Origin of the sequence: Psychromarinibacter sp. S121 (assembly GCF_049801035.1) — a bacterium.
Taxonomy (GTDB): Bacteria; Pseudomonadota; Alphaproteobacteria; order Rhodobacterales; family Rhodobacteraceae; genus Psychromarinibacter.
Map to the genome: position 1 here is coordinate 559462 of NZ_JBNAGE010000003.1, position 111771 is coordinate 671232.

A 111771-nucleotide genomic window follows, 5' to 3' on the forward strand; every position below is an offset into this window, starting at 1 on the left:
GCCTGGTCTCGGGCAAGTACGGCCCTGACCTGACACCCGAGAAGACCCGCCGCGCGCAGGAAAGTACCCTGAACGGGCGGATCAATCCGAAGGTCTGGCCGGCAATCGAGGCCTATCTTGCCATCGCCAAGCGGCACGGGATGGACCCGTCGGCGATGGCGCTGGCGTGGACGCTGACCCGGCACTCGGTCGCGTCGCCGATCTTCGGCGCGTCCTCGGTCGCCCATGTCGAAACCGCGCTTCAGGGCGCGGAACTGACCTTGTCGGACGAGGTCCTGGAGCAAATCGACGAAGCGAACCGCATGCATCCGAACCCGTTCTAAGTCAGGCCTCTATCGGGAACTCCTGATGTCACGCCGCCGGCGCGGTCTTTAGGGCGCCGGCGGTCTATCGCCGCCTCGCACGGCGCTTCTGACAGATATAGTTGATACCAACATAAAGCCGTGTCAGCTTGCGCCGAAGACCCGACGGCGGAGGAGGATTCGAGATGCCGGTTCCCAAGAACACGATCTGTCTATGGTACGACCGCGAAGCGGAAGACGCGGCGCGGTTCTATGCAGCGACCTTCCCGGACAGCGAGGTCAAGGCGGTGCACAAGGCGCCCGGCGACTATCCGTCCGGCAAGGCGGGGGATGTGCTGACGGTCGAGTTCACCGTGCTGGGCATCCCTTGTCTCGGCCTGAACGGTGGACCCGTTTTCACCCATTCCGAGGCCTTCTCGTTTCAGGTGGCGACCGACGATCAGGAAGAAACCGACCGCTACTGGAACGCCATCGTCGGGAATGGCGGACAGGAAAGCGCCTGCGGCTGGTGCAAGGATCGCTGGGGCCTGAACTGGCAGATCACACCGCGCGTACTGACCGAAGCCATGGCCGAGGGCGGCGAAGTGGCCAAACGGGCTTTCGACGCGATGATGACCATGCAGAAGATCGACGTCGCCGCGATCGAGGCCGCGCGGAAGGGCTGAACCGTTTTCACGAAGGGGCCGGAATTCCGCCATTGGCGGGTCCGGTATCGCCTCCTAGGGTCGCGCCGAAGCAGGCAGGCGCCGACCGGAGGGGCGGATGACGAAACATGACTTGAACTTCGCGCTGGCGATCGCATTCGCGGTGGTCGTGATCGGGCTGGGGGCAGGATTTCTGGTCGGCACGCTCACCCGTCCCGCCGAAGTCGCGGCAGAGCGCCCCAGCGAGCAGGTGACCTTCACCCCCGACGCCTCGCGCGGGGCAGGCGGTGGCTCGGCGACCGGCATTCCGGGATATGGCGATGTCTACGTCAACGACTATGCCGACCTGCTGGACCCGGCGGCCGAGACCTCGATCCGCGACGACCTGATCGTCCTATACGACCAGACCGGGATCGAGATGACGGTGCTGACGATCCAGAGCCTTGCCACCTATGGCTACACGGGATCGCTCGAGAGCTTTGCGACGGCGCTGTTCAACGACTGGGGCATTGGCAACGCGTCGTCCAACGACGGCGTCCTTGTGCTGGTCTCGGAGGGCGACCGCCGGATGCGGATCGAGATCGGTGCGGGCTATTCCGTGCTGTGGAACGACCGGATGCAGCGGGTGATCGACGAGGGCTTCTTGCCCGATTTCCGCAACGAGGATTATCAGGCGGGCATCCTGACGGGCGTCGACGAAACGATTTTCGAACTGACCGGCAACTATCCCGACGAGTTCTCGACCAACACGCTGCGGCGCGGCTTCTATCGCATCTGGCACTGGATCGAAGCGCTTGGCGCCTTTGCATGGGGGCTTCTGGCGGCGCCCGTGGGAGCCATCGTCTTCGCGGTGCGGCGCCACCTGCGCAACCGCCCACGGGCCTGCGACCGTTGCGGAACGGTCATGCTGCGGGCGGGGGAAGAGGCGGATGACGAGCATCTGGACGGCGGCCAGCGGCTGGAGGAATACCTGCGGTCGGTCGACTATGACGTCTGGCACTGCCCGTCCTGCGCCCACATGCTGATCACGCGCCACCAGGCCTGGTTCTCGGGCTACAGCGCCTGTCCGCAATGCAGCTATCGCACGCTGAGCACGACCGCCGAAGTCTTGCAGGCGGCGACCAAGTCGAGCACGGGGCGAAAGCGGCTGGACTACGATTGCAGCAATTGCGGCTACCACGACAGCGAGATCCGGACGATCCCGAAGGTCAGTTCCTCCAGTGGCTCGGGCTCCAGCCGGTCGTCCTTCGGCGGCGGTTCGTCTTCGGGCGGCGGGGCGAGCGGCAGTTGGTAAGGCTCGCGCGCTTGGCAGTCTGCAAAAGCCTTCGGCGCGGATGCCCGTCGTCAGACCAGGCCGCGGTCAGGTCACCGCGGCGCGGCGCTTGAACTCTGGGCGGTCCCACGCCCGGCTATCGAGGATCCGCGCGAGCGTTTCGGCGGCGCGGTCGATCTCGTCCTCGCCGATATAAAGCGGAGTGATCCCGAAGCGCAGAATGTCCGGCGCGCGGAAGTCTCCGATCACACCGTCAGAGATCAGGGCCTGCATCACGGCATAGCCCTCGGGGTGGCGGAACGAGACCTGACTGCCGCGCGCATTGGCGTCGCGGGGGCTGGCGAGCGTCACCTCCGGGCAGCGGGACTCTACCGCCGCGATCAGTCGCTCGCTCAGTTCCATCGACCGCGCCCGCAGCACCTGCATGTCGACCTCGTCGAAGATGTCGAGCGCGGCGTCCAGCGCGGCCATCTGCAGCACCGGCGGGGTGCCGACGCGCATTCGGGCAATGCCGGGGCCGGGGCGATAATCGGGATCGAAGGCGAATGGCGCTTCGTGTCCCAGCCAGCCGGACAGCAGCGGCTCGACGTGCTGATGCTGCGGCGCGACGTAGACGAAAGCCGGCGCGCCGGGGCCGCCGTTCAGGAACTTGTAGGTGCAGCCGGCGGCGAAATCCGCACGGGCTCCGGTCAGGTCGACCGGCAGGGCGCCGGCGGAATGGGCGAGGTCCCAGATCGCCAGCGCTCCGGCGGCGTGAGCCTTGTCGGTCAGCGCCGCCATGTCGTGTTTGCGCCCGGTGCGGTAGTCGACTTCGGTCAGCATCAGTGCGGCAACGTCCTCGCCGATGTGCTGGGCGACGTTTTCGGGGTCCACGATGCGCAGTTCGTGCCCCTGACCCAGCGCCGACAGCAAGCCTTGCGCCATGTAAAGGTCGGACGGGAAATTGCCGCTGTCCGACAGCACGACTTTCCGGCCAGGACGCAGTTGCAGCGCGGCGGCAAGGCATTGGGTGACCTTCAGCGACAGGGTGTCGCCGGTGACGACGGTGCCTGGCGCAGCGCCGATCAGCCCGGCGATGCGATCACCCAGCCGTGCAGGCTGGTCCATCCACCCGGCGCGGTTCCACGCGGTGATCAGTTGCCCGCCCCATTCGCCGGTCACGGTCTGCGCCACCCGGTCGGCGGCGGCGCGGGGCAGGGGGCCAAGCGAATTGCCGTCGAGATAGACGATCCCCTCGGGCAGGTCGAAGCGGGCGCGGGTCGCGATGAAATCGGTCATGCGATGCGGCTTGCCGATGGAAGGGCGCGGATGCAAGCGGTCACAGTTCGCCGCCCGCGATGGCGATGGCCTGTCCGTTCATGCTGCCGGAGTTCGGGCCGCACAGGAACATCGCCGCTTCCGCGACCTCGGCCACTGTGACCAGCCGTTTATGCGGGTTGGCGCCGACCATCATCGCCAGCGCCTCTTCATCGGTCACGCCCGCGCGGTCGCGGATCGAGACCACGTTGCGGTCCACGATCTCGGTTTCGACATAGCCGGGACACAGGGCGTTGAACGTCAGCGGCCGGCCCGCATAGTCGGCGGCCAGCGATCGGATCAGACCGATCATGGCGTGTTTCGAGGCGCTGTAGGCCGGCGCGCCGCGCAGGCCCTTCAGTCCCGCCATGGAAGACACCGCGATCACCCGGCCCCAGTCGAGGCCGGACATGGTTTCCAGCGCCTCGCGGATCGTCAGAAACGCGCCGTCAAGATTGATGCCCATCATCCGGCGCCAGAACGCGAGGTCGGTTTTCCGCAGCGACCGGCCTTCGGCGATCCCCGCGTTCGCGACATGGATCGCGATGGGGCCGCGGGCGTCCACCGCCTTGGCGAACCCGTCCCGGACAGAGACTTCGTCGCTGACATCCATCACCAGCGGGAACAGCCCGGCGGTCGTCTTCGCCGCGTCCTCCAGCGGACCAGCGCGGCGGCCGCAGATCGTGACCCGTGCGCCATGCGCGGCCAGTTCTCGCGCGATCCCAAGGCCGATCCCGGTGCCGCCACCGGTGATCAGCGCATGCTTGCCCTGTAGGTGCATTGCCTGTCCTCTCCGTCCTCCCGTGTCCGCCGATCCTATGCAGGTGCGGGCCGGGCGCAAGGCGGTCAGTGCAGGCGCTTGCGGATCCGGCGGACCATCAGGAACACGGCGCCCACCACGACGGGCACAAGGATTGCGGTCAGCAGACCTTTCGACATCCCCAGCGGGTCGGCGAGGGGGTACAGCGCGTAGGCGGCAAGGCTGACCGCATAGTAGCTGATCGCCACAACCGACAGCCCCTCGACCGTTTCCTGCAATCGCAACTGGACCTGTGCGCGGCTGTCCATCGACTCGAGCAGTTTCTGGTTCTGTGCCGACCGCTCGACATCCACCCGGGTGCGCAGCAACTCTGCTGCCCGCGCCGCACGCTCGGCCATCGAATGCACCTGCGCCTCGGTGGCGCGCACCGTGCGCATCGCGGGGTCGAACCGCCGGGCCATGAACTCGTTGAAGGTCTGCCGGTTCTCGAACCGCTCTTCGCGCAGCACGCGGATGCGGTCGACGACCAGCGAACTGTAAGCGCCGGTGGCCGAGAAGCGGAAGCCGGACTGCGAGGCAAGACGCTCCAGCTCTGCGGTGATCTGGAGGAGTTCGCCCAGCGTGTCCTCTGCCGGTTGCGCCTGCATCGCCATCACCTCGGTCAGCGCGTTCAGGCGACCGTCGAGGGTCCCGAGTTGCGGCGACAGGCTGCGGGCGCGCGACAGGCCCAGCATCGACATCGACTTGTAGGTCTCGATCTCGCAGATCCGCTGCAGGATCCGACCGCAGCGCGCGGGGCCGGTATCGGGCTTCGGAAAGACCGCGAACCGCATGTGGCCGGCGCTGTCGATCCGGAAGTCGCCCGCCATGATTGCCGCGCCGTCGAGGATCTCGCTGGCTGCAAGGCTTTCGGTCACGAACCAGTCCGCAAGCTTGTCGACCACTGTCTGCTGCGATTCGAAAGGTTCGAACCGGATGAAGGCCGATGTGATCCGGGTGCCGGGGGCGTCGTCGAGCCAGTCGTCGGGGAAAACGCCGAATGCCGCCTTGTCGAAGGGACGTCCTTCCACCCCGTCGACTATGGCGGTGTAGGTCACGAACTCGGTGTGGCTTTCCCACTTCAGCCGGAACGCGCCGAGATCCCCGAAGTAATGCGTCGCGCCGGGCTTTGGGTGTTGTGCGCCAAAGCGATCCAGCAGCGCGACCAGATGCGCGAGGTCATGTGCCCGGTCGCGGTTCGCAGCGTCCTGCGGGCGCTTGATTGCCATGTAAACGGCATGCGACGGGGTCTTCAGGGTCGGGAAGGGCCGGGCGTGAAGCTCGTTGGCGAGCGGGTAGCGAAGCGGGTGGTCCTGGATCGGGCTCATGTCGTTCGGGTCCGTGCGTTTCCGTCCGACCCTACGGCCTGCGCCGCGCGGCGCAAAAGCCTTTCCGCACCCCTGCGGCGTTTCGTTCCCGGGAAAGCAAAAGGGCCTGCCCCTCCTCCTTTGGGGCAGACCCTTTGGGCCGGCGCGTGGGCCGGCCCGGTATCGTGTCAGGCGCGGGGCCTTACAGGACCAGAACGTCCAGCGGCGGGAAGCCGTTGAACCCGACCGACGAATAGCTCGAGGTGTAGGCGCCGGCGTTGCGGATCACGATCCGGTCGCCCGAACGCAGCCCCATCGGCAGTGCCACGGGGCGCTTCTCGTACAGAACGTCGGCCGAGTCGCAGGACGGACCGGCCAGGATGCACGGGCCCACCGCCTCGCCGTCGTGCGGCGTGACGAACTGGTAGCGGATCGCCTCGTCGATGGTTTCGGCGAGACCCGAGAATTTGCCGATGTCGAGGTAGACCCAGCGGTGCAGGTCGTCGCCAGACTTGCGCGACACCAGCATGACTTCGCATGCGATCGCACCGCATTCGGCCACCAGTCCACGGCCGGGCTCGGCCATGATGCGGGCGCCGGGGAAACGGGCTTCGACCATGCGGCGGACTTCCGCGGCATAGGCGGCGGGCGCCTCGACCGGTTCGCCGTAGAACGCGGGGAAACCGCCGCCGATGTTGATCAGCGTGAGGTCGTGGCCCGCGGCTTTCGCATCGGCCCAGACGCCTGCGACGTAGTCCAGCACGCCGGTCCACATATTGGCGCGGCGGGTTTGCGAGCCGACGTGGAACGACAGGCCCACCGGCTCCAGACCCAGCGATTTCGCGTAGGCGCACAGCTCGATCGCCATGTCACGGTCGCTGCCGAACTTGCGCGACAGCGGCCAGTCGGCCTGCGGGTTGTCGACCAGAAGGCGCAGGTAGACCATCGCGCCCGGCGCATGCTCGGCGATCTTCTCCAGTTCTTCCGCCGCATCGGCGGCGAACAGGCGGATGCCGGCGGAATGCGCGAAGGCGATGTCCGAGGCACGCTTCACGGTGTTGCCGAACGAGATCTGCTCGGGGCGGGCGCCCTGGCTGAGGCAGAGTTCGATCTCGCCACGCGACGCCGCATCGAAGTTCGAACCTTCGGCGACCAGCCGCGCGATGATCTCGCGGGCGGGGTTCGCTTTGACGGCGTAGTGGATGTGGGTCTGACCAAGCCCCGATTTCAGCGCGTGAAAGCGCTCGGCCACCGCGTCGGTGTCCAGCACCAGGGTCGGGTGGTCGAAGTGGTTGTCGGCGATGAAGCGCTCGACACGGGTGGGCAGGGATACGGGTACGGACGGCAGGGCGCCGTCGAACAGCATCGTCATGGTCATCTCCAATAGACCCGGCCATATATGACCGCTCAGTTCCAAGGGAGACGTTACCGTCGCTACGTAAACGCGGGCGTGCGATGCTGCGTGCCGGCCAGAGGCGCGTGCGTTGGCGTCTTGAGCGCGCATATGAGGCCGATGTGCGATTCACGCAAGAGGATTTTTCGTTGCAATGGAAGTTTCTTTCGCGCTTCGGCGGCACAGCGCCGAAGTGATTTGGATGTAAGGACTTTTCCCCAGTGGCAGGTTGCCTTGCGTCGGAAAGAGCACAACTGGTGCGGATGCGGAGCGCTCTTCCGGGGTGTCGGGCCGCTTAGGCAGGCAAATCGATACAGGCGCGGCGAAGTAGCGTGTCACAAGTGACGATTTCCAGGCACGGCTTAACGGCTGTTTTACCATTCTAAGTCAGTCTGAAACGGATCCGCCGTCGGCTTCTCCGCGCCCGTTGCCTCTCGCGCAGCGGGACCTGTCCTGCGCGGATCTTTCCGATTTCAAAGGGCAGAGCAGCCACGGGCGCAGCGAAACATCCCGCCCCTAAAACGGGGCGGAATGTCTCGGGTCCGGATGAACCGGGCCATGCGCGTGATGTAGGGAAAAGGGGTGAACGGGCGGTTAACTCCGCCCGTTCCGGGATCAGTCGATCTTCGGCAGCAGGCTGTCGATCGACGCCTTCGCGTCGCCGTAGAACATCCGCGTGTTGTCCTTGAAGAACAGCGGATTCTCGATCCCGGAATAGCCGGTGCCCTGACCGCGCTTGGACACGAACACCTGCTTGGCTTTCCAGACCTCCAGCACCGGCATCCCCGCGATGGGCGAGTTGGGATCGTCCTGCGCCGCCGGGTTCACGATGTCGTTCGAGCCGATCACGATCACCACGTCCGTGTCGGGGAAATCGTCGTTGATCTCCTCCATCTCCAGCACGATGTCGTAGGGCACCTTGGCTTCGGCCAGCAGCACGTTCATGTGGCCGGGCAGGCGACCAGCGACGGGGTGGATGGCGAAGCGCACCTCCTTGCCCGCGGCCCGCAGCTTGCGGGTGAGTTCGCTGACCGACTGCTGCGCCTGCGCCACCGCCATACCGTAGCCGGGCACGATGATCACGCTGTCCGCCTCGTTCAGGGCATTGGCGACACCGTCGGCGTCGATCGCGATCTGCTCGCCCTCGATCTCCTGCGCCGGGCCCGCCGTGCCGCCGAAGCCGCCGAGGATCACCGATACGAAGTGCCGGTTCATCGCCTTGCACATGATGTAGGACAGGATCGCACCGGACGAGCCCACCAGCGCGCCGGTGACGATCAGCAGGTCGTTGCCCAGCGTGAAACCGATCGCGGCGGCGGCCCAGCCCGAGTAGCTGTTCAGCATGGATACGACCACCGGCATGTCGGCGCCGCCGATGCCCATGATCAGATGCCAGCCGATGAAACCCGCGATGATCGCCATCAGCACCATGGTCCAGGCGCCGGCGCCGTTCCAGTACATCAGGCCGAGGATCAGGCAAAGCAGGGCGGCGCCCGCGTTCAGCATGTGGCCGCCGGGCAGCTTCTCGGGCTTGCCGTCGATCTTGCCCGCAAGCTTGCCGAAGGCGACGACAGAGCCGGTGAAGGTCACCGCGCCGATGAAGATGCCAAGGAAGACCTCGACCTTCAGGATCGCGATCTCGGTCGCATCCTTGTGCCACAGCGTCTCGCCGAAACCGGTGATGTCCTTGGCGGCGACCAGCGCGTGCAGGTCCGCGCCCGCCGCTTTCAGATCGTTGACCGCGTTCAGCATCACGTCGGCGTTCAGGCCGATGAACACGGCGGCCAGGCCTACGAACGAGTGCAGCGCCGCCACCAGCTGGGGCATTTCGGTCATCTGCACGCGGCCCGCAACCACGGCGCCCGCGACGGCACCCGCGGCGACCGCGACGAGGATCAGGAAGACATTCGACACGCCCGGACCGAAGATCGTGGCGACCATCGCAAGGAACATCCCCGCGATGCCGTACCAGATCGCCCGCTTGGCGCTTTCCTGGTTGGACAGGCCCCCGAGGGCCAGGATGAAGAGAATGGAGGCCGCAATGTACACGGCCGAAACGAAACCGGCAGACATGGTCTTGCTACCTCTTTACGACTTCTGGAACATGGCGAGCATCCGGCGCGTGACCAGGAAGCCGCCGACGATGTTGATCGAAGCGATCAGCACCGCGATGAAACTGAGCAGCACCACCAGCCAGCTCGACGCGCCGATCTGCAACAGCGCCCCGACCACGATGATGCCCGAGATCGCGTTGGTGATCGCCATCAGCGGCGTGTGCAGCGCGTGGCTGACGTTCCAGATAACCTGGAAACCGACGAAGCAGGCCAGCGCGAAGACGATAAAGTGCGACATGAAGCTGGCGGGCGCGAAGGAGCCGATCAGCATCAGGATCAGCGTGCCCACGGCAAGGTAGGTGACCTGCGTCTTGGTCGCCTTCTTGAACGCGGCCAGTTCGGCGGCGCGCTTTTCTTCCGGCGTCAGTTCCTTCGCGGTTTCCTTTTTCGGCTGTGCCGCGATGGCCTTCACCTTGGGCGGCGGAGGCGGGAAGGTGATCTCGCCCTCGTAGGCCACCGTGGCGCCCCGGATCACGTCGTCTTCCATGTTGTGTACGACCGTGCCGTCCTTCTCGGGCGTCAGGTCGGTCATCATGTGGCGGACGTTGGTCGCGTAGAGCGTCGAGGACTGCGTCGCCATCCGGCTGGGGAAGTCGGTGTAACCGACGATGGTCACGCCGTTGTCGGTCACGAATTTCTCGTCCGGCACCGTCAGTTCGCAGTTGCCGCCGCGCTCGGCGGCGAGGTCGACGATGACCGAGCCGGGCTTCATCGCCTCGACCATGTCCTTGGTCCACAGAACCGGCGCGGCGCGGTTCGGGATCAGGGCGGTGGTGATGACGATGTCGACCTCGGGCGCCAGTTCGCGGAATTTCTCAAGCTGCTTCTCGCGGAACTCGGGGCTCGACGGCGCGGCATAGCCGCCGGTGGACGAGCCGTCCTGCTGCGCTTCCTCGAAGTCGAGATATACGAATTCGGCGCCCATCGATTCGATTTGTTCGGCAACCTCGGGGCGGACATCGAACGCGTAGGTGATGGCGCCCAGCGAGGTCGCGGTACCAATCGCGGCAAGACCCGCGACGCCGGCGCCGACGATCAGCACCTTGGCCGGCGGCACCTTGCCCGCGGCGGTCACCTGGCCGGTGAAGAAGCGGCCGAAGTTGTTGCCCGCCTCGATCACCGCGCGGTAGCCCGCGATGTTCGCCATGGACGACAGCGCGTCCATTTTCTGCGCGCGGCTGATGCGCGGCACCATGTCCATCGCGATGACGTTGGCGTTCTTGCCCTTCGCCTGCTCCAGCAGCGCCTCGTTGCTGCCGGGGTAGAAGAACGAGATCAGAAGCTGCCCCGGTTTGACCCGGTCCAGTTCGCCTTCGCTCGGCGGGCGGACCTTGGCGACGATATCGCAGCCGGACCAAAGCGCCTCGGCACTGTCCACCACGTCGACACCGGCGGCGGCATAGGCTTCGTCGGTGAAGCCCGCCTTGATACCGGCGCCGCTTTCGATGGCGCAGTCATATCCCAGTTTCTGCAGCTGGGCGGCGCTGTCGGGCGTCATCGCCACGCGCGCTTCGCCTTCGAAGATCTCTCTCGGCGTGCCTATCTTCAACTCGCTTCCCCTTGTCGCGGCTTGTCTCGGCCCGGTCGCCCGGGCCACGTCGAAAGGTGATATATCGCCGCGTAACTTTGCTCAAGCAAACAGAGGGGTTCGCGAAACACCGTTGCCCGGACGGATCGTCGCGGCGAACCGGGCGATGGCCCCGCCGCGCAACACGGGGCGTCTCCCGCGGGATACGTCAGGTCAGAAGAGGCAGGGCCTCAGGCGGGCCTTCTTTGGTCCGCAAATATCCCGGGGAGCGCGAGGGGCTGGCCCCTCGCTTCGCCATGTCAGCGGCCGCGGATGCGGGGGTCCAGCGCGTCGCGCAGCCCGTCGCCGATATAGTTCACGCTGAGCACGGTCAGCGAGATGGCAAGGCCGGGCCAGATCACCCGTTCGGGATACAGTTGCATCCGGTCGACGCTGTCGAACAGCAGGCGGCCCCAGGTCGGGAAGTCCGGCGGGAAGCCGAAACCAAGGAAGGACAGCGCGCTTTCGGTAATGATCGCGGTGGCGATGCCCAGCGTGGCCGACACCATGATCGGAGACAGGACGTTGGGCAGGATGTGGCGCGTGATCATCCGGCGCGAGGGCGTGCCGATGGACCGGCCCGCAAGGACGAACTCGCGCTCTTTCAGCGCAAGCACGTCGCCGCGTACGATCCGGGCCGTCTGCATCCACGAGGTGATGCCGATCAGCGAAACGATCAGGATGAACACGCCGCCCTCGGGACCGAAGGTTTTGGACAGCATGTCGCGGAACAAAAGCACCGCCACAAGCAGCAGCGGCAGCAGGGGCAGGGCAAGAAACAGGTCGGTAAACCGCATCAGCGGGCCGTCGAGGCGTTTGAAATAGCCTGCGATAACCCCGATCACGGTGCCGATCAGGATCGACAGGGCCATCGCGGTCAGGCCCACCGCGATCGAGACGCGGCCGCCGGCCAGCATGCGCGAAAGCGTGTCGCGGCCAAGCTGGTCGGTGCCCAACGGATGCGCCAGGGTCGGGCCCTGGTTCTTGGCGCGAATGTCGATGTAGGTCGGGTCGATGGTCCAGATATAGGGGCCAATCGTCACCGCCAGCAGGATCAGGATGAACACCGCCGCGCCGATCAGCGCGCCCCGGTGGCTTTTGAACTGGTCCCAGACATCCAGCCACTGGTTGCGCGGCGCGCGGTAGGTGCTGGCGGGGTCAAGCGCGGGAGCGGCCCCGGCGCCTGCCGGGTTCGCGGCCGGTTCGGCCGGCACGTCGTCGCGGCGGTCGTCGGTATCAGTCATAGCGGATTCTCGGGTCGAGGATGCCGTAAAGGACGTCGGCGATCAGGTTGAACAGCACGATCAGCACGGCGAAGATGAAGGTCAGCGTCTGGACCATCGGCATGTCGTTGGCCTGGATGGCGGTGATCAGCAACTGGCCGATCCCGTTCACCTTGAACACCTGCTCGGTGATGATGGCGCCGCCGAAGATCGAGGGGATGCCCAGCGCGATAACCGTGACCACGGGGATCATCGAGTTGCGCAGCACGTGCATCAGCACAACCGTGCTTTCGGTCATCCCCTTTGCGCGGGCGGTGCGGACATAGTCCTGCCCGAGATTGTCGAGCATCGACGCCCGCATAAAGCGGCTGATTTGCGAGGTGATCTGCAAAGCCAGCACCATCACCGGCATGATCATCTGCTTGAGCTGCACCACGAAGCTGTCCCAGTCGGTGACCCGGTGAGTGGTGTCGTAGATCGACGGGAACCAGCCGAGGTTCACCGAGAAGATCACGATCACCAGAACGCCCGAGAAGAAGGGCGGGACCGAGAAGCCGACCATGGTGACGAAGGTGCCGGCCTGGTCGAACCAGGAATACTGTTTGTAGGCGGAATAGACGCCGATCGGGATCGCGATCAGCACCGCTACGACATAGGCCACGCCCACGACCCACAGGGTCTGCGGCAGGCGCTGGGCGACGATGTCCATCACGGGCGAACGGGTCTGCCACGAGATCACGCGCAGCTGGCCCTCGGCCAGCGAGGTGCCGAACATCGCGTCGATCAGGTTCATCGGTTCGATGACGAAGAACTGCCAGATCCATTTCAGGTAGCGGATGTGCACCGGCTCGCCCAGGCCGAGCGCCTGGCGCATCTTTTCCTTCACCTCGGGCGGCACGGTCAGCGGCACCTGCGCCATCGGGTCGCCGGGCGCCAGTTCCAGAAGCAGGAAGATGACCAGCGAGATCAGCAGCAGCGTCGGGATCGCAAGCAGAAGACGGCGGATCGTGAAGGTCAGCATCGACGGGCGATCCCTGGCGTGGCGGGCTGGCGACTCATGGTGCGGGCTCCTGCGCTCGGTTCGTTGGTGGGGATGCCCGCGCCGAAGGCGGGCATCCCGGTGTCATGTCAGGAAAACGGGCTTAGCCGTCGATCCGGTACCAGTCCTTGATGTTCCAGATCTCGGAATCCCAGTCGTTCATCATCACGCCGCCCAGCGAGTTGGCGTGCGCCGACGGGTTGCCGCGCCAGATCAGCGGGATGATCGAGTAGCTTTCCATCAGCATGTCGTTCATCTGCTTCACGATCGCGGCACGCGCGTCGATCCCGGCGGTCTTCGACAGCTCGTCGACCAGCGCGTCATACTCTTCCGAGCAGAAACGCTGGATGTTCGAGCCCTGCCACTGGCTGTCGGGGCCCGGAATCTCGGAGCAGCGCCAGTTTGCCATGTACGCCTCGGGGTCGACGCCCGCGAAGTTGTTGGTGTACATCTCGACGTCGGCGAAGAACTTCTGGAAGGTGTCGGGCGAGCCCGGGTCACCGCCGAAGAACACCGAGGCGTCGATGTTGCGCAGCTCGGTCTCGATGCCGATTTCTTCCCACCACTGCTTGACCAGCGCCTGCGTGTCCTGACGGACGGCGTTGGTCGAGGTCTGGTAGAGAACCGACAGCTTCACGCCGTCCTTGTCGCGGATGCCGTCACCGTCGGTGTCGGTCCAGCCGGCTTCTTCCAGCACCGCCTTGGCGCCCTCGATGTCCTGCACAAGGCAGCCATCGTTGGCGGTCGAGGCATAGACGGCCGGAGCCGGCAGCACGTTGCAGGTGGGCTGGCCACCGGCGCCGTAGCCGATCTCGACCAGCAGTTCGCGGTCGATGGCCATGGACATCGCCTTGCCGATCGCCGGATCCGTCAGGAACGGGTGCGGGTTGTCGACCGTGGCGCGGCCCTCGCCCAGCGACGGGTCGGGGTTGGTCTGGTTGACGTGGATCCGCTCGACCGAGGTGGCGAAGGCCGAAACGACGGTGCCAAGACCTTTGGCCTGCATCTCGTCCAGCAGCATCGGGTCAAGCTGCAGGTTCCACGCATAGTCGAACTCGCCGGTCTCCATGACCGAACGCGCCGCCGCAGCGGCGTCGCCGCCGCCCTTGAACACCACCGTGGCGAAGGCCGGCTTGTCGGCTTCGCGGAAGTTGGGGTTCATCTCCAGCGTGATCACGTCGTTCGGCTTGAACTCGGTGACCATGAACGGGCCGGTGCCGATCGGGTTGAAGTTGGCCTCGGTGCACTCGGGCGCCTTGGCGCCAAGGCAGTCGGCGAACTGGGCGGCCTGAATGATCGGGCTCTCCGAGCCGACGAAGGCGGTGTAGGGGAAGGGCTTGGCTTCGGTGAAGCTGACCTTGATAGTCAGGTCGTCCACCGCCTCGACCGACGACACGCCGTCGAAATACGAGCTTTGCGCGCAGCCGCCTTCGGGGTGGGTGCAGTATTCCCAGGTGAACACGGCGTCAGCCGCGGTCAGGGGCGTACCGTCCGACCAGACGATGCCTTCCTTCAGCGTCCAGGTGATCGACTTCAGGTCCTCGGCCACGCCGCCGTTTTCCAGCGTCGGGATGTCCGCGGCCAGCCACGGCACCATGTTGCCGTCCTGGTCGAACCGCACCAGCGGCTCGATGATCATCGAGGCGGATTCGACTTCCTTGGTGCCGCCCGACAGGAACGGGTTCAGGGTCGAAGGCGCCTGCCAGTAAATGATGTTGAGCTGGCCGTCGCTGCCGCGCTCGGCCATGGCCGAGACCGGTGCGAGGGCCGTCGCGGCGGCCGCGCCCAGCAATAATGTCCTGAGTTTCATGTATCCTCTCCTTGTTGGCTTTGCTCTTGCCTCTGTGCTGGCGCGGGTTGGCCCGCGTCCGTGGCTTGTTGTTGTTGCTGTTGTTGCGGTTGACCGTCCTGCAGGTGGCAGGCGGTGAAATGTCCGGGCGCGACCTCGCGGTACTCGGGTTCGGTCTGGCGGCAGATGTCCATCACCTGCGGGCAGCGGGTGCAGAAATTGCAGCCTTTCGGCGGGTTCGCGGGCGAGGGCACGTCGCCCTTCAGGATGATCCGTTCGGTCCGCGCCTCAAGCGATGGGTCCGGTTCCGGAACCGCCGACAAAAGCGCTTGCGTGTAGGGATGCAGCGGCGAGTCGTAGAGCGCATCGCGCGGCGCAAGCTCGACGATCTTGCCAAGGTACATCACCGCCACGCGGTCGGCGATGTGGCGCACCATCGACAGGTCGTGGCTGATGAACAGGTAGGTCAGGCCGAACTCTTCCTGCAAATCCTCGAGCAGGTTCACCACCTGCGCCTGAATCGACACGTCGAGCGCGGCGATGGGTTCATCGCAGACGATAAAGCGCGGGTTCAGCGCCAGCGCGCGGGCGATGCCGATGCGCTGCCGCTGGCCACCGGAAAACTCGTGCGGATAGCGGTTCGCGAAATCGCGGTTCAGACCCACGGCGTCCATCAGGTGATAGACCCGGTTCAGCTTGTCCTTCTTCGACTGCCGCGTGTGCTCGTCGAGCGGCTCGCCGATGATCGACGCCACTGTCATCCGGGGGTTCAGCGAGGCCTGCGGGTCCTGAAACACCATCTGCATCTTGGGCCGTACCTTGCGCAGGTGTTCGGCCGACCAGTCGGCGATGTTCTCGCCCTCGATCTTCACCGCGCCATCCGTCACTTCGTACAGCCGCAGCACCGCGCGGCCGCAGGTGGACTTGCCACAGCCGGATTCCCCCACCAGACCCAGCGTCTCGCCTTCGTGGATGTCGAAGCTGACCCCGTCCACGGCCTTCACTTCGCCCACCCGGCGGCGCAACACGCCACCGTAGATCGGGAAGTGCATTTTCAGGTCGTAGACCTCGACCAGCTTGTTCGGCGGCGTCCCGTCAGGCATCGCGGGGTCCTCCGGTCGCGGGGTTCCAGAAACAGGCGGCGTCGTGCAGCGGGCCGACCGGAATGCGCGGCGGGTTCTCGCGCTCGCACCGCTCGAAGCTGTGGGTGCAGCGGGCGCGGAACGGGCAGGCGGCGGGCGGCGCATCCAGCACCGGCGGCTGGCCCTCGATCACCCGCAGCCGCGCCTCGCGGGTGCCGTGCATCGCCGGAACGGTGCCAAGCAACGCGCGCGTGTAGGGATGCTGCGGATTGCCGAACAGTTCCTTGACCGGCGCGTGTTCGACGATCTGTCCGCCGTACATCACCATCACCCGGTCGGCGATGCCGGCGATGACGCCAAGGTCGTGCGTGATCCAGACGATGGCCATCCCCAGCTTCTGACGCAGCTCTTTCACCAGTTCGAGGATCTGCGCCTGAATTGTCACGTCCAGCGCCGTGGTCGGTTCGTCCGCGATCAGGACCTCGGGGTCGCAGGCCAGCGCGATGGCGATCATCACCCGCTGCCGCATCCCGCCCGAAAACTGGTGCGGATAGTCCTTCAGCCGCCGACCGGCATCGGGGATGCCCACAAGTTCCAAAAGCTCCTGCGCCCGAGCCCGCGCCGCCTTCTTGTTCAGCCCCATGTGCTTTCGCAAAGGCTCCATCAGCTGATAGCCGACCGTGAACACCGGGTTCAGCGAGGTCATCGGATCCTGAAACACGAACCCGATCCGTGCGCCCCGGATCGAGCGCAGCGTGTCCTCGTCGGCTTTCAGAAGATCGTTGTCACCGAACAGGACCTGTCCGTCGCGGACCTCGGCCGGCGGCGAGGGCAGAAGCCCGATCAGCGACATCATCGTCACCGATTTGCCGGATCCGCTCTCTCCGACCACACCCAGCAGTTCGCCGGGTTTGAGATCGAAGCTTACCGAGTTTACCGCATGCACCTCGCCACGGCGGGTGCGGAAAACGGTTTTCAGGTCCCGTACGTCAAGTACCGGCAGCTGCCCGTCGGGCATGCAGAACTCCCCTGTCATTGTCGGCTTTCGCCGCCCGGGTCGTTTCGCCCGGCATTTGTTAAGGCGGGACGTTAGCATGAAAAAAGCACCCCGCAACCATTTGTTCGGCGATGCAGGCGCGGCGGCTTTGGGTGCCTTTGCGTCGCATCGTTCTGCGCTGCAGCAGCATGCAACCTGCCGCGTGGGACGCGTCAATTAAGGGCATTCGCCGAAGTGCCGTGACGTTTTCACCGGCTGGGATCGGCGTGGAACGCGCAGCGGGGCTTGAGACTGATGGCGTTCTGCCCCACGTTCTTTCCATCCAGACGCCAGGAGGACCGATGCCCGTCAAGAACCGTTTCGCAGAGCTGCTGCCCGAGATCACCGAGTGGCGCCGCGACATTCACCGCCACCCCGAGATCCTGTTCGATACGCACCGCACCTCGGCGCTGGTGAAGGAAAAGCTCGAAGCTTTCGGCTGCGACGAGGTCGTGGGCGGAATCGGCCGCACCGGGGTCGTGGCGGTCATCAAGGGCAAGACCAATACCTCGGGCCGCACCATCGGCCTGCGCGCCGACATGGACGCGCTGCCGATCAACGAACAGACCGGCCTCGATTATGCGTCCGAGACGCCGGGCGCGATGCATGCCTGCGGCCATGACGGCCACACCGCCATGCTGCTGGGCGCGGCGAAGTACCTTGCCGAGACGCGCAATTTCGACGGCACCTGCGTTGTCATCTTCCAACCCGCCGAAGAGGGCGGCGGCGGCGGCCGCGAGATGTGCGACGACGGCATGATGGAACGCTGGTCGATCGACGAGGTCTACGGCATGCACAACTGGCCGGGCGTTCCCGCGGGCACGTTCGCGATCCGGCCCGGCGCCTTCTTCGCCGCCACCGACCAGTTCGAGATCACCGTGGAAGGCAAGGGCGGCCACGCCGCCAAGCCGCACGAGACGGTGGACAGCACCGTGGTCGCCAGCCATCTCGTGCTGGCGCTGCAAACCATCGCCAGCCGCAACGTCGATCCGACACAGCAGGTGGTGGTGTCGGTGACCTCGTTCGAGACCTCCTCGACCGCGTTCAACGTCATCCCGCAGCGTGTGACGTTGCGTGGTACGATCCGCACGCTGGACGAAGGCGTCCGTAAGCAGGCGGAAGAACGTCTGAAACACATCGCCACAAGCACCGCCGAAGTCTTTGGCGCGAAGGCGGACGTGCATTGGATCGAGGGCTACCCGGTCATGGCCAACACCGAGACCGAAACGGACTATGCAGCCGAAGTCGCGCGGAACGTGTCGGGCGAATGCGCCGACGCGCCGCTGGTGATGGGCGGCGAGGACTTCGCCTACATGCTGCTGGAACGTCCGGGCGCCTATATCCTTGTCGGCAACGGCGACACCGCCCCGGTGCACCATCCCGAGTACAACTTCAACGACGACGCGATCCCCGCCGGATGCTCGTGGTACGCGGGAATCGTCGAATCGCGGATGCCCGCGGCCTGATGCCTTTACCGTCCGCTCGGCCTCGCCTATGGCGGGGCCAGCGGAGAGGTGAGCGATGAAAGCTGCGACAGTCGTCTGCATCAAGTGGGGCACGGCCTTCGGCCCCGAATACGTGAACCGGCTTTATTCCGGGGTGCGTCGCAACCTGAAGGTTCCGATCCGGTTTCTGTGCATGACCGAGCACGCGGACGGGCTGCATCCCGATGTCGAGGTGCTGGACCTGCCGGTCGAACCCTTCCACGACGAGATGAACGCGGCGCTGGCGGTGGCGAACCGGCAGGGCGCGATGCGGAAGGTCTCGTTGTTCCGTCCCGGCCTGATCCCCGACCTGAAAGGGCCGGTGCTGGGCTTCGATCTGGACGTGGTGATCACCGGCCCGCTGGACGACATTCTACGCTACGAACCGGGCACCGTCGCGATGCGTGCCGACTGGGTCGAGGCGCGGCGCGGGCGGCCCACCGGGCATGGCTCGGTCTTCCGTTACGATCCCGCGCTGCACCCTTGGCTTTACGAACGTCTCGCGGCGAACCCGACCGCCGAGGTCGAGAAGGCGCGCGGCAGCGAACAGCGCTACACGTCGACGCTGGCGCAGGAGATGGACGCGTTTTCGTACATCCCGGACGAGTGGGTGGTCAGCTTCAAGCATGACTGCATCGGACTGCCGCCGGTGAACTGGCTGCGGCAGCCGAAACTGCCGCAGGACGCGCGCGTGGTGTGCTTCCACGGACGGCCCAAGATGCCCGAGGCGGTGGCGGGCTATCGCGGCTCGCTGTTGCGCTGGTCTCTGCCTTGCGACTGGCTGGAAGAGCACTGGATCACGAAAGCGGACGAGGATCTGGGCGGCGGCTGGGCCTGAGCCCGGCTGTCAGGTCCGGCCCACCGTGGCCCATTTCGCCTCGTTCTTCTCGATCGCGGCAATGCGGTCCGCGGTCTTCGGGTGACTCATGAACCACGCCGGCATCGCCCCTGCATTCGCGGCTGTCAGCCGGTCGAGCTTGCCGAACAGCGATTTCTGCGGCTCGGTGCCAATCCCGGATTTCACCAGCAAGGCAGAGGCATAGGCATCCGCCTCGTATTCGTCCGACCGCGACAGCCCGGCGGCGACAAGCCGGGTGATCGTGTTTGCGACAAGCACGCCGATTCCCGGCAAAAGGCGGCCCAGCAGCATGGCAAGTCCCATGCGCAGCGCGTTCTGGCCGGAAAAGTCGATCATCCGGCGACGCGAATGCCCAAGGGCGACATGCCCCAGTTCATGCGCGATGACCGTCGCCATCTCGTCGGCGTTCACCAGCCCCTCGCGGTATTTCCGAAAGAACCCGCGGGTGATGTAGATCCGCCCGTCCGGCGCGGCGAGGCCGTTGACCGGCTCGACCTCGTAGACATGCACCCGGATGCGAGGCAGGTCGAGCGCGGCGGCCATCCGGTCGCACAGGTTCTTCAATAGCGGGTCAGCCAGTTCGGTCGACTTCGCTTCGAGCTGCTTCGCCGTCCGCCACGCCGAAAAGCGGTACAGAACCAGTCCGTAGATCAGGGCGAGCAAGAGGGGCGTGAACTTCAGCATGGGCGGAATATGGGCGTGGCGCGGGGCGGGGGCAAGCAGGCTGCGATCACGTCAGGAACAGCCGCATCATCGGCTTCTCGGGCGCCTTGCGCTGCACCTCCTCGAAGCCCAGCCGCCGGAAGGTCGACGCAAGCCCAAGGTAGACGGCACTGGTGGATTTCCGGGCCTCGGTGTCGGTCGGATAGGCTTCGACCGCGCGCGCGCCATTTTCGCGGGCATGGCGGACGGCGGCGCGGGCAAGCTGCTCGGTCAGCCCTTGCCGCCGCCACTTCGCGCGGATGACGAAGCACGAGATCGACCAGACGCCGTCTGTCGGCAGGTCCGTCGAGAACAGGCGCGAGCGGGACAGGCCGGGCAGGGTATTGCGCGGCAGGATACGCACCCAGCCGACAGGTTCGTCGCCGACATAGCCCAGAAGACCCGGCGGTGGGCCATTGTCGACGATGTTGTGAAACGCGCCGCGGTTCTCCGCCCCGGCGCCGCCCTTCGAGCCGTCACGGAACGCGGCAGAGCCATCGGTGATCCAGTACATGCACCAGCACCCGCTTTGCCCGCTGCGCCCGAGGACGGTCTCGAAGTCCGCCCATCGCGCCGGGGTCAGCGCCCGGATGTCGAGGCGCGGGGTCAGACCGGCCACCCCACCGGCAGTTTCAGCGGGCCGCGGAAGGCCCAGCCAGCAAACGGCACCTCGCCGGTGATCCGAAGGCCGGGCAGGCGGTCGAACAGCATCGGCAGAGCGACCTCGGTGATCAGCGCCCGGCTTGCGGCGGCGCCCGCGCAGAAATGCGGGCCCGCACCGAAGGCAAGCGACGGGCCGGTATCGCGGGTGATGTCAAACCGGTCGGGGTCCGGGAACACCTGCGCGTCGCGGTTGCCCGATCCGAACATGAAGAACACCCGTTCTTCCGGCTCGAACCGCACCCCGTGGACCTCGTCCTCCTGCGCCACCCGGCGCGGCGACATCCCGATGGGAGAGATCCAGCGGGCGTATTCCTCGAACGCGTCGCGCCACGACGCCTCTCCGGTCAGGACCATCGCCAGTTGCTCTGGATGGGTGAGAAGCGCCCAAGCGGCCCCGGCGATGGCATCGCGGGGTTCGTTCTGCCCGCCTGAGATCGCCAGCTTCACGTTGGCGCGAACGCTGTCCATCGGCAGTCCGGCCTCAAGCTGAACCGACAGCAGCGACTTGTCCGGCGCGGCCCTCAGCGCCTCGACCCGCGCGTCGATATGGGCGTCGATAGAAGCGGTGCAATCGTGGCAGCGCGCCTCGACCTCCGGGTCGCCCGCGTAGTTGGCGATGCCGTCCATCATTCCCTGGCTCACGCGGTCCATCTCGCGCCAGTCCATGTTGGTGAGCCCGGTGATCACCTTAAGCGCCTCGGCCGACACCGGCATCGCGTAGTCGGCCACGAGATCGGCGGACCCCAGCGGCGCCAGCGCGTCCAGCACTCGCTGGGTCTGCGCGCGGAATTCGGCGGTCCAGCTGTCGCGGACGGTGCGGGGCGAGAAGGCGGGAAAGGTGGCGCGGCGCTCGGCAGCGTGCGCGTCGCCGTCCTTGCGCATCATGTTCTCGCCCATCAGTTCGGTCATCAGACCGCCCGGCTGGTGGCTGGAGAACACATCGATCCGTTTTTCCTGCGTGAAGATGTCGTCGCGGCGAACAAAAAGCGTCGCGCCAAGCTGTGGCACGTGCCACAGCGGTCCGCCGTCGCGCATCTCGGCAAGCGCGGGGTAGGGGTCTTGGGTGAAGGCGGCGAGGTCGATCTCGAAGACGGGTGCGGTGCTCATGCGCGGATCATGGCGCGCGGATCAGTCCTTGGGCAAGCGCCTGTCACGCCGCAGCGCGGCACGCAGCCACAGACCCAGCCCGATGGCGACGGCCCCGGCAGCCAGCGCGCCAGAGAAGTTGCCCGCCACCTGCGCCACCGCCGTGATGCTGTCCGAGAATGAATAGCCAAGCCCGACATAGATCGCGACCCACACCGCCTCGCCCGCGGCGCCCCACAACGCGAAGCGCAGCCAACGCATCCGGGTCGCGCCGGATACAAGGTTCATGTAGGGGCCCAGCGGCGACACGAGCCAGCGGCTGAAGAACACCCCCGGACCGCCGTGCCGTTCCGAGAAGGCGTGCGCGCGTTCCATCAACTCGGCGGCCTTGCCGCTTCGGGTCAGCCGTTCTCCCAGCCGCCCGCCGCCCCGTCCCAGCAGGAACCCGGCCTGATCGCCCAGCACCGCGCCGACCCACGCAAGCACGACGACCCACACAAGCGACAGGTCCCCCGCCGCCACGAAAGCGCCTGCGGTCAGCATGACCAGCGAAGAGGGGATCGGCATCGCGAGGCAGCTGAGAAACGTGGCCAGAGTCACGATCCACAGGCCGTAGACCGGCACAGCTGCAAGGATCGTCTCGATCATTCGGACGGGGCCATGTCGCGGTGGGTGGCGATGGCCGTCTCGATCCGGGCGATCAGGTCGGCGGTCGGCACGCCCTCTTCGCGCGCGATGCGGTCCAACGTCGGCTTTCCACCTTTCAGCTTCGGTTCGTCGCTGCCGATGGCGGCCTCCATCACCTCGCGCGGGACGTGCCACGAATGCGAGACGTAGGCCGGGGTCATCCAGCCCTCGATCCGTTGGTCGCGATGCGCCGGATCGGCCCAGTAGACGGCGAACATGGTGGAACGGACGGCGAAGACGAGGAACACCACAAGCGCCAGTCCGAAGGCTGGAAACAGCACCGGGTGGCGGCGCAGCGCAGACGCGAGGCGGCGCATCAGAGAGGGGTGGTCGGCCATGGGTCCAGATGACTCGGGAAGTCAGTTGTAGGCAAGTGCGCAGACGTCGCGGCGAGCGGGCTAGCGGCCCAGCGCCTTCATCCCGCGCTCGATTCCGTCCAGCGTCATCGGCACCATGCGGTCAGAGCCAAGGATCTGCTGGATGATGCGGATCGACTGGGTGTAGTCCCAGTGCGTCTCGCGCACCGGGTTGATCCACAAAAGCGACGGCCATTGAGCCAGCGCGCGGTCCAGCCAGACGCTTCCGGCCTCGGGGTTCCAGTGTTCGTTCGCGCCACCGGGATGCAGGATCTCGTAGGGCGACATGCTGGCGTCCCCGACGAAGATGCATTTGTAGTCCGAGCCGTAGGTATTCAGCACGTCCTGCGTCGGTGTCTGCGCGTTCCAGCGGCGGCGGTTGTCGCGCCAGACGCCCTCGTACAGACAATTGTGGAAGTAGAAATGCTCGAGGTGCTTGAACTCGGCCCGCGCCGCGCTGAACAGTTCCTCGACCACCTTCACATGCGGGTCCATTGACCCGCCGACGTCAAGAAACAGCAGCACCTTCACCGCGTTGCGCCGCTCGGGGCGGGTCTTCACGTCGAGATAGCCATGCTCGGCGGTGGCGCGGATCGTGCCGTTCAGGTCCAGCTCTTCCGCGGCCCCGTCGCGCGCCCATTTGCGCAGGCGCTTCAGAGCGACCTTGATGTTCCGGGTGCCGATCTCGACCTGATCGTCGAAGTCACGGAACTCGCGCTTGTCCCACACCTTGACCGCGCGGCCGTGGCGGCCCTTTTCCTGCCCGATCCGAACGCCTTCCGGATTGTATCCCTGCGCGCCGAACGGCGAGGTCCCGGCGGTGCCGATCCACTTCGAGCCCCCCTGATGCCGGCCTTCCTGTTCGGCCAGCCGTTCCTTCAGCGTCTCCATCAGCTTTTCGAACCCGCCAAGCGCCTCGATTTCGGCGCGCTCCTCGGGCGAGAGATGCTTTTCGGCCATCTTGCGGAGCCAGTCTTCGGGCAGGTCCATGGCCTCGACCATCGCCTCGATCGAGATCGAGTCCAGCCCCTCGAACGCGGCGGCGAAGGCACGGTCGAACCGGTCGAGATTGCGTTCGTCCTTCACCATCGCGGCGCGGGCGAGATAGTAGAAACCTTCGATGTCGTAGGTGACCAGCCCGGCCTGCATCCCTTCGAGGAAGGCAAGGTATTCCCGCAGGCTGACGGGCACGCCCGCGGTTTTCAGCCTGTCGAAGAAGGGAAGGAACATCAGCTCACGGTGCGCGCGACAATGATGGTGATCACGACGCCGACGAGTGTCATGGCGATGCCGAAGCCCGCCGCGTACTGCGCCATGTCCTTCTTGTTGCCGCCGTTCTTCCGCGCCGTGAGAATACCAAGCAATACCCCGAACACCGCGCTTGCAAGAACGATCATGACTAACCTGCTGCTTTCACCCGTGAACTCAGCGCAGCGATTTCCGAAAGCCGCGCCCGGACGGACTCGTCCGAACCGAACCCATATCGCGCCCAGCCAAGACTGTCACGACGTACCGCCTTTGCCTCGACGACACGACCCTGCACCTCTAGCGCTTCGGCCTTGATCATCAGAAGCGTCGACAGCAAGGCGGCGTTTTCGGCCTGCGCCACAACGCCGATGCTTTCGTCCACCATCTGGATCGCGGTGTCCGCCTGACCGGAACTCAGCGCGAAGGCGGCCAGTTGCATCGCCACATGGGCCGCCTGAAGCTGCGTCTCGGGTTTGGACTTGTACAGCACGCCCGCCTGCAGGAACGAGGCCAGCGCGATGTCGGCCTCTCCCGACAGGGCAAGACGACCCAGCGCGAACAGCGAAAACGCCATGCGGTTGTCGGTCCAGCCCTGCTCGCGGGCGATGTTCACCGCCCGCTTGGCGGCGGCCTGACGGCGCATGTCGCTGGTGCGGGGCCCAAGCGCCTCTTCGATGGCGTCGATCCACGCGCGCGGCGTGCGCGAGGGCAGGGCGTCCGCGACCTGCTGACCCCGCGGGTTCAGCTGGGCAAGGATCGCCGGCAGCCGCGCCGCCACCTGCTCGCGGGTCATCCCGGATTGCAGCGACGGATGGTAATAGGCGCGCAGGATCAGCATGTCGAAGCCGGTCAGCACGGTGTGGAAGTTGTCGTCGTTGAAGACGCTGTCGCCCAGCCGGTACAGGTCATTGAGCGGGCCCAGAGCCTGCGCCAGTTCCTCGTGCAGACAGTCGCGCGCCTCTTGCGGGCTGACATCGCCGGGCAGGAAGATCGACATGCGCTCGCGAGTCTGAAGGGTGGTCCAGTCGACGGCGTCGGTGCGGCGCAGGCGCTTGAACTCGGCCCAGCTGGACAGTCGCGGCACCACGAAACAGGCGGCCTGCGGCACGTATTTCTGCAACTCGCTGCGGGCCATCACTTCGATGGTGATCGACGCATCCTGATCCGGTGCGACCTGCGTGATAGAGATTCCGGCCTCGCGGCGCAGACGGCTCAGCAGGCGTGCAAGGTCGGGCCCGACGCTGGCGGGCGCGCGGCCCGTGACGCGGACCGAGATCGGCCCTTCGAACCGGGTCAGGACCGGCAGTTGCCGCCCGCTTTCCAGCGCGAAGGATAGGTCAAGGAAATCGCGGGCGATCGACGCGTTGGACCGGCCCGGCGGGCTGACCTGCGGCACGGCGAAGGTCTTCATCGGCGGTAGCGGCTCGGTCGTGGGAAGCGTGATCCGGCGCGTCGGAGTATCCGGCGGCGGCGGCGCACCACAGGCGGCAAGCGAAAGGGCGGCCAAAATCAGAAGGAGAATACGCATTGGCCTAAGCCCTGTTGTACTTGATGAATGGCGTGAGCGTGCCGATGCGGTCGTACAGCTGCCGCGCCTCGGCGTTGAACTCCTGCGTCAGCCAGTAGACCGTCGGCGACCCGGCCGCGTCGGCGGCGGCATAGACCGCTTCGATCAGCGCCCGTCCTATGCCGCGCCCGCGCACGTCGGGGTCGGCGTAAAGGTCCTGCAGGTAGCACACGTTCTCGGTTTTCCACATGTGACGGTGGTAAAGATAGTGCACCAGCCCGCACGGCTTGCCATCAACCACGGCGAGCAGACCATGGAAATCGTGCGGATCGTTGCCCAATAGCCGCGCGAAAGACGTGTCGTAGACCTCGGCCGGGACGCTGCTTTGGTAGAATGTCAGATAGGCTGTCCACAGCCTTTGCCATTCCTCGCGGTCTCCTGCCTCGACAGGACGGATCACGGGGCGGTTGGTCGTCATCTTTACTTGCCTCCGGGCAACGCGACATGCGCGCAACCCTTGCACTCATAGCTTGTCAAACCACGTCAATTCAATGTGACGCTGCGGCGGCAATAGGGCGCGGGCGGCGTAATTGAGAGGCGCTTCAGCGTCCGCCGCGCGCCATGAAGGCCAGCCGTTCGAACAGATGGACGTCCTGTTCGTTCTTCAGCAGCGCCCCGTGCAGCCGGGGCAGGGCGTCCTTGCCAGAGGCGCGCAGGTCCTCGGCGGTAAGGTCTTCGGCCAACAGCAGCTTCAGCCAGTCCAGCACTTCCGAGGTCGACGGCTTCTTCTTCAGCCCCGACATATCGCGAATCTCATAGAATCGGGTCAGAGCCGCGGTCAGAAGCGATTCCTTGATATTTGGAAAATGGACATCGACAATCTGGCGCATCGTTTCCAGATCGGGGAAACGGATGTAGTGGAAGAAACAGCGCCGCAGGAAGGCGTCGGGCAGTTCCTTCTCATTGTTCGAGGTGATGATCACGATCGGGCGTTGCTGCGCGCGCACGGTCTCGCCGGTCTCGTAGACGTGGAACTCCATCCGGTCGAGTTCCTGCAGCAGGTCGTTCGGAAACTCGATGTCGGCCTTGTCGATCTCGTCGATCAGCAGCACGCAGCGGCCCTCTGAAACGAAGGCGTCCCAAAGTTTTCCGCGGCGAATGTAATTACCCACATCGTTCACGCGTTCATCGCCCAACTGGCTGTCACGCAAGCGGGAAACGGCGTCGTACTCGTACAGGCCCTGCTGTGCGCGGGTCGTCGATTTGATGTGCCATTCGATGATCGGCAGACCCAGCGACGCGGCCACCTGCCGGGCCAGTTCGGTCTTGCCGGTTCCGGGCTCGCCCTTGACCAGCAGCGGACGCTCCAGCGTGACCGCCGCATTGACCGCAACCGTAAGGTCGGCTGTCGCTACGTAAGACTCGGTGCCCGTGAATTTCATATCGGATTTCAATCCGCTGAAGCCGGTTGTTCACGTTTCCTTACCTGTCGGCAACGGTTCGTGCAAGCGGGCGCATTCTTGCGTGACATCCCCCGCGCCATGCTATAGACGGACCCCACAAGGAGGGTGCCGGATGCCGATGAAGCGCGACATCGACCTGTCCGGCCAAGCAGGGAAAACGGGAATGAAGGCCGAGACCTTTCTGTCGGACGATTATACGCCAGCCGAAGACGAACCTTTCATGAACGAGCGTCAGCTCGAGTATTTCAGAAGAAAGCTGCACACCTGGAAAGCAGACCTGATGGGTGACAGCAAGAACACGATTGAGGGGCTGCAGGACAGCGCCCGCTCTGTCCCGGACATTGCAGACCGGGCCAGCGAAGAAACCGACCGGGCCCTGGAGCTTCGCACCCGCGACCGCCAGCGCAAGCTGGTCGCCAAGATCGACGCCGCGCTGCGGCGGATTGAGAACGGCGAATACGGCTATTGCGAAGTGACCGGCGAACCGATCTCGCTCAAGCGGCTCGATGCCCGCCCGATCGCGACCATGAGCCTCGAGGCGCAGGAACGTCACGAGCGGCGCGAGAAGGTCCACCGCGACGATTGATACCTTGCGCGACTGCGCAGGCTGAACGACACCGGGGCTGGTCCCCGGTGTTTTTCGTTTCGGGACCGCGTTGCAGGGGAAGGGGGAGCCCATCATGCTGATCGGACAGCGGATTACCGTGGTCGGCGCCGGCATCGGTGGCCTTGCAGCCGCCATCGCGCTCGCGAAGCGCGGCGCGCAGGTCACCGTTCTGGAACGCGCGCCCGAGATCCGCGAGGTCGGAGCCGGGCTTCAGATCTCGCCCAACGGCTCGGCCGTGCTGGATGCGCTCGGACTGGGCGATGCGTTGCGCGCCTCCGGCGTCGTGAACCGCGCGCTTCAACTGTGCGACCACCGACGCGGCGCGCCGGTGCTGCGGATGGATCTCGCCACCTACAACGCCGCCGGGCATCCCTTCGTCCTGATCCACCGCGCCCGCCTGATCGAACTGCTGGCCCACGGCGCGCGCGAGGCAGGGGTCGAGATCCGGCTGGGCGCCGAGGTTCACCCTTCCGACAGCCCTCTGTCCGAAGAGATGCTGCGGATCGGCGCCGAGGGCCTGCATTCGCAGATGCGCGCCACCCTGAACGGGCCCGAGAGCGCCTTTTTCACCGGACAGGCCGCATGGCGCGCCGTCATCGCCGACGACGCCCCGCCCGAGTCCCGCGTCTACATGGGGCCGGGGCGGCACCTTGTGACCTACCCGCTGGGCAACGGGCTGCGGAACATCGTGGCGGTGGAAGAACGCCACGCGTGGGTCGACGAGGGCTGGTCCCATCCCGACGACCCGGAAAACCTGCGCCGCGCCTTCGCGGGTTTCTCGCCCGAGGTTCGCGGCTGGCTCGACAGGGTGACCGAAACCCACATCTGGGGCCTGTTCCGGCATCCCGTGGCCCACACGTGGCACTCCGACAGTTGGGCGCTTTTGGGCGACGCCGCGCATCCGACGCTGCCCTTCCTCGCTCAGGGCGCCAACATGGCGCTGGAAGATGCGTGGGTGCTGGCCGACTGTCTGAACGCGCTTCCCGCCGACGAGGCGTTGGCGCTGTACCAGGCCCGCCGCCGCCCGCGCGTGGTCCGTGCGATCGAGACCGCGAACGGCAATGCCCGCAATTTCCACCTGAGAAACCCGCTGATCCGCACAGCCGCGCACACGGCGCTGCGCATCGGTGGCGCCGTCGCGCCCTCGGCGCCGCTGCGCCGGTTCGACTGGCTGTACGGCCACGACGTCACGAAGGGCTAAAGCGCGTCGAGATAGATCCGCACCGCGTCCTGCACATGCCGGAACCGGTCGCCGCCCAGATGCTTGCCGCCGTACCATCGCGTCACCACGACAAGGTGATCCGTCAGCCCCTCGCGCTCCAGCATACGCAGGATGACCATCCCCGCGCCGGCCTCGCCATCGTCGTTCTTCACCGGACCGTCACTGGTCAGCAAACCCCACGAATGATGCGTCGCTTTGGCGAATTTCTTCCTGCGCAGCAGTTCCTTGACGAGGGCTTTCGCCTCCGCCTCCGACGCGCAGGGCCCGCCCGAGACGGCGTATTTCGACCCGCGGTCAGAGATGATGTTCTCCAGCACCAGCATCCGACCGCGGTACCCCGAGCCCGACCGGAACGCCGCCCGCTTCTTCTCTTTCCAAATACCTCGGGGGAGTCGCGCAGCGACGGGGGCGGCGCCCCCTCGAACCTCAGCCGCGCATCCGGCGGCCGGTCAGGATCGAGATCGCCAGCGAGCCAAGGATGCAAGCGGTGAACAGGTACAGCCCCCACGCCGTCTCGACCGTGGCCATCCCGACGCCCTTCACCACCACGATATACAGCGCCACAAGGAACACGTCCGCCATCGCCAGTTTTCCAAGCAGGTGCAGCGCAGGCAGCAAGCGGGGCGAGGCGAGGTCGAAGTGGACCAGCGCCAGTCCGATGGTTTTCAAATACGGGGCGAACAGCGCGAAGACCGTGACCAGCATTGCAAGCACCACATCGGACTGCCACAGCGACTGCAGGCCCGAGATCACCGAGATTTCCGACAGGCCGAACAGTGGCAGTAGTCCCGCCCGCATTAGCGGCGCGAACCACGCGACCGGAAAAAGGATCAGAAGCGACAGGTTGAGAAGGCGAAGCACCACGGCGCTCTCCCGGGCCGGATCGAAGGGCAGGGCGCCGGACGCCCCGATCCCGCAGAAACGCCAGTCTCGGGCGCAAGGCAAGGGTCAATCGGGGAACAATCGGGGCTGCCCCTTGCATCCCCCTTCGTCTAGGTTCCCCCGGAAGCGGTTGGTTTGCGAACAGGAAAGGGTACGGGAATGGCGTGGTTTCTTTCGTACAGGGCGGCGGTCGATCCGTCTCATTGCGATGCGCTGGGCCACATGAACGTGTCGCGCTATTTCGCCGCCTGTTCCGACGCGGGCTTTTCGCTTCAGGGAGAGTTCGGCCTGACCGCCCGCGACATGCGCGAGGGGCGGCGGATGTCCTTCGCCGTGGTCCATGCCGAAAGCGAGTTCCTGTCCGAGGTGCACGTGGGCGAGGCGATCTACATGGAAAGCGGCATCGCGGCGATAGGGGGAAAGTCCATGACCTTCCGCCACCGCCTGTTCCGCGCCGACGGGCGGCGGATCTGTTTCCAGACACGGTTCCGCTGCGCGCTGATGAACCTTGTCACCCGGAAGGCAGAGCAGGTGCCCGACGATATCCGCGCCGCGGCGCAGGCCTTCTTCGTCGGCGACGACTGATCCCGCCGTCGCGGGCCTAGCCGCCCAGCCGTTCCAGTTCCGGGGTCAGGCGAAGGCGGGTGTCATCGTCGACCGAGACCCCCCGCAGCAGCGCCGCGCGGGCCCGAAGGTTCGCGGCGCGCGCCGACAGGATCTCGCCGTCCGTTTCATCGCTGCGGGCCAGTCCCCGCCGCGCCAGCACATCGCCGATCGGCACAAGTTCCGGATAGTCCGACCGCCGCGTCTCTGGCGAAACGGCGTGGTCCAGTTCTGGCCAGTCGGAGCAGGCGGCAAGGCCCAGGCACAGGCACAGGGGCAAGATCAGGAAAACTGGGCGCATGACGGGCAAGATCCCTGTGCTGCGGGCGTGTTCAGGCGGTGCGGCAAGTCCGGGCTTCGCGACTTGAGACAGCATTCGCGCCTTGTCAGGCTGTTTCGCAGCGATTCGGCGTATCTGTATCAGATGATTTCTCATATGACGTTGTGAGTGCCTATTTTTGGAATAATTGATTAGATATGACAAGAACTGTTGCCAACGGTGCCAGCAATACCGGGGAGCGTATCAAGGTCGCGGCCCGGCATCTCTTTGCCCGCGACGGTTATGCCGCTGTTTCCATGCGACAACTCGCGGCCGAGGTCGGGGTTCAGGCCGGGGCGCTTTACCTCCACATCCCGGACAAGCAGTCGCTTCTGTTCGATCTGCTGCGCGAGAACATGGAAACTCTTCTGGTCGCTTGGGATGCCGAACCGCGCGGCGAAGGCCCGGTCGGACGCCTTGAAAGCTTCGTCCGTTTCCACATCCGGATGCATCTCGACAACCCCGACAGCGTCTTTCTGGCGAATATGGAGTTGCGCAACCTCACGCCCGAGAATTTCGCGGTGATCGCCGGGCTGCGCGATCAGTACGAAGCCGAACTGGTGGCGATCCTGCGCGACGGCGGGGCCTCGGACGAGATGCGGGTGCCCGACGCGCACCTTGCGGCGAAGGCGCTGCTTGCGATGCTGACCGGCGTCAGCGCGTGGTATCAAGATGGCGGGCGGCTGAGCCGTGACCGGGTCGAGCGTATCTACTGGAACATGGTGCGTCGCGCCGTGGGCGCCTGACGTCGTTCCGGGCGCCGCCTTACTCGGTCGCCGTCTCGGTCGCCGCCTCAATCGCCGTCTCGATCGCCACTTCCTGCCGCAGCGCGCCGGTTTCGGGATCGAAGATCAGGATGCGGTCGTCTTGCGTCACAACCGCGGCCCATCCGCGCCCCAGCGTCACCGCCTGCGCCCTGGCGCCTTCGGGCAGCACCACAGCCTCGGGCAGAACCGGGCCGTTGCGTTCCGGGAAGCGGGTGACAAGGAACGCGATCAGCACTATGAACCCGCAGATCATTACCACCATCAGCACGGTCACGAGCGTCCGCAGAAGCTTGAGCGACCGCGTGTCCATGATCGCCTGTTCCGGAGTCTCTTCCATGTCCGCCTCTCGCCTGCTGGTGACGATCGCCTCCGATCCGCCGCCGCGCCTTGATAAGGCACTGGCCCGCGACGTGCCAGAGGCCGCCGCGCTCAGCCGTTCGCGGCTGGCAAAGATGCTGGCCGAGGGCGCGGTGCTGCTGGACGGCGACGCAGTGACCGATTCCAAGGCCCGGCCCGCCGAGGGTCAGGTCTATGAACTGGTGATCGAGGCCGCCGTGGAGACCGACATGACGCCCGAGGACATCCCGCTGGAGGTGGTGTTCGAGGACGACAGCCTGATCGTCGTCAACAAGCCCGCAGGGATGGTGGTGCATCCCGCGCCGGGCAGTCCCGCGGGAACGCTGGTCAACGCATTGCTGGCCCATTGTGGCGACAGCCTGTCCGGCGTCGGTGGCGTCGCACGTCCCGGCATCGTGCACCGGATCGACAAGGACACCAGTGGTCTTCTGGTCGCCGCCAAGACGGACCGCGCCCATCATTCTCTGGCCGCCCAATTCGAAAAGCACTCGGTCGAACGCCATTACCTCGCCGTGGTCCACGGCGTGCCCGATGCCGCCGACCCGCGTCTGCGCGGTATCCGCGGGGTGAGCTTCGAGGATGGCGGCATTCTGAAGCTGACCACCCAGATCGCCCGCCACCGCACCGACCGGCAGAAGCAGGCCGTCGTGTTTCAGGGCGGCAAACATGCCGTCACGCGGGCACGGGTGGTGGAACTGCTTGGCCGTCCGCCCGCCGCCGCGCTGGTGGACTGCTGGCTCGAGACCGGGCGGACGCACCAGATCCGGGTTCACATGGCGCATGCCGGCCATGCGCTGATCGGCGACCCGGTCTATGGCGGTCGCCGAAAGCTGCCTGCGCGTTGCGAACCAGCCGGTGCCGCAGAGGCCGCCGCGAATTTTCCTCGGCAGGCGCTTCACGCCGCAACTTTGGGGTTCGTTCACCCCGAAACGAACGATTTCTTAAGGTTTGAGGCGGATCTTCCCGTCGATTTGAAGGAACTGTTGGCGGCGCTCGGGGCTTCACCCCGTGACACGAAGCCGTGAAATTCGATGACATTGGTGGATGCGCGACGGAAATCCGCACATCTTGCGTACCACCTGTCGAGTACCGCGCCATCTTGAACGGTGGTGACGGGATGCCTAGATGGATGTTAAGGCCCGAAACATTCGGGCGCCAAGAGGGATGCACATGAGCAATTATGCGACTCTTCCAGCGCCGTCCCCGGAACAGGGGCTGAACCGGTATTTGCAGGAAATCCGCAAGTTTCCGATGCTGGAACCGGAAGAGGAATACATGCTGGCCAAGGCATGGGTCGAACGTGAGGATACGGGTGCAGCGCACAAGCTGGTCACCTCGCACCTGCGTCTCGCCGCCAAGATCGCCATGGGATACCGTGGCTATGGTCTGCCCCAGGCCGAGGTGATTTCGGAAGCCAACGTCGGCTTGATGCAGGCCGTGAAGCGGTTCGATCCCGAGAAGGGGTTCCGCCTTGCGACCTATGCGATGTGGTGGATCCGCGCCGCTATTCAGGAATATATCCTGCGGTCGTGGAGCCTTGTGAAACTTGGCACCACCTCGGCGCAGAAGAAGCTGTTCTTCAACCTCCGCAAGGCGAAGGCCCGTATCGGCGCGCTTGAGGACGGCGACCTGCACCCCGACAAGGTCGCGAAGATCGCGACCGATCTGGGCGTGACCGAGGACGAGGTGATCTCGATGAACCGCCGGATGTCCGGTGGCGATGCGAGCCTCAACGCTATGGTCGGCTCGGAAGGCGACAGCGCGACCGAATGGCAGGACTGGCTGGAAGACGAAGACGCCGACCAGGCCGGCAGCTACGAGGAAAAGAACGAACTGGAAGTTCGGCGCGAACTGATGGCCGAGGCTCTGGAAGTGCTGAACGAGCGCGAGCAGGATATCCTGACCCAGCGCCGCCTGCAGGATCAGGCCGTGACGCTTGAGGACCTGTCGGGCCAGTATGGCGTCAGCCGCGAGCGTATCCGCCAGATCGAGGTGCGCGCGTTCGAGAAGCTGCAAAAGCGGATGAAGGAACTCGCCCGTGAGAAGGGCGTGCTGGCGCAACCCGCCTGACCCTGTTCAATCCGATTTTGGAAAGCCCGGTGCCCCGGCGCCGGGCTTTCTTGTTTTGGTGGCCTCAATCCCGGCAGATTGCGAAGAGCCCGGCGCGCGAGGTCAGGCCAAGCTTTTCGTAAGCACGCTTGCGGTAGGTGACGACCGTCGACGGCGCGACTCCAAGATCGGCGGCAATGCTCTCGGCTTTCTGGCCGGCGAGGATACCCAGGCACACCGCTTGCTCGCGCGTGCTCAGCACCGCAAGGGGCGGCGGAATGCCGGTGTCGGCGGCCTTCTCGAAGTGCAACAGCGCCAGACGCCCCACCAGCCGGGCCAGATCGGGGGCCGGTCCATCCGGCCCGCGTTTCGATCTGTACAGGCTCACGAACAGCCGCAGGCTGTCACCCGCTGCAAGAAGCGTGGTCTTTGCCGTTAACCCCGGTTCGTCGAAGAAGATCCGCCGATAGACGGCGTCCATATCGGCCTGAACGTCCTCCAGCCGCCGAACCGCCACGGTGCCCGGCGCCGCGGCAAGCAGGTCCGCCAGCAGTGGGTCTTTCAGGAACCAGCGATCAAGGTACTGCGTCGCCAGTTTCTCGGCCAGCGCGGCATGGCGGAAATGGCGGGACAGCAAGCAGCTGGCGTGATCGGCGCGCAGCGAGAAGACCATGATCTGATCGACCTCCATCGCTTCGACGAGGTCGCAGAACGCCTGCGGAAACCTTTCGGTCCCAAGCTGCGCAAGGCAGGCGTCGATCTGATGCGCGAGGCTGGCCATGGGGTTTCGTAGCATGTCCCTCCCGAAGGGGGACAGACAGCGGGCGGCCGATTTCCTAAACCATCGGTCAAAGGAGAGGAGCCATCATGAGACCAGCCGGACGCGCCGAAACGGAGTCGCTGTATTTCCGCTATCCGCATTTCGATCCGCCAGCGGACCGTGCATCACTGACTGAACACAGCCCGGTCGCGATCGTCGGGGCCGGGCCGGTGGGCATGGTGGCGGCCCTGGGGCTGGCGCGCGAAGGGATCCGCTCGGTCCTGATCGACGCGAAGGCGACGTTCAACGACGGCAGCCGCGCGATCTGCGTAGCGCGGCAAAGCTACCGCATTCTGGAAAGGCTTGGCGTGCTTGCGCCGTTCCTTGAAAAGTCGCTGGGCTGGACGACCGGGCGCAGCTTTTACCGGGGCCGACAAATCCTTGAATTTCACATGCCCGACAGCCCGGACGAGAAATACCGGCCGATGTACAACCTTGAACAACAATACATCGAACAATTCCTGTGGGACGCCATCGCCCGCGAGCCGTTGATCGACGCGCGGTGGCAAAGCGCGGTGACCTCTGTCGCGGATACCGGCGACGGGGTGCGCGTATCGGTGCGCGATCCGCTGGGCGCCTACGACCTGACCGCCGACTGGTGCCTCGCGGCGGACGGCGCCCGCAGCGCTGTGCGGACCATGCGGGGCAAGCGTCTTAAGGGCGAGAATTACGAGGGGCGGTATGTCATCGCCGACCTGAAGATGGCGCACGACTATCCCACGATCCGGCGCGCGCTGTTCGACCCCGATTGCCGGCGCGGCGGTACAATCCTTGTTCACAAACAGCCCGAAGACATCTGGCGCATCGACTACCAGTTGCGCGACGGCGAGGACGAGGCCGAGGCGATCCGCGAGGAGAACGTGCGCGCCTCAGTCGCTGCCGTGCTGCAGGAACTTGGCTATGACGGCGCATGGGACCTGGAATGGTGGAGCATCTACTCGGCCAACACGCTGGCGCTGGACGACTACCGGGACGGGCGCGTGTTCTTCATCGGCGACAGCGCCCACATCGTGCCGATCTTCGGGGTCCGCGGGCTGAATAACGGCATCGCCGACGCGGACAATATCGCGTGGAAACTGGCGCGCGTGCTGAAGGGGGCCGCGGGCGAGGCGCTGCTGGACAGCTACTCGCCCGAGCGGCGCGGGGCGACGCTGGACGTCTTCGCCAACGCCTCGAAATCCGCGCGCTTCATGACGCCTCCGACGGCGGGCTGGCAATTGATGCGGGATGCTGCCTTGAACCTGTCGCTTCGGCATGCATGGGCCGGTGAACTGGCCAACCCGCGCCAGATGACGCCCTACACCTATGTGGACAGTCCCATCGTCGCGCCCGACGACCCCGCCTTCGGCGCGGGTGCGGCGCCCGGCGCTGTCCTGCCAGAGGCGCGTGTCGGGGATGGATTCCTGTCCGATAGGCTGGGCCCGGGCTTCACCTTGATCACCACTGACGCGGGGCTGGCCGGGGCGCTGGAGTGGCCGGATCTGACCGTCGTGGCGCTTGCGGCAGAGACGGATGCCGCCCGCATGCTGGAGATGGGGCCGAACAGCGCCTACCTCGTCCGGCCCGATACCCACGTCGCCGCCCGCTGGCGCGCGGCGACCGCAGCGGCGGTGCGCGATGCGCTGGACCTTGCCACCGGAGGAGTGCCGGAATGACCCCCGCAGACGTCGAAACCGTGTACGAGACGCTGGCCCTGCAACTGGATGCCGTGGACGCAGAGAAGCGCGAGCTGTTCCTCGCGAAGCTTGCGCTGTTGCTGGCGCATGATGTGGGGGATGCGGGCCACGCCTGTCTCCGCATCCATGAAGCGGCGGAGGATCTGGACGTCTAGGGCTGCTGCCGGGCGAAGGAGACCAGCCGGGGCACCAGCGTCGCGATCAGCGTGGCGCTGTCGTCCTGCGCCGCGAGGATCGTGTCAGCTCTGTCGGCCAGCGTCGTCTGTGCCGCCATGTCGCCAGCCAGCCGCGTGACGGCCTCGGTCAGGGCAGGGCCGTCGGCCACCATGACCGCGCCGCCGCCATCGTCGAGTGCGGTGTAGGCCGCGCGGAAATTGGCAATGTCGGGGCCATGCAGGATCGCCGACCGCGCGGCGGCGGGCTCGAACGGCGTGTGGCCGCCTTTGGGCGCGAAGGAGCCGGCGACGAAGGTCAGCCCGGCAAGGTGGTACCACAACGGCATCTCGCCCAGCGTATCGGCTAGATAGACGGCGGTTCCGTTGTCCGGCGCTTCTTCCTTGCTTCGTCGCGCAGAGGGCAGCCCGGTTGCAGCGACCAGCGCCGCGACCTCGTCACCGCGCGCGGGATGACGGGGGGCGAGAATCATCTTCAGCGCCGGGCGGCCTCTGTGGGCTTTTGCGAAAGCATCCAGCACGATGCGTTCTTCGCCCTCGTGGGTCGAGGCGACCAGCAGCGTCTCTGCGCGCGGAAACAGCAGCGCGAGGGCTGCGAAAATCTCGGAGTCCGGCTGGGGCAGATCGACTCCTGATTTCAGCGTACCGGTCGGGCCTTGTGCCTTTGCGGGCAGGCCGAGTTCGGCGAAATGCCGGGCCGACTGGGGATCTTGCGCGCTGAGGAAGGCGATCCGGCGCATCAACAGGGCCGCCAACCGTGGCAGCCGCTGCCACGTGCCGAAACTGCGCGCCGACATACGCCCGCCGATACAGGCCACGGGCACGGGCGAGGTGACGATCCGGTTCGGCCACAACTCGTTCTCCATCACGATCAGCAGCGACGGCCGGATGCGGCGGCGAAAGCGGGCAAGGCTCCACCGGAAGTCAAACGGGGCAAGGCGCGCGGTCAGCTTCGGCACGCCCCAGCCCTCGGCCAGCGCGCGGCCCGTGACGGTATTTGCCGTCACCACCAGCGGCGCGTCCGGGTCTGCGGCGCGCAACGCGGCGACGAGTGTCCGGGCCGAGGCGAGCTCTCCGTTCGAGGCGCCGTGCAGCCAGATCGCGCCGGGCGCGGTCGTGGCGCCGCCGCCCAGCCGCTGTGACAGGTCCGTCCATGTCTCGCGCCCGCGCAGCACGCGCAGCAGCGCCCCGGCCAGCAGGACCGGCGACAGAAGTGTCAGCAGAAGGCGATACAGCAACATCGGCATTCCCGGGCTATGCCACGCGGATCGGCAAAGAAAAACCCGGCAACCTTTCGGGCGCCGGGTTCGGGTCTGGTCTGTGCGGGGAAGGAGGTTAGTCCTCGCCTTCGTCCATCTTGCCCGCGTTCAGCTGGGCGTATTGCTCGGCGCCCACGCGCTCGTACAGGTCCAACTGGGTCTCGAGGAAGTCGACGTGACCTTCCTCGTCCGTCAGAAGCTCTTCGAAGATGTTCTTCGACACGAAGTCGCCGACGCTCTCGCAGTAGGTCCGGGCCTCTTTGTAAAGGGCCACGGCTTCCAGTTCGGCGGCAAGGTCGGCTTCCAGCGTTTCCTTCGGGGTCTCGCCGATCCGCAGCGGGTCAAGCTTTTGCAGGTTCGGATGGCCTTCAAGGAAGATGATCCGGTCGATCAGCTTGTCCGCGTGGTTCATCTCTTCGATGGATTCCTCGCGGCTTTTCTTCGCCATATGGGCAAGGCCCCAGTCAGCCTGCAGGCGGAAATGCAGCCAGTACTGGCTGACCGCCGTCAGTTCTGCACGCAGCGCGCGGTTGAGATACTCGATAACCTTGTCGTCGCCCTTCATGGCACGGACCCCTTGATGAATGGTTTTCAACAAGCTAGCGCGGACTTAGAAGGATTCCAAGTTGGAGTTTGCGCGATTTGGAAGAAACCCGGCGCAGGCGATGCGGTGCCGGGCAGGGTGGCGTCGCCTGGGTCAGGCTTGCCGAGCGGACTTCCGGGACTGGCGCAGCCCACGCAGGTTGGCGGGAACCTCGAGGTTCTCGTTCCCGGCCATGGTGCTCATGAACAGGGGCAGGCAACCGCCACAGTCCGCGGCCTTGCCCAGGGCGCGGTAGATCTTGCCCGGTGTAATCAGCGTCTCGGCGTCCGAAGCGCGCATCCAGTCGATGGCCGAGTGGATGTCTTCATCGGAGATGTTCTGACAGTGGCAGATGATCAAAGATTCTCTCCCCGGGCGGTGACTTGCCTGTTGATGGAGAAACTGAGCGAAAGTGTCGGATATGTCAATGCTGCCGTCGGGGGCACGTGATCACGGGGGTGCGAGGTGGTTGGAGTTGCGGTGACTCCCCCTCCCTGACCCTCCCCCTGGAGGGGGAGGGAATGGCGCGTGTTGCTGGGGAAGCGTGCGGTGGCCCCCCTCCCTGACCCTCCCCCTGGAGGGGGAGGGGATGGCGTGTGGTGTTGGGGAAGAGGGCGGTGCCCCCCTCCCTGACCCTCCTCCTGGAAGGGGAGGGGATGGCGTGTGTTGCTGGGGAAGAGGGCGGTGGCCCCCTCCCTGACCCTCCTCCTGGAAGGGGAGGGGATGTCGTCGCGCTCGGGATTAGGTGGCGGTGGCGTCGCGGCAGTTGCCATGCCGCTGCGGGTGGGCGCGGTTTCCCTCCCCCTGAAAAGGGGGAGGGCCAGGGAGGGGGGCGGGCGTAGTCACAAAAGCTCCAGCACGTGCTTCGGCCCTGTGGGGCGGATTCCGTTCGGGTTCAGCGCCTTGATCGAGTAATAGCCGCGCGTGATGTGGTCCATGTTCACCGTGGCGCGGATGCCGGGCAGGGCGAGGATGCGTTTCGTGTAGGCCCACAGCCGCGGATAGTCGTAGATCTGGCGGCGGTTGCACTTGAACACCCCGTGATAGGCGGCGTCGAAGCGGATCAGCGTGACGAAGGTGCGGATATCCGTCTCGGTCAGCCGGTCGCCGAAAAGGTAGTCGCCTGTCAGCCGGTCTTCCAACGCGTCCAGCATGGCGAACACGCCGTCCACGGCTTCGTCGTAGGCGGCCTGAGTCGTCGCGAACCCGGCCTTGTAAACACCATTGTTCAGCTTGTCGTAGACCCTCGGGTTCAGCGCGTCGATATCCTCGGCAAGATCCTCCGGGTACAGCCGCAGATCCGATGGCACGATCCCTTCGAAGGCGGTGTCCAGCATCCGGACGATGTCGGCGCTTTCGTTGTTCACCATCACGTCGCGCTTCATGTCCCACAGAACCGGCACCGTGGCGCGGCCCGTGAAGGCCGGATCGGCGCGGGTATACAGTTCGTGCATGTAGGCGGCGCCGTGCAGCGGATCCTCGTCCACCTGATCATAGCCGCCGAACTGCCAGCCCTGACCGGTCAGGGTCGGGTTCACCACGGTGACGGGGATGATGTCCTCCAGCCCTTTCAGCGCGCGGACCATCAGCGTGCGCGACGCCCATGGGCAGATATAGGCGACGTACAGGCGATAGCGTCCGGGTTCGGCGGGGAACCCGCCTTCGCCGGTGGGCCCCGCGCTGCCGTCCGGGGTGATCCAGTTGCGGAAGGACGAGACCTGCCGCACGAACCGGCCCTTGGCGTCCGATTTCTGGACCGGGTCCCAGTCCTTTGTCCAAACTCCGTCGACGAGCATGAGATTTCCTTTCTAGTGGAAGACGAAGCTGCGCATCGAGACGGACCCGATGTCGATGCTTTCGTTCATGAATGTCAGCTGGTCCTTGTGGTCCGAAGCACCGGCCACCGTCAGCGAGGGCAGGTAGTGGTCCAGCGACGGGTGCGCGACCTGCAAAAGCGGGCCGAGCGCGGCGCGATCGGCGACGGCGGGAAGGTTGCGCTCGGCCAGCATGTCGGCGAAGTGGCGGTCGAACTCGATCGCCCAGTCGTGCGGCTTGCCGCCCCAGCGCAGAGCGCCGAGGTTATGCACGACATTGCCCGAGCCAAGGATCAGAACGCCCCGGTTGCGCAGGTCCGCGATGGCGCGCCCGATCTCGAGGTGGTGCGCCAGATCCTTGGTCATGTCGATGGACAGCTGAAACACGGGTACGTCGGCATCCGGATACAGCCATTTCAACACCGACCACGCGCCGTGGTCGAGGCCCCAGGTATCGTCGCCTTCCGCGTGGTGGCTGGCCAGCAGCGACACCACTTCCTGCGCCGTGTCGGGGGCGCCGGGAGCCGGGTATTGCTGGGCGAACAGCTCACGCGGGAAGCCGTAGAAATCGTGGATCGTCTTGGGCATGCGCGAGACGTTTACCAGCGTGGTGCCGCGGGTCATCCAATGCGCGGAAACTACAAGGATCGCTTGCGGGCGGGGCAGGGTGCGGCCGAGTTCGGCCCAGCTGCGGGAATACTCGTTGTCCTCGATGGCGTTCATCGGAGAGCCGTGGCCAAGAAAGACCAACGGCAGACGGTCGGACGCCTTCAGGCTGTTCTTCAGGGATTGCAGATCGTGAGCGATGCTCATGACGTGTTCCTTTCGCTCTTATCGTGCTTTCGGGAATGCCGCCGCACCACAAGGACGCGACGGCGAAGTGTTGGTGTATCGTCGTCCGGATCAGGCGGGCACGGCGGCCGAGTAGGTGCGCCGCGTCGGGTAAAGCGCATAGGCGCCGTCCCCCAGCAGGGCCAGAGCGGCCTGCGCGACGGCCCACATCACCGGGTATTCCCAGCCGCCACCGGCATTCGACCAGTTAAAGCCGGCGCCGGCGTGAGCGAAGATCGCTGCGCCCAGAAGCACGGGCACCAGCACCGCCGAGACGACGCGGGTCGCGACGCCAAGGATCAGCGCGACGCCGCCGGCGATTTCCAGCAGCATGGTGACATAGCCCAGCCAGCCGGGCAGGCCGATGCTGTCGAAGAAGCCAGCGGTGCCGGCGGGGGTGAAGATGAACAGCTTCACAAGGCCATGGTACAGAAACAGGACGCCGGTGGTCACGCGGAGGAGGAACACGGCATAGGGAGCGGTACGAGAGTCGATCATTGGAAGGTCCTTTCGGGTCTGGGCCGCGCCCGGCTGTCACAGGGTGCTTCGGGGCCGGGGCGGCGTCGTTCGATGGACGCAATATGCGGATTGCCCTTTGCCAATGAAATGGCGATGATATGGAATGACTTTCCGCATATCGTTCCGAATATTGTCGCCATGGACCTGATCGACGGCCTTCGCGCCTTTGTTGCCACCGCCCAGACCGGATCGTTCACCGGCGCGGCGGAACGGTTGGGAGTATCGAACCGCCTCACCTCGAAATATGTGGCCGAGCTTGAGGCGCGTCTGGGCACGCGGCTGTTGCAGCGCACCACCCGAAGGGTCGGGCTGACTCCGGCGGGCGAGGACCTGTTGCAGCGCGCGCCCGCGCTGCTGGAAGAGGTCGATGACATGCTGTCGGCGGTCCGGGAAGAGACGCGGGGCTTTTCCGGCATCCTGAGGATCTCTGCCCCGGTGACGATCGGCGAGTCCTATGTCGTCGGTATGCTCAGCCGGTTCGCGGCGTCGCATCCGGAACTGGTGATCGACCTGCGGCTAAGCGATGCCTATTCCGACCTTGCCTCAGAAGGCATCGACCTTGCCTTCCGGATCGGGATGCCGCCGGTGTCGTCGGTGAAGGCACGGCGGCTGGGCGAGATCCGAAGCTGCGTCGTGGCCTCGCCCGCGTATCTTTCAAAGCACGGAACGCCATCGACGCCCGACGACCTGTCGGCACACACCTGCATCGCGGACACCAACCGTCGCGACCCGCGCCGCTGGGTCTTCACCGGACCGGAGGGCGAGGTGGCCGTGACGGTGCCGACCCGCTTCATGGTCAACAGCGCTCAGGCCGCGCGCGATCTGGCGCTTGATGGACACGGCATCGCCTATTGCCCCGAGTTCGTTCTTGGCTCCGCGCTGGAGGATGGTCGCCTGACCTCGCTGCTGCCCGGCTACGCGACCGGAGCGCATCCGCTGAGCGCGGTGTATCTTTCGGGCGCACCGCTGCCGCGCAAGGTGCGGGCGTTGATCGACTTCGCGGTCGAGGATGTACGCAGGGCCGGGGTCGCCTGAAGGGAAACGCCTTGCGCGCCCTCGTCAGGGGTGAAACTTCTGTCGAAGTCAGCCCAAAGAAAGCCGCCCGATGCCGCACCCGTTCACGGAACCCAAGATCGACTGCCACCTTCACCTGCTGGACCCGCAGCGGTTTCCCTACGGCGCCGATACCCCCTATCGCCCCGAGGGATCGGAGATCGGAACGCTCGACCAGATGCGCGCGGTGTTCGAGGCGAACGGCGTGACCCGCGCGCTGTTGGTGCAGCCGTCCTCGGGCTACGGCACGGACAACCGGGCAATGCTGGACGCCATTCGTCAGTCCGGAATGGACTGGCGCGGCATCGCGGTGGTGGGGCCGGAGATCACGCATGCCGAGCTTGCATCGCTGAAACAGGCGGGTGTCGCGGGCGTGGCCTACAATCTGCCGTTCCATCCAAAAGGGTACTACAAGGGTTTCGGCCCGGTGACCGAGATGCTGGCCGATCTCGACATGGTGTTGGACATCCAGTTCGAGGGCGACGGCATATTCGAAGCGCTCGAGGTCATCGGCGCGTCACCGGTCCGGCTGACCATCGACCATTGCGGGCGTCCTGACCTGTCGGCGGGCCGGGACAGCGCAGCGTTCAAGGCGCTGCTCAAGCTGGCGGACCGGCCGGCCGAGACGGTCATGAAGCTTTCGGGCCACCACAAGTTCGCGCCCTTCCCGTGGCCCTTCGAAGCGGCCGCGCCGTTCGTGGCCGACCTGCTTTCGGCCTACACGCCGGACAATTGCGTCTGGGGCTCGGACTGGCCGTTCCTGCGTGTGCCCGAGCGCGTGGACTACGGCCCGTTGCTGGCGCTGGCCGCGCGCAGCCTTCCGGATGACGCCGACCGCGAGAAGGTGTTCCGCCGCACGGCTGAACGGGTGTTCTGGGGGTAGGGGCTGTGCCTCTAATCCGGGTGACCTCGAAGCCGGGACATTGCACCCGCTAACGAAAAGGGCCCGGACGCAACCGCCCGGGCCCCTGTTTCAGATTGCCCCGAATATCAGAAGGGGCTGTCCGGGAAGTAGAACGACTCGGCATTTTCCGGCGTGATGATCTGGCTGCCGATGATGAAGCGGCCCGATACCGGAGTGGCGGAAACGAGACCCAGGGCCGTCAGTTCGATCGCGGTGGCGATCTGCGCAGGCGGGTAGGTGACGTTGACCGGCAGCATCGGGTCGCCGTCCATGATGCGCTTGATGATCTGCTTCATGCCGGCACCGCCGACCACCCACATCTCTTCGCTGCGCCCGGCCTGATCGATGGCTTCCAGCACGCCGACGGCCATGTCGTCGTCGGCAGCCCACACGGCGTCTATGTCATCGTATTTGGACAGGAAGTCCTGCATCACGTTGAACGCATCGTCACGGTTCCAGTTGCCGTGCTGCATGTCCAAGACGTTGATGCCCGAGCCTTCGATAGCGGCGGTGAAGGCATCCACCCGCTCGTTGTCCAGCGTGGTCGGGATACCGCGAAGAACGACGATGTTGTCGCCGTCGTTGAGGTTCTCGGCGAAATACTCGCCTGCGACACGGCCAAAGCCCGGGTTGTCGCCCGCGACATACAGGTCCTCGATCCCCGGCACGGACAGGCCGCGGTCGACCACGGTCACCCAGATGCCCTGTTCCTTGACCGCCTGCACCGGCGAGGTCAGCGGCTCGGACTCGAACGGCAGTACGACCAGCGCATCGATGTCGCGGGTGGCGACCATGTCTTCGATGTCGTTGACCATCTTGCCCGCGTCGCCGGCGGTCGCCAGCACGAAGTCCAACTGCGGATAGGTGGCTTCCAGCCGTTCGATCGACGCCTGCGCGTGATAGTTAAGGCCGCCCATGAAGCCGTGCGTGGCGGACGGGATGGCGACGCCGATGGTATAGGTTTCGTCCTGCGCCACGGCGGGGCCGGCGGCAAGGGCAAGGCCGATGGCGGCCCCTTTCAGCAATGTCCTGCGTTTCATGTCTTTCCTCCCAATGTTTGCCGATCAATCGGCGGACTTGCCTTGCCGTTGCAGTACGACGGCAAGAATGACGATCACGCCCTGGATCGCGCCGTTCAGGTACGGCGAGACGATCGAGGCGAGGTTCAGGATGTTGTCGATCAGGCTGAGGATCAGCACGCCGACGACGGTGCCCCAGACCCGGCCGAAGCCGCCCTTGAGCACGGTGCCCCCGATGATCACGGCGGCGATGGCCTCCAGTTCCCAAAGCACGCCGGTCGAACCGGAGGCAGAGCCAAGGCGGGGCACGTACATGATGGTCGCAAGGCCCACGAGACCGCCCAGCAGCACGTAGGTGGCCATGCGGACAAGATCGACCTTGACCGCCGAATAGCGGGCGACCTGCTCGTTCGCGCCCAGCGAGGCGCAGTGGCGGCCGAAGGGTGTCTTGCGCATCGCGATCTCGCCAAGGATGGCGACAACCGCGAAGACGATGATCGGCCATGCGATGCCGAACAGGCCGTCATAGTAGACCGGGCGATAGAAGCTGCGGGCGTCGAAATCCAGCGACAGGGTGCCGCCATCGGCCAGCCAGGTGGTCAGCGAGCGGTAGATCCCCATCGCGCCCAGCGTGACGATGAAGGCCTCGATCCCGGCCTTGGCGATCAGAAGGCCGTTCAGCAGCCCCGCCGCCAGCCCCGTCAGCATCGCCACGGCCATGCCCGCCAGCACCAGCGGCACGCCGACGCCCAGCGAGGGCACCAGCGCATTCATCGCCATGATCATCACGCCTGCCACGAAGGCCGCCATCGAGCCCACGGAAAGGTCGATACCCCCGCCGGTGATCACAAAGGTCATGCCGACCGCGATGATCCCGATGAAGGCCGAGCGGGCCAGGACGTTGGTTACGTTGCCATAGCTCAGGAAGTTCGAGTTCAGCGACGCCCCGAGAACGATCAACGCGATCAGCGCCAGAACAGGGCCAAGCGTCTGGAACGAAACCCGGAAACGTCGGGCGGGGGCGCCGGTGGCGGTCGTGTCGGTCATGCGGAAGCTCCGGTCAGTTCGCCCACGCCCATGGCGCGGCGCAGGATCGCGTCTTCGGTGATCTGGTCTCCGGTCAGTTCTCCGGCGATGTGGCCGCGTCCCATCACGACCACGCGAGAGGACAGGCCGATCACCTCGGGAAGTTCCGAGGACACCACGATGACGCTTTTCCCGTCTGCCGCCAGCGCGGCGATGAAATCGTAGATCTGTTGCTTGGTGCCGATGTCGATGCCACGCGTCGGCTCGTCGATGATGACGATCTGCGGTTCGGCCAGCATGGTCTTTGCCAGCAGAAGCTTCTGCTGGTTGCCGCCCGACAGGCTGCCGGCGGTCATGGACCGGTCGCCCGCGCGGATGTCGAATTCCGAGAACGCCTTGGTCAGCGCGCGGTCTTCGGCCTGCTTGTCGATGAACAGCCGCCCGAACCGGTCCAGCGCCAGAAGCGTCAGGTTCTCGGTCAGCGATTTGCCCAGCAGCAGACCCTTTTCCTTGCGGTCCTCGGTCAGGTAGACCAGTCCCGCTTCGCGGGCGGCGCGGACGGAACCGGCACGCAGCGGCTGTCCGTTCACCTTCACGCCGCCGGTCGCGGGGCGAAGGCCGACGATGCCCTCCATCAGCTCGGTGCGGCCCGCGCCAACCAGTCCGGCAAAGCCCAGCACCTCACCCCGCCGCAGCTTGAATGAGGCGTCGCGGACATGGCCCGGCACCGTCAGGTTCTCGACCTCCAGAACCACGTCGTCGGCCGGGGCAGGGCGGTCGGGGAACAGGTCGGACAGTTCACGGCCCACCATGGCCTCGGCCATCGCGTGCTCGGTGAAACCATCGGCGGAACGGGTGGTGATATGGCTGCCGTCGCGCAGCACGGTGACGCGGTTGGCGATGCGGGCGATCTCGTCCAGCTTGTGGCTGGTATAGAGGATCGCCGCGCCCTGCGCCTTCAGCCGCGCGATCTGCTCCAGCAGCACGTCGGTCTCGCGCCCGGTCAGCACGGCGGTCGGTTCGTCCATGATCAAGACGCGTGCGTTGCGGCCCAAAGCGCGGGCGATCTCGACCATCTGCCGGTTCGGCACCGACAGGTCGCTGACGCGGGCGCGCGGATCGACATGGCAATCCAGCCGCGCCAGCCATTCGCGCGCCTCGGCCCGCATCGCGCGCGTATCCAGAAACGGCCCGCGGCGCTTCTCGCGGCCAAGGAACAGGTTTTCCTCGACTGTCAGCTGCAGGGCGAGGTTGAACTCCTGATGGATCATCAGGATGCCCTCGGCCTCTGCCGCGCGCTGGTCGGGGAAGGTCACCGGACGTCCGTCCAGCAACAGCTCGCCCTTTGTCGGCTGCAGGTAGCCGCCGAGGATCTTCATCGTGGTCGACTTGCCCGCGCCGTTTTCGCCGATCAGCGCATGGATCTCGCCCGGGACAAGGTCGAAGTCGACACCGTGAAGCACCTCGATCGGCCCGAAGCTGCGGGTGATACCGCGCGCTTCGAGGATCGCGGTCATATCGACACCCAGGCCGCGTTCCGTTTCGAAGAGCGCACGCATGCGTCCACGAAGGCGACCCCTTCGACCCCGTCGTCGATGCTCGGGAAGGTAACGCCCTCCGGCAAGGCGGCCCCGGTGCGGGCGGCGCGGATTGCCTGCGCGGCTTCACCGTAAATGTTCGCGAAGCCCTCCAGATAACCTTCGGGATGGCCCGGCGGCACCCGGGTCAGGCGGCGCGCGTCTTCGCCCGTCGCACCCGAGCCTCGGGTGATGATCTGCGTGGCGCCGCCCAGCGGTGTGACGAACAGCTGGTTCGGGTTTTCCTGTTGCCATTCCAGCCCGGCCTTGGTGCCGTAGACGCGAAGGCGCAGGTCGTTCTCTTTGCCCGAAGCGACCTGGCTGCACCACAGCATCCCGCGCGCGCCGCCCTCGAACCGCAACAGCACGTGGCCGTTGTCGTCCAGCTGCCGCCCCGGCACGAAGGCCTGAAGGTCGGCGGCAATCGCCTCGGGCTTCAGCCCGGTGACGAAGCGGGCGAGGTTCCATGCATGGGTGCCGATGTCGCCGGTGGCGCCGCCCGCACCGCTGCGCGCCGGATCGGTGCGCCACGCGGCCTGCTTGTTGTCCTCTGCAGGGGCCTCGGCCAGCCAGTCCTGCGCGTATTCCACCTGCACCAGCCGGATGTCGCCCAGGTCGCCCCGCGCCACCCGCGCCTGCGCCTCGCGCACCAGCGGATAGCCGGTGTAGTTGTGGGTCAGCACGAACAGCGCGTCCGACCGCTCGGCGGCGGCCTTCAGTTTCTTCGCGTCCATCAGGGTGCCCGCCATCGGCTTGTCGCAGATGACATGGATTCCACGCTTCAGGAACTCGCGCGCGACCGGCATGTGCATGTGGTTCGGCGTGACGATGGCCACCGCCTCGATCCCGTCCTTCAGCCGCGCCTCGCGCCGCGCCATCTCGGTGAAGTCGGTGTAGGTCCGGTCCTCGGCCAGCCCGAGTTCCGCGCCCGAGGCGCGCGCCTTCTCCTCGTCCGAGGACAACGCCCCCGCGACCAGTTCATACGCGCCATCCAGTCGCGCGGCGATACGGTGGACGCCGCCGATAAAGGCGCCTTGTCCGCCGCCGACCATGCCCAGCCGGATCGGTCCTTTGCGTTCGGCAAACTTGCTCATGACAGCCCCAGCATCTTGCGGTTGGCCGCGTCGTCCGCGCCGCCGTCGGCGAAATCGTCGAAGGCATGGGGGGTCACACGGATGATGTGGTCACGGACGAAAGCCGCGCCCTCGCGCGCGCCGTCCTCCGGGTGCTTCAGAGCGCATTCCCACTCGACCACCGCCCAGCCGTCGAAGTCCATCGCGGCCAGCTTCGAGAAGATCGCGCCGAAATCCACCTGACCGTCGCCCAGGGACCGGAACCGCCCGGCCCGGTCGACCCAGGACTGGTAACCGCCGTAGACGCCCTGCCGCCCGGTGGGATTGAACTCGGCGTCCTTGACATGGAACGCGCCGATCCGCTCGGCGTAGATGTCGAGGTTGTCGATGTAGTCCAGACACTGAAGGACATAGTGACTGGGATCGTACAGCATCATCGCGCGGGGATGGTTGTTCACCCGCTCCAGGAACATCTCGAAGGTCGCGCCGTCGTGCAGGTCCTCGCCCGGATGGATCTCGTAGCACAGATCGACCCCGTGGTCGTCGGCCATGTCCAACAGCGGGCGCCAGCGGGCGGCCAGTTCGTCGAACGCGGTCTCGACCAGCCCGGCGGGGCGCTGCGGCCACGGGTAGACATAGGGCCACGCCAGCGCGCCCGAGAAGGTCGGCATCGCCGTCAGCCCAAGGTTCTTCGATGCGCGGATCGCCTTTTGTACCTGTTCCACCGCCCACGCCTGCCGCGCTGCGGGGTTGCCGCGCACCGAGGCGTCCGCGAAGCCATCGAAGGCCGCGTCATAGGCGGGGTGGACGGCGACAAGCTGGCCCTGAAGGTGGGTCGAAAGCTCGGTCACCTCGATCCCGTTGTCGCGCGCCTGTCCCGCCCAGTCGTCGCAATAGGTCTTGCTGTCGGCGGCCTTGTCGAGGTCGAACAGCCGTCCGTCCCAGCTTGGCACCTGCACCCCGGCATAACCGCAATCGGCGGCCCATTTGGTGATCCCGTCCCATGTGTCGAACGGCGCGGCATCGCCTGCGAACTGCGCCAAGAACAGCGCAGGTCCCTTGATGGTTTTCACGGCTTCCTCCCTCTGCCGGGCTCCCTCCCGACATATGCGAAATCGTAAATGTAATCGTTTTCAATTTACCGTCGCAAAGACTGCAAACGTTTACAAGAAGAATCTTTCAGGCCATTCTTGCGCATCGGAAAGGACGTCGATGGACAGGAAATCGGCCACGATTCAGGATGTTGCGCGCGTTGCCGGCGTGTCGACCGCAACGGTCAGCCGAACGCTTTCCAAGCCATCGGTGGTCGCGCGCTCGACCCGGGACGCGGTGCTGAAGGCCGTGGCCGACACGGGGTACCGGGTGAACGCCACCGCCTCGAACCTGCGCCGTCAGCGCACCGGATCGGTCATCGTTCTGCTGCCGAACCTCGCCAACACATTCTTCGCCCAGATCCTTGCGGGGCTCGCATCGGTGCTGACACCCGCGGGTTACGGGATGTTGATCGCCGACACCCAGTCGGGTCCCGACCCGGACGAGCGCCTGACGCATTACCTCGCTTCGGGGCAGGCGGACGGGCTGGTGGTGCTGGACGGCACGTTGTCGCCCGCGGCGCTGTCGATGCCGGGCCGTCCGCCTGTCGTCTGCGCCTGCGAATGGATGGGAGACGCGGTGCCCTCGGTCCGGGTCGAGAACGAGCGCGGTGCGGCGCTGGCCGTCGGCCATCTGGCCCGGTTGGGTCATCGCCACATCGGCCATGTGACGGGACCGGGCGGCAACGTCCTGACCCAGACGCGCCTCGAAGGCTACCGCGCCGCGCTCGACAGGCTCGGTTTGCCCATGCGCGCCGACTGGGTGCTGGAAGGCGACTTCACCATGGATTCCGGCGCCGCCGCCGCCCGCGTCTGGCTGGCGATGGAGGACCGGCCCACGGCCCTGTTCCTGTCCTCCGACGAAATGGCGGTGGGTTTCATGGGAGAAGTCCAGCGCGCCGGCATCCGCGCGCCGGAGGACGTCTCGGTTGTGGGCTTCGACAATATCGAGATCGCGCGGCACCTGAGCCCCGGCCTGACCACCATCCGCCAGCCCCGCACCGACATCGGCGCCCGCGCCGCAGAGCTTCTGCTTGGCTTGATCGAGACGGGCGCAAGCAGCGCACCCTCTGAAGTCATCGAGGTGGAATTCATCCGCAGATCCAGCGCCGGGCCGCCCCCGAAGGGGAGGTAGCTTCCGCCGTCTGATGCGGCCGATGCGACTCCGGATCAAGCGGCAGACGGATCCAGCGGCAGGCGGGGCCGCTTAAGGTCATGTTCATTCGCGGGTCTTAGACACGGAGCGATTCAGCCCCGCGAAGGAGACGGCAACCGTGAAGCTGCTCAACAACATCCGCATCAGGTACAAGCTCCCGGCGATCATGCTGTTCCTTATGGCGCTTGTCGTCATCGTCTTCGGCCAGTTCGCAGAACGGCTGGAAGAAGATGCGCTGACGGAAGAGGTCGCGCATCGGCTCAGCAGCGTGCTGGAGGCTGAAGTCGCAGCCACAATCACCCATTTCGAACAATTGGCGGATGAACTGTCGCGTTCAGCAGGCGATTCGATCACGATCCGCACACTTCGTGGCATGGCGACCGCGTGGACAGCGTATAAGGGCGACCCCGCGGCTTCGTTGCGGCAACTGTATGTGCAGGACAATCCGTACGAAGGCGCGGCCCGCGCGGACTTCACGCAGGCTGACGACAAATCGCAGTATTCCGCGATCCACGCGACGGCGCATCCGGTGTTTGCCGAGCATCTGCGCGAGTTCGGGTATTACGACATCTTCCTTTTCGATGCCGCGGGAAACCTTCTTTACACCGTTGTGAAAGAGGACGATTTCGGCACCAGCATGCTTGACGGTCCCTACAGCGACACGGGGCTGGCCAGGGCTTATCGGCGCGCGATGGAACTGGACGAAGGGCAGCAGGCGTTCGAGGATTTTGCCGCCTATGGCCCAAGCAGCGGCGCACCTGCGGCGTTCCTCGCCCAGCCGGTCTTTGCACGGGGCGAGCGTGTCGGCGTGATCGCCTACCAGCTTCCCGAAACCTATCTGCACGAACTGGCCGCCGAGGTCCGTGGGTTGGGCGAGACAGGCGATTTCTTCCTTGTCGGCGAGGATGGGTTGTTCCGGTCGAACAGGCGGTTCGCGGACGCGCCGACGATGTTGACGGAAGCTGAGGAAACCACCGCCGTGCGTGCCGCCCTGTCCGGCGAGTCCGGCACCGACCGGACGGTCACCGCCGATGGCGTCGCCGTACTGCAAGCCTATCAGCCGGTTACGTTCTTCGGCGCAACATGGGCCGGCATCATCTCGGTCGACGAGGCGGAAGCGCTTGGCGCGGTTTCGGACCTTCGATGGATGCTGCTTGCGGTTGGCCTTGGGACCATCGCGCTTGGCGCGGTGATTGCGGCTCTGGTCTCTAGTTCCCTGTCCCGGCCGTTGCACCGCGTCACCGGCGCGATCGCCCAGATCGCGGACGGCGACCTGGACGCCGAGGTCGCGGATGCCGGTCGCGGCGACGAAATCGGCCGCATCGCCCGCCGGCTGGAGCGGTTCCGCGAACAGTTGAAAGCCGCGGAAGCCGACCGAATTGCCAGCCGGTTCCGTGGTGCGGCCTTTTCCGCCAGCACCGCACCGATTATGATGCTAGGCCTCGACGGAAAGATCCTGCACGCCAACCGTGCCATCCGGAAGCTGTTCGAAGAACAGGCCGGTGCGCTGTCCACCCTGAACCCGGAGTTTCAAGGCGGCGACGTTCGCGGGACGCCCGTAGGGCATGTGCTGCCCGAGGACGTCGCGGGTCGGGTCGAAGCGCTGATGGCGGAAGGGAACATGCTGCCGGCGTCACTCGGCATGCCGCTTGGGGACATGCGACTGGTGTTGTCCATCGGTCGCGTCACGGACGATGCCGGAAACGGGCTTGGTTATGTCATCGAACTGAAGGACGTGACCGACGGTTTCCTCAGCAAAGCGGTGTTGGAGTCGATCGACGGCTATCAACTGCGCGCCGAATTCCTGCCGGGCGGCACGCTGAAAGCGGTGAACGAGACCTTCTGCACTGTGATGGGGCAGCCCGAGACCGAATTCGTCGGCCGCGAGATCCAGGAATGGCTGACCGCGGAGGACGAAGACGACGCCGCACTGTCGTCACGGCTACGCGCCGGAGAACCCGTGTTCGGGCTGTTTCGACTGCGCAAACAGGGTGACGACCCTGTCCTGATCGAAGGCGGGATCACCCCGGTGACCGATAGCGACGGCGACCTGCTGCGCTACATCCTGATCGCGAGCGACGTGACCAAGGCGCGCCGCGCCGAGCAGCTAGAAGAGCGTCGGCGCGCGGAACATGAAGCGGCGCAGGCGCAGGTCGTCGAACGGCTGCGCGCCGCGCTGGGCGGGCTGGCCCACGGCGACCTGTCCGTCCGCATCGAAGAAGCCTTCGCCGAAGCCTACGAAAGCCTGCGCACGGATTTCAATGCGGCCGCGCACCAGCTTGCGACGACCATCGAAGGGGTCGCCGCCAATTCCGAAGAAATCCGCGGCGGCGCGGCAGAGATCTCCTCCGCGGCCGACGACATGTCTCAACGGACAGAGCGGCAGGCAGCAACGCTGGAAGAAACCGCGGCGGCCCTCGACCAGCTTACGCATTCCGTCAAACAGGCGGCGGAAGGGGCTGCGGAAGCGAACCGCATCGTCAACTCGGCCCGCGAAAACGCCGAGACATCCGGCGAGATCGTGCGCGAGGCGGTGGATGCGATGGGCGAGATATCCGCCTCGTCGAAGCAGATTTCGCGCATTACCGAGGTTATCGACGATATCTCCTACCAGACCAACCTTCTGGCGCTGAACGCGGGCGTCGAGGCCGCGCGGGCAGGCGAGGCAGGCCGCGGCTTCGCGGTCGTCGCCTCCGAAGTGCGCGCCCTGGCGCAACGGTCGTCCGACGCCGCGCGGGAGATCAACGAACTGATCTCGAGCTCTGGGCGTCAGGTCAAGCGCGGCGTCGATCTGGTCGGGCAGGCCGGCGATGCCCTGAAAAGCATCGTGACGGGCGTGGTCGAGATGTCGCGCCATGTGGCCGAGATCGCGACCTCCTCGCAGTCGCAAAGCACAGGCCTGGCAGAGATCAACGCTGCGGTCGGCGAACTGGATCAGGTGACGCAGCAGAACGCCGCGATGTTCGAAGAGGCGACGGCTGCCGGACACGCGCTGACGCGCGAGGCGGATCTATTGACGCAGGCGATGGCAAAGTTCCGCACGGGCGACTCCAATGTCGTGCGGGTGCATCCGACGCAAGCCGCGGGGCAGGGCGGGGCGCCGCGCACCGCCGCCGTCGCCGGGCCGGGAAGTAGTCGCGGGACGCCGCCGGGCGCCGGGTCGTCAAGCGATACGTCCGGGAAGGGTGTCGGGGCAGATCCGAAGGCCAAGCAGACAGGCGGCACCAACGCACCGTTGGCGGACAAGCCCTCGACAACGGAGCGGCGTCGGGCAAGCGGCGATGACCGACCACCGCAGGCGCAACCGGTCGCGGGAGGAGCAACCGCCCTCGCCATGGTCGATCCGGCGGAGGCATTCGACGACGATGAGGGTTGGTCCGATTTCTGAGCAACGCGCCCGCCTTCGGCTACGCTTGAAGTCAAAGACAACCGGGCCGGCTGGGGCTGAAAGCACGAAGACCAGCATTGGGAGGCAAGCGATACATAATATAAAGCCAGCGTACAGGTCCCGGTCTCGATCCCCGCTTTGCCCACGTTCGCGGCACCCCGAGCAGTCTCGCGAATCGGTCAGCGTCATTTGGTCCTCGCTGGGTCTACCGTCACGGGAAACGGGCGATCTCCTACCCGCCTGGGGCCAGTACGCCCTCCCTGCACCGCATGGGTCGGTCCGTTTGGCCGTGCCGCCAGAGCAGGGCATTCCCGCCCAGCATTCGGCAAAATGCAAAGGTCGCGGACCTTCCGCACCAACTTGTCTCACCACAAGCCACCGGCGGGGCCAGACGTGCGGATCTGTTTGCCGGGTGAAGCTGATATGTTGTTCACAGCGCGCGGATGTGGCATCAGACTTTGGCAATCCAGACCGGAGAGTTCACTTCCATGACCGATCACGCAACGCGCCGCAGGATGATGGTGGATACGCAGGTCCGGCCCTCCGATGTCACCAAGTATCCGATCATCGACGCCATGCTCGAGGTTCCGCGCGAACGGTTCGTTCCGGACGACGCCCGGCCCACCGCCTATGTCGACGACAATATCGACCTTGCGCCCGGCCGCACCGTCCTTGCGCCGCGCACCCTTGCAAAGCTTCTGGATGCGCTTGAGATCGACACCGACGATCTTGTGCTCGACCTTGGCTGCGGGCTTGGCTACGCCACGGCGGTCGTGTCGCGGCTTGCCGAAGCGGTCGTTGCCGTCGAGGCGGATGAAACCCTGGCCGCCGAAGCCGAGGCATTGCTGTCCGAGATCTCGGCCGACAACGCCGCGGTGGTCACCGCGCCGCTGAACGAAGGCGCGCCGAAGCACGGGCCCTACGACGTGATCCTTGTCGAAGGGGCGGTCGAGACGCTGCCGCAGGCGCTGGCCGATCAGTTGAAGGACGGCGGTCGCATCGGGGCGCTGTTCGCCGAAGGCGCCCTGTGCCAAGCCCGGATCGGGATCAAGGCCGACGGCGTGCTTAGCTGGCGCTGGGCCTTCGACGCCAGTGCGCCGGTCCTGCCCGGCTTCGCCCGATCGGCGGAATTCGTGCTGTGACCGCGCGGCGCGGACCCACCCGTTTCCGGCGGTACCTGACGGCCGCCGTCGCCGGGTGCGTGCTTGCCGCGTCGACCGCCGCCGCCCGCGCCGAGACCCTGACCGATGCGCTGATTGCGGCCTATAACAACTCGAACCTGCTGCTACAGAACCGCGCGTTGCTGCGCGCCGCGGACGAGGATGTGGCGCAAGCCATCGCCACGTTGCGGCCGGTTCTGCAATGGGCGGTGACGGCCGGATACGCCCATCCGCGCCCGCTGACCGACAATTATACCGCGTCGCTGGCGCTGACCGCGCAGATGACGATCTACGATTTCGGCCGGACGCCGCTGGCGATCAACGTTGCGAAAGAGACCGTGCTGCTGACCCGCGACGTGCTGGTTCAGGTCGAGCAGCAGGTGCTGCTGACGGCGGTGCGCGCCTATATGGAGGTGATCCGGTCCGCCCGCTTTGTCGAGCTGCGGCGCAACAACGTGCGGGTCATCACCTCGGAACTTCGCGCCGCGGAACAGCGCTTTCAGGTTGGCGAGGTCACCCGCACCGACGTGTCGCAGGCCGAGGCCGCGCTGGCCGCCGCCCGCGCCGCCCTTGCCGCGGCGGAGGGCGATTACAACGTCGCGCGCGAGGCTTACAAGGCCGCTGTAGGCGACTATCCCACGAACCTCGTACGCCCCAGCGTGCCGCCGATGACGGCCAACACGCTGGAGGAAGCCATCGCCATCGCGGTCAAGACGCACCCGCTGATCCATCAGCGCCAGCGCGAGGTAACGGTGGCCGAGCTGAACATCGGCCGCGCCCGCGCCGCCATGCGTCCCAGCCTGACCGGCAGCGTGTCGGCCGGTGTCGACCATGAATGGAACGACAGCGTGACCGCCACTCTGTCGCTGAACCAGACGATCTATTCCGGCGGCGCGCTGGCGTCGGCGTTGCGGCAGGCGATTGCCGCGTCCGAGGGCGACCGCGCAGAACTGTTGCAAGCGGTGGTGACGGTCAAGCAGGACGTGGCCAACGCGTGGACGGCGCTTCGCGTCGCGATCGCCAGCACGGACGCCAGCCAGCGGCAGGTCAACGCCAGCACCGTGGCTTTCAACGGGGTGCGGGAAGAGGCCTCGCTTGGCGCGCGCACGACACTGGATGTGCTGGATGCCGAACAGAACCTGCTGGATGCCCGCGCCTCGCTGATCCAGGCCGAGATCAACCAGTTCGTCGCGGTTTACTCGCTGCTCGCGACCATGGGCCTGCTGACGGTCGAGCATCTCGACCTCGGGATCCTGACCTACGACCCCGAAGCCTATTACAACACTGTCAAGAACGCCCCGACGACCTATGTCAGTCCGCAGGGGGAAAAACTTGATCGTGTGCTCAGAAGCCTCGGCAAATAATCAACAAAGCTGCAAGAGTTGTCTGGTATCGCCCGCTTGGGTAGACTGGACCAGAGCAGTATACAAAGGGATTGCGCATGCCGGATCCGGTTTCCAAGGTTGAAATCGAAGATGTCCTGTCGTCCATAAGGCGTCTGGTTTCTGAAGAACCGCACCCTGCGCGCCGCCGTGCCGAGGTTTCGGAGGCGAAGGATCGGCTTGTCCTGACACCCGCTCAACGTGTGGGCGATTCGGCTGACGAAGAGGAAACAGTCGCCAACGGGACCGATCCAGAGGCTGCCGAGGCGGACAATTCGTCCGTCATCCACCTGACGAATCCTGTCGCCACGGAAGAATCGGAATCTGCGGAACCCGATACCGCCGAGTTTGAAGAGGCCGAAGCCGAGGTTTCCGAAGCCGAGGCCGCCGAAGTCGAGACAATCGAAGCCGAGACGGCTGAGGCCGCGCCTGAAGCGGCGAACACCGATGCGGTTGTGCCGACCCTCAGCCTTGAAGATCGCATCGCCGGACTGGAAGCCGCACTGGTGCGCGCCGGAGGCACGTGGGAGCCGGACGGAAGCGAGGATGGGTCAAGTGACGAGACGCGGCCGCTAAGTGCCGACGCGAATTACGATTTCCTTGCCGACTGGGAGCGCGAGGCTGCCGCCGCCGCCATGGCCGACCTTGAAGGCCACGGCGACGAAGCGGTTTCGGACGCAGAGCCCGAGAATGCCAGCATGGACGAAGCCGAAGCGGTGGACACCTCGCCGTTTCTTCTGACGGAAGACCCGGTAGAGCCGGAAGCCGCCGCCGCCGAGGCAGACGGCGCGCAGGAGGCGTCCAAAACGGCCGAGGCTGAAGAGGTCTCGATTTTCGCTGAATCCACGGAAGAAACGGAAGACCTCGCCACGCAGGAAGAGGCGCCGGAAGAGGCTGCGGACGAGACGGCGGAGGTCGACGAAGACCTTGTGGCCCTCGCGGACGAACCCGACGAAGCGCCAGAGGCGGAGACGGCGGAAGCGGACGACCAGATCGACATCGTCGCCTCGATCGACCGGTTCCTTGCCGAGGCCGAGGAAAAGGAAGCCGCCGAAGCCGCGGCAGAGACCGAGGCCGCGGCGGACGTTGACGACAGTGCCGAGGCAGAGGCGACCGAAGCGGCGGACGAGGAACTTGCCACACCGGCGCCCGAGCACGAAGCAGAGCCGGAGGCCGACGAAGCGCCCGAGCCCGAGATCGCGTTTTTCACCGCCCGGACGGGTGCGAAGGCCGAACGTCCGGCACCCGAACCAGTGGAGGAAGAACCCGCCGCGGACTGGGAAGATTTCGAGGATACCGACAGTTTTGGCGATTATTCCGGGGCGGACGAGACGGTCGAGTCCTTCGCGGAAGAGACCGACGATTTCGACGATGACCTGCCGGATGCGCAGGACGACTCGGTGCTCGCCGGCGAAGAAGCCGTGCTTGACGAGGAAGCGCTGCGCGAGATGGTGGCCGAACTGGTCCGCGAAGAGCTTCAGGGCGTGCTGGGCGAGCGGATCACGCGCAACGTCCGCCGTCTGATCCGGCGCGAGATCGAACGCGCGCTGGCCCTGCGGGACCTGTCCAGCTAGGCCACGGGCTCCGCCAGCCCCAGCAAACGGTCGACGTCCACCGCCGCCTCGATATGGGCCGCGAGGGCGTCGAGCGTCTCGTCAACGCCCGCCTCGAACCGGGTGTCGCTTGCCGGGCCACCCAACTGGGAAAGATAGGCCCCGCGGAACGCATCGGCGGCGAACAGGCCGTGCAGGTAACACCCGCGCACACGACCGTCGGCGCTTTGCGCGCCCTCGGGGCGGCCGTCGATCTCGACCCACGGACGGGCGCAATCGGGGCCCTCGGTCTGGCCGAGGTGAATCTCGTACCCTTCGACCGGTTCACCGCCGGGCAGGGCGCGGGCGCGGGTCAGCGACAGGCGCTTCCGCGGTTGCATCACGGTGGTGACGTCCAGCAGACCAAGTCCCGGCACTCGGGACGGCGGGCCCTCCAGCCCCTCGGGATCGGCGATCTCCAGACCCAGCATCTGATAGCCGCCACATAGCCCCACGACATGACCGCCGCGCCGCACATGCGCTTGCAGGTCGATGTCCCAGCCCTGCGCACGGAAATCGGCAAGGTCGGCGATGGTGGACTTCGATCCGGGCATCAGCACCATTGCGGCGTCGCCGGGCAGGGGGCGGCCCTGTTCGATGATCTCGACGCTGACGCCCGGTTCGGCCTTCAGCGGATCGAGGTCGTCGAAATTGGCGATCCGGTTCAGCCGGGGCACCGCGATCTTCAGCGTTCCGCCCCTGCGCGACCGGATGTCCATGACGTCCTCTGCAGGCAGCCGCCATGCGTCCGGGAACCATGGCAGCACGCCCAATGGCGCCCATCCGGTGTGGTCGGCGATGGCCGTCATGCCTTCGTCAAAGAGTGTAACATCGCCGCGGAACTTGTTGACCATGAAGCCTTTAATACGATTGCGGTCCGCATCCGGAAGCACTGTGCTGGTGCCGACCAGTTGTGCGATCACGCCGCCACGGTCGATGTCGCCGACAAGGACAACCGGCACGCCCGCCGCCTCGGCGAAGCCCATGTTGGCGATGTCACCGGCGCGAAGGTTCACCTCTGCCGGGCTGCCCGCGCCTTCGACCAGCACGATGTCGGCGCCCACGCAGAGGCGGTGGAAGCTTTGAAGCACCGAGGGCAGCAACCGCGCCTTCATCGCGCCGTAGTCGCGCGCCTTCAGCGTAGCCACGCGCTGACCCTGCACGATCACCTGTGCGCCCGTGTCCGTTTCGGGCTTCAGCAGCACCGGGTTCATGTCCACCACCGCGTCACGCCCTGCTGCGCGCGCCTGCAAAGCCTGCGCGCGCCCGATCTCGCCTCCGTCCACGGTGACGGCAGCGTTGTTCGACATATTCTGCGGCTTGAAGGGGGCGACCGACAGGCCACGTCGCAACAGCGCCCGCGCCAAGCCCGCGACGACAAGCGACTTGCCGACGTTCGAGCCCGCGCCCTGGATCATGATCGCTTTCGTCATGCGCCCCCCGTTTTCCGTGTCAGGCGTAGCGCGAACGGTGCAAAACCCCAACCTGAAACAGAAAAACGCGCCCCGACGGGGCGCGTCTTTCTATTGGCAGCGTGTTTTGTGGATATCAGGCCGCTTCGGCCTGCTCCGCGAGCAGCGCGGCATTGCGGCGCTCGGACTCTTCGCGGCTGAGCGCGACCGAGGTCCGCACACCTTTTTCTACGAAGGTCATCAGGCCCTGAACAACACGTTCGTTCGGGTCGATACCTGCGCAGCTGAGCACTTCCCGGCCGTCACGCGACCGCGCCCACCGCGCGATCTGATCGGGGCCGTTGCCGTACTTCTTGTCGTCGGCAATCGCATCGTCCAGCGCAGCAAGGACTACGGCCGCAAAGAGTTTGCGAGCGCGCTGACCCTGTTCGTAGTTGAATGCAGTGCCGTCAACGAAATCAGTCATTCGACGTCCTTTTTATTGCTCTTGCGTTTTCTGGCGTGGCGGCCACTATGGCTTTTTCCGCGCGATTCGGTATTTCCCATTTGGAATGGCACCTATGCGCCTAGCGCATGGCTTGTCCGGTATGGTTACCGTATTTAGTCGTCTTGCCATGGGCATACCGCGCAGATATAGGGTGCGACCAATTCCGATCAACCTTCTGCCACGGTTTTGTCCATGCCCAAGATCAACGGAAACGAAATTCGGCCCGGTAACGTGCTGGAACATGACGGCGGCCTGTGGTCTGCGGTCAAGGTCGACCACGTGAAGCCCGGCAAGGGCGGCGCCTTTGCACAGGTCGAACTGCGCAACCTGCGCAACGGCTCGAAGCTGAACGAGCGTTTTCGGTCCGCCGACAAGGTGGAACGCGTCCGTCTGGAACAGAAGGACCAGCAGTTCCTGTACGAAACCGACGGGATGCTCGTGTTCATGGACAACGAGACCTACGAGCAGATCGAACTGCCCGCCGACATCCTCGGCGACCGCCGCCCGTTCCTGCAGGACGGCATGGTTGTTCAGATCGAATATTATGAATCCGAGGCGCTGAACGCGACGCTGCCCCAGAAGGTCACCTGCAAGGTCGTCGAGACCGAGCCGGTGGTGAAGGGCCAGACCGCCGCCAACTCGTTCAAGCCGGCGATCCTCGATTGCGGCGTCAAGGTGATGGTGCCGCCGTTCGTGGGTCAGGACGAGGACATCATCGTCAACACCGAGACGATGGAATACTCGGAACGCGCCTAAGCGCCCACGGCGGTCAGCAGGCGGTCCACAAGGCCGCGATAGCCGCTTCCGAACAGCCGAAGATGAACAAGCGCCGGCCAAAGCTGATACAGCGGCCGGCGTTCCTGTAGTCCGGGCTCAGGGGTGCCGTAGCCCGCGAAAAAGCCGTCCCCGATCCGGCCGAACAGCGACAGCATCGCAAGATCCACCTCGGCGTGGCCGTGATAGCACGCCGGGTCGATGACGCCGGAGAAGCCCTGCGGGCCCCACAGGACGTTGCCGGACCACAGGTCGCCATGCAGCAGGGCGGAGGGCGGAGTGGCCGGCAGAAGGCCGGTGAGGCGGTGTGACAGCCTCTCGAGCCGGCGGGCGAGGTCTAGGGGCAAAGCGCCCACATCCGCCAGCAGCCTGCGTTCCGCCCAGAAGCCGGGCCAGTTGTCCATCGGCACGTTGCGGATCGGCACCGGGCCAAAGGCGTGGTCGGCGGTCCAGCCGTAGGCATCGCCGGTTGCGGCATGAAGCTGCGCCACAGCCGCGCCGCAGGCGACCCATGCGGCTTGGGTGGGTTCGCCGCCGTCTGTCAGTTCGGTCATCAGCAGCAGGCCCGGCGCATCCGCCACCACCTCGGGGCAGGGGCACCCGGTCGCGCGGATGGCCCGAAGCATCCCGGCCTCTGCCTGCGCCTCGGGTCCCGATTTGGCGATGACGGTGCGGCCGTCGTCCAGCGCGACGCGGGACACCGAAGACAAGTCACCGCCCTGAAGCGGCCGCAGCCCGGTGACTTTCGCCCCGGTCAGGCGGCCAATCGCATCGGAAAGCGCTGCGCTCACTGTTCCGGCGGCTGAACCGTCGCGCCGCCTGCGGTCATCCCCGGCTTGGCGCGGTCGAACCGCAGGTAGGCAAGGCCATGGCCCCCCGCCTGCGTGAACAGCGTGCCAGCCGGTTTGCCGTCCACCTCGATCGCGGTTCCGGCGGGCGCAGCGCCCTCGACAGGCACGCGGACAAGACCCTTGCGCAGTTCGGTCTTGTGCTTCATCCGCGCGGTGACCTCTTGGCCGACATAGCAGCCTTTCCTGAAGTCCACGCCGGACAGACGCTCGAACCCGGTTTCAAGGATGTAGCTGTCGTCCGGGATCAGTTCGATCCCGCTTTCCGGCACGCAGGCGGCGACCCGCAGCGCGTCCCAGTCGGCGTCCAGGGGATCGGCGTCAAGCGCGCCGTAGAACCGCCAGCCAAGGCTGGCATCGCGCGGATCTGCGAAAGCGCCATCCGGCGCGTCGCCCAGCCCGCGCCAGACCGGCGTGTCCCGGTCTTCCAGCACGACCTTCGACCGCAGTTTGTACAGCGTCAGGCGTTTCATCAGGCCATCGGCCAGATTCTCCTGCACGTCGATCAGGATCTCGTCTCCGGCAGGCACCAGCATGAAATCGGCAAGGTACTTGCCCTGCGGGGTCAGCAGGGCGGCATAGACCAGCCCCTGCGACAGCCGTTTGACATCGTTCGTGACGAGCCCCTGCAAGAATTCTTCGCGGTCCGCGCCGCTGACGGCGATGATCCGGCGGTCTGCAATTCTGTCGGCCTGCATTAATCCGTGCCCCCTTGTGCTCGAACGGGTAATATAATCCGTGAGCGGACGAGCGAAAGGACCCATGCGCGCCCCCGTTTCCATCGTGATCCCGACCCTGAACGCGGCAGAGGTGCTGCCCGCGACGCTGGGCTGTCTTGGCGAAGGGCTGGAGGCAGGGCTGATCCGTGAGCTCATTCTCAGCGACGGCGGCTCGACCGACGGTACGCCACGGCTGGGGGAAGAGGCCGGCGCAATGGTGGTCAGCGGCCCGGCGGGGCGCGGCACGCAGTTGAGGCGCGGCGCGGAATGGGCGGGCGGCGAATGGCTGCTGTTCCTGCACGCCGACACCTGCCTTGGCGACGGCTGGTCTGCTGCGCTGCTGGATCACCTGAGAGACCGTGAAGAGCATGCGGGGTACTTCCGGCTTGGGTTCCGCGCGTCGGGGCTTGCGCCGCGGGTGGTCGCGGGTTGGGCCAACTGGCGGTCGCGCGCCTTCGGGTTGCCCTATGGCGATCAGGGGCTGCTTATTTCGCGCAGGCTGTACGACCGCGTGGGCGGTTTCCCGGACATTTCGCTGATGGAGGACGTGGCATTGGCGCAGAAACTGGGCGGGCGGCTGGTGGAATTGGACGCCCGCGCGTGGACCAGCGCCGAACGCTACCAGCGCGACGGTTGGCTGCGGCGGGGCGGCAGGAACCTTGTGACGCTGACCCGCTACCTTATGGGTACCGACCCCGAGCGGCTGCGCAAGAGCTATGAAAAGGGCCATGACGGGCGGCGCAGCGGCGGCTAGACGCCCGCTCACGCAATCGTGGCGCGCTGTCACCCACGGGCGGGATGAAACGAGGGCCGCAAGGCGCTAGTCTTGTCGCAACGGAACCTGCCACCAGACAGCTGATACAGGGAGAAGCCGCGATGCACGCGCCTTTCTACAACCGCCGTTCGTTTCTCGTTTCCGCCGGGCTCTCCGCCGCTGCCCTTGCGACCGGGTCGTCCGGCCTGATCCGGCCCGCCATGGCTGCCAGCGGCCTTGCCCCCACCCAGTCGATGCGCGGCGGCAGCAACAACTACCGCCCCGGCGCACCGCTGGTCGACAGCCTCGGCAGCGGCTTCCACGTGACCGGCAAGGTTCTGAACGCCGCCGACGGGCAGCCGCTGGACGGGGTGCGCATCCAGATCTGGGCGGCGACCACGCTGGGCGGCGAGCGCGAGCCGAAGAACCACGGCTCGGTCCTGACACAGTCTGACGGCAGTTTCGCGCTGGAGATGGAGCAGATCGTACCGAACTTCGGCCAGCCCCACGCGCACCTCGCCTATGACGACGGGGCGTATCAGACAGTGTTCCTGCGGCCCGTGATGGGCAGCCCCAGCGACACTTCGGTCAGCGCGGATTTCGTGCTTGCCGCCGCCTGATCGCGTTTGACCGGACCCGGCCGACGCCTTCCCGCCATACTGATCTGGGCGCTGCTGTTGACGGCGGCGTTCGGGCCTGTGGTGCTGGCGGCGTTCAGCCCGTGGCTCGCGTACCGGGACGCCGCCTATATCACCGGCGGCTTCGCCGGCATCCTTGCGTTGTCGCTGCTGCTGATCCAGCCCCTGATGGTCGCAGGCTACCTGCCGGGCCTGCGCGGCCCCGGCGGGCGGCGCTGGCACCGCAGGACGGGCGTGGCGGTGGTGGTCTGCGTCGTGGCGCACGTCGGAGGGCTTTACATCACCAGCCCGCCCGACACGCTGGATGCGCTGCTGCTGGTCGCGCCGACGCCGTTTTCTGTCTACGGGGTCACGGCGATGTGGGGCGTGCTGCTGACCGGGCTGATGGCATTGGCCCGCAGGCGGATCGCCCGCCCGGTGCTGTGGCGGCGGGCGCACAACGCGCTGGCGGCGGTGGTCGTGGTCGCCACGGTGGTGCACGCGGTGCAGATCGAGGGCGCGATGGAACTGGTGTCGAAATGGGCGCTGTGCATTGCCGTTCTTGTGGCGACGGCGGTCACGCTGCTGGACATGCGCGTGCTCCGGCGTCGTGCGTCGGGCTAGGGGCCTCAGCTTTCGCTGAACTGCAGCCGGTACAGGTCCGCATAGATCCCGCCGCGCGCGATCAGCTCCTCGTGGGTGCCTTCGTCCACCACGCGGCCCGCATCCATCACCACGATCTTGTCCGCCTGCCGGATGGTCGCCAGCCGGTGCGCGATGACCAGTGTCGTGCGGCCCCGAGACAGCTTGTCCAGCGCCTGCTGTACCGCCGCCTCGCTCGCCGCGTCCAGCGCCGAGGTCGCCTCGTCCAGCAGCAGGATCGGCGCGTCCCGCAAAAGCGCCCGCGCGATGGCGACCCGCTGCCGCTGGCCGCCCGACAGGGCCGAACCGCGCGGGCCCGCGGCGGTATCTGCGCCCGCCGACAGACGCGGCAGGAAGTCCGAGACATAGGCGGCGTCCAGCGCCTCGGTCAGCCGGGCGTCGTCGCGGCCCAGAAGCACGTTGTCGCGGATCGTCTCGTCGAAAAGCTGCGCGTCCTGCGTCACGACCGAGAACAGCTTGCGCAGGTCCTCCAGCGGCAGGTCCGAGACCGGCACGCCGCCGACCGACACCGATCCCGACTGCGGGTCCACCAGCCGCGTCAGCACGCGGAACACGGTGCTTTTGCCCGCCCCCGAGGCACCGACCAAAGCCGTGGTCTTGCCCGCCTCGGCGACGAAGCCCGCGCCGCGCAGGACCGGCAGATCGCCATAGGCCAGTTCGACGCCGTCCAGCCGCACATCCGCCCGCGCGGCAGGGCCGGGCAGGGCGCGCGGCGTCGCGGGCGAGGTGATGGTGGGCTGTTCGTCGAACACCGCATGCAGCCGCTCGAGACTGGCCAAAGCGGCCTGCCACGCGCCAGACACGTTGCCGATCCGGCGCATCGGCTCGAACACCAGCGCCATGGCGGTGAAGAAGGACATGAACTCGCCCACGGTCTTGGTGCCATCGATGATCTGAAGCCCGCCGTAGGTCAGCACGCCGAGGAACCCGATGCCCGCCACGATGTCCATCATCGCCGGGATGCCGGCCTGTCCGGCTTCGGACTTGATCTGCGCCCGCACGAAGCCGTCAAGCTGACCGGCATAGCGCTGCGCCTCGCGCTCTTCGATGGTGTTCAGCTTGATCGTGTCGATGCCGTGGAATGTCTCGTCCAGCCGCGTCGCCAGCACCGCCGCCGAGTTCCGCGCCGCCCGCGTGGTGCGCCGCACCCAGCGCTGCAACAGGACCATCGGCCCCATCAGCACCGGCGCGCCCGCCACGGCGATCAGCGTCCAGACCCAGTCGATCGACAGCGCCACCGCGAACAGCGACAAAAGCGCCACCACGTCGCGCCCCAGCGCCGAGAAGACGGTGGACCAGATCGTTCCCGCCGCCAGCGTATCGCCCCGCACCCGTTCGATCAGGACGCCGGGAGAGTTCTTCTGGAAGAACCCGCTGTCCAGCCGCAGCATGTGCATGACCATGTCGGATTGCAGCGCGGCCGAGACCCGCTGCCCGACCGCCATCATCAGCACCCGCTGCCCGAAGCCCGCCAGCGCCCGCAGCAGGAACACTCCGAAGACAGCGCCCGCCACCCACTTGATCGCCGAGCGGTCGCCCGCGACGAAAACCTGATCGAACATCGGCTTAATCAGGTAGGATAGCGCGCCCAGCATCCCGCCCTCGATCGCCATCAGAAGGACGGCCAGCAGGATCACCCAGATGTGCCGCCGCAGATAGCTGCGCCACAGCCAGCGCGTCAGGGCGCGCGAGTCGGTCATTTGCGCGCCTGCTTCTCGTTGAAGGACGCGGTGACCGCCTGCGGGTCGAACCTGTCGTGGAACCACTGGCGCAGCGTCATCGGCGTCTGCGCGGCGTCAGCCTCGTAGACGTCCAGCACGTGGTCCATCAGACCGGTCCGGGTGTGCTTGAGGTGGGCATATCGCAGTCCGAGCATCCTGCGCGCATCGTCCACGCTCGCGCCCTCCTTGTCCATCAGCCACATCGCGGCGACCAGCCCGGCGCGGTCCGCGCCCGACTTGCAGTGGAACAGGAAGGGTTTCTTGTGCTCGAGATCGTCGAAAATGTCGAAGAGCTTCAGGAATTGCTCGCGTGCGACCAGAGAGCGGGCATAGATCTTGTGGTCGATCAACTCGATCCCAAGCGCGTCGCATGTCTCTTTTTCGAACAGGTAATGCGCGTAGGTGTCCTGTCCCCGCAGGTTCAGGATCGTGCGAATGCCCATCGCGTGGATCTTCCGCAGCCGCGCCGGAGACGGCTGGTTCGACCGCCAGACGCCCGGCGCGATCTCGTCCATGTTGGTCCAGAGGGTACGCAGAAGGCCGTGATCGGACAGATAGAAATGCCACTTCGCCTGCCGCCGCTTGGCGGGCGTCGAGATATCCTGACCGAACGTCTTGGAAAAGCGGCGTTCGATCTCGTGGATGCGCTGAAAGAGCTTGCCAAGCATGTACGATCCGGGCGGTGGAAGTGCAGGGCGGGGATGTAATGGCAATCCGCCGTCAGGACAAGCCGGGGCACCGATTGACGCCGCCTGCGGGCGGGACTAACGGAATGGGGTTACAGATCGGAGTAAAGCCCATGTCGCTTGCCAACGGCCGCGAATACCTTGCCATCCCCGGACCGTCGGTGATGCCCGACCGCGTGCTGCGCGCCATGCACCGCGCCGCGCCGAACATCTACGAGGGCGCCATCGTGGACGAGGTCGCGGGCATCGCGGCCGACCTGAAAAAGGTGGCGAAGACCGAAGGCAACCTTGCGATCTACATCGCCAACGGCCACGGCGCATGGGAAGCCGCGATGGCCAACACCCACTCGCGTGGGGACCTGTGCCTTGTGCTGGCGACCGGCCGTTTCGCGCTGGGGTGGTCGATGCATGCCGAGGGGCTGGGGATCGAACTGGACGTGATGGACTTCGGCAAGTCCTCGGACGTCGATCTGGAGAAGGTGGCCGAGCGTATCGCCGCCGACACCGAACACCGCATCAAGTCGGTGATCGTGGTGCACGTGGACACGGCAAGCTCTGTCCGCAACGACATTCCCGGCATCCGCCGCGTGCTGGACGAGGCGGGCCATCCCGCACTGTTCATGGTCGATTGCATCGCCTCGCTTGCCTGCGACGACTTCCCGATGGACGAATGGGGCGTCGACCTGATGGTTGCCGCCTGCCAGAAGGGCCTGATGACGCCGCCGGGCCTGTCTTTCGTGTTCTTCAACGAAAAAGCCGACCGCTTCCGCGACAATGCCAATTGCGTGACGACCTACTGGGACTGGCGTCCGCGCGCATGGCCGCAAGAATTCTACCAGTATTTCGGCGGCACCGCGCCCACGCACCATCTGTTCGGGCTGCGCGCCGCGCTGGACATGATCAACGAGGAAGGTCTGGATCAGGTCTTCGCCCGCCACGCCACGCTGGCACGCGCTGTCTGGTCCGCCTTCGACGCGTGGGGCACCGAGGGTCCGCTGAAGATGAACATCGCCGACGCTTCGAAGCGGTCGAACGCGGTCACCGCGCTGTCCATCGGCGCGCCCTACGGCAACGACGTGCGCAAATGGGTCGAGGCCAACGCTGGCGTCACGCTGGGCCTGGGCATCGGCATGGTCGACCGCTCGAACCCGTCGTCGCACGGCTTCTTCCGGATCGCCCACATGGGCCACGTGAACACGCAGATGGTGCTGGGTGCGCTTGGCGCGCTGGAGGCGGCGCTGACCGCGCTGGAGATCCCGCACGGCAAGGGCGCGCTCGAGGCGGCGGCCGCCATCTGCGCCGGGCGCTGAACGGACCGGCGGCGCGGAAACGCGCCGCTACGCCTTGCGCTGCAACAGGAAGTCTGCGGCGGCGGCAACGATCAGCACGAAGGCCAGACCGAAGTTCGCCCAAAGCGCGAACAGCGCGACGAACAGCAGCATGCCCGCCGCCCATAAAAACGGTGTCGTGTAATCTTCGACATGACCGGCCCCCGGAAGCGGGGCCCTTTCATTGTGCTCGCGCCTGTACGACATGCGCCACTCCGTGATCGGGGGCGGTGTCCTCCCGCTCCGCCCGATGTCTGGTTGGCGCTAACGTAGCACGAAGTCCGGCCCCGGCCAGAGCCTCCGTGCGTCACGATTTCGCGCGCGCGGCCTCCAGCGCCTGCGGCAGGATTTCGGCCAGCAGGTCAAGGTCCGCGCCGGTTCCGGCAGAGATGCGGATGCAGCGGTCCTGCGGCGCGACGAAGGGCATCCGCACGAAGATATCCCGCGCCAGCAACTCGCGCAGCACCGTGCGGGCAAAGTCGCCGTCCGCGCCGCAGTCGATGGTGACGAAGTTCGTGGCCGAGGGCAGGGGCGTCAGCCCGTTCGCCATGGCAATCGCCGCGATCCGTTCGCGCGCCCAGCCGACCTGCGCCACGACCGAGGCCATGTAATCCGGGTCGTTCAGCGCCGCCAGCGCCCCGGCCTGGCTGATGCGGCACATGCCGAAATGATTGCGCACCTTGTCGAATGCCGAGATCAGCCCGGGCGCGGCGATGCCGTAGCCCACGCGCGCACCGGCCATCCCGTAGGCTTTCGAGAAGGTACGGAACCGGATCACCCGGGGATCGTCCGCCGCGATCCGCGGCATGGCCTCTGCCGGCAGGAAATGCGCATAGGCCTCGTCCAGCACCAGCAGGCAGCCGTCAGGCAGATCCGCGATCATGCGCTCGATCACCGTGCCGTCGTGCCACGTGCCCATCGGATTGTCCGGGTTGGCGAGGTAGATCAGCTTCGCCCCCGTCTCGGCGGCCTTGTCCAACAGCGCCTGCGGGTCCTCGCGGTCGTCGCGATAAGGGACCTTGTGCAACGCGCCGCCGAAGCCCGCGACGTGGTAGTTGAACGTCGGATACGCCCCGTCCGAGGTCACGACGCTGTCGCCGGGGCCGACCGTCAGCCGCACGACATAGCCCAGCAGCCCGTCGATGCCTTCGCCCACGATGACGTTCTCAGGCGCGACCTGTTCCGCCTCGGCCAGCGCATTGCGCAGGTCGTGGTTCTCGGGGTCGCCGTACATCCAGACGTCGGCGGCGGCGGCCTGCATCGCGGCCACGGCAAGCGGAGAGGGGCCGAACACCGACTCGTTCGCGCCGAGCCGGGCGCGGAAGGCGGCGCCTCGGGCGCGCTCCTGCGTCTCGGGCCCGACAAAGGGCACGGTGGCGGGCAGCGAGGCGGCGAGCGGGGTGTAGCGCGGTGTCGTCATCGGCGGCACAATGCACGTTTTCGCGGCACGGTAAAGATTGCGAAACACGGTGTGATCGCGGTCCCGCCATTGGCGGGAATGGCCGCCGGCACCACGCGGGCGCCGGCGGCGGAAGACGACGCTAGGTGTCGTCCTCGTCCATCGGCATGTCCTTGCGCGGCTCGGCAACCTCGCCGTCGGACACTGGCGCTTCGGGCTCGGGCAGCGCGCGGGGCGCCTTGGCCGAGTTGTCGACCTTCAGCGTCTGCGTCGTGCCGTTCTTCGCCTCGCCCAGCCAGATGGTCTGTTGCGGGAACGGGATCTCGATGCCGCGTTCGTCGAAGATGCGCTTGACGATGCCGTTGTAGGCGCGGCCGACGCCCCACTGTTTGCCCGGCGCGCACTTGATCCGCGCCCGCAGCACGACCGCGCTGTCGCCAAGGCTGTTGACGCCGAAGTATTCGAACTCGCCGATGATCGCCTCGGCCTGCTCCGGATCGGACTGAAGCACCTCGAACGCGTCGATCATCGCCTGCTTGGCCTCTTCCGTGTCTTCGCGATAGGCGATGCCCATGTCGCAGACGTAGTAGCCGAAGTCCTTCACGTAGTTCGACACCATGTCGACCGACGAGAACGGGATGATGTGATACACGCCCTGCACGTCGCGCAGCGAAGCGGACCGGATCGTCAACCGCTCGACAGAGCCGGTAGTGCCGCCAACGGTCACCACGTCGCCCACGTTCATCGCGTTCTCAAGCTGGATGAAAATGCCGGTGATGATGTCCTGCACCATCTTCTGGGCACCGAAACCGATGGCCAGACCCAGCACCCCGGCAGAGGCCAGCAGCGGCGCGATATCAAGCCCCAGTTCGGACAGCACGAACATCAGCGTGACGATGATCAGCGCGATGGTCGCGGCGTTCCGCAGCAGCGTCAGCAGCGTGCGTTCCCGTGCGTTGGCGACCTGCCCGAACTCGGGGTTCAGGCGATAGTCGACCCACGAGGTCAGCGCCAGCCAGACAAGGAACGACCCCAAGAGAACCATCGCGACCGAGAACACGGTGCTGGTGGCGCGGATGCCGAACTGACTGATCATCCAGCCGCGCAGGTCAATCAGGCTGATTGCATTCAGTGCCAGCAGGACGACCGAGACGAAGATCACCAGCCGCAGCACGTACAAAAGCTTGGGCACGAAGCGGTTCAGCCGGGTTTCCAAAAGCGGCAACCGGGCCGAGAGCCCCTCTGGCACCTGCACGCCGCGCACCATGATGCGGGTCAGCACGCCCGACAGCAGCAGACCCAGCAGCGCGATCACCGCAACTTGTCCGGACCCCAGCAGCGCTTGGAACGCGGCCTCGCCCGGACGCGCCAGCACGATGAAGAACAGCACCAGCAGGTAAGCCAGCGCCGGCCAGTGCCAGTTCCGCGCGAGATAGGCCAGCGGGCCGCGCATCCGGCGCGGTCCCATCGCATTCGTCTCGGCCTCGATCTCCGGGTGAACCTCGACCGGTTCCGCATCCGGCGCATCGGCAAGGCGGGTCTTGTCGCCCAGCATCCATTCCGCCACAGAACGGCGGTTCCGGATTACGAGGAAGACCGCGAAGGCCAACACCGCGAAGGCGATCAGCGCCGACACGGCGCGTCCGGCGGCGAAAGAGACGTTCACGTTGATGATCGGAACCACCAGCAGCATCCCGTAGCCGATGACGCCGATGATCAGGCCCAGCCGCCGCGACATGTAGCGCGCCGCCCGGTCGGTGACCGGCAGGATGCGCAGGTCGCCGGACGACGGCGACAGGATCATCCGCAGACCGACTTTCGCCAGTTCCACCAGCAGGAAGGCGTTCAGGTACAGCGTCTGCCGAATGCCTATGGTGCCGAAATCTCCCAGCGCCAGCACCGCCAGCGCATATCCCGCGGCCCACGCGACAACGACGATCAGCGCATCCATCAGGGACGAGGCCGCGAACAGTCCCACCGTCCGCATCCAGCCGCTGTCGCGAGCGCGCCCGCCCATGCGGGCGTAGATGCGCTTCGCAAGCCGACGCAGCACGACATAGACCAGAACCGTACCGATGATCACCAGCGCCAGTTCCTTCAGCGCGTCCAGCAGCACCGAGGTCTCGTTCCCCGACAGCCCGTCGAACACGCCGGGCCCGTTGGTCAGTTGTGCCCAGACCGCGCTCAGCTGACCGGCGATGCCCTCGGCCACCTCCTGCGTCACAAGCGCGATACGCCGGCCGAAGGACAGGTCCGTCGGCTCGGGTTCGGCGGCGGTTTCCAGCGTCTCGACGATGGCGTCGGACGTGGTGGCCGTGTCCTCTTCGGCGGCGCGCAGTTTTTCAAGCAGCTCGGCGCGCTGGGCGTCGTCCTCAAGCACCTCGATCAGCAGATCGACGCTGGACGGCGCGGTCTCGGCCGTCTCGGCGGCAGGGTCGGCCGCCGTCTCCTGCGCAAGCGCGGGCAACAGGGGGAACAGGGAAAGGGAAAGAAGCAGGGTGGTCAGGAACCGGACCAGAGAAAGTCGCATCGTTACTCGCGTCTTGTTACATGGATGCCCGTCATACCTAGCGGGCTTCCCTACGGATCAATCTTGAATCCGTACATGTCGCAAGCATCTTTTGCCACTGACGGCCCGGCAGGCGATCCCGCGCGGACGCGTGCCGCGCGGAATTGCAGGGCAGGGCGGCGTCAATAAAGCCCGCCCGTACTGAGCGTTCCGAAGTCCGCCTTGTCCGGGATGATGGTCACCTGACCATCCGAGGTTTCGACCGTCACCCCCTGATCGATCACGCCGTCGCCTTCGCCCGGCGCGAACATCGGCAGGTTCGACCCCATCGCCCAGCCACCATCGAACATGACGCCGAACACGGGCTCTTCACCGCTACGGAAGTATTCGGCCACCACGTTCTCGCCCTGCGCGTCGTCGGGCAGGCGGGCGCCGGTGAAGCGGTCGATCTTGATGAACCGGCCACCCGGCGGCACGTCGAACTTGCCGCCGCCGTATTTCTCGGTCGCGACCTTCATGAACTCGTTCCAGACCGGCGCGCACATGCCGCCGCCCGAAGCGCCCGGCATCCGGCGCGGCCGGTCATAACCGATGTAGCAGCCCGCCACGATATTCGAGGTGAAGCCCACGAACCAAACGTCCTTCGCGTCGTTGGTGGTGCCGGTCTTGCCAGCAACCGGCACGCCCACGTTGACCCGGCCCGCCGCCGTGCCGCGCTGCACCACGCCCTGCATCATCGAGGTCAGCTGGTAAGCGGTGATCGCGTTCATCACGCGTTCGTTGTGCGACACGATCTCGGGGGCAAGTCCCGGCTCCAGCGACGCAAACTCGCAGTCCACGCACTCGCGCTGGTCATGGCGATAGATCGTCTCGCCCCAGCGGTTCTGCACCCGGTCGACCAGCGTCGGTTCCACCCGTTCGCCGCCGTTGGCGAACATCGCGTAAGCCGCTACCATCTTGAACAGGGTGGTTTCCTGCGCGCCAAGGCTGTTGGCAAGGAACGGCTCCAGCCGGTCGTACACGCCGAAACGCTCGGCATAGGACGCCACAAGGTCCATCCCGATCTCTTGCGCAAGCCGCACGGTCATCAGGTTCCGCGACCGCTCGATCCCGGTGCGCAGGGGCGTCGGGCCGTAGAACTGCTGCGACGCGTTCGTCGGACGCCAGACCCCGGCGCCGGTGTCGACCTCGATCGGCGCGTCGATGATGATGGTGGCCGGGGTAAAGCCGCTGTCCAGCGCCGAGGCATAGACGAAGGGCTTGAAGCTGGACCCCGGCTGCCGCGTCGCCTGCGTGGCGCGGTTGAACACCGAGTCCTCGTAGCTGAAGCCGCCCTGCATCGCCAGAACGCGGCCGTTCTCGACGTCCATCGCCATGAAGCCGCCCTGCACCTCGGGGATCTGCCGCAGGGTCCAGCGAATGAAGCTACCGTCGCTGTCCGAGGTCATGGCGCGCACATGCACCACGTCGCCCACTTCCAGCAGGTCGCCCGCAACCCGTGCCTGATTGCCAAGCGAACCGTCTTCCTGCCGCGGCCGGGCCCAGGTCACGTCCTTCGCGGGAATCCAGTGGCCGTCGTCATCCTCGTCGATGCCTTCGATCCCGATGCGGGCATCGTTGTTGCCCACCTCCAGCACGACGGCGGGGTGCCAGCCCTCGATATCGCGCGCGATGTCGACGTCGGCCAGCGCCTTGCGCCAGTCCGCCTCGGTCGTCAGCACGGCGGGGTCGAGGGTTTCCACGATGCCGTGCCACACGCCAAGTCCACGGTCGTAAGTCTCCAGCCCGTGCTGCAGCGCCAGCGCGGCGACCCTCTGCAGGTCCGGGTCGATGGTGGCCCGGATCGTCAGGCCGCCGCCGAAGAATTCCTCGGTCCCGAAATCGCGCGACAACTGGCGCCGGATCTCGTCGGTGAAATAGTCGCGCGGGGGCATCACGGACCGGAAGCTGTCGAAGTCGCCCGCCTGCACCGTGCGCAGCGGATCCTCGGTGGCGATGTCGTATTGCGCCGCGGTGATATAGCCGTTCTCCCGCATCTCGCGCAGCACGTAGTCGCGCCGCGAGATCGCGAAGTCGCGGTCGCGCACGGGGTGCGTCCGCGCCGGCTGCTGCGGCAGCGCGCCAAGATAGGCCGCCTCGGCCACGGTCAGTTCTTCAAGCGTCTTGTTGAAATACACCTGCGCCGCGGCGGTCACGCCGTACGAGTTCTGACCGAGGTAGATCTCGTTCAGGTACAGTTCCAGGATCTCGTCCTTCGACAGCGTGTTCTCCAGCCGCACCGACAGGATCAGTTCCTTGATCTTCCGCTCCGCCGAGCGGTCCGACGACAGCAGGAAGTTCTTCACCACCTGCTGCGGAATGGTCGAGGCGCCCCGCAGCCGCCCGCCGCGCAGCGCGTCCAGCGCCGCCGCCACCATGCCGCGCGGATCGTAGCCGTGGTGCTGGTAAAAGTTCTTGTCCTCGGCCGAGATGAAGGCCTGCTTCACGATGTCGGGAATATCCTCGATCGGGGTGAACAGCCGCCGTTCCTTGGCGAACTCGTCGATCAACTGCCCCTCGCCGCTGTAGATGCGGCTGATGGTGGGCGGCGCATACAGCGCAAGTTGCTCGTGATTCGGCAGGTCGCGGCCATACATGTAGAACACCGCGCCGATGGTAAGCGCGGCCATGACGATGCCGATGGTGATCCAGCTGAAGATGGCGCCGAAGAACGACGCGATGATGCGCAGCATGGCCTGTTCCTGCGATTTTCGTATCAGTCCGGCAGTATAGAAGCTTTGTGTTTACGTCAAAAGAAGGATCGGCGGCATCGCGCCCATGTGATCCGGCCCCGCAGGGCTGCTTCGCCCCCGGGGGGTTGCGCCTGCGCCCCCCCATCCATAACGCTTTCTGCATGAGACCCGAGGATATTCTGCCCACTTACGAACGTGTTGCGCGCGGCTATTCCGCCAGCCGCGACCGGACCCTGTTCGAACGGCGCTGGCTGGACCGCATGCTGAACTTCGCTCCGGGACGTCGCGTCCTCGATCTCGGCTGCGGCCCCGGACGCCCCATCGCCGAGTATCTCGTGGACCGCCGCTGCATGGTCACGGGCGTCGACGGTGCGCCCGCGATGGTGTCGCTGTTCCGCCAGAACTTGCCGCAGGCCGAATGCGTGCGCTCGGACATGCGCGGGCTAAACCTCGCCCGCCAGTTCGATGCGATCCTCGCGTGGGACAGCTTCTTCCACCTGTCGCCCGGCGACCAGCGCGAGATGTTCCCGACCTTCGCGGCCCATGCCGCGCCGCGCGCGGTGCTGATGTTCACCTCCGGTCCCGACGCGGGCGAACCCATCGGGCGGGTCGAGGGAGAGCCGGTCTACCACGCCAGCCTGGCGCCCGACGACTACCGTGCCTGCCTCGACGCGTCGGGCTTCGATGTGGTGGACTTCAAGCCCGAGGACCCGACCTGCGCCGGTCACACGATCTGGCTGGCGCGCAAGCGTCGCGACGCCAGCTAGGACTTTACTGCCGCAGCAAGGCAGCCTCCGCCGCATCCGCCGCGGCCCAGGCGATCAGCGCGTCGCGGATACCGTCCGCGGCATTGGCGCGCCACTCTTCCGACAGCAGGTTCTCGCGGTCGGTGTCGGACGACAGGAACCCCAGCTCGATCAGCACCGACGGGATGTCCGCCGCCTTCAGCACCGAGAACGACGCTTCCAGCCGGGGCCGCTTGTACAGCGGGCCGATGGTCTCACGCAGGCCCGCCACCAGGGCATCCGCCAGCCGGTCGGCGCGCGGCTGCGTCTCGGCGCGCGCCAGCTCCATCAGCACCTTCGCCACGCGGTCGTCGTGGTCGGTCAGGTCGACACCCGCCAACAGGTCGCCCCGGTCGTGTCGTTCGGCCAACTTCTCCGATGCGACGTCCGACGCGGTCTCGCTCAGCGTATAGACCGTCGCCCCCCGCGCACGGCCCTCGGCCAACGCATCCGCATGAAGCGAGATGAACACGTCCGCCCCGGCCATCCGCGCGATCGAGACGCGCATCTCCAGAGGCACGAAGATATCGTCGTCGCGGGTCATGTAGACCTCGAAACCTCCCGCGCGGCGCAGCACCTCGCGCAATTCGCGGGCGAATTGCAGCATCAGGTCCGCTTCGACGGTACCGTCCCGCTCGGCGCCGGGGTCGATGCCGCCGTGACCGGGGTCCAGCACCACGACCACCGGCCGTGTCCCGTCCTGCCTTCGGTGCGCCGGCTCCGGCGCGACGGCGGGATCGGGCAGCGCGAACAGCGCGCTCGGCGGCGCCCCGGCGGCGGCGGCGAACACGTCCTCGCTCACCGCTTCCAGCCGGACCGTCACGGCATTTGCCGCGCCGGTGTCCATCCACGCCTCGGCGACCGCCATCGGCGCGGCCAGTTCCACCACCATCCGCGACCAGCCCGGCCGGAACGGTCCCACCGAAACCGAAGCCACCGCCTCTGACCGGTCGAACGCGTCGGTGTCCAGCCCGGCCCAGTCCACGGTCGAGAAATCCAGCACCAGCCGCCGCGGCGCGTCCAGCGTGAACACGCGGTAAGGCACCGGCTGGCTAAGCGACAGCACCAAGTCCACCCCGGCCGCGGTGTCGGTCACCGACGAACCTGCGGCATCGACGCGCGCCAGTCCCGCAAGGTCCTGCCCCTGCGCCGCCACGCCCCAGAAGAGCGCACAGAATGCGATGAAAAGTCTGCTCATGATGCCTTCGCCGGTCTGCGCCGATTTGCGCGGGACCATACCGGCTTTCCCGCCGCACGGAAAGCGCCGAGCGCCATGCAACCGGTCCGCCTGCTTCTTCTCTTCCCAAGTACCTCGGGGGAGTCGCGCAGGGCGCGACGGGGGCAGCGCCCCCGCCACCGCGCGAGAGGCGGCGCTAGCGTGCGTCCATGAACGCCTTCAGCCGGGCCAGCCCCTCGCGGATATCCTCGGTCGAGCGCGCGTAAGAGAACCGCAGCGTGCCCGCGCCCCGATCCGCGTCGAAGTCCAGCCCCGGTGTCACCGCGACGCCCGCCTCGCGCAGGATCTCGGCTGCGAAGGCGCGGCTGTCCGTGGTCAGCGCCGACACGTCCGCGTAGACATAGAAGGCTCCGTCGGGCGGCGCGATCTCGGTAAAGCCTGCGGCGGGCAGGCCCTCCATCATCAGGCGGCGGTTCTCGGTATAGACCGCCATGTTCGCCTGCAACTCGTCCGTGCAGTCCATCGCGGCCAGCGCGGCGACCTGGCTGACGTGGGGGGCGCAGATGAACATGTTCTGCGCCAGCCGCTCGACGGTGCGGACGTGGCCCTCGGGCACCACCATCCAGCCCACCCGCCAGCCGGTCATGCTGAAGTATTTCGAGAACGAATTGATCACGTAGACGTCGTCCGAGATTTCCAGCGCCGTCACCGCTTTCCGTTCGTATTCGATGCCGTGATAGATCTCGTCCGAGATGAAGGCCGTCCCGTTCGCCTGCGCCGCCCCGATCAGCGCGGCCAGCGCATCGCGGTCCAGCATCGTGCCGGTCGGGTTGGCGGGCGAGGCGACCATCAGCCCGGCCAGATCCATCGGCAGGTCGCCCGGCACCGGTTGCAGCCGGTTCTCGGGCGCGGTCTCGATCATCACCGGGGTCAGTCCCAGCGCGGACAGGATATGGCGATACGACGGATAGCCGGGCGCACCGATCCCCACCTTGTCGCCGCTGTCGAACAGCGCCGAGAAGGCCAGCAGGAACGCACCCGACGAGCCTGCCGTCACCACCACCCGGGCCGGGTCCAGATCGACGCCGTACCAGTCCCGGTACAGTCCCGCGATCCGCGCCCTCAGCGCCGGCAGCCCAAGCGACACGGTATAGCCCAGCGGATCGTCGGCCATCGCCCTGGTCACCGCGGCGCGCGCGCCTGCGGGGGCAGGGGTGCCCGGCTGGCCCACTTCCATGTGGATGACGTGTTGCCCGGAAGCCTCGGCCTGCCGTGCCGCTTCCATCACATCCATCACAATGAAGGCATCGACCTCGCTGCGTCTTGAGTTCCGCATCCAGCCCTCTCTATGGTTTTGCGCAACGCAGGACCTGCACCCGGAGAGACGGACAGTCAATGGCGCGACACGTTCTGACGCGACTGCGCGCGGCGCTTCTCGTGCTGGCCTTTTCCGGCCTCGCGCTGCCCGCCGCTGCGCAGGGCCTGCTGCGCGATCCCGATATCGAGAACGCGCTGCACAAGCTGGCCGAGCCGCTGCTGACAGCCGCCGGCCTGCCGCCGTCGCAGGTGAAGGTGCTGGTGGTCGACGACGACCGCCTGAACGCCTTCGTGGTCGACAGCCGGCACATCCTGATCCATTCGGGCCTGATCCTGAAGGCGCAGCGCGCCGAAGAGCTTCAGGCCGTCATCGCCCACGAAATCGCTCATATCGCCAACGGCCACATCGCGCGGCGTCTGACCAATCTCGGCAACGCCAACACCGCGGCGCGGTTCGGGCTGGTAATGGCGCTGGCTTTAGGCGCGGCGACCGGCAGCGGCGAGGCCGCCGCCGGCATCGCGCTGGGCACCGGCAGTTCCGCCAACCGCGTCTTCCTGAGGCACACCCGCGCCGAAGAAGCGTCGGCCGACCAGTCGGCGCTGCGCTACATGGCGATGCGCAACATCGACCCGACCGCCATGGCGGATGTGCTGGAGTACTTCCGCGGGCAAGAGGTGCTGTCCGAGTACCGGCAGGACCCTTACGTCCGCTCGCATCCCCTAAGCCGCGACCGCATCCGCGCGGTCGAGGGCTACGCCGCCGCCTATGGACCCAAGGCCACCGACCACCCGCAGGCGCAGTACTGGTTCCTGCGGGCACAGGGCAAGCTGTCGGCCTTCATCCGCAAACCGGGCTGGACGCTGACCCGCGTGGGCAAGGACAATTCGGAACTCGGGTTGATGCGGCAGGCCATCGCCTTTCACCGCTCGGGCCGCCGCAGCGACGCGATGGCCGCGATGAACCGTCTGCTTTCGATGCGGAACGACGCCTATTACCTGGACCTTCTGGGTCAGATCCAGCTTGAAAGCCGCGATTTCGCCGGCGCCGCGCGCAGCTACGGCGCCGCCGCCAACGCCGCGCCCTCCGAGCCGCTGATCCTTGCGGGCTATGGCCGGGCGCTTGCCGCCTCGGGCCAGTATGCCGCGGCGCTGGGCCCGCTGGAACGGGCCCGCACCCGCGACGGCACCGACCCGCGCATGCTGCGCGACCTTGCCGTCGCCTACGCCAAAACCGGCAACAACGGCATGGCTTCGGCCGTGACCGCCGAACGCTATGCGGTTCTTGGGAACCTCAAGACCGCGATGATCCACGCCGAGCGCGCCTCGGCCCTTCTTCCCCGCGGCTCACCCGGATGGATCCGCGCCCAGGATGTGTTATCAGCGGCGCACGCCGCCGGAATTGAAAGAGGATAAGCCATATGAAAACCCGTCTTCCGCTGGTCGCCGCGATGGTCGCGATGACCGCCACGCCGCTGGCCGCATTCGACCTGTCCGAGATGACCGAGGAAGAGCGGATGATCTTCCGCTCCGAGGTCCGCAACTACCTGATGGACAACCCCGAAGTCCTGCTTGAAGCCATCAACGTGCTGGAACAGCGCCAAGCCGAGGCGCAGGCCGCCAATGACGTGGCGCTGGTCGAAACCAACAGCGACGAGTTGTTCGACGACGGTTATTCGTGGGTCGGCGGCAACCCCGACGGCGACATCACAATTGTCGAGTTCATGGACTACCGCTGCGGCTACTGCCGCAAGGCGCACCCCGAAGTCAGCGAGCTGATCGAAAGCGACGGCAACATCCGCTACATCGTCAAGGAATTCCCGATCCTCGGCGAGCAGTCCGTGCTTGCCTCGCGCTTCGCCATCGCGGTGAAATCGGTCGAGGGCGACGCGGCCTACGAGACCGTGCACGACCTGCTGATGACCATGCGCGGCGAAGTCACCGAAGAAGCGCTTTCGGCGATGTCCGAAGAGCAGGGCTATGACACGCCCGCCGTGTTCGACGCCATGAACAGCGCCGAGACCGAAGCGATCATCGCGCAGAACCGCGCGCTGGCGCAGCGCATGGCGATCAGCGGCACGCCGTCCTTCATCTTCGACTCCGAGATGGTGCGCGGCTATGTCCCGATCGACGGCATGCGCGAAATCCTCGCCGAGGTCCGGGCCGAGGGCTGATCCGCCCCGGTCCAATGCGGGCGTCCGATCACGCGGCGCTCGCGATCCGACAATGCTCACCGATACCGACTCCGCCCGCTATTGCGCCCGCCTCGGGCTCGAGACGCTTCCGCCCGCCACGCCCGAGGGGCTGGCGCAGTTGCAATCTGCGCAACTGGGCGCGCTGCCCTTTGAAGGCATCGAGCCCTTCCTTGGCATCACCCCGTCGCTGGACCCTGCCGACATCGCGGACAAGATCCTGCACCGGGGTCGGGGCGGCTACTGCTATGAACTGAACACGCTGTTCGGCGCGGCGCTGGCCCGCGCGGGCTTTGACGCCCGACGCGCGCTGGCGCGCGTGTTGCAACGCGATCCCGATCCCGGCGCGCGCAGCCACCTTGCTTGGATCGTCCGCATCGGCGGCAGCCGCTGGCTGGCCGACACCGGCTTTGGCGGGCCGGGCGCGCGGACCCCGATCGAGATCCGGCCCGGCGAACAGACCGCCGCGAACGGCACCTATCGGATGACCCGCAATGAAACGCTGGGCGAGGATGTGCTGGAACGGCTGACCCCGGATGGCTGGCAGAAGCTTTACAGTTTCGACGGCGCCTCGGTCACCGATGCCGAGGTCGAGGCCGCGAACTATGTCGCCGCCACGTGGCGCAACAGCGTCTTCCCGTGGAACCTGATGGCCGCCGGGTTCGACGGCGCGACGCGCATCGGCGTGTTCAACCGCAGCCTGACGGAAGAAACCCCCGACGCCGTCACCCGCCGCGACATCACGGATACTGCGGACCTCGGGCAGGTGCTTGGCCGGATCGGGCTGAACGCCGGACCCACGGTGCTGGAACAGGTCTGGCAACGGCTGGAGCATCCCGCACCGGTGCCCGCATGATCCGCGCCGCGGTGCTGTCCGGGGTGCTGCTGGCGGCAACCGCCACCGCCGCCCCGGCGCAGGACGTGCTGGACCGGCTCCGGTCGCTCGACACCGACGCGCCCACGCTCGACGACGCCTACGCGGAAGAGGCCGCCGCCGACCGCGACCTGATCGCAGAGGAGGCGCACACGCTATTCGACCCGGACCGTCCGACCATCGGCGCGGGCGACGGCCCGGTGCGCGCCGCCATGTTCACCGAGCCCGACTGCGCCGACTGCGGCCCGGCGGTCGAGGAACTGGGCGCGCTGGCGGACAAGCTGGGCATTCGCGTCGCCGTCATCGACGTCTCAGAGCCCGAGAACGCGGACCTGATGCGCCGCCTGACGCTGGACCTGCTGCCGTCCTACGTCTTGCCCGAAAGCCTGATCCGCGGCGCGATGCCCGCGATCGTGCTGGAACGCTACCTTTCCGAATAGCCGCGTCCGCCGCGTCGCGAGGATGTGTCGTCCGCCCGCGCCCGTGGTCTTGCCGCCGGGCGGCGCCGTTGGTATCACCGGCGCCTGAACAAGAGGTGGATCCATGCGCGCCGAAACCCAGAACGTTGTCGAAGAAATCCGCAAGTCGCTGGCCCTGCTGCGGCAGCGGATGGACTACGACACCGCCAGTCACCGGCTGGAGGAGTTCAACGCGCGCGTCGAGGACCCGACCCTGTGGGACGACCCCGAGAACGCGCAGAAACTCATGCGCGAGCGTCAGGCGCTGGTCGACCAGATGAAGACCTTCGAGGGCATCGAGACCGACCTCAACGACAACATCGAGCTTATCGAACTTGGCGAGATGGAAGAGGACGACGAAGTCGTGGCCGACGCCGAAGCCTCGCTGAAGGCGCTGCGCGACCGCGCCGCCCAGAAGGAACTCGAAGCGCTGCTCAACGGCGAGGCCGACGCCAACGACACCTTCCTTGAAATCAACGCGGGCGCCGGTGGCACCGAGGCCTGCGATTGGGCTCAGATGCTCCAGCGGATGTACGTGCGCTGGGCCGAGAAGCGCGGCTTCAAGGTGGAACTGCAGTCCGAGGAACCGGGCAGCGAGGCGGGCATCAAGTCGTGCTCGTACAAGATTTCCGGCCACAACGCCTATGGCTGGCTGAAGTCCGAAAGCGGCGTCCACCGGCTGGTGCGGATTTCCCCCTTCGGCAAGGGCACGCGCGAGACCTCTTTCGCGTCGGTCTGGGTTTATCCCGTGGTCGACGACAACATCGAGATCGAGGTGAACCCGGCGGATATCCGCATCGACACCTACCGGTCCTCGGGCGCGGGCGGTCAGCACGTGAACACCACCGACTCTGCCGTGCGGATCACCCACGCGCCCACCGGCATCGTGGTGACCTCGTCCGAGAAGTCGCAGCACCAGAACCGCGACATCGCGATGAAGGCCCTGAAATCGCGCCTGTACCAGATGGAACTGGACAAGCGGAACGCCGCGATCACCGAGGCGCATGAAAACAAGGGCTCTGCCGGCTGGGGCAACCAGATCCGGTCCTACGTGCTTCAGCCCTATCAGATGGTGAAGGATCTGCGGACCAGCCACGAGACCTCTGACACCTCCGGCGTGCTGGACGGCGACCTCGACGCCTTCATGGCGGCGACGCTGGCCATGGACGTTTCGGGCAAAAGCCGGGCCGAGGCCACCGCCGAGGATTGACGTCCCCGATCACCGGAACACGAAAGCAAAGCGCCGAGGTCTCTCCGGCGCTTTCTTCTTGCCCGGCCCGGACATACGCGATCCCGGCCCCGCATTTTCCCCGCAATTGACGCGCTGCGTCTTTTGTCCCGCCCGGCAAGGCGTTAGCCATGGTGCCGTGGACCATCGGGAGAGCGCGGAATGAACGAAGTGCTGGATCTGACGCTGGCGGACCTGACCGAGCGTCTGGCGGCAAGGGCGCTGTCGGCGCGCGAGGTGATGACCGCCGTGCTGGACCGGATCGACGCGGTGAACGGCCGGGTGAACGCTGTCGTCTCGCTGAGGGACCGCGCCGACCTGATGGCCGAGGCTGCCGAGGTGGACGCGGGTCCGTGGCGCGGGCCGCTGCATGGGGTGCCGATCGCAGTGAAGGACCTTGTCGAGGTGAAGGGCATCCGCTCGACCCACGGCTCGCCGATGTTCGCCGACCACGTGCCCGAGGCGGACGAGGTGCTTGCTGCGCGGCTGCGCGCGGCGGGCGCGATCCTGATCGGCAAGACGAACGTACCAGAGTTCGGGCTAGGCTCGCACTCTTACAACCCGATCTTCGGCGTCACGCGGAACCCCTATGATCTCTCCCGCACGGCTGGCGGATCCTCGGGCGGGGCTGGCGCGGCGCTTGCCTGCCGGATGGCGTGGGTCGCAGACGGCTCGGACGCGATGGGCAGCCTGCGCAACCCGGCGGGCTGGAACAACGTCTACGGCCATCGTCCCACGGTCGGGCTGGTGCCGGGGGACGGGCAGGGCGAGTTGTTCCTGCACCCGTTGGCCACGCTGGGGCCGATGGCCCGCAACCCGCGCGACCTTGCCGCGTTGCTCGAGGTGCTGGCGGGGCCCGAGCCGGGCCAGCCCGGCGGCGCGTCCTTCGTGGCGGGCAAGCTGAACGACGACATCGCCGGCAAGCGGATCGGTTGGCTGGGCGACTGGGGTGGCGCATGGCCGACCGAGCCGGGCATCCTCGACCTTTGCCGCAAGGCGCTGACGACGTTCGAGGATCTCGGCTGCACCGTGGAAGAGATCGCGCCACCGTTCCCGGCCGCGAAGCTGTGGGACAGCTGGACGACCCTGCGCAGCTGGGCGGCGGCGGGCGCGCACGCGGCAGCCTACGCCGACCCCGAGAAACGCGCGATGTACAAACCCGCGATGCTCTGGGAGATCGAGCGTGGCCGTGCCCTGACCAATGAACAGATCCTTGCGGCCAGCGCGATCCGCTCTGACTGGTTCCGCGCCGCGTCAGAGGTGTTCGCCACCTACGACGCCGTTGCTTTGCCGACCGCACAACTGTGGCCCTTCCCGGCGGAATGGGACTGGCCGAAAGAGATCGCGGGCACGCCGACGGACACCTACCACCGCTGGATGGAATGCGTCATTCCGGCAAGCCTGATCGGACTGCCCTGCACCGCGATGCCTGCGGGGTTCGGGGCAGGGGGGCTGCCGATGGGCGTGCAACTCGCCGGACCGCGCGGCGCAGACGGCGCTCTTCTGAACCTCGCCGCCGCCTACCACGACGCGACCCGCTGGCCCGAGACGCGCCCGCCCAATCTCTGACGCTCCATTCTGAACCGCGAATACATCTTTTCCGCGTGGATCGGTCATGCTCTGTTCACGGGAACGGGAGGTGCCGATGGTCGAGATAAGCGAACCGTCCCCGCTGCCGCAGGTCGGCCGGGTGACGCTTGCAGAGATACTGGTGTCGCTGGGCTGCGGCTGGCGGGATTTCCGCGCCGCCCCGGCCTTCGGGCTGTTCTTCGGCGGGGTCTATGCGCTGGTGGGGCTGGTGCTGGTGCTGCTGGGGGCGGGCAACTGGACGTGGACGCTGGTCCTGTCTTTGGGTTTCCCGCTGGTCGCGCCCTTCGCGGCGGTCGGGCTGTACGAGGTGTCCCGCAGGCTGGAGGACGGCGAGTCGCTGACATGGTCCGCCGTGCTGGGTGTGGTCGCGCGCGAACGCAACCGGCAGATCCCGTGGGCGGGCGCGATCATCGTGATCTACTTCCTGTTCTGGTCCTTTCTCGCCCACATGCTGTTCGCGCTGTTCATGGGCCCCTCGGCGCTGATGAACGTGTCGACATCGTGGGACAGCTTCCTGACGCCCACCGGCCTGACCATGATCGGCGTCGAACTGGTGGTGGGCGGCGTGGCGGCCTTCGTGCTGTTCGCCCTGACCGTGGTCAGCCTGCCGCTGCTGCTGGAGAAAGAGATCGACTTCATCTCGGCCATGCTGCTCAGCTTCCGCTGCACCTTGGCGAACCTGCCGGTGATGCTGGTCTGGGCCGCGATCATCGCGCTTCTGCTGTTCGTCGGGATGCTGCCGTGGTTTCTTGGGCTGTTCGTTGTCCTGCCGGTGCTTGGGCATGCGACGTGGCACCTGTACCGCCGCGCGCTGTACGACCCGCTGCCCTAGACTAGCGGCGCAGGCCGATCCACGCGACGGCGGCTGACGCGGCGGCCATCGCGGCGGTGGTCCACGCGATCACCGCGAAGGCGGTTCCGCTTGCCGTGACATGGGCGGGGTCGGCCAGCGTATCGCCATAGCTCGCGGGCCCACCGGCCGCGCCGTAGGCCAGCGCGGCGACGCTGCCCATCGCGGCGACGGCCACCAGACCGGCCACCCGCGACACCGCGTTGTTCACGCCAGAGGCGGCGCCCGTGTTGCCCTCGGCCACGCCCCGCATCACCGCTGTCGACAACGGGGCCACGACCAGCGACATGCCGAACCCCATCAGCGCCATCAGCGGCAGCAGCGTCGTCCAGAAGTCCCGCCAGCCCACGGTCAGGGCCAGCCCGGCATAGGCCAGGGCTACCAGCGCAGACCCGGCAGCGATGGGGCGGGCTGGGCCATACCGATCCGACAGCCGGCCGGCGGTGGCGGACATCAGCGGGATGAAGACCGACAGCGGCGCGAAAGCGATCGTGGCGATCAACTCGGTGATGCCCCATGCCGCGATCAGCAGCATCGGCAGGAAGAAGGTGATCGCGGACAGCGAGAAGTACAGGAAGAACGTCAGCACGTTCGCAGCCGAGAAACTGTGGTTGCGGAACAGCGCGAGGTCGAGCATCGGGGCAGGGCTTCGCGCCTCGACCCGCAGGAACGCGGCCAGCGCCAGCAAGCCCGCGGCAGCCAGGCCAATGCGAAGGGGCAAGTCGCCGCCGGCGGTCAGCGACAGTGCCAGCAGTCCAAGCCCCGCCACGGCCAGCGCCGCGCCGGGTATGTCGAGGCGGTGACCCGCGTGGCCCGGATCGTCAGCGACCGCGCGGCGGATCATCCAGATCGCCGCAAGCCCCAGCGGCAGATTGACCGCAAAAATCGCCCGCCAGAACTCTGGCCCTCCGAAAGACAGCGCCGCACCGCCGATGATGGGACCGGCGGCGGTGGTCAGCGACGACGCGGCCGCCCAGATACCGATGGCACGGCCCCGTTCGGCCTCGGGGTAGGCGCGGGCGATCAGGGCAAGGCTGCCCGGGATCATCAGCGCCGCGCCACAGCCCTGCACCGTGCGGGCCGCGATCAGCCAACCGGCGGTGGGGGCGGCGGCGCACAGAAGCGAGGCTGCGACAAACAGCGCGATGCCGATGCTGAACACCCTCGCCAGCCCGAAGCGGTCTCCTGCGCCGCCGCCGACGAGGATCAGCGCCGACAGGGCCAGCATGTAGGCGTTGGAAATCCACTGCGCCTGCGGCAGCGACGCGCCCAGCGTCTCGCGCATTGCGGGGATGGCGATCGACACGACAGAACCGTCGATGAAGCCCAGCGCCGATGCAAGAATGCAGGCGGCCAGCAGCAGCGGGCGCCGCCCGGCCGGGCAAAACCCCCGAACGAAATCGGGCGCCGCAGGGGTCTGCGGCGCCCGTATCTCTGGTGCGCTGTCGCTCAAGGTGCCGACGTCAGCCGTTGGCGTTGGCCGACTGCTGCTTTTGCGGCGCGGCCTGCGGCTTGGCGCCGTCCTTGGCCAGCGGATCGTCGCGACGCTGCACGGAACCCTCGAAGTGGGCGCCGGATTCGATCGCGATGGTCTTGTGGATGATGTCGCCTTCCACGCGGGCGGTGGAGGTCAGGCGCACTTTCAGACCGCGGACGCGGCCGATGATGCGACCGTTGACCACGACGTCATCGGCGACCACCTCGCCCTTGACGGTGGCGCCTTCGCCGACGGTCAGGAGGTGGGCGCGAATGTCGCCTTCGACATTGCCTTCGATCTGCACGTCGCCGGTCGTCTTGATGTTGCCGACGATGGTCAGGTCCTGCGACAGGGTCGACGCCGGCGGTTTCGCCTTGGGCGCGGGAGGCGCAGAGAAGTCGGTGGAAGAGGGGCGGGACGGTGCCGGTGCCTCGGAGGAGGCGGGTTTCGCCGCCTGGTCTTCGGCCGGCTTCGATCCGGGCTCGTTGATTCGGCTCTTAGAAAACATCTCTCGCTGCCTTGATATAGGTCATCGGGTTGACGGGCTTGCCGCCGATCCGCACTTCGTAGTGGAGGTGAGTGCCTGTCGACCGGCCGGTGTTCCCCATATCACCGATCCGATCCCCGCGCGAGACCCTATCCCCGACGTTCACGCGAATCTTGCTCATGTGGGCATAGCGCGTCTCGATCCCGAACTCGTGCTGGATCTTGACCAGTCGGCCATAGCCGGACTGCCAGTCCGCGTGGATCACCACGCCGTCGGCGGTCGCATAGATCGGGGTGCCGTGGGCGCCGGCGAAATCGGTGCCTTCGTGCATCCGGCCCCAGCGCATGCCAAAGCCCGAGGTGAACCGGAACGAGTCCTTGATCGGAATGGCGAAGGGGGTCTTTTCCAGCGCGATGCGGTACAGGTTCATCCGGTCAAGCTGGCTGAGGATCGAATTGGCGCGGATGCTGTCGGCGTCCGGCGCTTCGTCTTTGGTCGAGAAGGTCAGCGGCGTCAGCGGGCCGCCCTGGCCGGAATAGCCGCGGCGCACTGTCTCGAGGATCGAGTCCGCCGACAGGCCGGCCGACGAGAAGATGCCGTCCAGCGGTTCCAGCGAGATCGACACGGCGTCCTCGAGCTGGGTGAAGATGCGGTCGTTGCGCTCTTCCATCAGGCGGCGTTCGTATTCCATGTCGGCGACGGTCGTCTTCGCCTCGGCGGCGATCATCGCCATCGTGTCCCGCTCGGTCGCGGCGTCGTTCAGCGCGGCGGTCAGGAAGTCGAGCGTGGTTTCGTCGTCTTCGGTGCTGTGGCCGCGGTTCTCGGCGACCACGCCGTCAAGCCGGGCCAGCGCGGCGACCGTTTCCTCGCGCGCGGCGTCGCGTTCCTTCATGGTGCGGCGCAGCGTGGTCTGGATCACGTCGATGCCGGTTTCCAGTTCCTTGCGGCGATCCTCGGAATCGAGAAGGGCCGACTGCATCTCGGAAATCTGTTCCAGCGCGGCGGTAAAGCGTTCCTGCGCTGCTGCGGCTTCCTCGGCGCGGCGGTCGCGTTCTTCCGAAAGCGCGGCAAGGCGAGTCTCGTAAAGGGTCCGTTCACGTTCGGCCTGGTCGCGAAGCGAGCCAGAGCCGACGCTGTCCATCAGGATGATCGCGGTGGCGACGATGGCCCAGCCCACGAAGATCGCGCATCCCGACCAGGCGATGGCCTGCGTCGGTGCGCTGAGACGGATGAACTTGGTGTCGGTTTCGGAGCGGAGAAAGATGCGCTGTTCCGGAAATGCACGTTCCAGACCTGCGCGCAGCTTATGCCCGATCCCATAAAGCGATTGCACTGTCCCGTTTCCCCGTTTCTTGATACGGCACAATCCCCCGGTCAGCCGCACTGGAACGTGCCTAGCCGAGACAGGAATCTAGGGCAACAACTGTTCACAACTTGCTAAGAACACGGGGGGATTCTGCCGTTAACCGGCGAAAAACCGCCGACTTTTGGGTGCCCCAGCGTCACATCGCCTTGGCCGCGGCAAGCACATCCGACACGTGACCGGCGACCTTCACCTTGTTCCAAACGTGATGGACGGTGCCTTTTTGGTCGATCAGGAAGGTGGTCCGCTCGATCCCCATGAACTTGCGGCCATACATGCTTTTTTCGACCCAGGTGCCGTAGGTTTCGCACACATCGTCCTCGGTATCGGACAGCAGCGTAATGCCAAGATCGTGCTTTTCCCGGAACTTGTCGTGCTTAGCTACAGTGTCCTTGCTGATCCCCAGCACGGTGCATCCCGCCGCCTTGAACGCGTCTGACGCTTCCGTGAAGTCCAGCGCCTCTCGGGTGCAGCCAGAGGTATCGTCCTTGGGATAGAAATAAAGTACGACGGGACCACCTTGCAGGTCGGAGAGAGTGACCTTGCCGCCGCCATCGCGGGGAAGGGTGAAGTCGGGGGCGGTCTGGCCTTTTTCAATCATTTTGTCGCTCCTTCTCTGAGTGTAATGCGGAAGCGTGGGTTTTGGTTCAGTTCTAGCCCGGTTCGGGCCAAGATAAAGACAGGCAGAGCGAATTGCCGGTGACCGGAGGCAGATGAGCGACACGGCTGCAGAAAAGCCACGCCCGAGGCGCGGGCGCCGCCGGCGTGCCGGGCTTCTGGTGCTGCTCAGCGTTGCCGTCCTGTCCGTTTTCGGGGGTCTCGGGTTTCTGGCCGTTACCGGCATTCCGCTGACCGCGCCCGACTGGGTGACGCGCGAGGTCGAGGAACGGTTGAACGCCGAGATCGACACCGGCCGCGTCTCGCTGGGCGGCATCTCGGTCGGCGTCGACAGCGCGATGGTGCCGCGCATCCGTCTGCGCAACGTGGGCCTGATCGACGGTCGCGGGCTAGAGATCGCGCGCCTGAACGAGGTCAGCGCCCGGCTTACCGCACCCGCGCTGCTGCAAGGCTCGGTCCAGATGTCGTCGCTTCGGGTCTCCGGCGCGCAGATCACCGTGCGGCGTCTGTCGGACGGCACCTTCGACCTCAGCTTCGGCGAGGGACTGGGCGCTTCGGGAACGCTTGCGGGCGTGCTGGACAGCATCGACGCGGCCTTTGAAATGCCGCCCCTGTCCGGAATGGAGCGGATCGAGGCGAACCAGTTGACGATCACGCTGGAAGACGCCCGGTCCGGGCGGCTGTGGCAGGTGACCGAAGGGCGCATCGTGCTGGACCTCGGACCCAACAGCCTTGGCCTGACCGTCACCGCCGACGTGTTCAACGGGACCGAGGATCTGGCGACGCTTGTGCTTGCGATGCAGACGGAAAAGGGCTCGTCGCAGGCCAGTCTGGACGCCGTGTTCGAGAATGCGGCCACCGCCGATATTGCGGCCCAGTCTCCGGCGCTGGCCTTCCTCGAGGTGCTGGACGCGCCGATTGCCGGGGCGCTCAGCGCGCAGATCGGGCCCGACGGGCAGATGACCGGGCTTGAGGGCGCGCTGGACATCGGCGGCGGCGTTCTTCAGCCGACGCCCGAGACCGAGCCGATCCGGTTCGACGGCGCGTCCGGTCGGATCGCCTACGATGCCGGACGTCAGCAGATCCGAGTCGAGGATCTGGAGATCAAGACCGCCGCCGGGCAGGGACGGGCCGAGGGGCACGCCTTTCTGCGCGACATCAAGAACGGTTGGCCGGAAACCATGGTCGGACAGTACCGCCTGACCGATGTCGTGGTGCAGCCCGAGGGATTGTTTCCGGAACCGGTTCAATTCGCAGAGGGCGCCATCGACTTCCGTATGCGGCTTGACCCGTTCTCGGTCGAGATCGGGCAGCTTTCGCTGATCGATGAGGATCGCCGCATCCACGGTTACGGCGACGTTCGGGCCACGCGAAGCGGCTGGGACGCGGCGCTGGACCTTGAACTTGAACCCATCGGGCTGGACCGGCTACTTGCGATCTGGCCCGTGTCCGTCGCGCCGAAGCCGCGCGAATGGCTCGAGAAGAACGTCTTCTCCGGGACCGTCGCCGACATGGTCGCCGCGTTGCGGGTGAACCCCGAGACGCCCAAGGGCATGTTCTCGATCAGTTTCAGCTTTCTGGACGCCGAGCTTAAACCGATGAAGACGCTGCCGCCGATCACCGGCGCGTCCGGATACGCCAGCCTTGTCGGTCAGACCTTTACCGCCACGCTGGAAACGGGACAGGTCGAAGCGCCGCAAGGCGGGACGATTGACGTGACCGGGACATCGTTCAAGGTGCCGGACGTGTCGCGCAAACCGGGGCGGGGCGAGGTCACGCTTCAGACCGAAAGCGGCATCGAAGCGGCGCTGTCGCTTTTGGACCTGCCGCCGTTCAGGCTGATGACCAAGGCCGACAAGCCGCCCGACATCGTGCAGGGCCGTGCCGAGACCACCACCGAAATCAGCTTCGATCTGGTCAAGAAGCTGGATGTCGAGGATGTCGACTACAACGCCGCCGCGACGCTGACTGAAGTGTTCTCGGCCACGCTCATCCCCGGCCGCGAGCTTCGCGCCGACCGCCTTGAACTGCGGGCCAACCCCGGCGGCGTGGCGATCACCGGCGAAGGTTATCTCGGGCAGGTGCCCGCGAACGTGGTGTGGTCACAGCAGTTTGGCCCGGACCACGCGGGCGAAAGCCGGGTCGAGGGGACGGTGCAGCTTGGTCAGGCCTTTCTTGACGAATTAGGCATCGGTCTGCCTCCGAACACCGTCTCGGGCGATGGCGTCGGCTCGATCACGGTTGACCTGAAGAAGGACGAGCCCGCGACCTTCCGCCTTGTGTCCGACCTGAACCGGATGGGGCTGCGGATCGACGCTCTGGGGTGGAGCAAGGCGTTGAACCGCACCGGCAAGCTGGAGGTTGCGGGCACGCTGGGCGAGACGCCGGGCATCGACCAGCTTGTGCTTGAAGCCCCCGGGCTGTCGCTGAGCGGTGTGATCGACCTTGGCCCCGAGGGCGGATTGCAAACCGCCTATTTCGACCGGGTGCGCGTCGGCAACTGGCTGGACGGCCCCGTGACCCTGACGGGCCGAGGGGCGGGGCGACCGCCCGGCGTGACGATGACACGCGGCACGGTCGACCTGCGGCAGGCCAGCCTCGGCGGCTCCGGCGGTGGAGGAGGCGGTGGCGGCGGAGGCCGCGAGGGTTCGCCGCTGAGCCTGCAGCTTGATCGGCTCATCGTGTCAGAGGGCATCGCGTTCACCGGGTTCATCGGCCAGTTCCGCAACCGGGGCGGGCTGGACGGACGGTTCACCGCCCAGATCAACGGCGGCGCAACCGTGAACGGCAACGTGGTCCCCACGCCGTCGGGGGCGGCGATCCGGCTGATCTCTGAAGACGCGGGCGGCGCGCTGGCCTCGGCCGGAGTCCTCAAGACCGCGCGCGGCGGCAAGCTGGACCTGACGCTGAACCCGACCGGGCAAGAGGGCGTCTACGACGGGTTCCTGCGAGTTCGGAACACCCGCATCGTCGATGCGCCCGCGATGACCGATCTGCTGTCCGCGATCTCGATCGTCGGGCTGATCGACCAGTTCAACACAGGCGGCATCACCTTTACCGAGGTCGATGCCGAGTTCCGCCTGACCCCTTCGCGACTGACGCTGCTGCGCTCCAGCGGCGTGGGCCCGTCGCTGGGCCTGTCGCTGGACGGCATCTTCGACCTCGCCAGCGGTCGGCTCGACATGCAGGGCGTCGTCTCGCCCGTCTATTTCCTGAACGGCATCGGGCAGGTGTTCTCGCGCAAGGGCGAGGGCGTGTTCGGTTTCGCCTTCCGCATGCGCGGCGACGCGCGCAGCCCCAGCGTTTCGGTGAACCCGCTGTCGATCCTGACCCCCGGCATGTTCCGCGACATTTTCCGCAGGCCGCCGCCGACACAATAGCCTTTGTCCGCATTTCCATGCCGGAAGCACGATCACCCGTTGCGGCGGACCCTCGCGGGGACTAAGTGCCCCGGCCATGAAACTTTCGGATTTCGACTTCGACCTGCCCGACGACCTGATCGCGACCCGCCCCGCGCGGCCGCGGTCTTCGGCGCGCCTGCTGGTGGCTGGCCCGGACTGGACCGAAGACGGGCATGTCTACGACCTGACCAGGTGGCTGCAACCCGGCGACCGGCTGGTGCTGAACGACACCAAGGTCATCCCGGCGCGCCTGTTCGGCGCCCGCACCCGCGAAACCGGGCAGGGGCCCGCCACCGCGAAGATCGAGGCGACGCTGGTCGAACCCACCCCGTCGGGCACGTGGCAGGCGCTGATCAAACCGCTGCGCAAGGTGGCCGAGGGCGAAGAGATCACCTTCTCCGACACGCTGTCCGCACGGTTGGTCACCAAGGGCGAAGGCATGGGCGAACTGGCCTTCAACCTGTCCGGCGACGACTTCGACGCCGCGCTGGCCGAGGCGGGCGCGATGCCGCTGCCGCCCTACATCGCCGCCAAGCGCCCGGCGGACGAGGCCGACCGCGAGGATTACCAGACCGTCTGGGCCGAACGCTCGGGCGCCGTCGCCGCGCCAACCGCTTCGCTGCATTTCGACGAACCGCTTCTGGCCGCGCTGGTCGAACGGGGCGTCGAATTCACCCACGTTACGCTTCACGTCGGTGCGGGCACCTTTCTGCCGGTGAAGGTCGACGACGTCAGCCAGCACAAGATGCATGCCGAATGGGGCGAGGTTTCGGAAAAGGCCGCCGCCGAGATCGCCGCGACAAAGGCCGCCGGCGGTCGCGTCATCCCCGTGGGAACCACGGCGCTGCGGCTGATCGAAACGGCGGCCCGCGACACCGGCGCCATCGCGCCATGGACCGGCGACACCGACATCTTCATCCGTCCCGGCTTTGACTTCCGCGTGGCCGATGCGCTGATGACCAACTTCCACCTTCCGAAATCAACTCTCCTGATGCTGGTGTCCGCCCTGATGGGCCGCGACCGCATACTGGACATCTACGACCACGCCGTGCGAGGCGGGTACCGTTTCTTTTCCTACGGCGATGCATCCCTGCTGTTGCCCGTAGGCGGAAAACGACCCGATTGAGTCGGTCTTGGACCGGACCCGGCAAAGGGGTCCGTCCTAGTCCGGGGCACGAGTACGAGGAAAGGGCAGCCATGAAACAGGTACTGTCGAGCTCCTGGGCATTGATGCTCGGGATCGGACTGCTGATGATCGGTAACGGCCTGCAGTCGACATTGATGGGTGTGCGCGGCTCGCTGGAAGGCTTCACCACCTTCGAGCTGTCGGTGCTGACCTCGTCCTATTTCGCCGGCTTCCTCGGCGGTTCGCGCGCGACGCCCGAACTGATCCGCCGCGTCGGCCACGTCCGCGTCTTCGCGGCGCTGGGCTCTTTCGTGTCCGCGGTGCTGGTGCTGTTCCCCGTGGTGACCGAGCCCTGGGCCTGGACCGTGCTGCGCTTCGTCATCGGCTTCTGTTTCTCGGGCGTCTACGTCACCTCGGAAAGCTGGCTGAACAACACCGCGACGAACGAGACGCGCGGCCAGACGCTGTCGCTGTACATGATCGTGCAGATGGCGGGCATCGTGGCGGCGCAGATGATCCTTGCCGTCGGCGACCCTTCGGGCTTCGTGATCTTCATCATCCCGTCGGTCCTCGTGTCGATATCCTTCGCACCGATCCTGCTGTCGGTCTCGCCGACTCCTGCCTTCGATTCGTCCAAATCCATGAAACTCACGGAATTGTTTCGGACTTCGCCACTAAGTTTTACCGGCATGACGATCATGGGCGGCGTCTTCGCGGCCACCTACGGGATGTCGTCGGTCTACGCGGCCGAGATCGGGCTCAGCGTCCAGCAGATCTCGCTGTTCATCGCCGCCTTCTTCGTCGGCCCGCTCGTGATGCAATACCCCATCGGCTACATCTCGGACCGCATGGACCGCCGCCAGTTGATCATGGCCGTCGCGCTGATCGGCGGCCTGTCCGCCATTCTGGGCTATTTCCTCGCCGGCAGCTTCGTCGCGCTTCTGGTCGTGGCCTTCATCCTCGGCGGAAGCGCCAACCCGCTGTATTCGCTGCTGATCGCCTACCTGAACGACTATCTCCAGCCCGAGGACATGGCCGCCGCCAGCGGCGGTCTGATGTTCGTGAACGGTGTGGGCGCCATCGCCGGCCCGCTGGTCACCGGCTGGCTGATGGGCACATTCGGCAGCCATGCCTTCTGGCTGTTCATCGCCACGCTGATGCTGACGCTGACGGCTTATTCGCTTTACCGGATGACCCAGCGCGCCGCGATCCCGGTGGACGAAACCGCAGCCTATGTCGGCGTTATGCCCACCGCTTCTCCCGTTGCGGTTGAAGCCGCACAGGAATGGGCAATCGAACAGAGTGAGGCGGCAGAGGAACACGAGTGACGGGTAGGGGAATGCCTACTTGTCAGCTTGTGAAGAATTTGTAACCGTTTGATTGTCTGGTGGGAAATACCTGGTGAGGAGGTGCCTATGGCGACCCCTGAAGACATTCTGGCCTTTTGGCTGGACGAGATCGGACCCAAGGGCTGGTACGCTGGCGGCGAAGACCTGGACGCGGAGATCCGCGATCGCTTCGAGGCAGAGTGGAACCGCACGATGGATGGCTCGAACGCGCTTTGGCTGACCTACGCCAGCGGCGCACTGGCCTACATCATCCTTGTCGACCAGTTCCCCCGCAACATGTTCCGCGACAGCGGCAAGGCCTTCGCCAGCGACGCCATCGGCCTTGCGGCGGCGAAGCTGTCGATCGCGCATGGCTTCGACATGAAGATCGACGAACCGGCGCGGCAGTTCTTCTACCTGCCGCTGATGCATTCGGAATGCCTGTCGGATCAGGACCGCTGCGTGCGCCTGATGAAGACGCGGATGCCCGAAACCGGCGCCGAGAACCTGCGGCACGCCAAGGCGCACCGCGAAGTGATCCGCCGCTTCGGCCGCTTCCCCTATCGCAACGACGCGCTGTCCCGCTCGACCACCGGGCCCGAGGCCGCCTTCGTCGATCAGGGCGGCTACCGCGTCGCGCTGGACAGCGTAAGCGCCTGACAAAACCCGTACATCGTCGGGAACTTTAACTCCTGTTCACTGTTGGGTGAGCAGGAGGTTTCGTTATGTCACGCATGACACCATGGACCGTCGCGCTTCTGGCCGGGCTGGCCATTACGGCGACATATCCGCTTGTTCCTGCCGGGGCAGCGGGTTTCGGGTCCGGAGTGTTTCCCGAATGGCTCATTCCCGTGGGATATTTCCTGTCCGGCGTGGGTGCCGCGGGATTATGCCTTGCCTGGGTCGCCAATCGCGGTGTTAAACATAACTGAACTAGAACAAGGTACGAAGGCCGGCAGAGCCTCAAGTGCCCGAGCAGAAGGTTGCCGCAATGAAGAACGTGTTCACCTGGACGATGGTGCTGGTCCTTGGTCTGTCCGCGCTGATCGCTTATCCCTCGCTGGCCGAGGCCGGTGACGGCGCCCCGATCGCCGCCGCGAAACTTCTGGTTCCCTTCGGTTTCCTCGCCGCCATGACCGGCGCCATCGGTCTTTTCATGACCTGGTGCCTGCAACAGGGCGCCAGCGCCGACTGATCGGCCCCCGACATTGCCACTGTGTAAAAAGAGCCTGCCTTCGCGGGCTCTTTTGCTATGGTAGCCATGCGTTGCAGGAAACCCGGACCTGAGGGGCAGGGCGTTGGAATGTTGCGCTGCATGCGATATGTGAAGATTGTTCAACGTTAAACAAATGCGGGTGGAGGAGCACATGGCCGCCAAATCCTATGACATGATCGTAATCGGTGCCGGGCCGGGTGGCTACGTCGCCGCGATCCGCGGCGCTCAGCTTGGCCAGAAGGTCGCCATCGTCGAGCGCGAGCACCTTGGCGGCATCTGCCTGAACTGGGGCTGCATCCCGACAAAGGCGATGCTGCGCTCGGCAGAAGTTTTCCACCTGATGGAACGCGCCGCCGATTTCGGGCTGAAGGCCGACAGCATCGGCTACGACCTCGACGCCGTGGTCAAGCGTTCGCGCAAGGTCGCGGGCCAGCTTTCGGGCGGCGTGAAAGGCCTGATGAAGAAGAACAAGATCGACGTCGTGATGGGCGCGGCCAAGCTGGCCGGCAAGGGCAAGGTCTCGGTCAAGACCGACGGCGGCACCGAGGAACTGACCGCGAAGAACATCGTGCTGGCCACCGGCGCCCGCGCCCGCGAGCTTCCGGGGCTCGAGGCGGACGGCGAGAATGTCTGGACCTACAAGCACGCGCTCCAGCCCGCCCGCATGCCGAAGAAGCTGCTGGTCATCGGCTCCGGCGCCATCGGCATCGAGTTCGCCAGCTTCTACAACACGCTGGGCGCCGATACGACGGTGGTCGAGGTGATGGAGCGGATCCTGCCTGTCGAGGACGCCGAGATTTCCAAATTCGCCAAGAAGCAGTTCGAAAAGCAGGGCATGAAGATCATGGAGAAAGCCATGGTCAAACAGCTCGACCGCGGTAAGGGCAAGGTGACCGCCCATATCGAACAAGGTGGCAAAACTGAAAAGATCGACTTCGATACGGTCATTTCCGCCGTCGGAATTGTTGGAAATGTGGAAGGCCTCGGCCTTGAAGAGATCGGCGTGAAAGTCGACCGCACCCACGTCGTCGTTGATGAATACTGCCGCACCGGCGTCGACGGGCTTTACGCCATCGGCGACATCGCGGGCGCGCCGTGGCTTGCCCACAAGGCCAGCCACGAGGGCGTCATGGTCGCCGAACTGATCGCCGGCAAGAACCATGTTCACCCGGTCCGCCCCGAAAGCATCGCCGGCTGCACCTACTGCCAGCCGCAGGTCGCGTCGGTTGGCTATACCGAGGCGAAGGCCAAGGAACTGGGCTACAAGGTCAAGGTCGGCCGCTTCCCGTTCATCGGCAACGGCAAGGCCATCGCGCTGGGCGAGCCCGAGGGAATGATCAAAACCATCTTCGACGAGAAAACCGGCGAGCTTCTGGGCGCCCACATGGTCGGCGCGGAAGTCACCGAGCTGATCCAGGGTTACGTTGTGGGCCGCCAGCTCGAGACCACCGAGGAAGACCTGATGGAAACCGTCTTCCCGCACCCGACGCTGTCGGAAATGATGCACGAGTCGGTGCTGGACGCCTACGACCGCGTGATCCACATCTGATCCCGCAAAACCATCGCAAAACACCGCAAGGGCCGGCGCAAAAAACGCCGGCCCTTTCGCGTCTCCGCAGCTTCTTCTCTTCCGAAATACCTCGGGGGAGCCGCGCAGCGGCGGGGGCAGAGCCCCCTCTACGTCAGCAGCCGCGACGCCTCTTTCCGGGCAAAGGGCTTCATCCGCTCGCCATGGGCGTCCAGGAACGCCCGCACCCGTGCGGGGTCATGCTTCGACAGATCGCGCAGCCACCAGGCCACGGCCTTCTGAATGAACCACTCCGGGTCGTCGACATAGCCCGCCGCCCAGCCCAGCACCCGGTCGCGCGCGGCCTCCTCTTCGCGCTTCGGATGGTTCTGTTTCGTCCACGGCAGCGTCATCACCAGCGCCGCGCGCCGGGTCCACAGGTGCTCTGACCGCGTCCAGCCCTCTACCTCGTCCAGCCGCGAGGGGTCGGCCACAAGCCGTTTCTGCCCGGCGATGGACGCATGATCCGCCACCGCCCAGGCATCGAAGGTCGGCACCCACGACGCAATCAGCCGCCACGCGCCGTCGTCCGAGGGTCGGATCCGCGCCTGTGTCAGCAGCTTCGCCGCCGCGATCCGGGCCTCGTGAATATCCGTATCCCAAAGCCCCGACGCCAGCGCCAGCCGTTCGTCCAGCGTCACCGACGCACGCCACGCTTTCGCCAGCGCGTCGATGTCGGGGTTCGCCACCCCCAGATAGACGCGCGGCACCTTGTGATAGGCCGCCATCTCGGCCGCCTTGCCGGGCTGGGCCCGGTCGCGCAGCGCCGCGACGGCCTCGTCCGGCGTCATTCCACCGTCACGGATTTCGCAAGGTTCCTTGGCTGGTCCACGTCCGTGCCCTTGGCGACCGCCGCGTGATAAGCAAGCAGTTGCGCCGGCAGGGCATACAGGATCGGCTCGAACAGGGCAGGGCACTCTGGCATCACCAGCGTGCGCCACGTGCCGTCCTCGGCCACCGTCGCGCCCTCGCGGTCGGTGATCAGAAGCACCTTTCCGCCCCGCGCCATGACCTCTTGCATGTTCGACACCGTCTTGTCGAACAGGTCGTCGCGCGGCGCCATGACGATCACCGGCACCGTCTTGTCGATCAGCGCGATGGGCCCGTGCTTCAACTCGCCCGAGGCATAGCCCTCGGCGTGGATATAGCTGATTTCCTTCAGCTTCAGCGCACCTTCCAGCGCCAGCGGGTACATCCGCCCACGGCCAAGAAACAGGACGTCTTGCGCCTCGGCCACCGCGCGGGCGGCGGCGGCGATTTCATCCGCCTGACCCAGCGCGTGGTTCAGCCGTCCCGGCAGCGATTTCAGCTCGGTCAGGTGCGCCGCCAGCGCATCGCCGCTCAGACGCCCCTTGGCCCGCGCCGCCTTCAGCGCCATCAGCGCCAGAACCGTCAACTGGCAGGTGAACGCCTTGGTCGAGGCGACGCCGATCTCTGCCCCCGCAAGGATCGGCAGGTTGACGTCCGCCTCGCGTGCGATGGAACTGGTCTCGACATTGGTCACTGCCGCGATCTGCGCCTTGTCCGCGCAATAGCGCAGCGCGGCCAGCGTGTCGGCGGTCTCGCCCGACTGGCTGACGAAGACGGCCAGCGTGTTCGCCCCGATCGGCGGCTCGCGATAGCGGAACTCGGATGCGATATCGACTTCCACTGGGATGCCGGCGACCTGCTCGAACCAGTATTTCGCGGTCAGGCAGGCGTAGAAGGCGGTGCCGCAGGCGACCATGACGATCCGGTCGAGGCGGGCAAAGTCCAGATCCTTCGGCAGCGCGACGTCGCCGTCGGTGATGTAATGCCGCAGCGCCTCGCCAATCACGGTGGGCTGCTCGGCGATTTCCTTCGCCATGAAATGCTTGTGGCCGCCCTTGTCGATATGGGCGGAATCGATCTGGATCGTGCGGACTGCCCGGTTGGCGCGGGTGCCGCGCGCGTCGAAGATCTCGACGCTGTCGCGGGTCAGAACGGCGCGGTCGCCTTCTTCCAGATAGGTGATCTGATCGGTCATCGGCGCCAGCGCAATGGCGTCAGAGCCGACGAAGACCTCGCCCGCGCCATGGCCGATGGCCAGCGGAGAGCCCTTGCGCGCCGCGATCAGCAGGTTGTCCTCGCCCTCGAACAGGAAGCACAGGGCAAACGCGCCTTCCAGCCGGGCGATGGCCTGTTCGGCGGCGTCGCGGGGGGCCAGTCCCTGATCGAGGAAGGACTTGGTCAGGGCGACGATGGTCTCTGTGTCGGTCTCGGTCTCGAACACCTCGCCCTTCGCCCGCAGTTCCTCGCGCAACTCGCGGAAGTTCTCGATGATCCCGTTGTGGACGACGGCGACCGGCCCGGCGCGGTGGGGGTGGGCGTTGGTGACGGTGGGCGCACCATGGGTGGCCCAGCGGGTGTGCCCGATCCCGGCCTTGCCGGTCAGCGGTTCGTGGACCAGCAAGTCCGACAGGTTCACCAGCTTGCCCACGGCGCGGCGGCGATCCAGATGCGCGGCGGCGTCGACGGTGGCGATACCCGCACTGTCATAGCCACGGTATTCCAGTCTTTTCAAAGCCTCGACCAGCAGCGGTGCCGCCTCGTGCTTTCCAAGTACCCCTACAATTCCGCACATTCTATTCGCCCTTTTTCCTGTTTTCCTTATTTCTCTTATACAATTCAAACAATCGTGGCGCCGCGCCGTCCTTGACCACCTGCTGCGCGCGGCCCAGCGCCAGCGCGTCGGCCGGCACGTCGCGGGTGATGACGGACCCCGACCCGGTGATCGCGCCTGCGCCCACCGTCACCGGCGCAACCAGCATCGTGTCAGAGCCGATGAAGGCATTCGCGCCGATCTCGGTGTGGAATTTCTCGAACCCGTTGTAGTTGCAGGTCACGGTGCCCGCGCCGATGTTCGCGCCCTCGCCGATGGTGGCGTCGCCGATATAGGTCAGGTGGTTCACCTTCGCGCCGTGGCCCACCTGCGCGTTCTTGATCTCGACGAAGTTCCCGACTTTCGCGCCTGCGTCCAGTTCTGCGCCGGGGCGCAGGCGGGCATAGGGGCCCACCACCGCCTCGCCGCCGACATGCGTTCCCTCGAGATGGCTGAACGCCCGGATGCGTGCGCCGGTCTCGACGGTCACGCCCGGGCCGAAGATCACGTTCGGCTCGATCACCACGTCGCGGCCGATCACGGTGTCGAAGGCGAAGAACACCGTCTCGGGCGCGACCAGCGTCACACCGTTTTCCAGCGCCTCGCCACGCGCCATGTCCTGAAACAGCGCCTCGGCGTCCGCCAGTTCGGCGCGCGAGTTGATGCCCAGCGTCTCGTCCTCGGGGCAGGTGACGGCGGTGGCCGACAGGCCGCGCGACCGGGCGATCTCGACGATGTCGGTCAGGTAGTACTCGCCGCTCGCGTTCTCGTTCGACACCGCGTCCAGCAGGTCGAACAGCACCGTGGAATCCACGCAGATGACGCCCGAGTTGCACAGGGTGATGTCCAGCTCGTCCTCGGTTGCGTCCTTGAACTCGACGATGCGGGTCAGGTCGTGCCCCTTCATCACCAGCCGCCCGTAGCGGCCCGGATCTTCCGCCTCGAAGCCCAGCACGACGACGGCGTTGCCTTCCTCGCGGGCGATTTCCATCGCTTCCAGCGTTTCGGCCCGGATGAAGGGCGTGTCGCCATACAGGACGAACACATCGCCCTCGAACCCCTCCAAGGCCAGCCGCGCCTGCGCGACCGCGTGGCCGGTGCCAAGCTGCTCGGTCTGGTCGGCGATGGCGATATCCGGGTCGATTTCGTGGGCGGCTTTCGCCACGGCTTCCGCACCGTGCCCGACAACAAGCACGGTCCGCTCCGGTTCCAGCGTTTGCCCGGAAGCAAGCGCGTGGGCGAACAGTGGAACGCCCCCCAGTTCATGCAGCACCTTCGGCAGGTCCGAGTTCATGCGGGTCCCCTGGCCAGCGGCCAGAACGATCAGGGCTGTCGCCATATGTATTGTTCTTTTGCTCGTTGTTTTCTTGGGTTTTACCGCATGTATGCCATGCTGCAAGGCCCGGGGCTATCAAATGGCGTTTCGCGGGGTTACAGACACCGGCGGAAACAGGCCGGAGAATGTGAATGAAAACCGTGGTATTCGACCTCGACGGAACGCTGGCGGACACCAGCGGCGACCTGATCGCCGCCGCGAACGCGTCGTTCGAGCGGCTGGGCCACGGTCCGCTGCTGGACCCGGTGGCCGACGCGGGCACCGCCTTTCACGGTGCGCGGGCGATGCTGCGGCTGGGGCTGGAACGCGTCGATGCGCTGGACGAGGCGACGGTGGACGCCGCCTATCCCGACCTGCTGGCGTGGTATGGAGAGAATATCGACGTCTTTACAAAGATGTACCCCGGCGCGGTCGAGGCGGTCGAGACCCTGCGCAGCGCCGGTTACCGCGTCACCGTCTGCACCAACAAGCCCGAGGGGCTGGCCGAGACCTTGCTGCGGAAACTGGGTGTCCGCGACCTGTTCGGCGCGCTGGTGGGCGCCGACACGCTGCCCGTGCGCAAGCCCGACCCGGCGCCCTACCGCGCGGCGGTGGAACGGGCAGGGGGCGCGGTCGAGACCTCGTATCTGCTGGGCGATACCGTGACCGACCGAAAGACCGCCTTGGCCGCCGGTGTGCCCTGCGCACTTGTGACTTTCGGGCCGGACGGCCACGACGTCGCCAAGCTTGATCCCGAGGCACTGTTGCACGGCTACGAGGATCTTGCCCTGCTCACCGAACGGCTGATCGGCCCCGCCTGACGCCACCTTGGCGGCAGCACAGGGATCCTGTGCGGCGGCGCACAGGGCAGGGGCTATGCAAGCGCCCGGCGCGGTCCGATATTGGGCGGGACCTTTACAGGAGCCATGCCATGACCTTCCGCCCCGTGACCTCGACCCGGATGGCGCAGCCCACGATGGAGGGCGCCGGCGTCCATCTTCACCGCGTCTTCGGCTTCGGCGATCCGACCGAAGCGGACCCGTTCCTGATGATGGACGACTTCCGCAACGACGACCCCGCCATGTACGCCCGCGGCTTCCCGTGGCACCCGCACCGGGGGATCGAGACGATCACCTATGTTCTGGAAGGCACCGTCGAGCATTCCGACAGCCTCGGCAATTCCGGCCGCCTCGGGCCGGGCACGGTCCAGTGGATGACCGCCGGGTCCGGCATCCTTCACCAAGAGATGCCGCAGGGCAACGTGAAGGGGCAGATGCACGGCTTCCAGCTGTGGGCGAACCTGCCGTCCAGCCTGAAGATGACCGCGCCGCGCTATCAGGACATTCAGAAGTCCGACATCCCGGTGGAGGTGGACGATGACGGCACCGCCGTCCGGGTCATCACCGGCGGGTTCTGGGGCAAGAAGGGGCCGGTCGACGGCATTGCCGCCGATCCGCTGTACCTTGATGTCTCGGTGCCGCCGAACACCCGCAAGGTGCTGCCGGTCGATACCTATGCCAACACCTTCGCCTATGTCTTCGCAGGCGCCGGCAGCTTCCGCGACGCCAGCGCGCCCGAGGGCGTGCGGGTCGAGAAGGAATTCAACGGGCAAGAACTGAACATCCGCGATATGTCGGGTAACCGCACGCTTGTCCGCTTCGGCACCGGGGACGAGATCTGCGTGACCGCCGGTCCGGAGGGCGTCCGCTTCCTGCTGGTTTCGGGCCAGCCGATCAAAGAGCCGGTCGCGTGGCACGGCCCCATCGTGATGAACACGCGCGCCGAACTGATGCAGGCGATGAAAGAGCTGAACAACGGCACCTTTATCAAGGCCGCGCACTAGCGCTACCCGGTCAGCAGATCGTGCAAAGAGGCGGTGGCCACGAACCGGGCCGCCGCCTTTTCCATGTGCGGGTCCAGCGTAACGAAGGCGTCCGCCTGCAACGCGGTGACCGCTATGTATTCGGCGTCCAGCGTGTCGGACCATCCCAGCGCATCCGCGATGGCCCACGCCCTGCGCTGCAACACCCGGTCACCCAGCAGCCGGATCTTCAGCCCGCGCATCCGGTCCAGCCGCGCATCCGCCTCGGCGCGCTCCATCCGGCCCGCGCGCACGTCGGCGTACAGCTTAGACACCATCTGCGAGCGCAACAGCGACGGCGCCACAAGCGCATGCCGGTCCGGCACGGCCAGCCCCTCGGCCACGAGGTGCAGGGCGGTGTCGAGCGCGATGCCAAAGCGGGCGGTCATGTTCGGGCTCCAAAGCGGTCCTCCGAAGCGTGGCACCTGCCGCCCGCCCCGGCAACTGCGTGTCACGCCCGGCGCAAAGAAAAAGGGGCGGAAACCCGCCCCTTCGGTCCTGCCGCCCGGACCGCATCGGGTCCGGGGGCGGGCAGACGTGCCGCGATCAGGCGGCCTGCTTCTGCCGGTAGTTCAGCTCACGCTGCAGCGATTTCGCGGCAAGGTGCATACCCGACTTCTGCAGATCTTCGATACGTTGGATCAGTTCTTCGTTGGTCATGCTCATCTCGTTCTCCTTCTTTTTTGCGACGCCGCGGCCGGAACGCCGAAATGCCGGACCGGCCCTGTGCGGGCCGGAGGCGGACGAACGCCCTGACGGGATTGCGACGGGGGCGGATATGAGGCGCGGAATGACGCGCAGGCCCCGGGTCGGTCGCCGCACCGCGTAGGGGCGCAGCGACACCGATGTGGGTCATATGGCAAGGCGGCGGCCGGAATGCAACCCGTGGGCCCGAAGGCAGACCGCCCACCAATGCCTGTCAAAGCCCCGCAACCCACTCTGTCTGCGCGGAAAACCCCCGGCGCCGCGCGGCAGTCTAGGCAGAATGACGTCGCGTGATATGCTGCCGGTGATTCCGATACGTTGATTTCATCCTATTTGGGGGCTCCCATGACCGAACGTTCCGTTACCGTGCTGATCGGCACCACCAAGGGCGTGTTTCTTTTGCAGGGCGGAGAGGACCGCGCGGGCTGGAAGATCACCGGTCCCCACTGCGGCGGCTGGCCGATCAACCACGTCATCGGCGACCCCGAGACCGGCACCATCTGGGCCGGCGGCGGCGGTGAGTTCACCGGGGCAGGGGTCTGGAAATCCGAGGACGGCGGCGAAAGCTGGACCAAGACCCGCCTGACGAAGGGGATGATGGACGACTGGGCCGCAGGCGATCCGGGCTTTGCCGAGATGGTCGGCTGGACCGACGAACCGCTGCCCTTCGGCGACAGCTTCCAGCAGGTCTGGAGCCTGCACCACGCCCACGGCAAGTTGTACGCCGGCACCAAGCCCGCCAAGCTTCTGGCCAGCACCGACAACGGCGACAGCTTCGACGAGGTCGAGGCGCTGGCCGGTCACCCCTCTGCGAAGGACTGGAGTCCGGGCGCGGCGGGGCTGGTCCTGCACACGCTGGTTTCGCATCCAGACGAGCCCGGCAAGCTGTGGGTCGGCATCTCTGCCGCGGGCGTCTTCGCAACCGAAGACGGCGGCGACAGCTTCGAGCGTCGCAACCGCCTGTCGAACGCCGAGGCCTGCGAAGGGCATCACCACCCGGCTGGCCCGTCGGATGGCGAGGTCGGCCACTGCGTCCACAACATGATGCGCGCGCCCGGCGGTGGCGACGTGCTGTACCAGCAGAACCACCACGGCGTCTGGCGATCCTCGGACGGCGGCCGCAGCTGGGACGACGTGACCGAGGGGCTTCCCTCGACCTTCGGCTTCCCGATCCGCGTCCATCCGCGCGACCCCCAAACTGTGTGGACCCTGCCGCTGAACGGCGACATGGCAGGCCGCTTCCCACCCGACGCGGCCTGCGCCGTCTGGCGCTCGCGCGATGGCGGCGAAAGCTGGCAGGCTTGCCGCGAGGGGCTGCCGCAAGAGGGCTGCTTCTTCACCGTGCTGCGTCAGGCGATGGCGGGCGACCGGCGCGATCCGGCGGGCGTCTACTTCGGCACCAACTCGGGGTCGGTCTTCGCCAGCCTCGACGAGGGCGACAGCTGGACCGAGATCGGCCGCCACATGCCCACGATCCTGTCGGTAGAGGTGCTGGATCGGGCGTGAGGTGACGTGATCGTCCAGAAGACCCCGCCCGGCAAATTCTTCTGGAAGGTTTTGTCACGGGTGCGACGAGGTCGTAATCTCATGGCATCGTCCAACAGAAGGCCCTTCGATGCTCGAGATCCTGACAGACCGCACATATCGCCACCTGTTCCTTGCTCAGGTCGTGGCGCTTGTCGGAACCGGCCTTGCCACCGTGGCGCTGGGTTTGCTGGCCTTCGATCTTGCGGGCGACGGCGCGGCGGCGGTGCTGGGCACCGTCTTTACGATCAAGATGATCGCCTACGTGGGCATCGCCCCGGTCGCGGGCGCCTTCGCGGACCGGGTCAACCGTCGCGCGTTGCTGGTGACGCTGGATCTCATCCGCGGCGGTGTGGCGCTTTGCCTGCCTTTCGTCACCGAACTCTGGCAGGTCTACGTGCTGATCTTCCTGCTGCAGGCGTCCTCCGCCGCGTTCACGCCGACCTTTCAGGCCACCATCCCGGATGTCCTTCCCGATCAGGCGCGCTATACCCGTGCGCTGTCGCTGTCGCGGCTGGCCTATGACCTCGAGAACATCGTCTCGCCCACGCTGGCGGCGCTGCTTCTGGCGGTGATGAGCTACAACACCTTGTTCGTCGGCACCGCCGCCGGGTTCGTCGCCTCGGCGTTACTGGTCGTATCGGTGCTGCTGCCAAGTCCGAAACCTTCGCCGCGGCGGGGCATCTACGATCGCACCACGCGCGGGATCCGCATTTACTTGGCGACGCCGCGCCTGCGGGGGCTGCTGGGTCTGAACCTCGCCGCTTCCTCGGCGGGGGCGATGGTTCTTGTGAACTCGGTGGTGTTGGTCCGCGCGAACCTTGGTTTGGACGAAAGCGCGCTGGCGTGGACGATGGGTGTCTTCGGGCTTGGCAGCATGATCGCCGCGCTGACGTTGCCGAAGCTGCTGGACCGGCTCGACGACCGCCCGGTGATGCTGGCGGGCGCCGTCACCATGGTCGTGGCGCTGATCGCGGCGGCGCTGACGACCAATGCGGCCGCGCTGTCATGGCTCATGCTGCTTGCGGTCTGGCTGGTGATCGGCCTTGGCTATTCCGCCGTCCTGACCCCCTCTGGCCGCCTGTTGCGCCGCTCGGCCCATGCCGCCGACCGACCCGCGCTGTTTGCCGCTCAGTTCGCCCTGTCGCACGCCTGCTGGCTGGTGACCTATCCGCTGTCGGGCTGGTTGATGACGGCCTACGGCGCGACGACGGCCTTCCTGACCCTCGCGGCGCTGGCTGGCGCCGGCATCGCGCTCGCGCTTCGTGTCTGGCCAGCCGAGGACCCGGACGAGCTGGAGCACACGCACGACAACCTGCCGCTCGATCACCCGCACCTGCAAGGCCACCGCACCCATAGCCACGGCTACGTGATCGACGAACACCACCGCCATTGGGGCGCACCCTGACCGCGCCACCGCAGGAAAAGCACCGGCCGCGTTGACGATCCTGTCGGCAGACACACAGGACCGAAGCCGGTCAAAGATCGCGCCAGCGCGGCAGTCCGATCCGAAGCGCCTGCATCTTGTGCCAAAGCGCATATACAACCGACAGGCCCCCCATCACGCAGCAAAAGACCACCGGGCCGGCCTCGATCATCCGGGCGACCGGGCGCGGAACCACGCCGATGGTCTGGGTGATCTGGATCGTGACCCAAAAGATCCCGCAGAGGGCCGCGAAAAACGCCAGTGCAAGCGGGAGCGGCGACCAGAAATGGACCGGCCTGATGATGATCCCCACGCAGGCCAGCGCCCGAAACAGGGGCGAATAGGCGAAGCTTCCGGTGATCCCGCCCTGTTGCAGCATCCACAAGGCCCGCTCCAGACGCGCGCGCCGGTTTGGCGCAGGCTCTCCGGGGGCGGGCGGCGCGGCAGGGCGCCGTGCCGCATGGGCGGCAGACGCACGTTGAGATTGCGCATTGAGTTCCTGCACACGGCGCTGGAAATCCTGACTCGGCATAAGTGCTCCCTCGACCGACCCTCAAGGGATGCCGCGGGCGGTGGGCGACAATGGGGCATGGACGGGACAAAGCCGGGGTCACCCCTCGGCGACCACTTCGCATCCGGTCTAAGCTGGACGCCCTGCCTTGCGGCGGCTACCTAGAAGGCCAACGCGAACAGGGGGCCCGTTCATGGCATTCGGCAAAGGTTGTCACCTTCATCTGATCGACGGCTCTGCCTTCATCTTCCGGGCGTTTCATGCGCTGCCGCCGCTGACGCGCAAGTCCGACGGGCTGCCCATCGGCGCGGTGAGCGGGTTCGTCAACATGATCTGGAAGATGGTCGAGGACAACAAGGGCCCCGACGCGCCGACCCATGTGGCCGTGGTGTTCGACAAGGGCAGCCACACGTTCCGCAACGACATGTACGACCTATACAAGGCGAACCGGGACGAGATGCCCGAGGACCTGCGCCCGCAGATCCCGCTGACCCGCGACGCCACCCGCGCCTTCAACATCGCCTGCCTCGAACAGGAAGGCTACGAGGCCGACGACATCATCGCCACGCTCGCCTGTCAGGCGCGCGAGGCGGGCGGGCGCGTCACCATAATCTCGTCCGACAAGGACCTGATGCAGCTGGTCGGCGGCGGGGTCGAGATGTTCGACGCCATGAAGAACACCCGCATCGGCCCGGAAGAGGTCGAGGCGAAGTTCGGCGTCGGCCCCGAGCGGGTGATCGACGTGCAGGCGCTGGCGGGCGACTCGGTCGACAACGTGCCGGGCGCGCCCGGCATCGGCATCAAGACCGCCGCGCTGCTGATCAACGAGTACGGCGATCTGGAAACGCTGCTGGACCGCGCCGAAGAGATCAAGCAACCCAAACGCCGTCAGACCCTGATCGAGAACCGCGAACAGATCGAGCTGTCCAAGAAGCTGGTGACGCTTGATTGCGAGATGCCGGTTGAGGCGACGCTGGACGAGCTTGAAGTCAAAGACCCCGACTCGGACACGCTGCTGAAGTGGCTGGCCGAGATGGAGTTCCGCACCATCACCAAGCGCGTGGCCGATGCGCTGGGCGCCGAGGCGCCGGTGATCGAGGACACGCCCATCGCCGCCCCCACCGAAGACGCGGGCCCCGCGCCCGAGGCGGTGCCGTTCAAGCCCGAGGACTACGAGTGGGTGAAGGACGAGGCGGCGTTGCAGGTCTGGATCGACCGCATCAACCAGTGCGGCTGGGTCGCCGTCGACACCGAGACGACGGGCCTGAACGAGATGCGCGCCGACCTGGTGGGCATCTCGCTGTCGGTCACGCCGGGGCAGGCCTGCTACATCCCGCTGACCCACAAGGTGTCCGGCGATGGCGGGCTGTTCGACGACGGCGCGCTGGCCGAGGGGCAGATGGACCTGAACCGCGCGCTCGAACTGCTGAAGCCGGTGCTGGAGGACGACGCTGTCCTGAAGATCGGCCAGAACATGAAATACGACGCCAAGATCTTTTCCCGCTACGGGGTCGAGGTCACGCCGATCGACGACACCATGCTGATGTCCTACGCGATGCATGGCGGCGAGCATGGTCACGGCATGGACCTGCTGTCCGAGAAATACCTTGGCCACCAGCCGATCCCGATCAAAGAGTTGATCGGCTCCGGCAAGTCGCAGATCACCTTCGCGCAGGTCCCCATCGAAGAGGCGGTGAAATACGCCGCCGAAGACGCCGATATCACCCTGCGTCTGTGGCAGCTGTTCAAGCCGCAACTGCACCGCGCCCGCGTCACAACCGTCTACGAAACGCTGGAACGCCCGATGGTGCCGGTGCTGAAGCGGATGGAGATGACGGGCATCAAGGTGAACCGCGATACGCTGTCGCGCATGTCCAACGCCTTCTCGCAGAAGATGGCGCAGCTTGAGGACGAGATTCACGAACTCGCGGGCGAGAAATTCAACGTCGGCTCGCCGAAGCAACTGGGCGAGATCCTGTTCGACAAGATGAGCCTTCCGGGAGGCAAGAAGGGCAAGACCGGCGCATGGTCGACGCCCGCCGATGTGCTGGAAGACCTCGCGACGGAACACGACCTGCCGGCGCGGGTGTTGGACTGGCGGCAGCTGTCGAAGCTGAAGTCGACCTACACCGACGCCCTGCAGGAACACATCAACCCCGACACCGGGCGGGTACACACGTCCTATTCCATCGCGGGCGCGAACACCGGGCGTCTTGCCTCAACCGATCCCAACCTTCAGAACATCCCCGTCCGCTCGGAAGAAGGCCGCCGCATCCGCGAGGCGTTCGTCGCGGCCGAGGGCAAGACCCTGCTGTCGCTCGACTATTCCCAGATCGAATTGCGCATCCTCGCCCACATCGCCGATATCGAGGCGCTGAAAGAGGCCTTCGCGGCGGGGCAGGACATTCACGCGGCCACCGCGTCCGAAATGTTCAACGTGCCGCTGGACGAGATGACGCCCGAGATCCGCCGGCAGGCCAAGGCGATCAACTTCGGTGTGATCTATGGCATCTCGGGGTTCGGCCTTGCCCGCAACCTGCGCATCCCGCGCGCCGAGGCGCAGGGCTTCATCGACCGCTACTTCGAACGCTTTCCGGGCATCCGCGACTACATGGACGCGACGGTGAAGTTCGCCAAGGAACACGGCTACGTCTCGACCCTGTTCGGCCGCCGCATCCACACGCCCGAGATCAACGCCAAGGGCCCGCACGCGGGCTTCGCAAAGCGCGCGGCGATCAACGCCCCGATTCAGGGCACCGCCGCCGACGTCATCCGCCGCGCGATGGCCCGGATGGACCCGGCGATCGAAGGGCTGCCCGCGCGGATGCTGTTGCAGGTTCACGACGAACTGATCTTCGAGGTGGACGAGGGCGCCGAGGACAAGGTCATAGACCGCGTCCGCGAGGTCATGGAAGGCGCGGCGGACCCGGCGGTGAAGCTGGCGGTGCCGCTGGTGGTCGACGCCGGGCAGGGCGCCAACTGGGCCGAAGCGCACTAGGGCCGGGGCCGAAGGCACGATCTTCTAGAAGATCGTGCCGCCCAGGATTTTCTAGAAAATCCTGTGGGTTATCCCAAGTCTTGTTCGGTTATGTTGTGACGAGAGCCCAATGTCGCGACGCGACGCTGTCGCTATTTGTGACCGCCGATGGCGAGTCCCGCCGCGAAGATGAAGATCGCGCAGGCCATGAAGCCAACAAGAAAGCGCGGGGTCGGTTCGGCGGGGTTGAGGACGTTCCAGATTTTCGCGGCGAGTGAGTAGGCGCCCCGCGTGGCGCCGGGCATGCGTTTCGTATTTATCATGATAAAAATTCTGACTCGTTTCCGAGGGCGAGTAAAGCCCGCGGCCCATTGACGCCGCGTCTCGTAAAGCCGGGCGACGTCCCTGCGGCCGCGCCGCCTTACTCTGGCCGGGGCGCGAACCGTGCCGCGATCCCCGGCAGGTCCGCGTAGTCCGAGAACACCGCCGCATGGGTCAGCTGTTCGATCGGCTCTTTCCGGAAGCCTTCCGTGTACAGCGCGAAGGGCAGCTTGGCGTTGCGGGCCGTGCCGGCGTCCACCGCGCTGTCGCCGACGAACAGGAACCGGCGTGCATGCAACTGGTCGATCACGTGGCGCGCGGCGGCGGCGTCGGGCTTGCGCGGGTAGGGGCCGTCGCCGAAGGCCCAAGCGTCGAAATAGCGGTCGAGCCCCAGATGCGCCGTCACCGCGCGGGCCGGGCCCTCGGGCTTGTTGGTGCAAAGCGCCAGCCGATAGCCGTCGTCCTTCAGCCGGTCCAGCGCCTCGAACACGCCGGGGTAGACCTTCGTGTTCTCGACCGCCGTCTCGTAATGCTTGTGGAACTCGGCATACATCCGGTCGTGGCGCTCGCGCGTCGCCTCCAGCCCCTGCGCGGCGATGCAGTGGTCGATCAGCTGCCCCAGACCGTTGCCGACGAAGCTCTTGACGACCTCTTCGGACAGCACCGGCAGCCCCTCGGCCTCGAGCATCCGGGTGGCGCACAGGTGGATGTCCTTGGTCGCGTCGATCAGCGTGCCGTCCAGGTCGAAGATCACGGCGCTCATGCGGCGGCCTTCCACTTGATCGAGCAGCCCATCGACGGCACTTGCGCCTCGGGGCCCGTGCCGGTCTCGGCTACCCTGTGCATCGCATCCAGCAGGTCGCTTGACGTATCCGGGCCCGCGGGCTTCTTTCCTGCGTCATCCAGCCGGCCCCGGTACTGCAACGCGAGATCGGCGTTGTAGCCGAAGAAATCCGGCGTGCAGACGGCGCCATAGGCCTTCGCGACCTC

Annotated in this window: 106 protein-coding genes (2 of these 106 cut by a window edge); 46 read left to right on the top strand and 60 right to left on the bottom strand. The window is 66.3% G+C overall.

Annotated features, from left to right (window positions below; genetic code table 11):
* From ACP156_RS16435 to ACP156_RS16445, 3 genes are all read left to right on the top strand, one after another.
* On the top strand, positions 1-323 hold the 3' end of the coding sequence (locus ACP156_RS16435) for an aldo/keto reductase (RefSeq protein ID WP_425052441.1). 721 nt of this gene lie to the left of the window's left edge; only the last 323 of its 1044 coding nucleotides appear in the window; its start codon lies beyond the left edge, outside the window; the stop codon is at positions 321-323.
* Positions 324-487: 164 nt separating this feature from the next.
* Positions 488-967, top strand: coding sequence for a VOC family protein (locus ACP156_RS16440; RefSeq protein WP_425052442.1), 480 nt, complete (start codon positions 488-490; stop codon positions 965-967).
* 97 nt (positions 968-1064) lie between these two features.
* Positions 1065-2240 carry a TPM domain-containing protein gene (locus ACP156_RS16445; protein ID WP_425052443.1) on the top strand — a complete coding sequence of 392 codons (1176 nt, stop codon included), beginning with the start codon at positions 1065-1067 and terminating at the stop codon, positions 2238-2240.
* Positions 2241-2306: 66 nt separating this feature from the next.
* Here the strand turns inward: ACP156_RS16445 and kynU are convergent, their stop codons facing one another.
* The 11 genes from kynU to ACP156_RS16500 form a co-directional block, all read right to left on the bottom strand.
* On the bottom strand, positions 2307-3497 hold the full coding sequence (kynU, locus tag ACP156_RS16450) for a kynureninase (protein WP_425052444.1): 1191 nt from the start codon (positions 3495-3497) through the stop codon (positions 2307-2309).
* A 40-nt stretch (positions 3498-3537) separates the two neighbouring features.
* Positions 3538-4296, bottom strand: coding sequence for an SDR family NAD(P)-dependent oxidoreductase (locus ACP156_RS16455; RefSeq protein WP_425052445.1), 759 nt, complete (start codon positions 4294-4296; stop codon positions 3538-3540).
* A gap of 65 nt (positions 4297-4361) precedes the next feature.
* Positions 4362-5642 carry a DUF3422 family protein gene (locus tag ACP156_RS16460; protein ID WP_425052446.1) on the bottom strand — a complete coding sequence of 427 codons (1281 nt, stop codon included), beginning with the start codon at positions 5640-5642 and terminating at the stop codon, positions 4362-4364.
* 181 nt (positions 5643-5823) lie between these two features.
* On the bottom strand, positions 5824-6993 hold the full coding sequence (locus tag ACP156_RS16465; protein ID WP_425052447.1) for a type III PLP-dependent enzyme: 1170 nt from the start codon (positions 6991-6993) through the stop codon (positions 5824-5826).
* 636 nt (positions 6994-7629) lie between these two features.
* Positions 7630-9087, bottom strand: a complete 1458-nt coding sequence (locus ACP156_RS16470) for an NAD(P)(+) transhydrogenase (Re/Si-specific) subunit beta (protein WP_425052448.1) — start codon at positions 9085-9087, stop codon at positions 7630-7632.
* Positions 9088-9102: 15 nt separating this feature from the next.
* Positions 9103-10677: a Re/Si-specific NAD(P)(+) transhydrogenase subunit alpha gene (locus ACP156_RS16475; protein ID WP_425052449.1), complete on the bottom strand. Its 1575-nt coding sequence runs from the start codon at positions 10675-10677 to the stop codon at positions 9103-9105.
* 278 nt (positions 10678-10955) lie between these two features.
* Positions 10956-11939 (bottom strand): ABC transporter permease, encoded by a 984-nt coding sequence (locus ACP156_RS16480; RefSeq protein ID WP_425052450.1) that lies wholly within the window; start codon positions 11937-11939, stop codon positions 10956-10958.
* Complete coding sequence (locus ACP156_RS16485) at positions 11932-12939, bottom strand: ABC transporter permease (RefSeq protein WP_425052451.1); 1008 nt, start codon at positions 12937-12939, stop codon at positions 11932-11934. Before ACP156_RS16485 ends, ACP156_RS16480 begins: the two co-directional genes overlap by 8 nt.
* Positions 12940-13060: 121 nt before the next feature.
* Positions 13061-14767, bottom strand: coding sequence for a peptide ABC transporter substrate-binding protein (locus tag ACP156_RS16490; protein ID WP_425052452.1), 1707 nt, complete (start codon positions 14765-14767; stop codon positions 13061-13063).
* Positions 14764-15849, bottom strand: a complete 1086-nt coding sequence (locus tag ACP156_RS16495) for an ABC transporter ATP-binding protein (protein WP_425052453.1) — start codon at positions 15847-15849, stop codon at positions 14764-14766. Before ACP156_RS16495 ends, ACP156_RS16490 begins: the two co-directional genes overlap by 4 nt.
* Positions 15842-16846 (bottom strand): ABC transporter ATP-binding protein, encoded by a 1005-nt coding sequence (locus tag ACP156_RS16500; RefSeq protein WP_425052454.1) that lies wholly within the window; start codon positions 16844-16846, stop codon positions 15842-15844. Before ACP156_RS16500 ends, ACP156_RS16495 begins: the two co-directional genes overlap by 8 nt.
* Positions 16847-16922: 76 nt before the next feature.
* On the opposite strand from ACP156_RS16500, the gene ACP156_RS16505 reads away from it, so the two are divergent.
* The 3 genes from ACP156_RS16505 to ACP156_RS16515 all read left to right on the top strand — a co-directional run bounded on the left by ACP156_RS16505 (position 16923) and on the right by ACP156_RS16515 (position 19186).
* Positions 16923-17045 (top strand): hypothetical protein, encoded by a 123-nt coding sequence (locus ACP156_RS16505; protein WP_425052455.1) that lies wholly within the window; start codon positions 16923-16925, stop codon positions 17043-17045.
* Positions 17046-17166: 121 nt separating this feature from the next.
* Positions 17167-18330, top strand: a complete 1164-nt coding sequence (locus tag ACP156_RS16510) for a M20 aminoacylase family protein (RefSeq protein ID WP_425052456.1) — start codon at positions 17167-17169, stop codon at positions 18328-18330.
* 55 nt (positions 18331-18385) lie between these two features.
* A complete protein-coding gene (locus ACP156_RS16515; protein ID WP_425052457.1) occupies positions 18386-19186 on the top strand; it encodes a glycosyl transferase in 801 nt (266 codons plus the stop codon).
* Between the two features lie 9 nt (positions 19187-19195).
* On the opposite strand, the gene ACP156_RS16520 is transcribed toward ACP156_RS16515, so the two are convergent.
* The 10 genes from ACP156_RS16520 to ACP156_RS16565 all read right to left on the bottom strand — a co-directional run bounded on the left by ACP156_RS16520 (position 19196) and on the right by ACP156_RS16565 (position 26898).
* Positions 19196-19891, bottom strand: a complete 696-nt coding sequence (locus ACP156_RS16520; protein WP_425052459.1) for a M48 family metallopeptidase — start codon at positions 19889-19891, stop codon at positions 19196-19198.
* A gap of 46 nt (positions 19892-19937) precedes the next feature.
* A complete protein-coding gene (locus tag ACP156_RS16525) occupies positions 19938-20528 on the bottom strand; it encodes a GNAT family N-acetyltransferase (protein WP_425052460.1) in 591 nt (196 codons plus the stop codon).
* A complete protein-coding gene (locus tag ACP156_RS16530; RefSeq protein ID WP_425052461.1) occupies positions 20516-21679 on the bottom strand; it encodes a cytochrome P450 in 1164 nt (387 codons plus the stop codon). The genes ACP156_RS16525 and ACP156_RS16530 overlap by 13 nt, the downstream gene beginning before the upstream one ends.
* Before the next feature lie 21 nt (positions 21680-21700).
* Positions 21701-22306 (bottom strand): DedA family protein, encoded by a 606-nt coding sequence (locus ACP156_RS16535; RefSeq protein WP_425052462.1) that lies wholly within the window; start codon positions 22304-22306, stop codon positions 21701-21703.
* On the bottom strand, positions 22303-22683 hold the full coding sequence (locus tag ACP156_RS16540; protein ID WP_425052463.1) for a hypothetical protein: 381 nt from the start codon (positions 22681-22683) through the stop codon (positions 22303-22305). The genes ACP156_RS16535 and ACP156_RS16540 overlap by 4 nt, the downstream gene beginning before the upstream one ends.
* A 60-nt stretch (positions 22684-22743) precedes the next feature.
* Positions 22744-23931 (bottom strand): vWA domain-containing protein, encoded by a 1188-nt coding sequence (locus ACP156_RS16545; RefSeq protein WP_425052464.1) that lies wholly within the window; start codon positions 23929-23931, stop codon positions 22744-22746.
* The gene (locus ACP156_RS16550) at positions 23931-24098 is read right to left on the bottom strand and encodes a hypothetical protein (protein WP_425052465.1); all 168 of its coding nucleotides are present in this window, start codon (positions 24096-24098) and stop codon (positions 23931-23933) included. The genes ACP156_RS16545 and ACP156_RS16550 overlap by 1 nt, the downstream gene beginning before the upstream one ends.
* Positions 24099-24100: 2 nt before the next feature.
* Positions 24101-25477 carry a DUF2927 domain-containing protein gene (locus ACP156_RS16555; RefSeq protein ID WP_425052466.1) on the bottom strand — a complete coding sequence of 459 codons (1377 nt, stop codon included), beginning with the start codon at positions 25475-25477 and terminating at the stop codon, positions 24101-24103.
* 4 nt (positions 25478-25481) lie between these two features.
* Positions 25482-25934 (bottom strand): N-acetyltransferase family protein, encoded by a 453-nt coding sequence (locus ACP156_RS16560; protein WP_425052467.1) that lies wholly within the window; start codon positions 25932-25934, stop codon positions 25482-25484.
* Positions 25935-26058: 124 nt separating this feature from the next.
* On the bottom strand, positions 26059-26898 hold the full coding sequence (locus ACP156_RS16565; RefSeq protein WP_425052468.1) for an AAA family ATPase: 840 nt from the start codon (positions 26896-26898) through the stop codon (positions 26059-26061).
* 184 nt (positions 26899-27082) lie between these two features.
* On the opposite strand from ACP156_RS16565, the gene dksA reads away from it, so the two are divergent.
* Positions 27083-27505: an RNA polymerase-binding protein DksA gene (gene dksA, locus ACP156_RS16570; RefSeq protein ID WP_425052851.1), complete on the top strand. Its 423-nt coding sequence runs from the start codon at positions 27083-27085 to the stop codon at positions 27503-27505.
* 91 nt (positions 27506-27596) lie between these two features.
* Entirely contained in the window at positions 27597-28727 is a 1131-nt protein-coding gene (locus ACP156_RS16575) for an FAD-dependent oxidoreductase (RefSeq protein ID WP_425052852.1), read from the top strand.
* Here ACP156_RS16575 and ACP156_RS16580 read toward each other — a convergent pair.
* Together ACP156_RS16580 and ACP156_RS16585 are read right to left on the bottom strand one after the other, a co-directional pair.
* A complete protein-coding gene (locus tag ACP156_RS16580; protein ID WP_425052469.1) occupies positions 28724-29071 on the bottom strand; it encodes a YigZ family protein in 348 nt (115 codons plus the stop codon). The two genes, ACP156_RS16575 and ACP156_RS16580, sit on opposite strands and share 4 nt — an antisense overlap.
* Before the next feature lie 103 nt (positions 29072-29174).
* Entirely contained in the window at positions 29175-29609 is a 435-nt protein-coding gene (locus ACP156_RS16585) for a paraquat-inducible protein A (RefSeq protein WP_425052470.1), read from the bottom strand.
* 180 nt (positions 29610-29789) lie between these two features.
* On the opposite strand from ACP156_RS16585, the gene ACP156_RS16590 reads away from it, so the two are divergent.
* Positions 29790-30215 (top strand): acyl-CoA thioesterase, encoded by a 426-nt coding sequence (locus ACP156_RS16590; RefSeq protein ID WP_425052471.1) that lies wholly within the window; start codon positions 29790-29792, stop codon positions 30213-30215.
* Between the two features lie 16 nt (positions 30216-30231).
* On the opposite strand, the gene ACP156_RS16595 is transcribed toward ACP156_RS16590, so the two are convergent.
* Positions 30232-30534: a hypothetical protein gene (locus ACP156_RS16595; protein ID WP_425052472.1), complete on the bottom strand. Its 303-nt coding sequence runs from the start codon at positions 30532-30534 to the stop codon at positions 30232-30234.
* 176 nt (positions 30535-30710) lie between these two features.
* Here ACP156_RS16595 and ACP156_RS16600 point away from each other — a divergent pair, with 176 nt between their 5' ends.
* Positions 30711-31298 (top strand): TetR/AcrR family transcriptional regulator, encoded by a 588-nt coding sequence (locus ACP156_RS16600; protein ID WP_425052473.1) that lies wholly within the window; start codon positions 30711-30713, stop codon positions 31296-31298.
* A 19-nt stretch (positions 31299-31317) separates the two neighbouring features.
* Here the strand turns inward: ACP156_RS16600 and ACP156_RS16605 are convergent, their stop codons facing one another.
* On the bottom strand, positions 31318-31656 hold the full coding sequence (locus tag ACP156_RS16605; RefSeq protein WP_425052474.1) for a DUF6476 family protein: 339 nt from the start codon (positions 31654-31656) through the stop codon (positions 31318-31320).
* Between ACP156_RS16605 and ACP156_RS16610 the strand changes: the two genes are divergently transcribed.
* Positions 31655-32701 (top strand): RluA family pseudouridine synthase, encoded by a 1047-nt coding sequence (locus tag ACP156_RS16610; RefSeq protein ID WP_425052475.1) that lies wholly within the window; start codon positions 31655-31657, stop codon positions 32699-32701. The two genes, ACP156_RS16605 and ACP156_RS16610, sit on opposite strands and share 2 nt — an antisense overlap.
* A gap of 145 nt (positions 32702-32846) precedes the next feature.
* Complete coding sequence (rpoH, locus tag ACP156_RS16615) at positions 32847-33746, top strand: RNA polymerase sigma factor RpoH (protein ID WP_425052476.1); 900 nt, start codon at positions 32847-32849, stop codon at positions 33744-33746.
* Between the two features lie 64 nt (positions 33747-33810).
* On the opposite strand, the gene ACP156_RS16620 is transcribed toward rpoH, so the two are convergent.
* Complete coding sequence (locus tag ACP156_RS16620) at positions 33811-34521, bottom strand: helix-turn-helix transcriptional regulator (RefSeq protein ID WP_425052477.1); 711 nt, start codon at positions 34519-34521, stop codon at positions 33811-33813.
* Between the two features lie 71 nt (positions 34522-34592).
* On the opposite strand from ACP156_RS16620, the gene ACP156_RS16625 reads away from it, so the two are divergent.
* Both ACP156_RS16625 and ACP156_RS16630 read left to right on the top strand, forming a co-directional pair.
* Entirely contained in the window at positions 34593-36200 is a 1608-nt protein-coding gene (locus ACP156_RS16625) for an FAD-dependent monooxygenase (protein ID WP_425052478.1), read from the top strand.
* The gene (locus tag ACP156_RS16630; protein WP_425052479.1) at positions 36197-36376 is read left to right on the top strand and encodes a hypothetical protein; all 180 of its coding nucleotides are present in this window, start codon (positions 36197-36199) and stop codon (positions 36374-36376) included. The genes ACP156_RS16625 and ACP156_RS16630 overlap by 4 nt, the downstream gene beginning before the upstream one ends.
* On the opposite strand, the gene ACP156_RS16635 is transcribed toward ACP156_RS16630, so the two are convergent.
* The 6 genes from ACP156_RS16635 to ACP156_RS16660 all read right to left on the bottom strand — a co-directional run bounded on the left by ACP156_RS16635 (position 36373) and on the right by ACP156_RS16660 (position 41379).
* Positions 36373-37635, bottom strand: a complete 1263-nt coding sequence (locus tag ACP156_RS16635) for a 3-deoxy-D-manno-octulosonic acid transferase (protein ID WP_425052480.1) — start codon at positions 37633-37635, stop codon at positions 36373-36375. The genes ACP156_RS16630 and ACP156_RS16635 overlap by 4 nt on opposite strands.
* A gap of 94 nt (positions 37636-37729) precedes the next feature.
* Positions 37730-38218 (bottom strand): bacterioferritin, encoded by a 489-nt coding sequence (gene bfr, locus ACP156_RS16640; RefSeq protein WP_425052481.1) that lies wholly within the window; start codon positions 38216-38218, stop codon positions 37730-37732.
* A gap of 132 nt (positions 38219-38350) precedes the next feature.
* On the bottom strand, positions 38351-38596 hold the full coding sequence (locus tag ACP156_RS16645; RefSeq protein ID WP_425052482.1) for a (2Fe-2S)-binding protein: 246 nt from the start codon (positions 38594-38596) through the stop codon (positions 38351-38353).
* 482 nt (positions 38597-39078) lie between these two features.
* Entirely contained in the window at positions 39079-40032 is a 954-nt protein-coding gene (locus ACP156_RS16650; RefSeq protein ID WP_425052483.1) for a glutathione S-transferase family protein, read from the bottom strand.
* A gap of 12 nt (positions 40033-40044) precedes the next feature.
* A complete protein-coding gene (gene ygiD / locus ACP156_RS16655) occupies positions 40045-40863 on the bottom strand; it encodes a 4,5-DOPA dioxygenase extradiol (RefSeq protein ID WP_425052484.1) in 819 nt (272 codons plus the stop codon).
* Between the two features lie 90 nt (positions 40864-40953).
* Positions 40954-41379 (bottom strand): DoxX family protein, encoded by a 426-nt coding sequence (locus ACP156_RS16660; protein ID WP_425052485.1) that lies wholly within the window; start codon positions 41377-41379, stop codon positions 40954-40956.
* 159 nt (positions 41380-41538) lie between these two features.
* Between ACP156_RS16660 and ACP156_RS16665 the strand changes: the two genes are divergently transcribed.
* Together ACP156_RS16665 and ACP156_RS16670 are read left to right on the top strand one after the other, a co-directional pair.
* Positions 41539-42435 carry a LysR substrate-binding domain-containing protein gene (locus ACP156_RS16665; protein WP_425052486.1) on the top strand — a complete coding sequence of 299 codons (897 nt, stop codon included), beginning with the start codon at positions 41539-41541 and terminating at the stop codon, positions 42433-42435.
* 70 nt (positions 42436-42505) lie between these two features.
* Complete coding sequence (locus ACP156_RS16670) at positions 42506-43336, top strand: amidohydrolase family protein (protein WP_425052487.1); 831 nt, start codon at positions 42506-42508, stop codon at positions 43334-43336.
* Between the two features lie 107 nt (positions 43337-43443).
* On the opposite strand, the gene ACP156_RS16675 is transcribed toward ACP156_RS16670, so the two are convergent.
* Genes ACP156_RS16675 through ACP156_RS16695 form a run of 5 tightly spaced genes read right to left on the bottom strand, consistent with a single transcriptional unit; the run spans position 43444 to position 49125 of the window.
* Positions 43444-44397 carry an ABC transporter substrate-binding protein gene (locus ACP156_RS16675; protein ID WP_425052488.1) on the bottom strand — a complete coding sequence of 318 codons (954 nt, stop codon included), beginning with the start codon at positions 44395-44397 and terminating at the stop codon, positions 43444-43446.
* A 24-nt stretch (positions 44398-44421) separates the two neighbouring features.
* Positions 44422-45423, bottom strand: a complete 1002-nt coding sequence (locus ACP156_RS16680; RefSeq protein ID WP_425052489.1) for an ABC transporter permease — start codon at positions 45421-45423, stop codon at positions 44422-44424.
* Entirely contained in the window at positions 45420-46919 is a 1500-nt protein-coding gene (locus ACP156_RS16685) for a sugar ABC transporter ATP-binding protein (protein WP_425052490.1), read from the bottom strand. Before ACP156_RS16685 ends, ACP156_RS16680 begins: the two co-directional genes overlap by 4 nt.
* Positions 46916-48073: a Gfo/Idh/MocA family protein gene (locus ACP156_RS16690; protein ID WP_425052491.1), complete on the bottom strand. Its 1158-nt coding sequence runs from the start codon at positions 48071-48073 to the stop codon at positions 46916-46918. The genes ACP156_RS16685 and ACP156_RS16690 overlap by 4 nt, the downstream gene beginning before the upstream one ends.
* A complete protein-coding gene (locus tag ACP156_RS16695; protein WP_425052492.1) occupies positions 48070-49125 on the bottom strand; it encodes a sugar phosphate isomerase/epimerase family protein in 1056 nt (351 codons plus the stop codon). The genes ACP156_RS16690 and ACP156_RS16695 overlap by 4 nt, the downstream gene beginning before the upstream one ends.
* Positions 49126-49264: 139 nt before the next feature.
* Here ACP156_RS16695 and ACP156_RS16700 point away from each other — a divergent pair, with 139 nt between their 5' ends.
* From ACP156_RS16700 to ACP156_RS16720, 5 genes are all read left to right on the top strand, one after another.
* Positions 49265-50278, top strand: a complete 1014-nt coding sequence (locus ACP156_RS16700) for a LacI family DNA-binding transcriptional regulator (RefSeq protein WP_425052493.1) — start codon at positions 49265-49267, stop codon at positions 50276-50278.
* A 139-nt stretch (positions 50279-50417) separates the two neighbouring features.
* Positions 50418-53687 (top strand): methyl-accepting chemotaxis protein, encoded by a 3270-nt coding sequence (locus ACP156_RS16705; RefSeq protein ID WP_425052494.1) that lies wholly within the window; start codon positions 50418-50420, stop codon positions 53685-53687.
* A gap of 488 nt (positions 53688-54175) precedes the next feature.
* Positions 54176-54829, top strand: coding sequence for a protein-L-isoaspartate O-methyltransferase family protein (locus tag ACP156_RS16710; protein WP_425052495.1), 654 nt, complete (start codon positions 54176-54178; stop codon positions 54827-54829).
* On the top strand, positions 54826-56211 hold the full coding sequence (locus ACP156_RS16715) for a TolC family outer membrane protein (protein WP_425052496.1): 1386 nt from the start codon (positions 54826-54828) through the stop codon (positions 56209-56211). Before ACP156_RS16710 ends, ACP156_RS16715 begins: the two co-directional genes overlap by 4 nt.
* 221 nt (positions 56212-56432) lie before the next feature.
* Positions 56433-57803: a hypothetical protein gene (locus ACP156_RS16720; protein WP_425052497.1), complete on the top strand. Its 1371-nt coding sequence runs from the start codon at positions 56433-56435 to the stop codon at positions 57801-57803.
* Here the strand turns inward: ACP156_RS16720 and ACP156_RS16725 are convergent.
* Together ACP156_RS16725 and ACP156_RS16730 are read right to left on the bottom strand one after the other, a co-directional pair.
* Positions 57800-59254: a cobyric acid synthase gene (locus ACP156_RS16725; protein ID WP_425052498.1), complete on the bottom strand. Its 1455-nt coding sequence runs from the start codon at positions 59252-59254 to the stop codon at positions 57800-57802. The two genes, ACP156_RS16720 and ACP156_RS16725, sit on opposite strands and share 4 nt — an antisense overlap.
* A 115-nt stretch (positions 59255-59369) precedes the next feature.
* On the bottom strand, positions 59370-59699 hold the full coding sequence (locus tag ACP156_RS16730; protein ID WP_275634398.1) for a DUF6280 family protein: 330 nt from the start codon (positions 59697-59699) through the stop codon (positions 59370-59372).
* 213 nt (positions 59700-59912) lie between these two features.
* Here ACP156_RS16730 and efp point away from each other — a divergent pair, with 213 nt between their 5' ends.
* The gene (gene efp / locus ACP156_RS16735) at positions 59913-60476 is read left to right on the top strand and encodes an elongation factor P (protein WP_425052499.1); all 564 of its coding nucleotides are present in this window, start codon (positions 59913-59915) and stop codon (positions 60474-60476) included.
* Here efp and ACP156_RS16740 read toward each other — a convergent pair.
* Together ACP156_RS16740 and ACP156_RS16745 are read right to left on the bottom strand one after the other, a co-directional pair.
* Positions 60473-61285 (bottom strand): fructosamine kinase family protein, encoded by an 813-nt coding sequence (locus ACP156_RS16740; RefSeq protein WP_425052500.1) that lies wholly within the window; start codon positions 61283-61285, stop codon positions 60473-60475. The genes efp and ACP156_RS16740 overlap by 4 nt on opposite strands.
* Entirely contained in the window at positions 61282-62040 is a 759-nt protein-coding gene (locus ACP156_RS16745; protein ID WP_425052501.1) for a YgfZ/GcvT domain-containing protein, read from the bottom strand. Before ACP156_RS16745 ends, ACP156_RS16740 begins: the two co-directional genes overlap by 4 nt.
* A gap of 64 nt (positions 62041-62104) precedes the next feature.
* Here ACP156_RS16745 and ACP156_RS16750 point away from each other — a divergent pair, with 64 nt between their 5' ends.
* From ACP156_RS16750 to ACP156_RS16760, 3 genes are all read left to right on the top strand, one after another.
* On the top strand, positions 62105-62815 hold the full coding sequence (locus ACP156_RS16750) for a TIGR04283 family arsenosugar biosynthesis glycosyltransferase (protein WP_425052502.1): 711 nt from the start codon (positions 62105-62107) through the stop codon (positions 62813-62815).
* 122 nt (positions 62816-62937) lie between these two features.
* Entirely contained in the window at positions 62938-63435 is a 498-nt protein-coding gene (locus ACP156_RS16755) for a twin-arginine translocation signal domain-containing protein (protein WP_425052503.1), read from the top strand.
* Positions 63436-63441: 6 nt separating this feature from the next.
* Positions 63442-64056 carry a ferric reductase-like transmembrane domain-containing protein gene (locus tag ACP156_RS16760; protein ID WP_425052504.1) on the top strand — a complete coding sequence of 205 codons (615 nt, stop codon included), beginning with the start codon at positions 63442-63444 and terminating at the stop codon, positions 64054-64056.
* A gap of 5 nt (positions 64057-64061) precedes the next feature.
* On the opposite strand, the gene ACP156_RS16765 is transcribed toward ACP156_RS16760, so the two are convergent.
* Complete coding sequence (locus ACP156_RS16765; RefSeq protein WP_425052505.1) at positions 64062-65795, bottom strand: ABC transporter ATP-binding protein; 1734 nt, start codon at positions 65793-65795, stop codon at positions 64062-64064.
* Positions 65792-66484: a fused DSP-PTPase phosphatase/NAD kinase-like protein gene (locus ACP156_RS16770; protein WP_425052506.1), complete on the bottom strand. Its 693-nt coding sequence runs from the start codon at positions 66482-66484 to the stop codon at positions 65792-65794. The genes ACP156_RS16765 and ACP156_RS16770 overlap by 4 nt, the downstream gene beginning before the upstream one ends.
* Before the next feature lie 131 nt (positions 66485-66615).
* Between ACP156_RS16770 and ACP156_RS16775 the strand changes: the two genes are divergently transcribed.
* Positions 66616-67812: a pyridoxal-phosphate-dependent aminotransferase family protein gene (locus tag ACP156_RS16775; protein ID WP_425052507.1), complete on the top strand. Its 1197-nt coding sequence runs from the start codon at positions 66616-66618 to the stop codon at positions 67810-67812.
* A 325-nt stretch (positions 67813-68137) separates the two neighbouring features.
* Here the strand turns inward: ACP156_RS16775 and ACP156_RS16780 are convergent, their stop codons facing one another.
* From ACP156_RS16780 to ACP156_RS16790, 3 genes are all read right to left on the bottom strand, one after another.
* Positions 68138-69250 (bottom strand): pyridoxal phosphate-dependent aminotransferase, encoded by a 1113-nt coding sequence (locus tag ACP156_RS16780; RefSeq protein WP_425052508.1) that lies wholly within the window; start codon positions 69248-69250, stop codon positions 68138-68140.
* Positions 69251-69371: 121 nt separating this feature from the next.
* Positions 69372-71759, bottom strand: coding sequence for a mechanosensitive ion channel domain-containing protein (locus ACP156_RS16785; protein WP_425052509.1), 2388 nt, complete (start codon positions 71757-71759; stop codon positions 69372-69374).
* A 161-nt stretch (positions 71760-71920) separates the two neighbouring features.
* Positions 71921-74470, bottom strand: a complete 2550-nt coding sequence (locus tag ACP156_RS16790; RefSeq protein ID WP_425052510.1) for a penicillin-binding protein 1A — start codon at positions 74468-74470, stop codon at positions 71921-71923.
* Positions 74471-74631: 161 nt separating this feature from the next.
* Between ACP156_RS16790 and ACP156_RS16795 the strand changes: the two genes are divergently transcribed.
* A complete protein-coding gene (locus tag ACP156_RS16795) occupies positions 74632-75237 on the top strand; it encodes a class I SAM-dependent methyltransferase (RefSeq protein ID WP_425052511.1) in 606 nt (201 codons plus the stop codon).
* A 4-nt stretch (positions 75238-75241) separates the two neighbouring features.
* Here ACP156_RS16795 and ACP156_RS16800 read toward each other — a convergent pair whose 3' ends face one another.
* Positions 75242-76453, bottom strand: a complete 1212-nt coding sequence (locus ACP156_RS16800) for an N-acetylmuramoyl-L-alanine amidase (protein WP_425052512.1) — start codon at positions 76451-76453, stop codon at positions 75242-75244.
* A 175-nt stretch (positions 76454-76628) separates the two neighbouring features.
* The gene (locus ACP156_RS16805; protein WP_425052513.1) at positions 76629-77768 is read right to left on the bottom strand and encodes a pyridoxal phosphate-dependent aminotransferase; all 1140 of its coding nucleotides are present in this window, start codon (positions 77766-77768) and stop codon (positions 76629-76631) included.
* Between the two features lie 59 nt (positions 77769-77827).
* Between ACP156_RS16805 and ACP156_RS16810 the strand changes: the two genes are divergently transcribed.
* The 7 genes from ACP156_RS16810 to ACP156_RS16840 all read left to right on the top strand — a co-directional run bounded on the left by ACP156_RS16810 (position 77828) and on the right by ACP156_RS16840 (position 84920).
* Positions 77828-79162 (top strand): M48 family metalloprotease, encoded by a 1335-nt coding sequence (locus ACP156_RS16810; protein ID WP_425052514.1) that lies wholly within the window; start codon positions 77828-77830, stop codon positions 79160-79162.
* A gap of 5 nt (positions 79163-79167) precedes the next feature.
* On the top strand, positions 79168-79920 hold the full coding sequence (locus ACP156_RS16815; protein WP_425052515.1) for a DsbA family protein: 753 nt from the start codon (positions 79168-79170) through the stop codon (positions 79918-79920).
* Positions 79921-79972: 52 nt separating this feature from the next.
* Complete coding sequence (locus ACP156_RS16820; protein WP_425052516.1) at positions 79973-80794, top strand: arylamine N-acetyltransferase family protein; 822 nt, start codon at positions 79973-79975, stop codon at positions 80792-80794.
* Positions 80791-81252: a hypothetical protein gene (locus tag ACP156_RS16825; protein ID WP_425052517.1), complete on the top strand. Its 462-nt coding sequence runs from the start codon at positions 80791-80793 to the stop codon at positions 81250-81252. Before ACP156_RS16820 ends, ACP156_RS16825 begins: the two co-directional genes overlap by 4 nt.
* 103 nt (positions 81253-81355) lie before the next feature.
* Complete coding sequence (prfB, locus tag ACP156_RS16830) at positions 81356-82480, top strand: peptide chain release factor 2 (RefSeq protein WP_425052518.1); 1125 nt, start codon at positions 81356-81358, stop codon at positions 82478-82480.
* Positions 82481-82660: 180 nt separating this feature from the next.
* Positions 82661-84067, top strand: a complete 1407-nt coding sequence (locus tag ACP156_RS16835; RefSeq protein WP_425052519.1) for an amidase — start codon at positions 82661-82663, stop codon at positions 84065-84067.
* A 76-nt stretch (positions 84068-84143) separates the two neighbouring features.
* Positions 84144-84920: a DUF2189 domain-containing protein gene (locus ACP156_RS16840; protein ID WP_425052520.1), complete on the top strand. Its 777-nt coding sequence runs from the start codon at positions 84144-84146 to the stop codon at positions 84918-84920.
* A gap of 1 nt (position 84921) precedes the next feature.
* Here ACP156_RS16840 and ACP156_RS16845 read toward each other — a convergent pair whose 3' ends face one another.
* The 4 genes from ACP156_RS16845 to bcp all read right to left on the bottom strand — a co-directional run bounded on the left by ACP156_RS16845 (position 84922) and on the right by bcp (position 88866).
* Positions 84922-86391, bottom strand: coding sequence for an MFS transporter (locus ACP156_RS16845; protein ID WP_425052521.1), 1470 nt, complete (start codon positions 86389-86391; stop codon positions 84922-84924).
* Positions 86392-86401: 10 nt separating this feature from the next.
* The gene (locus tag ACP156_RS16850) at positions 86402-86923 is read right to left on the bottom strand and encodes a bactofilin family protein (protein ID WP_425052522.1); all 522 of its coding nucleotides are present in this window, start codon (positions 86921-86923) and stop codon (positions 86402-86404) included.
* The gene (locus tag ACP156_RS16855; RefSeq protein ID WP_425052523.1) at positions 86913-88235 is read right to left on the bottom strand and encodes a DUF5930 domain-containing protein; all 1323 of its coding nucleotides are present in this window, start codon (positions 88233-88235) and stop codon (positions 86913-86915) included. The genes ACP156_RS16850 and ACP156_RS16855 overlap by 11 nt, the downstream gene beginning before the upstream one ends.
* Positions 88236-88404: 169 nt before the next feature.
* Positions 88405-88866, bottom strand: a complete 462-nt coding sequence (gene bcp, locus ACP156_RS16860; RefSeq protein WP_425052524.1) for a thioredoxin-dependent thiol peroxidase — start codon at positions 88864-88866, stop codon at positions 88405-88407.
* Between the two features lie 112 nt (positions 88867-88978).
* Here bcp and ACP156_RS16865 point away from each other — a divergent pair, with 112 nt between their 5' ends.
* From ACP156_RS16865 to lpdA, 7 genes are all read left to right on the top strand, one after another.
* On the top strand, positions 88979-92263 hold the full coding sequence (locus ACP156_RS16865; RefSeq protein ID WP_425052525.1) for a hypothetical protein: 3285 nt from the start codon (positions 88979-88981) through the stop codon (positions 92261-92263).
* 76 nt (positions 92264-92339) lie between these two features.
* Entirely contained in the window at positions 92340-93410 is a 1071-nt protein-coding gene (gene queA / locus ACP156_RS16870) for a tRNA preQ1(34) S-adenosylmethionine ribosyltransferase-isomerase QueA (protein WP_425052526.1), read from the top strand.
* Positions 93411-93481: 71 nt separating this feature from the next.
* Positions 93482-94738 (top strand): MFS transporter, encoded by a 1257-nt coding sequence (locus ACP156_RS16875; protein ID WP_425052527.1) that lies wholly within the window; start codon positions 93482-93484, stop codon positions 94736-94738.
* An 87-nt stretch (positions 94739-94825) separates the two neighbouring features.
* On the top strand, positions 94826-95398 hold the full coding sequence (locus tag ACP156_RS16880) for a DUF924 family protein (RefSeq protein WP_425052528.1): 573 nt from the start codon (positions 94826-94828) through the stop codon (positions 95396-95398).
* Between the two features lie 65 nt (positions 95399-95463).
* Entirely contained in the window at positions 95464-95670 is a 207-nt protein-coding gene (locus ACP156_RS16885) for a hypothetical protein (RefSeq protein ID WP_425052529.1), read from the top strand.
* A gap of 59 nt (positions 95671-95729) precedes the next feature.
* Positions 95730-95933: a hypothetical protein gene (locus tag ACP156_RS16890; protein ID WP_425052530.1), complete on the top strand. Its 204-nt coding sequence runs from the start codon at positions 95730-95732 to the stop codon at positions 95931-95933.
* Positions 95934-96105: 172 nt separating this feature from the next.
* A complete protein-coding gene (gene lpdA / locus ACP156_RS16895) occupies positions 96106-97503 on the top strand; it encodes a dihydrolipoyl dehydrogenase (RefSeq protein WP_425052531.1) in 1398 nt (465 codons plus the stop codon).
* 128 nt (positions 97504-97631) lie between these two features.
* On the opposite strand, the gene ACP156_RS16900 is transcribed toward lpdA, so the two are convergent.
* From ACP156_RS16900 to glmU, 3 genes are read right to left on the bottom strand one after another with little or no spacing between them, the layout of a single operon-like run.
* Positions 97632-98312 (bottom strand): DNA alkylation repair protein, encoded by a 681-nt coding sequence (locus ACP156_RS16900; protein WP_425052532.1) that lies wholly within the window; start codon positions 98310-98312, stop codon positions 97632-97634.
* Positions 98309-100123, bottom strand: coding sequence for a glutamine--fructose-6-phosphate transaminase (isomerizing) (glmS, locus tag ACP156_RS16905; protein WP_425052533.1), 1815 nt, complete (start codon positions 100121-100123; stop codon positions 98309-98311). Before glmS ends, ACP156_RS16900 begins: the two co-directional genes overlap by 4 nt.
* A gap of 1 nt (position 100124) precedes the next feature.
* Complete coding sequence (gene glmU / locus ACP156_RS16910) at positions 100125-101480, bottom strand: bifunctional UDP-N-acetylglucosamine diphosphorylase/glucosamine-1-phosphate N-acetyltransferase GlmU (protein WP_425052534.1); 1356 nt, start codon at positions 101478-101480, stop codon at positions 100125-100127.
* A 128-nt stretch (positions 101481-101608) separates the two neighbouring features.
* Here glmU and ACP156_RS16915 point away from each other — a divergent pair, with 128 nt between their 5' ends.
* Positions 101609-102277, top strand: coding sequence for an HAD-IA family hydrolase (locus tag ACP156_RS16915; RefSeq protein WP_425052535.1), 669 nt, complete (start codon positions 101609-101611; stop codon positions 102275-102277).
* Positions 102278-102387: 110 nt separating this feature from the next.
* A complete protein-coding gene (locus tag ACP156_RS16920) occupies positions 102388-103299 on the top strand; it encodes a pirin family protein (protein WP_425052536.1) in 912 nt (303 codons plus the stop codon).
* Between the two features lie 2 nt (positions 103300-103301).
* Here the strand turns inward: ACP156_RS16920 and ACP156_RS16925 are convergent, their stop codons facing one another.
* A complete protein-coding gene (locus tag ACP156_RS16925; RefSeq protein ID WP_425052537.1) occupies positions 103302-103706 on the bottom strand; it encodes a type II toxin-antitoxin system VapC family toxin in 405 nt (134 codons plus the stop codon).
* Between the two features lie 661 nt (positions 103707-104367).
* On the opposite strand from ACP156_RS16925, the gene ACP156_RS16930 reads away from it, so the two are divergent.
* Positions 104368-105528 (top strand): WD40/YVTN/BNR-like repeat-containing protein, encoded by a 1161-nt coding sequence (locus ACP156_RS16930; RefSeq protein ID WP_425052538.1) that lies wholly within the window; start codon positions 104368-104370, stop codon positions 105526-105528.
* Between the two features lie 109 nt (positions 105529-105637).
* Entirely contained in the window at positions 105638-106954 is a 1317-nt protein-coding gene (locus tag ACP156_RS16935) for an MFS transporter (protein ID WP_425052539.1), read from the top strand.
* 70 nt (positions 106955-107024) lie between these two features.
* Here the strand turns inward: ACP156_RS16935 and ACP156_RS16940 are convergent, their stop codons facing one another.
* Complete coding sequence (locus ACP156_RS16940; RefSeq protein ID WP_425052540.1) at positions 107025-107504, bottom strand: DUF6404 family protein; 480 nt, start codon at positions 107502-107504, stop codon at positions 107025-107027.
* 172 nt (positions 107505-107676) lie between these two features.
* Between ACP156_RS16940 and polA the strand changes: the two genes are divergently transcribed.
* Complete coding sequence (gene polA / locus ACP156_RS16945) at positions 107677-110481, top strand: DNA polymerase I (RefSeq protein WP_425052541.1); 2805 nt, start codon at positions 107677-107679, stop codon at positions 110479-110481.
* 131 nt (positions 110482-110612) lie between these two features.
* Here polA and ACP156_RS16950 read toward each other — a convergent pair whose 3' ends face one another.
* From ACP156_RS16950 to ACP156_RS16960, 3 genes are all read right to left on the bottom strand, one after another.
* On the bottom strand, positions 110613-110783 hold the full coding sequence (locus ACP156_RS16950; RefSeq protein WP_425052542.1) for a hypothetical protein: 171 nt from the start codon (positions 110781-110783) through the stop codon (positions 110613-110615).
* Between the two features lie 98 nt (positions 110784-110881).
* The gene (locus ACP156_RS16955; RefSeq protein WP_425052543.1) at positions 110882-111544 is read right to left on the bottom strand and encodes an HAD-IA family hydrolase; all 663 of its coding nucleotides are present in this window, start codon (positions 111542-111544) and stop codon (positions 110882-110884) included.
* Positions 111541-111771: the end of a thioredoxin family protein gene (locus tag ACP156_RS16960; protein WP_425052544.1), read on the bottom strand. The gene runs 327 nt beyond the window's last position; only the last 231 of its 558 coding nucleotides appear in the window; its start codon lies beyond the right edge, outside the window — the gene reads right to left on this strand; it ends in the stop codon at positions 111541-111543. Before ACP156_RS16960 ends, ACP156_RS16955 begins: the two co-directional genes overlap by 4 nt.

What these genes read in the sequence shown, in the direction of transcription:
- ACP156_RS16440 (WP_425052442.1), top strand. Translation starts at nt 488, where the DNA reads ATGCCGGTTCCCAAGAACACGATCTGTCTATGGTACGACCGCGAAGCG.
- ACP156_RS16445 (WP_425052443.1), top strand. Translation starts at nt 1,065, where the DNA reads ATGACGAAACATGACTTGAACTTCGCGCTGGCGATCGCATTCGCGGTG.
- kynU (WP_425052444.1), bottom strand. Translation starts at nt 3,497, where the DNA reads ATGACCGATTTCATCGCGACCCGCGCCCGCTTCGACCTGCCCGAGGGG.
- ACP156_RS16455 (WP_425052445.1), bottom strand. Translation starts at nt 4,296, where the DNA reads ATGCACCTACAGGGCAAGCATGCGCTGATCACCGGTGGCGGCACCGGG.
- ACP156_RS16460 (WP_425052446.1), bottom strand. Translation starts at nt 5,642, where the DNA reads ATGAGCCCGATCCAGGACCACCCGCTTCGCTACCCGCTCGCCAACGAG.
- ACP156_RS16465 (WP_425052447.1), bottom strand. Translation starts at nt 6,993, where the DNA reads ATGACGATGCTGTTCGACGGCGCCCTGCCGTCCGTACCCGTATCCCTG.
- ACP156_RS16470 (WP_425052448.1), bottom strand. Translation starts at nt 9,087, where the DNA reads ATGTCTGCCGGTTTCGTTTCGGCCGTGTACATTGCGGCCTCCATTCTC.
- ACP156_RS16480 (WP_425052450.1), bottom strand. Translation starts at nt 11,939, where the DNA reads ATGACTGATACCGACGACCGCCGCGACGACGTGCCGGCCGAACCGGCC.
- ACP156_RS16485 (WP_425052451.1), bottom strand. Translation starts at nt 12,939, where the DNA reads ATGCTGACCTTCACGATCCGCCGTCTTCTGCTTGCGATCCCGACGCTG.
- ACP156_RS16490 (WP_425052452.1), bottom strand. Translation starts at nt 14,767, where the DNA reads ATGAAACTCAGGACATTATTGCTGGGCGCGGCCGCCGCGACGGCCCTC.
- ACP156_RS16495 (WP_425052453.1), bottom strand. Translation starts at nt 15,849, where the DNA reads ATGCCTGACGGGACGCCGCCGAACAAGCTGGTCGAGGTCTACGACCTG.
- ACP156_RS16500 (WP_425052454.1), bottom strand. Translation starts at nt 16,846, where the DNA reads ATGCCCGACGGGCAGCTGCCGGTACTTGACGTACGGGACCTGAAAACC.
- ACP156_RS16505 (WP_425052455.1), top strand. Translation starts at nt 16,923, where the DNA reads ATGAAAAAAGCACCCCGCAACCATTTGTTCGGCGATGCAGGCGCGGCG.
- ACP156_RS16510 (WP_425052456.1), top strand. Translation starts at nt 17,167, where the DNA reads ATGCCCGTCAAGAACCGTTTCGCAGAGCTGCTGCCCGAGATCACCGAG.
- ACP156_RS16515 (WP_425052457.1), top strand. Translation starts at nt 18,386, where the DNA reads ATGAAAGCTGCGACAGTCGTCTGCATCAAGTGGGGCACGGCCTTCGGC.
- ACP156_RS16520 (WP_425052459.1), bottom strand. Translation starts at nt 19,891, where the DNA reads ATGCTGAAGTTCACGCCCCTCTTGCTCGCCCTGATCTACGGACTGGTT.
- ACP156_RS16530 (WP_425052461.1), bottom strand. Translation starts at nt 21,679, where the DNA reads ATGAGCACCGCACCCGTCTTCGAGATCGACCTCGCCGCCTTCACCCAA.
- ACP156_RS16535 (WP_425052462.1), bottom strand. Translation starts at nt 22,306, where the DNA reads ATGATCGAGACGATCCTTGCAGCTGTGCCGGTCTACGGCCTGTGGATC.
- ACP156_RS16540 (WP_425052463.1), bottom strand. Translation starts at nt 22,683, where the DNA reads ATGGCCGACCACCCCTCTCTGATGCGCCGCCTCGCGTCTGCGCTGCGC.
- ACP156_RS16545 (WP_425052464.1), bottom strand. Translation starts at nt 23,931, where the DNA reads ATGTTCCTTCCCTTCTTCGACAGGCTGAAAACCGCGGGCGTGCCCGTC.
- ACP156_RS16550 (WP_425052465.1), bottom strand. Translation starts at nt 24,098, where the DNA reads ATGATCGTTCTTGCAAGCGCGGTGTTCGGGGTATTGCTTGGTATTCTC.
- ACP156_RS16555 (WP_425052466.1), bottom strand. Translation starts at nt 25,477, where the DNA reads ATGCGTATTCTCCTTCTGATTTTGGCCGCCCTTTCGCTTGCCGCCTGT.
- ACP156_RS16560 (WP_425052467.1), bottom strand. Translation starts at nt 25,934, where the DNA reads ATGACGACCAACCGCCCCGTGATCCGTCCTGTCGAGGCAGGAGACCGC.
- ACP156_RS16565 (WP_425052468.1), bottom strand. Translation starts at nt 26,898, where the DNA reads ATGAAATTCACGGGCACCGAGTCTTACGTAGCGACAGCCGACCTTACG.
- dksA (WP_425052851.1), top strand. Translation starts at nt 27,083, where the DNA reads ATGAAGGCCGAGACCTTTCTGTCGGACGATTATACGCCAGCCGAAGAC.
- ACP156_RS16580 (WP_425052469.1), bottom strand. Translation starts at nt 29,071, where the DNA reads ATGCTGGTGCTGGAGAACATCATCTCTGACCGCGGGTCGAAATACGCC.
- ACP156_RS16590 (WP_425052471.1), top strand. Translation starts at nt 29,790, where the DNA reads ATGGCGTGGTTTCTTTCGTACAGGGCGGCGGTCGATCCGTCTCATTGC.
- ACP156_RS16595 (WP_425052472.1), bottom strand. Translation starts at nt 30,534, where the DNA reads ATGCGCCCAGTTTTCCTGATCTTGCCCCTGTGCCTGTGCCTGGGCCTT.
- ACP156_RS16600 (WP_425052473.1), top strand. Translation starts at nt 30,711, where the DNA reads ATGACAAGAACTGTTGCCAACGGTGCCAGCAATACCGGGGAGCGTATC.
- ACP156_RS16610 (WP_425052475.1), top strand. Translation starts at nt 31,655, where the DNA reads ATGTCCGCCTCTCGCCTGCTGGTGACGATCGCCTCCGATCCGCCGCCG.
- ACP156_RS16605 (WP_425052474.1), bottom strand. Translation starts at nt 31,656, where the DNA reads ATGGAAGAGACTCCGGAACAGGCGATCATGGACACGCGGTCGCTCAAG.
- rpoH (WP_425052476.1), top strand. Translation starts at nt 32,847, where the DNA reads ATGAGCAATTATGCGACTCTTCCAGCGCCGTCCCCGGAACAGGGGCTG.
- ACP156_RS16620 (WP_425052477.1), bottom strand. Translation starts at nt 34,521, where the DNA reads ATGCTACGAAACCCCATGGCCAGCCTCGCGCATCAGATCGACGCCTGC.
- ACP156_RS16625 (WP_425052478.1), top strand. Translation starts at nt 34,593, where the DNA reads ATGAGACCAGCCGGACGCGCCGAAACGGAGTCGCTGTATTTCCGCTAT.
- ACP156_RS16630 (WP_425052479.1), top strand. Translation starts at nt 36,197, where the DNA reads ATGACCCCCGCAGACGTCGAAACCGTGTACGAGACGCTGGCCCTGCAA.
- ACP156_RS16635 (WP_425052480.1), bottom strand. Translation starts at nt 37,635, where the DNA reads ATGTTGCTGTATCGCCTTCTGCTGACACTTCTGTCGCCGGTCCTGCTG.
- bfr (WP_425052481.1), bottom strand. Translation starts at nt 38,218, where the DNA reads ATGAAGGGCGACGACAAGGTTATCGAGTATCTCAACCGCGCGCTGCGT.
- ACP156_RS16650 (WP_425052483.1), bottom strand. Translation starts at nt 40,032, where the DNA reads ATGCTCGTCGACGGAGTTTGGACAAAGGACTGGGACCCGGTCCAGAAA.
- ygiD (WP_425052484.1), bottom strand. Translation starts at nt 40,863, where the DNA reads ATGAGCATCGCTCACGATCTGCAATCCCTGAAGAACAGCCTGAAGGCG.
- ACP156_RS16660 (WP_425052485.1), bottom strand. Translation starts at nt 41,379, where the DNA reads ATGATCGACTCTCGTACCGCTCCCTATGCCGTGTTCCTCCTCCGCGTG.
- ACP156_RS16665 (WP_425052486.1), top strand. Translation starts at nt 41,539, where the DNA reads ATGGACCTGATCGACGGCCTTCGCGCCTTTGTTGCCACCGCCCAGACC.
- ACP156_RS16670 (WP_425052487.1), top strand. Translation starts at nt 42,506, where the DNA reads ATGCCGCACCCGTTCACGGAACCCAAGATCGACTGCCACCTTCACCTG.
- ACP156_RS16675 (WP_425052488.1), bottom strand. Translation starts at nt 44,397, where the DNA reads ATGAAACGCAGGACATTGCTGAAAGGGGCCGCCATCGGCCTTGCCCTT.
- ACP156_RS16680 (WP_425052489.1), bottom strand. Translation starts at nt 45,423, where the DNA reads ATGACCGACACGACCGCCACCGGCGCCCCCGCCCGACGTTTCCGGGTT.
- ACP156_RS16685 (WP_425052490.1), bottom strand. Translation starts at nt 46,919, where the DNA reads ATGACCGCGATCCTCGAAGCGCGCGGTATCACCCGCAGCTTCGGGCCG.
- ACP156_RS16690 (WP_425052491.1), bottom strand. Translation starts at nt 48,073, where the DNA reads ATGAGCAAGTTTGCCGAACGCAAAGGACCGATCCGGCTGGGCATGGTC.
- ACP156_RS16700 (WP_425052493.1), top strand. Translation starts at nt 49,265, where the DNA reads ATGGACAGGAAATCGGCCACGATTCAGGATGTTGCGCGCGTTGCCGGC.
- ACP156_RS16710 (WP_425052495.1), top strand. Translation starts at nt 54,176, where the DNA reads ATGACCGATCACGCAACGCGCCGCAGGATGATGGTGGATACGCAGGTC.
- ACP156_RS16725 (WP_425052498.1), bottom strand. Translation starts at nt 59,254, where the DNA reads ATGACGAAAGCGATCATGATCCAGGGCGCGGGCTCGAACGTCGGCAAG.
- ACP156_RS16730 (WP_275634398.1), bottom strand. Translation starts at nt 59,699, where the DNA reads ATGACTGATTTCGTTGACGGCACTGCATTCAACTACGAACAGGGTCAG.
- efp (WP_425052499.1), top strand. Translation starts at nt 59,913, where the DNA reads ATGCCCAAGATCAACGGAAACGAAATTCGGCCCGGTAACGTGCTGGAA.
- ACP156_RS16745 (WP_425052501.1), bottom strand. Translation starts at nt 62,040, where the DNA reads ATGCAGGCCGACAGAATTGCAGACCGCCGGATCATCGCCGTCAGCGGC.
- ACP156_RS16750 (WP_425052502.1), top strand. Translation starts at nt 62,105, where the DNA reads ATGCGCGCCCCCGTTTCCATCGTGATCCCGACCCTGAACGCGGCAGAG.
- ACP156_RS16755 (WP_425052503.1), top strand. Translation starts at nt 62,938, where the DNA reads ATGCACGCGCCTTTCTACAACCGCCGTTCGTTTCTCGTTTCCGCCGGG.
- ACP156_RS16765 (WP_425052505.1), bottom strand. Translation starts at nt 65,795, where the DNA reads ATGACCGACTCGCGCGCCCTGACGCGCTGGCTGTGGCGCAGCTATCTG.
- ACP156_RS16770 (WP_425052506.1), bottom strand. Translation starts at nt 66,484, where the DNA reads ATGCTTGGCAAGCTCTTTCAGCGCATCCACGAGATCGAACGCCGCTTT.
- ACP156_RS16775 (WP_425052507.1), top strand. Translation starts at nt 66,616, where the DNA reads ATGTCGCTTGCCAACGGCCGCGAATACCTTGCCATCCCCGGACCGTCG.
- ACP156_RS16780 (WP_425052508.1), bottom strand. Translation starts at nt 69,250, where the DNA reads ATGACGACACCGCGCTACACCCCGCTCGCCGCCTCGCTGCCCGCCACC.
- ACP156_RS16785 (WP_425052509.1), bottom strand. Translation starts at nt 71,759, where the DNA reads ATGCGACTTTCTCTGGTCCGGTTCCTGACCACCCTGCTTCTTTCCCTT.
- ACP156_RS16790 (WP_425052510.1), bottom strand. Translation starts at nt 74,470, where the DNA reads ATGCTGCGCATCATCGCGTCGTTCTTCGGCGCCATCTTCAGCTGGATC.
- ACP156_RS16795 (WP_425052511.1), top strand. Translation starts at nt 74,632, where the DNA reads ATGAGACCCGAGGATATTCTGCCCACTTACGAACGTGTTGCGCGCGGC.
- ACP156_RS16800 (WP_425052512.1), bottom strand. Translation starts at nt 76,453, where the DNA reads ATGAGCAGACTTTTCATCGCATTCTGTGCGCTCTTCTGGGGCGTGGCG.
- ACP156_RS16805 (WP_425052513.1), bottom strand. Translation starts at nt 77,768, where the DNA reads ATGCGGAACTCAAGACGCAGCGAGGTCGATGCCTTCATTGTGATGGAT.
- ACP156_RS16810 (WP_425052514.1), top strand. Translation starts at nt 77,828, where the DNA reads ATGGCGCGACACGTTCTGACGCGACTGCGCGCGGCGCTTCTCGTGCTG.
- ACP156_RS16815 (WP_425052515.1), top strand. Translation starts at nt 79,168, where the DNA reads ATGAAAACCCGTCTTCCGCTGGTCGCCGCGATGGTCGCGATGACCGCC.
- ACP156_RS16820 (WP_425052516.1), top strand. Translation starts at nt 79,973, where the DNA reads ATGCTCACCGATACCGACTCCGCCCGCTATTGCGCCCGCCTCGGGCTC.
- ACP156_RS16825 (WP_425052517.1), top strand. Translation starts at nt 80,791, where the DNA reads ATGATCCGCGCCGCGGTGCTGTCCGGGGTGCTGCTGGCGGCAACCGCC.
- prfB (WP_425052518.1), top strand. Translation starts at nt 81,356, where the DNA reads ATGCGCGCCGAAACCCAGAACGTTGTCGAAGAAATCCGCAAGTCGCTG.
- ACP156_RS16835 (WP_425052519.1), top strand. Translation starts at nt 82,661, where the DNA reads ATGAACGAAGTGCTGGATCTGACGCTGGCGGACCTGACCGAGCGTCTG.
- ACP156_RS16840 (WP_425052520.1), top strand. Translation starts at nt 84,144, where the DNA reads ATGGTCGAGATAAGCGAACCGTCCCCGCTGCCGCAGGTCGGCCGGGTG.
- ACP156_RS16850 (WP_425052522.1), bottom strand. Translation starts at nt 86,923, where the DNA reads ATGTTTTCTAAGAGCCGAATCAACGAGCCCGGATCGAAGCCGGCCGAA.
- bcp (WP_425052524.1), bottom strand. Translation starts at nt 88,866, where the DNA reads ATGATTGAAAAAGGCCAGACCGCCCCCGACTTCACCCTTCCCCGCGAT.
- ACP156_RS16865 (WP_425052525.1), top strand. Translation starts at nt 88,979, where the DNA reads ATGAGCGACACGGCTGCAGAAAAGCCACGCCCGAGGCGCGGGCGCCGC.
- queA (WP_425052526.1), top strand. Translation starts at nt 92,340, where the DNA reads ATGAAACTTTCGGATTTCGACTTCGACCTGCCCGACGACCTGATCGCG.
- ACP156_RS16875 (WP_425052527.1), top strand. Translation starts at nt 93,482, where the DNA reads ATGAAACAGGTACTGTCGAGCTCCTGGGCATTGATGCTCGGGATCGGA.
- ACP156_RS16880 (WP_425052528.1), top strand. Translation starts at nt 94,826, where the DNA reads ATGGCGACCCCTGAAGACATTCTGGCCTTTTGGCTGGACGAGATCGGA.
- ACP156_RS16885 (WP_425052529.1), top strand. Translation starts at nt 95,464, where the DNA reads ATGTCACGCATGACACCATGGACCGTCGCGCTTCTGGCCGGGCTGGCC.
- ACP156_RS16890 (WP_425052530.1), top strand. Translation starts at nt 95,730, where the DNA reads ATGAAGAACGTGTTCACCTGGACGATGGTGCTGGTCCTTGGTCTGTCC.
- lpdA (WP_425052531.1), top strand. Translation starts at nt 96,106, where the DNA reads ATGGCCGCCAAATCCTATGACATGATCGTAATCGGTGCCGGGCCGGGT.
- ACP156_RS16900 (WP_425052532.1), bottom strand. Translation starts at nt 98,312, where the DNA reads ATGACGCCGGACGAGGCCGTCGCGGCGCTGCGCGACCGGGCCCAGCCC.
- glmS (WP_425052533.1), bottom strand. Translation starts at nt 100,123, where the DNA reads ATGTGCGGAATTGTAGGGGTACTTGGAAAGCACGAGGCGGCACCGCTG.
- glmU (WP_425052534.1), bottom strand. Translation starts at nt 101,480, where the DNA reads ATGGCGACAGCCCTGATCGTTCTGGCCGCTGGCCAGGGGACCCGCATG.
- ACP156_RS16915 (WP_425052535.1), top strand. Translation starts at nt 101,609, where the DNA reads ATGAAAACCGTGGTATTCGACCTCGACGGAACGCTGGCGGACACCAGC.
- ACP156_RS16920 (WP_425052536.1), top strand. Translation starts at nt 102,388, where the DNA reads ATGACCTTCCGCCCCGTGACCTCGACCCGGATGGCGCAGCCCACGATG.
- ACP156_RS16925 (WP_425052537.1), bottom strand. Translation starts at nt 103,706, where the DNA reads ATGACCGCCCGCTTTGGCATCGCGCTCGACACCGCCCTGCACCTCGTG.
- ACP156_RS16930 (WP_425052538.1), top strand. Translation starts at nt 104,368, where the DNA reads ATGACCGAACGTTCCGTTACCGTGCTGATCGGCACCACCAAGGGCGTG.
- ACP156_RS16935 (WP_425052539.1), top strand. Translation starts at nt 105,638, where the DNA reads ATGCTCGAGATCCTGACAGACCGCACATATCGCCACCTGTTCCTTGCT.
- ACP156_RS16940 (WP_425052540.1), bottom strand. Translation starts at nt 107,504, where the DNA reads ATGCCGAGTCAGGATTTCCAGCGCCGTGTGCAGGAACTCAATGCGCAA.
- polA (WP_425052541.1), top strand. Translation starts at nt 107,677, where the DNA reads ATGGCATTCGGCAAAGGTTGTCACCTTCATCTGATCGACGGCTCTGCC.
- ACP156_RS16950 (WP_425052542.1), bottom strand. Translation starts at nt 110,783, where the DNA reads ATGATAAATACGAAACGCATGCCCGGCGCCACGCGGGGCGCCTACTCA.
- ACP156_RS16955 (WP_425052543.1), bottom strand. Translation starts at nt 111,544, where the DNA reads ATGAGCGCCGTGATCTTCGACCTGGACGGCACGCTGATCGACGCGACC.